Source organism: Cellulomonas dongxiuzhuiae (assembly GCF_018623035.1).
Lineage (GTDB): Bacteria > Actinomycetota > Actinomycetes > Actinomycetales > Cellulomonadaceae > Cellulomonas > Cellulomonas dongxiuzhuiae.
Genome location: NZ_CP076023.1, coordinates 3828769 through 3940021 on the forward strand (window position 1 = coordinate 3828769; position 111253 = coordinate 3940021).

Here is a 111253-nt window from a genome sequence, read left to right on the forward strand (position 1 = left end):
ACGCCGTCGGCGGTGACGACGTCCTCTGCCCGGACCCGGTCCGGTGCGGAGGTCGGGCGCACGCGGTGGGCACGCGCACCACCTGCACCCCGCGGGACCCGCGTCGAACCCTCAGGGGCGGCGCCCGCGTCGATGGCTCCAGCCGGTCGGGTGACGTCGCGCCCGCCGGCAGCGGCCGGGACAGGCGGCGTCGACCCGACGCCGTCGGCCACCGCCGCCGCGAGCCGTGCGCCGACCTCGCGCACGCACGCCCGCAGCTCCGGACCGCCCACGACCCGGAACGGCACGGGGACGGCGACCAGCTGCTGCGCGTACCAGGCGGGGTTGCTCGTCGTGGCGACCAGCCGGGTCGTCGTCGGGCCGACGGGCTCGACGCGCCCCAGTCCGGCGGGCAGCCGGCGCACGACGTCCGCGTGCTCGGCCTCGACCAGGACGTCGACGTCGTACTCCCACCCCTGCGCCAGGTGCTCCTCGAGCAGTGCGACGGGGTCGGCCTCCGGGGCCGGTGCGGCCGTCCCCGGCAGCGACTGCACCGTGAGCACCCGGTCGACCCGGTAGGTGCGCACGGCGTCGCCGTCGTGGCGCCGGCACACGAGGTACCAGCGCCCGTGCCGCACGACGACCGACCACGCGTCGACGTCGGCGTCCCACTCGCGCCCGGACTCCGAGCGGTACCGCACGCGCACGGGCCGGCGGTCCGCGCACGCCTGCACGAGCGCCGCGGTGACGGCGGGGTCGGGACGGGCGGCCGCACGGTCGGGTGCGGCCGCCGTGGACCGGCGCACCACGGCAGCCTGCGCGGCGACGGGCTGCGGGAGGGCGCGCAGCAGCTTGTCGAGAGCGGACGCCACGGGGTCGGTCCGGTCGCGCACGTCGTGGTGCCCGTCCAGCACCGCCATGACGAGGCCGAGCGCCTCGTCGGCGCCGAACACCAGCGGCGGCAGCCGCACGCCGCGCCCCACCCGGTACCCGCCGTAGGGGCCGCGCACCGACGTCACGGGGATCCCGGCCTCCCGCAGGAGCGCGACGTACCGGCGCGCCGCCCGCTCGGACACCCCCAGGTGGGCGGCCAGGTCCGCCGCGGTGAGGCCCGGCCGGGCGTGCAGCTCGGAGAGCGCCAGCAGGGCGCGGGACGTGGGGCTGGTGTCGCGGGTCGTCATGCCGCCCCCTGCGCGGTTGGCGGGACGCCGTCCGGAGAACCGGCAGCGGATCGTCCGGAACCCACCCTACGGTCGCTCGCATGACCGACACCACCCCCCAGGGGATCCCACAGCTGGACACGACCATCGACGAGCCCGGGCTCGACGCGGGCGAGGTCGAGCTCGCGCTCTTCATGCTCGAGCGCACGCGCGCCACCTTCGCCTGGAAGGTCGGCGGGCTCGACGCCGAGGCGCTGCACCGCGCCTTCCCGCCGTCGGAGATGACTCTCGCCGGCCTCGTCAAGCACATGACGTTCGTCGAGGACGACTTCGTCGCCCGCAGGCTGGGCGCCGGCGGCTACGGCAAGCCGTGGCACCACACGACCCCCGACGACTGGCCCGGCTACGACTGGCGATCGGCCGCCGACGACTCCCCCGCCGACCTGTACCGCTGGTGGCAGGAGGCGGTCGAGCGGGCGCGCACGGCGTGGACGCGCGTCACCGCCGACGGCGGCCTCGACGAGCCCGCGGACATCGAGTGGGACGAGGGCGGCCACCCCAACCGGCGCCGCATGCTGGTGGACCTCAACGCGGAGTACGCGCGCCACCTCGGGCACGCGGACCTGTTCCGCGAGGCGATCGACGGACTCGTCGGGGAGGACCCGCCGCAGGGTTGACCGACCACCGGGCGCCGGCCGCTACCGTGTGCCCGTGTCCACGTCCTCGGCCCTCGTCCTCGCCTGCGTCGGGAGCCTCGTGCTCGCCGTCGTCCTGGCCGTCCTGGGGTTCCGCGCCCTCGCCGCGGCGCGGGGCGTGCGCCGCGTGCAGGTGCCCGCGCGGCTGCTGTCGGAGTCGCCGAGCCCTGGCGGCGAGTTCGTCGACGTCGAGTACCCCGCGCCGGACGGCCGGACGCTGCGCGCCCGGATGCACGTCTTCCGCGTCCACGCGCCCGGGCAGCCGTACGTCTTCGACGGGACCGTGTGGGTCGACCCGGCGCGACCGACCGACGTCACGCCACGGCGGCAGGGGCGCACGGCGGGTGCGGTGACGACGCTCGTGCTCGCGGGCGTCGCGCTGGTCGCGGCCCTCGGCACCGGCATCGGTGCGGCGGTCGTGCGGTTCGCGGACTCGCTGCCGTCCTGACGTCCGGGCGTCCGGCTTCCGGGCGTCGGCGCAACGACCGGTCGTGACGTCAGGCCGGCGCGCCCGCCGTGGGCGGGAACTCAGGGGCGCGACCACCGAAGAAGCACTCGCACGGCCCCTCGAGGTGACGGAAGGGCGTGCCGGGACGGGCCGCGCAGGGGACCGGCGCGACGGGCGTGCGCTCCGCGCGCACGTCACGGGGGTCCGGCAGCAGGAGCGGCAGCAGCGCGGGCATCGTGTCCTCCGTCCCCCCGGTCGTGGTGGTGCCGACACCGTCGAGGAGTGCCGGGCGGGTGCGAACGTACACCGCTGCCGGCCCCTCGCTCCTGCATCGGCACGCACAGCATGCCGCCGGACACCTGCGCCCGGGTGGGACCTCGGGCCGCCGGATGTCGGACCCCGGCCCTAGCCTGGAAAGCGACAGATCGGACAGGCTGCCCGGCGGTGCCGGGGCGGCAGGAGCGGAGGCACGGACATGGCGCACGGCGACATCACGCACATCGACATCCCGGTCGGCGACGTCCAGGCGGCGTCGCAGTTCTACGGGACGCTGTTCGGCTGGCAGATCGCCGAGATCCCCGGTTTCGAGAGCTACCCGATGTGGTCGGCCCCGAACGGGATCAGCGGCGGCGGCCTGGCCCCGCGCAGCGAGGGGTTCACCGCACCGCGCAGCTACGTCGAGGTGGACTCGATCGACGCGGTGCTGGCGCGGGTCGCGGAGCTCGGCGGTGAGGTCCGGGCACCGAGGACGCCGATCGACGACACCAGCTGGTGGGCCTCGTTCGTCGACCCCGACGGCAACGAGATCGGGCTGGTCGAGGGGACGACCGGCGGCGGGGCGGCCTGAGCCGATCCGCCCCGCGTCAGGCGTCGACGCTCAGCGGCAGCACCAGCCGGGTGATGTTCAGGTCGGGGTCGCCGTCCGGCGCCGGGTCGGTGACGTACTCCTCCCAGAAGTCGCCGCGACCCTCGACGCCGAGCTCGGCGCGCTCCTTCTCGAGCCGCTCCCACGCGTCGGCCAGGGCGTCGTAGGGGCCGGTGTGGATGAGCACGAGCGCGGCGCCCCCGGGCATCTCGCTCACCTCGACGTCCTCCCACGTCCCCAGGGCCGCACCGTCGACGACGAAGCCGGCCGTGAGGTCGACCGAGTCGGTCGGCATCCGGTGGTACCAGCCGAAGGCCGGACCCGCGAGCGTCCACCCCTCGCGCCCGGCCGCCGCCGTGACCTGCGCGTAGGCGGTGTCGTAGAACTCGGTCAGCCGTGACATCGGCACCGTCGACCGCACGGCGGCGATCGTGACGGCGGGCAGGTCGGTCCGGGTGCACTCCATTGTCGTCCCCCTCGTGATCGGACGCGCGTCCGTGTCCATCCTCACTGACCGCGGCCGACAGGGGAACCCATCGGGGAGCATCCGGTGGCCTGTCCCGCGGACTGGAACCGTTCGGGCGCCCCGCCGGCCCCGACGCGGCCGTGCGGGGCGGGTCCGGTGCCGGGGCACCCCCGGGGACGACGTCCGGTCCGCCGGTACGTACCGTGGGGGCGTGACGCTCGTCGACCCCGTCCGACGCTGGCGCGCCCGCTCCGGCGAGGCGCTCTTCCTGCGTGTCGCCGGCCCTCACGGGCAGCGCAGCCGCGCGCGCATCCACGGCCGTCCCGGCGCCCGGTGGTTCGGCCCCGACGCCGCGGTACGGGTCGTCCACGGCGACGCGTCCATGTTCGTCGGCGGGCTGCGCTCGCTGCTCCTGCAGTCGCTGCACCCCGCCGCGATGGCGGGCGTCGCGAGCCACTCGGACTTCCGCGACGACCCGTGGGGCCGCCTCGCCGGCACGAGCACCTTCCTGGCCACCACCGTGTTCGGGACAGCCGACGACGCCCAGGCCGCGGTCGACGCGGTGCGCACGATCCACGCGCGCGTGCGCGGCGTGACGCCCGAGGGCATCGCGTACGCGGCCGACGACCCGGACCTGCTGCGCTGGGTCCACGTCGCGGAGATCGAGAGCTTCCTCGTCGCGCACACGCGGTACGGCGCCCACCCGCTGAGCCCCTCGCGGGCCGACGAGTACGTGGCGCAGACCGCACGCGTCGGGCGCGCGCTGGGCGCCGTGGACGTCCCGGAGACGGTCGCCGGGCTCCGGGACGCGATCGAGGGCTACCGGCCCGTGCTGCGCGCGACGCCCGCCGCGCTCGACGCGGCCGAGTTCCTGCTGCGCGAGCCGCCCGTGCCGTGGACGCTGCGGCCGGGGTACGCGGCGCTCGCCGCCGCCGCCGTGGAGTCCCTGCCGGGCTGGGCGGCCCGCGCGCTGGGGCTCCCTCGCCCGGGCCGGGTCCGGGTCGCGGCCGCGCGCGCCGCCGGGCACGGTGCGACGCGCACGGTGCGGTGGCTGCTCGCGGGTCAGCCCGAGGGCTGAGGCGCCGGGCCGGAGGCCCGCGGTCCCCGCGGAGGGCGACTGCGGACCGCTCGGAAGCGGCCCCCGGGGCTCCCGGATGGCAAACACCGTTGCCCCCGGGCCATAAGGGTTTAGGCCCGTTGACCCGACATGGAAAACGTTTGCAGAGTGTCGCTCGACCCTGGGAGCAGTGCCGCTCACCCGCCGTCGTCGACCCGAGCGCCCCCCTCCCGCCACCCCCACGGAGGGAGAGACCCGGTGAGAACCACGGGCCGCTCGAAGTCCCGCCCCGCACTGGTCGTCATGACGTCGTTGGCGCTCGCCGCCGCCGTCGTCGTGGCCGACGTGCCCCACGCCCCACCCGCGCAGGCGGCACCGTTCGTCGAGGCCGTCGAGAACGCCGGTGCCGACTGCACGTTCCCGTCCCTGCCTGCCACGGCGTCGAGCTCGCGGCTGCCCGACCCGTTCCGGCGGGCCGACGGCACGCGCATCACCACCAAGGCGGACTGGCGCTGCCAGCGTGAGCTGACCAGGCGCCTGATGGAGCGGTACGTCTACGGCGAGAAGCCGGGCAAGCCGGCGTCCGTGACCGGGAGCGTCACCAGCTCCCGGATCACGGTCAACGTCTCCCAGAACGGCCGCTCGACCAGCTTCTCGGCGAACGTGTCGCTGCCCAGCGGCAACGGGCCCCACCCGGCGGTCGTGGTCTACGGCGGGTTCGGCGGCGACACCGCCACGATCCGCAGCTCGGGTGCCGCGGTGATCAGCTTCGACCCCTACGTCGTGGGCAAGGAGGGCACCGGGCGGGCCAACAAGCAGGGCGCGTTCTACGACATCTACGGCTCGAACAGCCAGACCGGCCTGCTCATGGCCTGGGCGTGGGGCGTCAGCCGCATCATCGACGTCATCGAGGCCTCCGGCGGCTCGATCCTCAGGGCCGACGCCACCGGCGTGACCGGGTGCTCACGCTTCGGCAAGGGCGCCATCGTCGCCGGCGCGTTCGACCAGCGCATCGCCCTGACCATGCCCATCGAGTCCGGCACCGCGGGCGTGCCGATCTTCCGCGGCATCCCCGGCGAGGGCGCACAGTCCCTGAGCAGCGCCTACGGCGAGCAGCCCTGGTTCGGCGACGCGTTCGGGTCCTCCACCGGCAACCCGAACAACCTGCCCGTGGACACCCACCAACTCCTCGGGCTGGTCGCACCGCGCGGCCTGTTCATCATGGACAACCCGCACATCGCCAACCTCGGCCCGCGCTCGGCGAGCGTCGCCGCGCTCGGCGGCGCCGAGATCTACAAGGCCCTGGGCGCCGGCAGCAACATCACGTACTGGTCCGACGTCGCCGACGGCAGCCACTGCGCCAACCGCCCCGAGTGGCGCACCCCGCTGCAGCAGAACATCCAGACCTTCCTGCTCGGCACCGGCACCCCGAACGGCCAGATGCGCATCTCCAGCCGCGCCGCAGGCAACCTGTCGCAGTGGATCGACTGGACGACGCCGACGCTCACGGACGGCCCCCGGCCGACCCAGACGCCGACGCCGACCGTCACGCCCACGCCGACGGTCACGCCGACCCCGACGCCATCGGTCACGCCCACGCCGTCGGTCACGCCCACGCCGACGCCATCGGTCACGCCCACGCCATCGGTCACGCCCACGCCGACGACGGGCCCCACGACGGCACCCGGTGGCTGCTCCGCCGTCGTGTCGCTGAACCAGTGGAACGGCGGGTTCGTCGCGACCGTGAGGATCACCGCAGGCTCGTCGGCGCTCAACGGCTGGACGACCACGGTCGCGCTGCCCGCCGGCGCGGGCGTCAGCAACTCCTGGAGCTCGGTCGGCAGCGGGTCGAGCGGCACGGTCCGGTTCACCAACGCACCGTGGAACGGGTCGGTGGGAGCGGGCCAGTCCACCGAGTTCGGCTTCCAGGGCACGGGCAACGGCCAGGGCCTCACGGCCACCTGCGCGTGACCTGACGGGTCGACCTGACGGGTCGCACCCGCCCCGGCCGGCGTGACGCCGCACCGGGCCCCCCGGACCACCGGGGTGTGAAGCGTTGCTGCCGGACTCCGGCACCAACGCTTCACACCCCGTGTCACCCGCGCGCGGCCAGCCAGCCGGCCAGGCGGTCCGGGCGGTCGGTGATGATCTCGTCGACGCCCAGCTCGACGGCCGCGGACCAGTGCGCCACGTCGTTCAGGGTCCACACCGCCACCTGCAGCCCCGCGTCGTGCAGCCGCGCCACCAGCCCGGGATCCCGCAGGACCGCCCGGCCGTGGGGGTTGGCCATACGGACGTCGAGGGCGGCGCACACGTCGAGCACGTCGCCGCCCACGTCCTCCAGCAGCAGGCCGCGCCGCAGGCCCGGGTCCGCCTCGCGCAGCGCCGCGACCGTGCGCGGGGAGAAGCTCTGCACCACGACGCGCGACGCCAGGCCCGCGTCCCGCAGCGGGCGCGTGACGCGCGCTGCCTCCTCGGGCGTCCACTCGCCCTTGACCTCGCAGAGCAGGTCGACGGACGGGTGCCGCAGCAGCAGGTCGACGACCTCCTCGAGCACCGGTACACGCTGCCCGGCGTAGGCCGGCGAGAACCACGAGCCGGCGTCGAGCGCCCGCACCTCGGCGAGCGTCGTGCCGTCGAGCCGGCCGGACCCGGACGTCGTCGCGTCGAGCGTGTCGTCGTGGATCACCACGACGTGCCCGTCGGCGGTCAGCTGCACGTCGAGCTCGATCGCGTCGGCGCCCGCGCGGGCGGCGGACTCGAACGCCGCGAGGGTGTTCTGCGGCGCGACCCAGGAGCTCCCCCGGTGCGCGACGACCCTGGTCACGTGCGGCTCCACGTCCCCACGGTAGGCCGTCCTGGCCGCGCGGCGGTGGACCGCGACCGTGCGTCCGCGGTCACGCCCGCCCCGCCCCGCTCCTCGACGCGCGCGCCGCGGGCGGGTCACCTAGCGTGGCAGGACCTGGTTCTCCAGCCACAGGGAAGCGTGCGCCCATGATCGCTCCGCGCCATCGCGTCGTCATCGTCGGGGGCGGCAACGCCGGCATCTCGCTGGCGGCCAAGCTGCTGCGCAGCGGGTGCCCCGACGTCGCGCTCGTCGAACCCAACGAGGTGCACCACTACCGGCCGCTGCTGTCGTACGTCGCGGGAGGCGCCGCGACCCTCGACGACCTGCGCCGCCCGCAGGTCGACGTCGTACCGGCGGACGTGCACTGGTACGAGGACCGGGTGACGGCGGTCGATCCGCAGGCGTCGGTTATCCGCCTCGCCGGCGGCCGTTCGGTGGGCTACGGCGACCTCGTGCTGTGCCCCGGCTCGGAGGTCGACTGGGATGCCGTGCCGGGCCTGCGCGAGGCCGTCGCGACGCCGCACGCGTCGACCAGCTACCTCCCCGAGCACGCGCCCGAGACGTGGCAGATGCTGTCGACCCTCACGTCGGGGCGTGCGGTCTTCGTCATCTCCGACCGGCACGTTCCCTGCTCGCCCGTCGGGCTCAAGCCCCTGTTCCTCGCCGCGGGCCACTGGTGCGCGACCGGGGTGCTCGACACGATCACGATCGACCTGCTGGTCGAGGGTGCGCGCCTGGCCGGCACCGCCCGCGCCGACCGTGAGCTGCGCGCCGCGGCCGACGACTACGGCGTACGCGTCCGCACCGGCACGGCCGTGTCGCGCGTCGAGCCGGGGTCGCGGACGCTGCACCTGCGCACCGCCCACGGGACGGACACGCTGCCCTACGACGCCCTGTACGTCGCGCCGCCGCACCGCGCGCCCGCGTGGGTGGCCGCGAGCGGGCTCGCGTCGGCCGGGTCCGACGGCTTCGTCGACGTCGACCCGCAGACCCTGCAGCACCGCGCGCACCCCCGGGTGTGGGCGCTGGGCGACGTCGCCACGGTCGACACGTCACCGTCCGGCGGTGCGCTGCGCAAGCAGGTCCCGGTGGTCGCGCACAACATCCCCGCGGCGCTCGTCGGCGGCACGCTGCGTCACTACGACGGCTACACGGTCGCCCCGGTGACGACGTCACGGCACGAGCTGCTGCTGGCCGAGCACAACCGCGACGAGCACGAGGAGCCGACCGTCCCCTTCCCCGACCTGGTCCGGCCGCGGCGCTCGCTCTACCTGTTCGACCGGTACGTGGAGCCGCAGGTGTACTGGCACCGGCTGCTGCGCGGCAAGGTGTCCTGACCGGGGCCACGCGACCCCGTGACCTCGCGCCCGTGCGGTGGTAGGACGGACTCCTGACGTCGCACCACCAGGGGGCCGCCATGCGCACGTCCACGCTCGCCCGTCCGCTCGTCGTCGTCGCCGCGGCCCTCGCGCTCAGCGCCGGGGCGCTGCCGGGGAGCGCGGCGCCACCGGACACGGCGCCGGACGTCGGCGACGGTGCCGAGCTCGACGGACGCGGCGGGCCGGGTGGACCCGGCGGGCACCCCGGCCCCGGCGGGCCGCACCCCGGGCGCCCGCCCGCGAAGGTGCCGGTCGCGGTCGGGAGCGGAGGTGCCGTCTCGACCGTCGACCCGGACGCCACGCGCGTCGGCCTGGACGTGCTGCGCCGGGGCGGCAACGCGGTCGACGCGGCGGTGGCCGCGGCCGCGACGCTGGGGGTGACCGAGCCGTACTCGGCCGGCATCGGCGGCGGTGGCTTCCTCGTCGTGTACGACGCGGCGAGCGGGACCGTGCAGACGGTCGACGGCCGCGAGACCGCTCCGGCCGCGATGGGTGCCGACGCGTTCGTCGAGGACGGGGTTGCGATCCCGTTCGAGGAGGCGGTGACGTCGGGGCTGTCGGTCGGCGTGCCGGGGACGCCCGCGACGTGGCAGGCGGCCCTCGACGCGTGGGGGACGCTGAGCCTGCGGGACGCGTTGGCGGGGGCGACGCGCGTCGCCGAGCGCGGGTTCGTCGTCGACCGGACGTTCGCGGAGCAGACCGCGCAGAACGCCGACCGGTTCGCCGACTTCCCGTCGACGGCCGCGCTGTTCCTCCCCCGCGGCGCCGTGCCGCGCGTCGGGTCCGTGCTCCGCAACCCCGACCTGGCGCGCACCTACCGCCTGCTGGCCCGCGACGGGGTCGACGCCCTGTACACGGGGCGGCTGGCGCAGGAGATCGTCGACACCGCGCAGACGCCGCCGGTCGCGCCCGGCAGCGTGCGCGTGGTGCGCCCGGGGCTGCTCGAGACGGCCGACCTCGCCGCGTACGACGTCGTGCACCGCGAGCCCACGCACGTCGGTTACCGCGGGCTGGACGTGTACGGGATGGCGCCGCCGTCGTCCGGCGGGTCGACGGTCGGCGAGGCGCTGAACATCCTCGAGACCGTGGACCTGGGCGCGCTCGACGAGACGCAGTCGCTGCACCACTACATCGAGGCGGCGTCGCTCGCGTTCGCGGACCGCAACCGCTGGGTTGGGGACCCCGCGTTCGTCGACGTCCCGCTGGACGAGCTGCTGTCCGACGGCTTCGCCGCCGAGCGCGCGTGCCTGATCGACCCGGCGGCGGCGCTGCCCAAGCCGGTGGCACCCGGCTCCCCCGACGGGACGTACGGCGACTGCCCCCCGGGGGCCGACCCGGGCGACGGGTCACCCGAGGGCACGTCGACCACGCACCTGACCACGGCCGACCGCTGGGGCAACGTCGTGGCCTACACGCTGACCATCGAGTCGACGGGCGGCAGCGGGATCGTCGTCCCGGGCCGCGGGTTCCTGCTCAACAACGAGCTGACGGACTTCAACTTCACGGACACCCAGAACGGCGCCGACCCGAACCTGCCCGGTCCCGGCAAGCGTCCGCGCAGCTCGATGGCCCCGACGATCGTGCTGCAGGACGGACGGCCCCTGCTCGCGCTCGGGTCACCGGGCGGCTCGACGATCATCACGACGGTGCTGCAGACGCTGGTGAACCGGGTCGACCTCGGCATGCGCCTCGACGAGGCCGTCGCCGCGCCGCGTGCGACCCCCCGCAACGGGACGTCGATCCAGGCCGAGCCGGACTTCCCGCGCACGGGCCTCGAGGCGCTCGGGCACGTGTTCGCCGACAACCCGGAGATCGGGGCCGCCACCGCGATCGAGCTCCTCGACCGCGGGAAGCTGCTGTCGGTCGCCGAGCCGGAGCGCCGCGGCGGCGGCAGCGCGGGCGTGGTGCGGCCGGGTCGCTGACCGTCGAGCAGGCCCGCTGCGCGGCGCGCACGGGACGCTCGGGCGTCAGCCGAGCAGAGCCATCACACGTCGCCGGACGCCCACGAGATCACCTCGTGCGGCCTGAGCCTCGTAGACGACGTCCAGTACGGCACCCAGCCCGTCGCTCTCACGTGCGTACCGGACGGCCGACGCGGCGCGTGCGAGGGAGAAGGCGTCGAGGTAGGCCTGCTGCGGCACCTGCCCCGCCTCCACCTGGTCCAGGACGTCCCACGCGCGCGCGTCGAGCTCGTCGACAAGAGCCGTGAGCGCATCTCGTCGAGACGACGGCTCCGCCTGGCGCGCTCGCGCTGCCGCCAGTGCCGCGTCGACCCGGGGGTCGGCGAGCCCGACGTCCTCGACGATCCACTCGCTGATCCCCTGTGCGACCGCATGCAGCCGGGAAGGCGACGTCCCCCGCAGGATCTCCACGAGGTCCGGTGCCACCATGGACAGTCGAGCGCTCATGGCCGCCCCTCCAGAGCGTGCCGCCCGTGCTCCGCGAGCCGCTGCCGACCGACGCGCAGCGCCTCGTCGGCGAGCTCGGTCAGCCCTCCGGCCGGCCGTTCGATCCCCAGGGCGTCGACGAGGGGCTCGACCGCCAGCCGCAGCTCACCGCTGCTGGCGGCGACCTCGACCTCCCGCACGAGGTGGGCCAGCAGGTCGTCGGCACCACCCGCCCGGTACATCGCGGCCGCCACCGTCGCGGCCGTGAGGCGCACGTCCCGGAGGTCGTCCGGCCCCGCCAGGGCCGTCCGGACCCTGTCGGCGACCAGGTCGAACCGACGCCACTGAAGGCCCAGGGCGTGCAGCACCCAGGACGCGACGTCCGGGTGCTCGGGATGGTCGAGGAACCGCAGGAGCAGCTCCTCGGCGTGCGGCGAGCGCGCACGGGCGACGACACCGAGGAGCGAGAGCAGGTACGGCCCACGAGCCCCGGCGTCGATCTCGATCACCACGGAGGCCAGCTCGGACCGCGAGAGCGCGCGCTCCTCGGCGGCACGCTTCAGCCGGTCGACGTCCATCACCGGGCCACCGTAGGGCGCCGGGCAATTGCCGATGAGGGGGAGACCGGAGTCACGTGCCCGTGACGGTCTCGAGCGAGCCGCGCGCGGCTCACCCCGGGCGTCTGCGCGACTCCGCCCACTCGGCGTCGTTCCACAGCACGGGCGTGGCACCGACGTCCTGGAAGCCGATCTGCGGGTCGTCGCTCTGCACGAGACACATGAACCGCCCACCGACGAGGGCCGCCGCCCGGGACTGCCTCGCCATGATGTCCAGAACAGCCTGCGCGGAGCGCGGGCACGCGGCGGCGAACCTGTCGTACCCCGTGAACACCAGCACGAGGCCCGTCGCATCCGGGTCCCAGCCGTACTCGTGCGCGACGACGTCGCGCATGCAGTCGTCCAGCGCGTCCAGGTTGCGGCCGTAGTGATCGGGCAGGCCCAGCGCCGACGCGACCCCCTCGTGCAGGTCGCTCTCGCTCGACCACGTGGAGGCGTCCACGATGGTGACCTCGTAGCCGCGCTCCACCAGCCGCTCGAGCGTCTCGTCGAGGACCCGGCGTCGCCAGAACAGCGTCACCGACGTGTTCGTCAACAGCCGGAACGCGACGTCCTGACGGAGCTCGTCGCCCTGTTCGAAGGCGCTCACGGCCGAAGCATAGGAGTCGGCCACTCCCTCGGCCGGCCGCTGACGGGCGTGCTGCTGTGACCAGGTTGCGGCGACGAGTACATCCTGGGCACCGACGATCTCCTCGTGATCCGGAGCGCCCTGAACGAGGTGCTCCACGGCCCGGACGCCGTCGAGGACTGGGAGTTCCAGACATGCCCGGGGGTCGCGCGCGGAGGCTCTCCGGACGCTGCAGCGGCTCGGCGCTCGAGGAGTCGCCTAGCGTGCGGCCCGTAGGTCCTCAAGCCGGACGTGTGCTCGCCCGCCGGGCCGCTCACTCGTACCACCGCGCACCTCGCGTCACCTCGGCGACGAGCTGCCAGGGGTCCTGCGGCACAGGGCGTCTCGCGTACGCGTACGCGTTCTCGATCGACCCGAGGAGCGCCGCGAACGCCTCCAGGTACCGGTCCAGGTCCGGGTTCTCCCAGCCCTCGGCGGCGGGCAGCTCGCGCAGCAGCTCGTCGAGCGCGCTCAGGACGAGGTCACGGCCGGTCAGCGCACCATCAGGCATGTCGTGCCACCGCCGTATCCCCGCGGTGCGACGCCCGCACATGACGTCCGTCAGTCGATCGAGACACCGCTGATCCCCGTCCCGGGCCGCAGCATCCGCGACGCCTCGACCAGCTGGGCGGTGACCTCCCAGTACACCGACAGGTCCGTGACCTCGAGGTTCGTCGTGGCGAAGTCGCCGCCGAGGAACGAGGGCACGACGAACCCGACGCACTCGTCCGGGCCGGGCAGCGCACCTCCCCCGGCGACCCAGGCGTCGTAGACCTCCTGCTCCAGGTACAGGTCCGGCTCGTCGACGAGGCTTTCGTCGAGGAACGAGGTCAGCGAGTGGTCGACCTGGAAGCTGCGCGCCTGGTTGACCTCGAGGAGCGTGATCTGCGGATCGCCGTCGACCGTGCGCGACACGTCGATCGCGTAGATCCGCCCCATCCAGTCCCGACCGAACGGGATCGCGCGCCCGACGTCGCCCGGGAACGCCCGTACCAGCACACCGGTCGCCTCCGTCCACGTCCGCTCGCTCAGCAGCCGGAAGCGCCCACCGCCACGCGAGCCGGACCCGACGGTCTCGGCCGCCTCGGCGTACCCCCGCACGGCCACGAGCTCGGGTCGGCGCGACGCCGGCTCGGTCACCCCGGCGTCGTCGCGGGGGAAGGCAGCGAGGAAGCGGTCCAGCACGGCGGTGACCTCGATCATCCGGGGGGCACAGCATGTCGTGGACCGATCCTGCGCGTCGATACCCGCGCCCTCACCGTCCGGCGTCCTCCACCTCACGGGCACAACAGCTCCCCGGCCAGCGCTGCGGCTGCGGACTGGTCATCCACCGTCGACGCACACCGAGAGCGCCGCCGCCTGCAAAGCGTGTGGAGACCGAGCACGTCATCGCCGAACTTCGAGCCTGAACCACAGGTGGCCGGACCGGTCGTCCGTCATGAGATGGCGCTGAGCCCGCAGGGCCGCCTCCAGCGCGGCTTTGTCCTGCGGCGCGTACCCCCGGCTCTCGAGGTAGCTCTGCGACCGCCCCAGGTCGAGGGAAGGTCGTCCCGCCGCGTCCCAGTCGAAGTCGACCTCCCGCCCGTCGCGCATGGTCACGCGGCACCCGTAGCCGTGCAGACGGTAGAACCCCACGCTCGGCAGCACGCCCCCGCGCGGGAGCGTCGCCCGTTCGGCCGACTCCCCTCCCGGGCGCAGCTCATGCACCAGGTCGTCCATCGCGTCGGCGCACTGCCGCAGGTCGGCCACGAGCTCGTCGACGAGCCCGTCCCCCGCCTCGTCGGACGGGACGCGCGCCGGCGCCGGTGTCGGCTCGTCCCCGAGGAGCGGGAGGGCCAGCGCCGCCAGGCGTTCGCCATCGTGCTCGCACGTGTCCCGCAGCGTCGCCACCCCGTCGCCCGCACCCGTCTCGCACGCGGCCGCCGCCGCGAGGTACGTGTCGACGAGCTCGCAGATCAGGGCGAGCGCCGACGGGCCGTCGTCCTCGGCCAGGCCGTCGACGTGGTCCGCGACGTCCTGGAGCTGCCGTGCCGCGAAGACCGCGCGCTTCGGGTCGTCGGTGTCCGCGCCGTGCAGGGCGTTGAGGATCGCGATGCCCACCGACTGCAGGAAGGCCGACGACGCGGACCAGTCGTCGCTGTCGTCGCGCGGGGTCACCTCCTCGACCACCGGGTCCATGTCGACCAGCCCGTCGGGTCCCCGTTCTCCCGCGGCATACGCCCAGAGCTCGTCGAGGACGTGCTCGTGGACCAGCACCGACGCCTCCAGGCGTGCGGATGCGACCGCGTCGTAGGTCGACCACAGCGTCTGGCAGCACGCCGCAGACAGCACCGCGCGTCCCTGGCGTCCGAGCCGGAGCACGCCGACCGTCACCGCCCGCTCGTCGTACGAGCGCTCACCCGCCCGGGTCACGGTCGACCTCCCGCCCCCACGCATGGTCGTCGCGCATGGGCACGGCGAGGAGTCGAGCGAGCACGGCGGCGACCTCCGGGTCTCGGGGAGCGCACAGCATCCCGCACGTGTGCGCGCGCGTCACGCCCGACACGAACCGCTTCACCCGGTGCATCGCACGACGCGCACGGGTACGAAGGACGTGCCGTCGCCACCCGGCCTGCCGCCCCCGTCGAAGGAACACCGCGTGCGAGCCCTGCGTGCCACCGTCACCCTCACCGCGCTCGCGACGTGCGTCGCGCTGCTGCCCGCCGCCGGGGCGTCCGCGGCCGGGCTGGAGGACACCGTCCACACCGCCGGACGCGTGGCCGAGTCGGGCGGCACGTGGCAGCATGCCTGGCCCGGCGTGTACTTCGAGGGGCGCTTCCGCGGCACGGCCGTCGGGATCGTCCTGGACGACGCGACGGGCGACTACGACGTCGCGATCGACGGCCGCACGGTCGAGACCCTCGTGGCCCCCGGCCGCGTGACGCACGTCGTCGACGGGCTGAGCGCGGGCGAGCACACGGTGCGGGTCGTCAAGCGCTCCGAGGCGCCGTGGGCGGTCAGCACGTTCGGCGGGTTCGTGCCGGTCGACGGCAGCACGATCCTGGCCGCCCCGGGGCCCCGTGACCTGCAGCTCGAGCTCATCGGCGACTCCTACACGGTCGGGTACGGCAACACGTCGACCTCCCGCGAGTGCACGTCCACGCATCTGACCCGCACCACCAACACGGACCTGAGCTTCGGTGCGCTGACCGCCCGCGCCCTGGGCGCCGACTACCAGGTCAACGCGTTCTCCGGCCGCGGCATGGTGCGCAACTACGGCGGCGGCGACGCGGGCACGAACTTCCGGACGCACTACGACCGCAACCTGCCCATGGACCCGGCGACCGCCGGCGACCCTGCGCCCGGGTGGGACCCCGACGCCGTCGTCATCGGCCTGGGCATCAACGACTTCTCGACGGCCGTGGGCAGCGGTGAGCCGTGGACGACGGCGTCGCTGCGCGAGGCGTGGGTCGAGGCGTACCACGGGTTCCTCGACACGCTCCGCGAGCGCTACGGCGACGACGCCTACCTCGTCGTCACCGGCACGTACGTGCACACGGGCACCGACCTGCCGGACCTCGCGCAGCGCGTCGTCGACGAGCGCAACGCCGCCGGCGACGACCGCGTCCGCTACTGGTACTACGGCAACGAGGGCCTGGACTACGGCGGCTGCGACTGGCACCCGTCGGCCGCGGACCACCGCGTCATCGCCGCGCAGCTGACGGCCTACCTGGAGGACCTCGACCTGGGCGGCGACCCGGAGCCCACGCCGACGCCGACACCCACGCGGACGCCGACACCCACGCCCACGCCCACGCCCACGCCCACGCCCACGCCCACCGTGTCACCGACCCCGTCGGTCAGCCCGACGTCCACGTCGTCCCCCACACCGACGGTCAGCCCCACCCCCACGCTCCCGCCCGTAGCCGCGTGCCGCGCGACGCTCACCGTGGTCAGCTCGTGGCCGGGTGGCTACCAGGCGAACGTCGAGGTCACGGCGGGTTATTCGCCGATCTCCCGGTGGCGGACGTCGTTCACCCTCCCCGAGGGCGGGGCGCTGACGCAGTCGTGGTCGTCCGTCGCGACGACGTCGGGCTCGACCGTCACGGTGGGCGACGCGTCGTGGAACGGGTCCCTACCGGCCGGTGCCACGACCACCTACGGCTTCCTCGGGACCGGCACCCCGCCCTCCGCGAGCACCCCTGTCGCCTGCTCGGCCGGGTGACGGGTCGACGACGAGTGTGACGCGTCCCGCACCGCGGCTCACACGATCCGGCCCGGCGGCGGGACCTCGTGACCACTGACGAGGTCGTCGGACGGCCCAGGGTGGAGGGATGGCCCGTACGTCCCCCGCTCTACGACCCCGCACCGCCCGCCACGACGCCGCCTCCGGCATCCTGACGGTCCGTCTGACGTCCATCTCGGCAGGCACCTGGGCCGAGTACGAGTACCGCGACGTCCCCGTGAACGTCGCGCACCGCGTCACGAGCGCCGGCTCTCGGCTGCCGGCCGCGTTGCTCGAGCACGTCACGGAGCGCTACGCCGTCCGCCGCCGCGGCACCCCCCGCTGGATCGAGCCGACGACCACCGACCCCGCCTGACACCAGACAGAGCGTGAGGGGACGCCGTCGCAGGACGACGGCAACCCCTCACGCTCACGTCGTGGGACGCGTCAGGCGAACGCCTCCGGCAGCGCCGCGCGGACCTTGGCCGGGGTGTCCTCCCAGCCCTCCACCGCGACGCACGGGACGCCCGTCGAGATGACCGGGTAGTCGTTGCCGCCCTCGTCGAGGCGGTCGCCGAAGAACACGGCCTGCGTCGGCTTCAGACCCAGGCGTGCCAGCAGGCGGTTGACGCCGTACGCCTTGTCGATGCCCTTGCGCGTGATGTCGACGGACGTCGACCCGCCGGAGCGGACCTCGAGGTCCGGGAGCTGCTCGGCGACGGCCGCACGCAGCCGCTCCTTCTTGGCGCCGTCGGGGTCCCACGCCGCCTTGGCGTCGACCGGGGCCTCCTGGCCGAGCGCGGAGAACGTCACCTGGCTGCCGCGCAGCTCGATGCGGTCGCCCCAGGTGCTCTCCTCCCACAGCCCGAGCTCGCGCGCCGCCTTCTCGACGGCGGTGGCGGCGCGCGCCGACTCGTCGTCGGTCAGCGGCTCGCTGTAGACCTCGGACCAAGCGGCGCCGTCGTGCACCAGGTACCGGGTCCCGCACGTCGGCAGGACGTGCAGCCGGGACAGGGCCGCGGTGTCGTCGATCGACGAGAGGAGCTGGGCGTCGAACTGCTCGAACCGGCCGCCGGAGATGATGCCGACCTGCGCGACGCGCGTGAGCGCGACGATCATGTCGACGATCTCGGGGTGGACCTTGCTCTTCGACGGGGCGAGGGTGTCGTCCAGGTCGAACAGCGCGAGCTCGTACGTCATCGATCCTCCGAGGTGCGGGCGGCGCCCACCGGACGTGGACCCGCGCGGGGCTGCGGCCGCGGGATGACGCGCGGCTGAGCCGGTGGCCCCGCAGCCGGCCCACGGTACCCGGAAGGGCACCGTTCCCGGGGCGAAACGACGCGACGGACGCCGCCGCCTGCCCTACGGTCCGGAGACATGGGGACGCGCAGGGGGACGATCCTGACCATGGGGGGCGGCGGGTTCTCGATGCCCGAGGTCGCCGGCGCGGGCGCGCTCGACGAGCTCGTGCTGGGCCTGACCGGCGCGGACACCCCGCGCGTGTGCTTCGTGGGGACCGCCAGCGGTGACGCCGCGTCCTACGTCGAGCGGTTCCTCGACGCGTTCGAGGGCCGCGCGCGCACGTCGGTGCTCGCCCTGTTCGGCAACGGGCCCGAGGGTGCGATCCCGCTGGACGCGCTCGAGCGCGTGCTCGAGCAGGACGTCGTCTACGTCGGCGGCGGCTCGACCGCGAACCTGCTGGCGGTCTGGCGACTCCACGGCCTGCCGGAGCTGCTGGCGCAGGCCGCGCGCGGCGGCACGGTGCTCGCGGGCATCTCGGCAGGCATGAACTGCTGGTACGAGGCGTCGAGCACCGACTCGTTCGGCCCGTACGCGCCGCTGCGCGACGGGCTGGGTCTGCTGCCCGGCTCGGCGTGCCCGCACTACCGCTCGGAGCCGGGCCGGCGCGAGTCCTACCTGCGGTGGGTGGCCTCCGGCGAGCTGCCCGACGGCTACGCGGCCGACGACGGCGTCGCACTGCTGTGGCGCGACGGCGCCCTCGTCGAGGCCGTCACCGAGGCGCCGGGCGCGCAGGCGTTCCGCGTCCGGCGGGCGGGCGGCGACGTCGACGAGACCCCGGTGCCGACACGCGCGCTCGCGGCCTGACGCCCCACGCGCGCAGGGTGTGCAGCCCGGCCGGTGACCCGTCGCGATGGTCCGCGCTCCTGCGACCTCCGGTACGTTGACGCCCCTGTCCGCACGCGCTCCGGCGCACGACGAGGGGGAGGCGCGACGCCGCGTGCACCGCAACCACGTGTACGTGTTCGACGTCGCCGCAGCCCGCCCCGCGACCCTCGACGACGTCGACGTCGTCCGCACCGCGCTGCTCGACCTCGTCGCCGACGCGGGCCTCCACCCCGTGGGTTCCGAGGCCCTCCACCGCTTCACGCCGCAGGGCCTGAGCCTGGCGATCCTCCTCGCGGAGTCGCACGTCGCGGTCCACACGTGGCCCGAGCACGCGACCGCCTACGTGACGCTGACGACGTGCCGCCGCCCGCCGGCCGGGTTCGTCGAGCGCACGCGTGCCGCGCTCGCGGACGCGCTGGGCGGCGACGTCGTGGGCCGCACGATGGACGACGCATGACCCGCCCCCGGGCGCGGATGCGGCTCGGCAAGCACCTCGTCGGTCGGCCGCCGTGGCGTTCGCTGCCGCACGGCGTCGTCGTGTACGGCGAGTGGGACCCCGAGGACCGCACGACGTACTACTGGGAGGAGTGGGAGCTCCTCGGGTACGAGAACACGGACTTCTGGGTCGAGTACGACCACTACACCCACAAGGTGACCCTGTACCGCCCCGTGGAGGTCCACGAGGACCTGGACCCGCGCCACCTGCGCGAGGGCCAGCGGCTCGCCGTGACGTTCGGCGGGCAGGAGCACCGGCTCGTCGTCGGCGAGGTCGGCGCGGGGACGATCCGGCACCTCGCGGGCGGGTTCACCTACGACCTGCAGCTGGGCCAGGAGGTCGCGTACGCCGAGCTGCAGGGCGACGGCGTGGTCCTGTCGGTCGAGCGGTTCGACGACCGGGTGCTGGACGTCTACCAGGGCACGGTGCTGGACGCCGCCGGTCAGAAGGCGCACTTCGGCCGCCGGGTCGCACCCCGCCGCGGCGCGGGTGCGTGGGTGGCCGCCGTGGTCGTGGCGGCCGTCCTCGGGCTCGCGGGGGCGTGCGGCCCCACGACCGAGACCTGCACGCCGCGCACCGTGGTCGCCGCCGACGGCAGCACCACGACCGAGCAGGACTGCGTGCGGCGGTCCGTGTTCGGCAGCGGCGGCGTGGGCAAGTGAGCACGTCCGCACACCCCTGGCGCACCACGACGAAGGAGAACCACGCGTGATCACCGATCTGCTCTCGACCGTCCTCTACTCGGTCCTCGGCATCGTCCTGCTGCTCGTGACCATCGTGGTGGTGAACAAGGTCTTCCGGCTGAACCTGCACCGCGAGCTGGTCGAGGAGCACAACGTCGCGTTCGGCATCCTCATCGCCGGCGTCGCGGTGGCGATCGGCATCATCATCGCGGGCGTCATCGGCTCCTGACAGGACGCGCGTGGACCTCGAGGAGCAGGCACCGGTGACGGCTCCGCCGCCGGTGAGCGGGCGGACGATGGACCGGCCCACGGTCTTCGCCGCCGCGCTGCTCGTCGCGGTCGGCGGCATCGTCTACGAGCTCATCCTCGGCACGGCGGCGTCCTACCTCGTCGGCGACTCGGTCGTCGCGTTCTCGGTGGCCACCGGCGTGACGCTGTTCGGCATGGGGCTGGGCTCGCTCCTGGCGCCGCACCTGCCGGGGCCGTCGGGCATCGCGTTCGTCCGCAACGAGCTGGTGCTCGGCCTGGTCGGCGGGGCCTCGGTGCTCGTGCTCTTCTGGGCCTACGGGTCGACGTCGCTGTACTGGCCCGTGTTCGTGCTGCTCGCGCTGGCGATCGGCACCGGCATCGGCGTCGAGATCCCGCTGCTGGTGGCGCTGCTCAAGGAGCACGGCCGCGACGCGTCGGTCGGGCTGCTGTCGAAGGTGCTGGCGCTGGACTACCTCGGGGCGCTGCTGGCGTCCCTGCTGTTCCCGTTCGTGCTGCTGCCGACCCTCGGCCTGGTCCGCACGGCGCTCGCCGTCGCGATCCTCAACGTGAGCGTCGCGCTGTTCATGCTGGCCCGCATGGGCCACCACCCGCGGTGGACGTGGTCGACGTCGTCGGCGCTGGCCCTGCTGGTCGCGGTGTTCGCGGTGTCGTCGGGCGTCGAGGCGGTGCTCAGCACGCGGCTCTACGAGGACCCGGTGGTCGCGGCGACCACGTCCCGGTACCAGAAGCTCGTCGTGACCGACTACCAGGGCGACGTGCGGCTGTACCTGGACGACCAGCTGCAGTTCTCGTCGGCCGACGAGGCGCGGTACCACGAGACGCTCGCGCACGCGACGCTGACGTCGGTCGCGGCACCGGCGTCCGTGGCGATCCTCGGTGGGGGTGACGGGCTGCTCGCGCGCGAGGTGCTGCGCTACCCGTCGGTGCGGGAGGTTGTCGTGGTGGACCTCGACCCCGCGGTCACGGACCTCGCGCGCGACAACCGGCTGGTCCGCGACCTCAACGAGGGGTCGCTCGACGACCCGCGCGTCACGGTCGTCAACGCCGACGCGTTCGGCTGGATGCGCGGGACCGACGCGACCTTCGACGCCGTGCTCGTCGACCTGGTGGACCCGTCGAACGAGCGCGTGGCCAAGCTCTACTCGGTCGAGTTCTACGCCGCGGTCGCCGCGCACCTGCGGCCCGGGGGCGTGCTGGCGACCCAGGCGACGTCGACGTTCTTCACGCCGCACGCGTTCTGGCAGGTCGTCGCGACGCTCGAGGCGGGCGCGCCGGGGCGCACCGTCGTACCGCTGAGCGTCAACGTGCCGTCGTTCGGTGAGTGGGGCTTCGCGCTCAGCCTGCCGGGGGACGGGTCGGCGCTGCTCACGCGCACGCCCCTGCCCGACGGCCTGCGGTTCCACGACGCGACGTCGCTCGGCGCCACGACACGGCTGCCCGGCGACCTGCCGCCGGCCGACGCCGAGCCGTCGACCCTCCTGTCACCCCGGATCCACACGACCTACCAGGGCGACATGCGGCACTGGCGGTACTGACGCTTCGACGGTCCGCGACGGCCGCCGGTGCTGTGCACGCACCGGCGGCCGCTCGCGAACGCTGCCGCGGAGACGCCCCGGGGTCAGGCGCCCGCGCTGCAGAGCCGGCGCTCCTGCGTCACGTCGATGACGCCGCCCCAGGTCCGCACGCCGCTGACCGCACCGACCCACGGCGACGAGCCGTCCGACGTCCCTCCGACCCGGAACGCGCCCGTGCCGGCCGCGCCGCTCTCGAGGGACGCAGGCTCACCGGCCTCGGGACTGGGGCTGCCCGGCTCCTCGGCGGTGCCGAGGTGGCAGACGTCGAGACGCACGGTGCCGGACGCGGCATCGCGCACCCCGAAGAGCGCGACCCACGCCCCGGGGACGACGGGGACCACGGAGGTGGCCGTCGAGGTCTCCCCCGCGGACCCGGCCACCGTGAGGGACCAGCAGGACGCGACGTCGTCGGTGCAGCCCGTCGTGCCCACACCCAGCCGGAACACGCTGCCGCCGTCACCGTCCTGGCTGACGGCGGTGGCGTCCACGTCGCTCGCGTCGGCCCGGACGAAGGCGACGACCGACCAGCTCCCGGTCGTGTCCAGCACGGGGCCGGCGGTCGACGCCGCGTCGGTCGGCTCGTCCAGCAGCAGCGCGGAGTCGGCGCCACCCCAGAGCTCGGCCCGCAGACCGGCGGTCCACGTGGTCGACGGCGTCAGCGTCAGGGCGTTGCTGCCGTCGGTGGACAGGACGTCCGCCGACGTCGCCCCGGCTCCCTCGTCGAGCGTCCAGCGTGCGTTGCCGGACGGCGCGGCCGACGCCGACGCGACGATGAAGCGGTACGTCCGCTCGGGGCTCACGTTGCCCGCGGCGTCCACGGCCTGCACCGTCAGCACGTGCGTCCCCGCCGTGCTCGGCGTCCACCTGACCGTCGCGGCCGTGGTGCCCGGCGCGAGGTCCACGCGGGCCGGTCCCCCGTCGAAGGCGTACAGGAAGGCGACGACGTCCGTCGCGCCACGCGCCTCGAGCCGGAAGTCGCCCGCGAGGCCCACACCACCACCGGTGGTGTCCTCCGCGTAGACGGCACCTGCTCCTGGGACGGCCGTGACGTCGGGGGCCGCGGGGGCCGCGACGTCGACGACGACCCGGCAGTGCACGGCGGGTCCCTTCCGGTTCTTGGCGTCCCGGGCGTGCACCCGCCACTCGTACACCCCGCCGTCGCGGAGCAGGCCGGCGGGCACCTGCACGGCGTGGACGGCCCCCGAGGCCTGCGCGGCGGTGGGACCGGACGACCACAGGGGCCGGCCCGAACGTCCGTCGCGCACCTCGAAGACGCCCCGCACGCTGTCGCCGTCGGCGTCGGCGAGGGTCGCGCGCAGCGTGGGCGTGGTGGATCGCAGCGGTGACGCCGCCGTGGCCGAGCACGCCGAGTCCGGCGACGACGTGCCGACCCCGGTGGGGCGGTCGGGCGCGTGGTTCACGTGCCGCGGCGGGTGCGCTCCGGGGCCGCCGTGCGCCTGCGCGGCTCCCGGGAGGAGCGCCAGCGCGGCGGTGAGCGCGGTGACCGTCATCGCGCGGACGACCGCGGCCGGACGGAGGGACGAGAGACCGTGCACGGGTACCTCCTGGGTGGTGGGCGCCGCGTCGGCGCGGGTCGGCGGTACCGGGTGCGCCGCGACACCCACGGAACATAGCGGACCGGTCGGCCATCGCGGGGTGAGTCCGACAGAACCGACCGGTCCGACATCGCCGATCGTCCGCTGGCGCGACGCTGCCGCGGCCGACCCGCTGCGGCAGCGTCCGGGGACCTGCCTAGGCGTCCGTCACCTCACCGACCGCCAGCGGCCTGTCCAGCCCCACCACGCCCAGCTCGACGCGCGCGATCCCGTCGACCGGCAGCGCCGACGACGCCCCGAGCCCGGCCGCGGTCCGCTCCCCCGTGCTCGTCCACGTCGCCACCACCGTCCGCTGCCCGTCCGGGCCGACGAGCACCAGCTCGTACACGCCCTCGGGCAGCTCGGCCGCCTCGTACGCGCACGTCCAGTCGAGGCGCGTCCCCCACCGGGCGGGCGCGAGCGTGAGGTCGGCGCTGACACCTGACCCGCCGACCGGCGCGAGGGCGACCGTGCGCGCCCCGGCCGGGCCCGCCGCCGGGGCGGAGGCGACCGCCGTCGGGCGCGACGCGATGGTCGCCGTCACCGCCGCGCCCGTCGCCCCCGCGAGGACGACCAGCGCGGCCGCGGCGCCCGCGAGCGCGAGCCGGCCACGACTGCGCCGCTGCCGCGCCGCCTCGGCCACCCGTGCCAGCGGGACGACGTCGGCCAGGGGCGCGTCCGCCGCACCGGGCTCCGGGACCATGCTCAGCAGCGCGGGCATCCCGGCGAGCTCGCCGACCGCCGCCCGGCACGCGTCGCACCCGGCCAGGTGCTCCTCGAACTCCCGCCGCTCGGCCGGCGCGAGCGCGCCCAGCACGTACGCGGCGTCCCAGTCGCGGTACGGGTCGGTGCTCATGACGTCACTCCCCTCTCCTGCAGCGCCAGGCGCAGCGCGCGCAGCGCGTAGTGCAGCCGCGACTTCACGGTCCCGGGAGGGACGCCGTGCTCGGCGGCGAGCTCCGCGACCGAGCGTCCGCCGTAGTACGCGCCGACGACCACCGCGCGATGGTCGGGCGACAGGGCCTCCAGCGCGTCGGCGACCAGCCAGCGGTCGAGGACGGCCTGCGTCGCGTCGCCGGCGGCCGTCTCCGGCGGGACGTCGGACGGCGTCTCGTGGCGGCGGTGGGCGCTGCGCGCGTCGTCGACGACGAGGTGGCGCGCGACCGTGAACAGCCAGGCCCGCACCGACGGCTCGGGTCGCGTCAGCACCTCGGGGTGTCGCCACGCGCGCAGCAGGGTCTCCTGCACGACGTCGGGCGCGCGGGCGGGGTCGGTGAGGCGTGCGACGTAGCGGTGCAGCGCGGCGGCGTGCGCGGCGTGCGTGGCGTGCAGCAGCGCGTCGGCGCCGCCGTCGACCTCACCCGTCACGTCGCCACCTCCGTCGTCGGGCCGTGCCCGGACCTCACGCCCTCAGGACGCCGTCAGCCGCAGGTCGAACTCGACGGCCCCGGTGTCCTCGACGGTGACGAACCCGAGCGAGGGCGCCTCGATGCCGAAGTCCGCGAACGTGACCGGCACCGAGCCCACCACCTGCACGGTGTCACCCGAGGCCGCGACCTGCGCGTCGACGGTGACCTGCTGGGTCACGTCGCGGATCGTCAGGTCACCGGTCAGCTGCACTTCGCTCGCACCGTCGCCCAGGTCGGCGGGCTCGGTGAGCGTGAACGTCGCCGTCGGGTAGTTGCGCACCTGGACGGCCTGGTCACGGAAGTAGGTGTCGCGCGGCGGCTGGTCGGTCGCGATGCTCGCCATGTCGACCTCGATCTCGCCGGCCGTGAGGCTGCCGTCCTCGACGGTGACGGCGCCCGTCACCTGCTCGGTGCGTCCGGTGACCGTCACGTCCTGCCCGCGCAGGACCTCCTCGAGGCGGTAGCCCGCGAAGGACCCGTCGGTGACGGTCCACGTGCCGTCGGTCGCCTCCACCGGCTCGCCGGTGACGCTCGCCTCGAGCGTCGGTGCCGCGTCGGCCCGGCTGTTGCCCCAGTCGGCGTACAGGCCCGGTCCGACGACCACGGCCAGCACCCCGAGCACGACGACGACAGCGCCGACCCCTGCCCACACCTTCGCGTTCCGACTCATCGGTCCCACTCCTCCCACCCCCTGCGACGGCCCGTCGCGGACCCTTCACCGTCAAGACGAGAGGGACCACGGGATGGTTCACCGACCGACAAAGCTCGTGGGCGGGCTCCGGGACACCTGGCGTCCCCAGCGCCGCCCGCTACGGCTCCTGACCCACGGCGCGCTGCATCAGCACCACCTCGAAGCCCGGGCGGTCGGTCACGCCGACCGGCTCGAAGCCCCACGCCCGGTACACGTCGTCGAGGTGCGGGTTGGACGCGCGGTGGTCGAGCCGCAGCCACGTCACGCCCGCGGCGCGCGCCCGCTCCCCGGCCCACTCGACGAGCGCCCGCCCCAGCCCGGTGCCCGACGCCCGGCGGTCGACCATCAGCCCGTGCACGTACAGCGCGGGCGCGTCGTCGTCGCCCCAGTACTCGGGGTCGGTGCCGATGACGCGGACGCTGCCGAGCAGCCCCGCGTCGTCGCGGACCACCCACCACTGACCGTCGGCGACCTGCGCCCCGATGCGCTCGGCCGGCACGGACCCGACGGGCCACTGGTCGATGCCGCGCGCGGCCATCCACTCCTCGAGCGAGCGGCGCAGCGCGTGGATCGCGGGCGCGTCGGCGGCGGTGGCCTGCTGGGGTTCGACGTCCACGGCAACCGACGGTACCGCTGCCGGGGCCGGACGCGGTGCCGGTGGCGGTGCAGGCCTGCGCCGCCGTGCTCAGCTGATAGTGATGCACGTCACATCTGGACCGCGCCCGCGGCCCTACGTGCCGGTCCAGACTCCGGTGCAGACCACACGGGCCGTCGGCCCGTCCGACCCCACGGGAGCGCGGCCATGAACAGCATCGACGGTCAGAGCCTGCTCCTCGGGTTCGTCGCCAGCGCAGACCGGATGGACGAGTTCGCCGTCATGCGCGACGTGGCGGAGTTCGCCGCCGCGCGCGGGCTCGCGGAGGACCGGACCACCGAACGGGCACGCATCGCGGTCCTCGCGGGCCGCCCCGACCACGCCCTCGAGCTGCTCCCCGACGTCGACCGTGCGGTGGGCGACTCCGTCGAGCTCACATGGCGCGACGTCGTCGCGCTCGCTGCGTGGGCGGCCCAGGGGGACCTCGAGGCGCTCGGCGCCCTCCACCGCGTCGGGCAGGGCCTGCAGGGACCGCAGTCGGTGGCGCACGGCTACCTGCTGGCCCGCGCCGCGGAGCAGTGCGGCCAGCAGGAGCTGGCGGACAGCATCTGGCGCGCGCTGCTGGAGGTGGCCCCGGGCACGATGGTGCTGCGGCGGCGCGTGATGGTCGCCGACGTGCTCGGCCGCTCGACGAACGACGCGAAGGAGGCGACACGGCCGATCGGCCGGGCCGCCCGGCTGCTCACCGAGATGATCCCGCGTCCGGAGGACGGCACCGCACCCGCGCTGGACGTGGTCCGGCGCCTCGAGGAGCGCGGTGACCACGCCGGCGCCCGTCTGCTGCTCGAGGCGCTCGTGCAGATGCGACCCGTGGCCACCGGGGTGGTCGAGCTCCGTGACGAGCGCGCGACGCCTGCGTCGTGGTGGCGCGAGCGCGTCCCGGGTCTGGTGGCTGCGGTCGTCGCCGCGGCGGTCGCCGTCGCCGCGGGCCTGGGCGTCGCGCCCACGTGGGCACCGATCCTCGCCGTGGTGGTCGCAGCCGCGGTGTGGCGGTGGTGGCGACTGCCCGAGGGCACGGACCTGTCGGCCACGGACGCGGGCGTCCTGCGCCACATCCGCCGCTGGCTGCCCGACGTCCCCGACGAGCGGTCGGCGAAGAGCCGCAACGTGGGCGCGGCGCTGACGGGCGGCGTCATCGGGTTCGTCGTCGCGCTCACACTGGCCGGGATCGTCACCGAGGGCCTCATGGCGGACGCGTACGCCACGCAGTCCGCCCGTATCGACGCCGTCGTGTGGCCGCTGGTGCTGCTGCTGACGCTCGTGTGCGCCGCGGGCGGGCAGCGCCTGCTGCGGCCGGCGGTGCGCCGCGCCGCGCAGACATACGTCGACCAGCAGCGGGCGACGAGCGTCATGCAGTCCTGCACGTGCCTGCAGACGGTCGGCATGCGCAGCGTCGAGACGGAGACCTACCTCGAGAACCACCTGCAGGACGCGGACGCCGAGGTCGCCGCGCTCACACCCACCCTCACGGACGGCACCGCCTCGCTGCACCAGTGCCCGGTGTCGCGCACGCCGTGGCTGCTGGTGCGCGCCGCGGGGCGTGAGGCGCTGCTGCTCCGGGGCACCCTGCTGCGCACCAAGGCCGAGCCCACCCCGGAGGCGGCGGAGACCGGCGGCTACCTCTGACCGCAGGGGCACGGGCGCCGGCGCGAGACGGGCAGGTCACGCGACGGGCGCCTCCAGCACGTCACGCAGCCGCGCGAGGTCGGCACGCACCAGGGCCTCGTCGCGGGCGAGCTCCACGTCCGTCATGCCGGGTGCGCGGCGCAGCGTGAGGACGACGTCGCACGCGTCCGGGCCGTCGGCGACGACACGCATCGGCACGCGCACGACCAGCCCCGACGGCGTCACCACCTCGTGGTCCAGGACGCCGAGGTCGTTGCGCGGCGCGAACGTCACGCGCGCGCGGCCCTCCGGCGTCACGACGAACCACTGCCCGTCGGCCTCCTCGACCTGCGTCCCCAGGCCGGGCGCCCAGCGCGAAAGGTTGGCCGGGACGGACGCGAACGCGTAGACGTCCGCGGCGCGGCGCGCGATCCGCACGCCGAGGTGCAGGGTGTCGGTGGTCACCGGTCGATGCTCGCAGCGACCACCGACACCCGCCGTCAGGCCGCGTGCTCGGCGAGGAACCCGTCGACCGCCGCGTGGAAGGCGTCCGGCTGGTCGCGGCGCACGCAGTGCCCCGCCCCCGGGACCACCACCGTACGCACCAGCGGGTTGTCGAACCCGTCCGCCCGCGGCGCCATCGGCGCCTCCTCCGGCAGGACGAGCAGCGTCGGCACCTGCAGCGCGCCGAACGCCTCCTCCCACGCCGCGTCGCCCAGGAAGAGCCCGACCCGCAGGTACTCCTGGTCGACGTCCGCGCGGGTGGCGGCCCACGCGTCGATCTCGGTGTCGCTCCACGGCGTCTCGCGGCGCATGCGCGCGACCTCCGCGTCGCGGTCCTCGATGACGACGTGCGTCTGGCCGAGCATCATCGCCGAGAACTGCGGGTCCGGCGTGCGCACACCCGTCGGCTTCGCCGGGTCCTCGACGACCAGCGCGCGGACCTTCTCCGGGCGCGCCAGCGCCGCGCGCAGGCCGAGCAGACCACCGAGCGAGTGCCCCATGAGGAACACCGGCGCCGGCTGGGCGTCGAGCAGCGCGACGACGTCGGCGAGCATCACCTCGGGCGCCTGCGGCAGCTGCTCGGGGGTGAAGCGCGGCGACGAGCCGTGGCCCCGCAGGTCGGGCGCGACCACGTGGTACCGGTCCCCCCAGTGCGCGAGGAGGTCGGGCCACGTGGTCCCGGAGTCCGTCAGGCCGTGCACGAGCACGACCGTCGGCGCCCCGGGGTCACCCGAGCGGTGGACGGCGAGCGCGTCCGTCGGGGTCAGGGCCCCGGTCACGTCGGCGCTCATGCGCCGAGCTCCAGCCGGACCGTCGTGTACGAGCGTGCCGGCAGGTCGACCTCGAGGCCGAGCGCGTGCCGCCGGACGCCGTCGTGCGCGACGGGAGCGACCGCGTCCGGGCTCTCCGGGCTGTTGTGCGTCTGGATCGTCGGGGCCGTCAGCACGCGCGCCGAGAACCCGGTGACCTCGCGGCCCCGCAGGTCGAGCACGACCGACGTCGGGGCGTCGGCGTCGAGGTTCGACAGCGACACGAGCGCGGCGCCGTCCTTGCTCGACGCGGACATCGACAGCATCGGCACGGCCTTGCCCTCGACCTCACGCGTGGGGAGCTCGCCCTTGACGTGGACCGCGAGCGACGACGCGTCGTGGTGACCGGTGTTCATCTCGAACACGTGGTAGGTCGGCGTCAGGACGAGGGCGCCCGAGTCGGGATCCGTGAGGATCATCGCCTGCAGCACGTTGACGGTCTGCGCGATGTTCGCCATCGAGATGCGGTGCGCGTACCGGTGGAACGTGTCGAAGTGCGTGCTCGCGACGAGCGCGTCGCGCAGGGTGTTCTGCTGGTACAGGAAGCCGGGGTTGGTCCCCTCCTGCACGTCCCACCACGTGCCCCACTCGTCGACGACGAGGCCGATGCGGTGCTCGGGGTCGTAGGCGTCCATGACGTTGGAGTGCCCGCGGACGAGCTCCTCCATCTTGTGGGCGCGGCGCATGGTGACGTACCAGTCGTCGGTGTCGAACGCCGTCGCGTGCCCCTTGACGCTCCAGTCGCCGGACATCGTGTAGTAGTGCAGCGAGATGCCCTGGAAGAAGCCGCGCGGGTCGCACCCGCAGCCGAGCTTCTGCGAGACCTTCATGAGGGCCTCGGTCCACGCGTAGTCCTCCGCGTTGGCGCCGGCGGCGATCTTGTAGACGGTGTTGCCGCCGTGGTTGCGCACGTACGTCGCGTACTGGCGGGCCAGGTCGGCGTAGTGCTCCGCCGTCATGTTGCCGCCGCAGCCCCACGGCTCGTTGCCGATGCCGAAGAACGGGACCTTCCACGGCTCGTCGCGGCCGTTGGCGCGGCGCAGCGCGGCCATGGGCGAGTCGTCGGCGCGCGTGAGGTACTCGACCCACTCGCTCATCTCCCGGACCGTGCCCGACCCGACGTTGCCGTTGACGTACGGCTCGGCGCCGAGCATCTCGCACAGGTCCATGAACTCGTGCGTGCCGAACGAGTTGTCCTCGACGACGTCGCCCCAGTGGGAGTTGACCATGCGGGGGCGCTGGTCACGCGGCCCGATGCCGTCGCGCCAGTGGTAGTCGTCCGCGAAGCAGCCGCCGGGCCAGCGCAGGTTCGGGATCTTGAGCCCGCGCAGCGCCTCGACGACGTCGGTGCGGATGCCGCGGACGTTCGGGACGTCGGAGTCCTCGCCGACCCAGAAGCCACCGTAGATGCAGCGGCCCAGGTGCTCGGCGAAGTGGCCGTACACGTGGCGGCTGATCGTCGGCCCGGGCAGGTCGAGGTCGATGACGGCGGTCAGGGAAGACAAAGGGGGTCCCTTCGGTGATCGGTGCCGGGCGTCGACGCTGACGCTCCTGCAGGAGGACGCCGCGGTCACGAGGGGCCACACCCTCGTCGTCGAGGGCACGTTTTATCGTTACATGCGGCGCACCCTGACCTTCAGGCACGGATTCTCGAATGTCAAGCACGAACGCCGCGCCGTGGGGGGGTCGGCGTCCGTAGGGTATCGACATGCCCACACTCAAGGACGTCGCGAGAGCCTCGGGCGTCTCCGTCATGACGGTCTCGAACGTCGTGAACGGCCGACCGCGCGTCAGCGAGGCCACGCGCCGGCGCGTGCTCGAGGCGGTCGACGAGCTGGGCTACCAGGTCAACCTCACCGCGCGCAGCCTGCGGGCCGGCCGCAGCGGCACGATCGCGCTGTCCATCCCCCGCGTCGACCACCCCTACTTCGCCGAGCTCGCCGCCGCCGTCACCGACGCGCTGCTCCCCAGCGGGCAGCACCTCGTCGTCGAGCAGACCGGCGCGAGCCGCGAGGGTGAGCTGAGCGCGCTCTCGCAGGCGCGGCTGCAGATGTACGACGGCGTGCTGCTGTCCGTCGTCGGGCTCAGGGACTCCGAGGTCGCTCGGCTGCACAGCGACATGCCGCTGGTGCTGCTCGGTGAGAAGCCGATGCCGACCCAGCGCGACCACGTGATGCTCGGGAACTTCGAGGGCGCGCGGCTCGCGACGGCGTACCTCATCGAGCGGGACGCACGCCACGTGGCCATCGTCGGAGGCGTGGCCGACGACGCGCCCGCGGGCATGGAGGGCACGCGCACCGCCGGCTGGCGCGCCGCGCACGAGGAGGCGGGGCTCGTCCCCGACGAGCGCCTGATCCTGCCGCCCGACCACTTCGCCATGGCGGAGAGCCGCGCGACCATCGGTGCCGCGATCGACGCCGGCCTGGAGATCGACGGGGTCTTCGCGGTGACCGACCAGGTCGCGATCGGCGTCGTGGCGGGCCTGCACGACCGCGGTCTGCGCGTCCCGGACGACGTCCAGGTGGTCGGCTTCGACGACCTCGAGGTGAGCGAGCACCTGGTCCCGGGCCTGACCACCGTCGACCCGCGCGTGGACCTCGTCGTCGCCGAGGCGCTGCGGCTGCTCGAGCGCCGGATGTCCGGCGACGAGGGCGCGGCCGAGCACCTCGTCATGCCGGTGAGGCTCGTGGTCCGGGGGACGACGCGCTGACGCGTCGCGGCGTCGCGCCTCAGGCGCAGTAGTCGCAGTTGCCCGTGCCGGCCAGCGTCATGTGGCACGTCGGGCAGACGGGGGCGACGCGCTCGGGCTCGGCCGAGGACCGGCGCGGCTTGGCCGCGGGCGCGCGACGCTGGGGCGCGCGGGCCGCACGCGCGGGCGCCGCCACCGGGCCGCCGCCGGGCTGGGTCACCTCGAAGCCGCGCTTGCGCAGGATCGCTGCCGCGCTCGACAGGCTGCCGCTGAGGTCGTCGGGCGTCGCGATGCGTCCCGTCGCGAAGCGGTGGGCGACCCCGACGACGGCCGGAAGGTCGTAGTCCCGGCCCTCGTGCTGCACCGTCCACTCGTCCTGCGGCACGAACCCGTACACCGCGAGGAAGTCGTCACCGCCGCGACGGTCGTACTCCTCGATCGCCTGGAGGACGTGCTGACGCGCTACGGAGGAGAAGGTGGCCACGCTCACGAGCCTACGTCTCCTGCCACGCGCGCAGCGCCGCGCACCCTGCCACCGAGACGTGACAGCGGGCACGGTCCCGAGGGAGACCGTGCCCGCTGCCGGGGTGGAGCCTGCGCTCAGCCGATCACGAGGCCGAGCAGCTCACCGTCGGCCACGTCCAGTTGCCACCGTGCTGGACGGTGAACCCGAACGAGGCGGTCTGCCCGTTGGCCAGCGCACCGTTGCCGTTCGGGCGCATCGTCATGACGTTGGCCGAGGGCCACGTCGGCGACCCGCTCCAGGTCGCGATGATGCGCTGCGGGCTGCGGACCGTGACCGTCGAGGTCCAGCTGCTGATGTTGCCGTTGGCGCGGATCGTCACGACCCCGTTGAAGCGGTCGTTCCACTTCTCGCCCTCGGAGTACGTCGCCGTGCAGGTGCCACCGCCGGTGGGCGGGGGCGTCGTCGGGTTGGCCGTCGGCTGCGTGGTCGGCTGCGTGGTCGGCTGCGACGTGGGCTGGGTGCTCGTGCCGCCGGGGGTGGCGCGGACACCGCCCGCGTTCAGCGCGTTGAGCGTGCCGGTGTAGGCGGCCTTCTTGTTGCCCGAGCCGTCGAACAGCAGCGGGGTGTCCGAGGCACGCCAGGAGTCGGTGTCCTTGACGCCCCACACCGTGATGCCGGTGCAGCGGGCGACGGACAGGCACGCCTGGACGATGCCCTGGAACTGCTGGGACTGCGAGGAGCCGGAGCCCTGGATGTCGAGCTCGGTGATCTGCACGTCGACACCCAGCGCGGCGAAGTTGCCGAGCGTGGTGTGGTAGTTCGACGGGACGGGGTTGCCCGAGTTGAAGTGGGCCTGGAAGCCGACGCAGTCGATCGGGACGCCGCGGGCCTTGAAGTCCTTGACCATGTTGTAGACGCCCTGCGTCTTGGCGTGGGACCAGTTGTCGGTGTTGTAGTCGTTGTAGCAGAGCTTGGCACCGGGGTCGGCGGCGCGGGCGGCGCGGAACGCGGCCTCGATCCAGTCGTTGCCCGTGCGCTGCAGGTTGGAGTCGCGGCGGCCGCCGGAGTTCCCGTCGGCGTAGGCCTCGTTGACCACGTCCCAGCTGTGGATCTTGCCCTTGTAGTAGGTCGCCACCCTGGTCACGTGGTTGAGCATCGCGTTGCGCAGGTTGGCGCCGGACATGTTCTGCATCCAGCCGGGCTGCTGGGAGTGCCACGCGAGGGCGTGCCCGCGGACCTGCTTGCCGTTGGAACGTGCCCAGTTCACGATCTGGTCGCCGGCCGAGAAGTTGAACTGGTTCTGCGACGGCTCCGTCGCGTCCATCTTCATCTCGTTCTCGGCCGTGATCATGTTGAACTCACGGTTGACGATGGTCATCGTGCCGGAGTTGTTGAGGTAGTGGCCGGCCATCGCGGTACCGAAGTACCGGTTGGTCTCGGCGGCGGCGGCCTGCAGCGTGCTGCCGGCGGCCTGCGCGGGCACCGCGAGCGCGATGATCACCGCGGCCGCGGTGAGGCCACCTGCGGCGGCGAGACGCCCGCGGCGGTGCCTCTGGTGTGGGGTCGTCATCGATCCCTCTCCTCTTTGAGTGGACAGTCCGGCCATGAGCCGGGAACGCAACGTCCCCCCGGGGCATGTCGGGCGTCAAGGGGACAAAAGGGATCCTGATAGTTTCGAGCGTGCATCGTATCGATATGACACTCTCGCGGATGACACCCGCGCTGGTCCTGTCGGTGAATATGCCGATCTGGGTCGTGGAGGACCGTCCGGTCTGGCAATCGTTGGCGGCGCTCTGAGCGCAACTTTCGGCTGTCGAGCAACTGTGGGACGAGCGTCCGTATCCGCTCGCCGGCGATCTCGCGCAGGTCGTCGGAGCGACCCGACGCTCGGGGCGTCACCGCTCGAGCTGAGCTCGCGCCGTTCGCGCGACGATGCCGTCGTCGGCGCGGGACAACGACTCCAACGCGTGGCGCGCAGCAGGATCGCCTGGCCGATCTGAACACCGCCCGCGCGTCACGTTCCTCGCCCCTCCTCCTTCACGTCCGAGGCCGGCACGAGGGGTTCGAGCACGACGACGACCGTCTCGGTCCGTCGGTGCGCGGCGTGCGCGTCGAACGTCGGGTCGAAGCGCAGCCACGTCCGCCACAGCCGGTCGCGCTGGGCACCCGTTGCCGCGCGCGCCCGCACCGCCCGCGACCCGTCGGGCAGATCGACGGTCGTCTCGGGGTGCGCCTGCAGGTTGAGCCACCACGCCGGGTGCCCCTCGCCCCAGCCGTTCATGGCGACGGTGACGACGTCCGGCCCGTCGAGGGCGTAGGCGACGATCGCCCGATGCTGGTTCCCCGTGCGACGGCCCACGGTGTGCAGCACCATCGTGCCGAAGCGGTCCCCCCGCGGCGGCCAGAGCCCCAGCCGGCCACGTGACACCCGGTGGATCCCCCGGTGCACCACCCACGCGGTGCGGACGAACGAGCGCGGCGGCAGCCACGGCCGGCGGCTCTCAGGTCCTGCGGCGGTCCCGGTCTCGCCCATGCTCGCCCTCCGTCGCTACGCCACGCCCGGGCGGACGTGGAGGAACGGTACCGAAGGCGCGGACCGGACATCCATGCCCGCACGACCTGGCGGCGCCACTCGGCACCGCTGTTACTCGAGAAGACGATGCCGCAGGCCTCACGGCCAAGCGCCGATCGTGGAGCGCGCCGACTCCTCGACGTCGCGCCCGCCGGACATGGCGCCGAGAACGACCGCGAGCAGCTCTCCGGCCAGCTCGAAAGCCATTGGGGATGACTCGACCGGATCGAACGCCGCGCGGTCGAGAGTGAACCGACCAGCCGGCAGGCCTCCCTTGAGGACGCCGGCGACAGATGGACGCACAAACTCTTCCGGGAGACCCGGCACGAGCGGACTCCACAACGTGCTCGCACACGTGGGCGCCCCCGCAGGCTCCGTCCCCGACGTCCGCACCTCGATGACCAGGTCCTCTCCCTCGTGCGGCGTGAAGGCCCCTCCGACCAGGGCGCGTGGCATCAGCCCGCCCCCTCGCCGGAGGATCTCGACGACGCACCTTGCCGGTGCGTCCGACGTCGATGCCGCGTGACTGGAAGTCGTCTCACGCACGACGCCCTCGGTAGCGAACGCCGCCGTCGACTCGTCCCCGACGACGGCGGCACGTCTGGACCCGACGGAGATGATCACCCCACCTCCGGCGATTCTTCACCTCGGCCGCGATGCATCATCCTCGTTTCGCAGGGAGACGATTCCCTCACCGTGCTCTGCGACCAACTTCTCCCGCGCCTCGGCCGAGGACCGCGCCATGACGCTCACCCGGAGGCCGGGCCGATCCGCGATCCAGATGAATCCTCGATGCTCTCGAGCAACGCTGGTGTCTCTGTCCACGTCCCGTCCAGGTCTATTTGAAGGGTGCGAGGCATACGCCACTGTTGCAGATACCTCCGATGATCGTTCCTGGACCCTTGAGCAAGCATCCTGGCGGGGGGTCACGGACAGGTATCCATGCTGGAGCAGCCCTTCTCGTGCCCGTCACACGACGTCGACATCCCGGAGCCCGCGCCCGCCTCCGGGACCGCCGTCCGTTCAGCCGCCGAACGGCAGCACCGGTCGACCGGGCACCTCGACGCGCACGCGGAACAGCGCACCGGCCTCGGGCTCCGGGTCCTCCAGGTGCTCGCGGGACGTGGAGATGTACAGGTCCCGCAGGTCCGGGCCGCCCAGCGTGCACGCCGTCGTCAGGCGGACGGGCACCTCGACCTCCGCCAGCACGTCGCCCGTCGGCGACACGCAGCGGACGCGGCCGGCACCGTTGAGCGCGACCCACACGTTCCCTGCCGAGTCGACCGTCAGCCCGTCGGGGCTCTCGTCCGTGCCGGATACGAACGGCCGCTGGTTGGTCAGGCGCCGGTCGACGACGTCGAACACGTCCGTGCGGCCCGTCGCGGTGTCGTCGTAGTAGGCGCGCGTGCCGTCGGGCGAGAAGTCGAGGCCGTTGGAGATGGTGACGTCGTCGAGCACGACCTCCACGTCACCACCGGGCGTGATCCGGTACAGCCGCGCACCGCCGGGCCGGGCGTCGTACGCCATGGACCCCACGTACAGCGTCCCCCACGGGTCGCACCCGGCCTCGTTCATCCGCACGCCCGGGTCCGACCACAGCTCCGGCTGCGGCGTCGGCAGGCCGTCCGGCGACTCCGCGAGCCCGATGCCACGTTCGAGCCCCACGACGTAACCGCCCCGCGAGCGCGGCCGCACGAACGCCGCGACGTCCCCCACGTGCAGGCGCTGCACGCTCCCGTCGTCGCCCAGCGTCAGCAGGTCGCCCGCGAGCATGTCCACCCAGCGCAGACCACCCCACGTCGGTGACCAGCACGGACCCTCGCCGTGGTAGGCGACGGCGTCGGTGACCTGCTCGGCTCGCAGCACGGGTGCTCCCTCGGACGGTGACGTGGCTGGTGACGAGCCTCGCGCGGACCGGTGCACGTCGCACGTCGGCACGCGGGGCCGGGGCGCAGGGCGCGCGGGTCCGTGGGACCGTCGTCGGGCGCAGGCCCGGGGCCCGTACCATTCGGCCCCATGAGAGCAACGAGGCTCGTCCGGAACGGGGCCGTGCTGAGCGCCGCTGCCGCGCTCGCGCTCGTCGGCTGCACGTCAGCCGCCGACCCGTCCCCCACACCGACGCCCACGCCCGCCGCCGCCCCCGACGTCGCCCTGCGCGACCTGCCCCGCGAGGGTCTGGCGATCGGTGTCGCCGTCGCCGGTGGCGGGCACCACGCCGCGTCCGGCTACCCGGACCCGTTCGGCGAGGACGAGGCCTACCGCGACGTGATCGCCGAGCAGTTCTCGTCGGTGACCCACGAGAACCAGCTCAAGTGGGAGTTCCTGCGGCCCACCCGCGAGGAGTTCCGGTTCGAGGGCGCGGACGCCGTGATCGACTTCGCGGAGGCCAACGGCCAGCAGGTGCGCGGCCACACCCTGCTGTGGCACTCGCAGAACCCGCGCTGGCTCACGAGCGGCACGTTCACGGACGACGAGCTGCGCGCGCTCCTGCAGGAGCACATCGCCACCGTCGTCGGCCGGTACCAGGGCCGGATCGTGCACTGGGACGTCGCGAACGAGATCTTCGACGACAAGGGCGTGCTACGCACCGAGGAGAACCCGTTCCTCGCGCGCTTCGGCACCGCGATCGTCGCCGACGCGCTGCGCTGGGCGCACGAGGCCGACCCCGACGCGGTCCTGTACCTCAACGACTTCAACGTCGAGTCCATCGGGGCCAAGTCCGACGCGTACCTCGCGCTCGCGACCGAGCTGCTCGCGGTCGGTGCGCCGCTCCACGGGTTCGGCGTGCAGGGCCACCTGTCGACGCAGTACCCGTTCCCGTCCGACCTCGAGACCAACCTGCGGCGGTTCACCGACCTGGGCCTGGAGGTGGCGATCACCGAGCTCGACGTCCGCGTCCCCGTCGACGCCGCGGGCCGCGCCGAGCCCGACGACGTCGAGAAGCAGACCGACTACTACGGGCGCGCGGTCGCCGCCTGCGTCGCCGTCGAGCGCTGCACGTCCCTGACCCTGTGGGGCGTGACGGACCGCTACTCGTGGGTCCCGGGCTGGTCGCCCGGCGAGGGTGCGGCGACCGTCCTGGACGAGGACCTCGCGGTCAAGCCCGCGTTCACCGCGGTCGCGGACGCCCTGCGGTCCTGACGGGGCCCGGGTCGCGCCCGGCCGTGGCGTCAGTACGCTCGCCAGGACGGCAGCCGCGCCGGGCGCCGCGTGGAGGGGAGCCGCCATGACCGAGGAGCCGACGGGACCCACCCCCGTGGTCGAGCACGACGAGCCGAGGCGTCGCTACGTCCTGCGGATCGGCCCCGAAGAGGTCGGTGAGCTGGGGTACTCCGTCGCGGCGGACCGGGTCGTCCTCGAGCACACCCGCGTGGACGAGGGCCGGCAGGAGAAGGGCCTGGGCTCGCAGCTCGTGCGGTACGCGCTCGACGACGTGCGCGGCGCCGGGCGCCGCGTCGTCCCGCAGTGCCCGTTCGTCCGGGCGTACGTCGAGCGGAACCCGCAGTACGCCGACCTCGTCGACTGACCGGCGGACGCCGCGGGGCGCGCCGTCAGCGCCCCGCCACGTCACGCGCCGCCTGCTCGATGCGCGCGCGGTACGCCGCCCACTCGTCCGGGCTCCGGCTCGGCACGTTCGGGTCCCCCGCGACGAGCCCCGTGCTCCCGTCGAGCTGCTCGCGCAGGACGTCCGCGTGGCCGGCGTGGCGGGCGACCTCCGCGAGGACGTGGACCAGCACCTCGTGCAGCGTGACGCGCGGCTCGCTCCACCACGGGACCTCGCCGACGGCGTCGAGCGGCAGCGCCTCGAGCGTCCTGTCGGCGTGCTCCGACGACTCCTGCCACAGGTCGAGGACGGACGCGCGGCTCTCGTCCGCCGGGACCCCCATGTCCGCGTCCGGCTCGGCACCGTCGGCGTACCAGGGCAGGTCGCGCGGCGCGGGCCGCCCGAAGACCTCACCGAGGTAGCCGACCTGCACGCTCGCGACGTGCTTGACCAGGCCGAGCAGGTTGGTGCCGGTCCCGGTGAGCGGGCGGCGCGCGTCGTACTCGTCGAGCCCGTCGAGCTTGCCGACGAGGCCCTCGCGCTGGCGGCGCAGGTACCGGTGCAGCGTGGCCTTGGCGTCGGTGTCCATGGCGGCCACGATGCCACCGGGGACCGACACCGCACATGGGGATGGTGGGGCCGGCGAGCCCGGGCGGCGTCATGCCGGGGTTCGCCGGGGTCGGATCGACCCTGCCCAGCACGTCGGGATGGGCGCAACGGCGCCCGCTGATCTACGGTCAGGCGGGTGAGCACACCGTCGGCACCCTCGGGCAGCAGCCCGAGCACGGACGGCGGCCTGCCCACCTCGCGTCCCCCGGCACGGTTCACGCCGGTGCGCCGCTGGGTGCTCGACAGCCTGGCCGACCTCGGGGGCTTCCGGCAGCAGCTCCGCGGGGAGATCGACGCCCGGTCCGGGGAGCCCGCCGACGCGGTCCTCGGCGGCGTGGCGCACGACCTGGTGCTGGTCGCCTCCGAGCTCACGACCAACGGGATCCGGCACGGTCGGCCGCCCACCACCGTCGAGCTCCTGCAGGACGGCGACCACTTCCTGCTGACGGTGGCCGACCACGACCTGAGCGGCGTACCGCGCTTCGCGGGCGACCGCCCGCCCGGTGACGGCGGGTACGGCCTGCAGATCGCGCGGCGACTGGCGCGGGACGTCGGCTGGTACCGGACCGACACCGTCAAGGTGATCTGGGCCGAGCTCGGCGCCTGACCGCGAAACCCTTCAGCGCAGGGCGGCGGCGCCCGTGCCGTTGACACGCGCTCCGGCACCCCCGAAGCATGGTGAGGTGCGCACGCCGCACCGCGTGCCCGTCGACGTGCACGCGCGCTCGGGAGCTGGGGGGAGCTCATGTCCGTGCCCACGTCCGCCCGTCGCCTCGTCGCCGGGCTCTGCACCGGGGCCCTGCTGGTCCCGCTGGTCGTCATCGGCGGCCCGGCCGCGCAGGCGGCCGCACCGGTCACCGTCGCCCCGTCGAGCCCGCTCGTCACCGCGGCCGAGGGTGACGTCGCGACCGTCGCCCTGACCGCGACCACGGGCGACGGCGCCGCGCTCGCCGCGCCCGTGACGGTCTTCTGGTCCACCGGCACCGGCACCGCGTCCGGCGGCGCCGACTACACCGAGACCGGCGGGGTGGTCACGTTCCCGGCCGGTGCCACGTCCGGGTCCACGCAGGAGGTCGCCGTCGAGATCGCGGCCGACGACGCCGCGGAGACCACCGAGACCGTCCCGCTGACGTTCAGCACGACCACCGCGGACGCGACGGTCACCGGCGGTGCGACCGTCGCCGTCCTCGCGAACGGCTTCCCGTACCTCGACGCGACGCTGCCGGTCGACGAGCGCGTCGACGACCTGCTCGGGCGGATGACGCTCGCGGAGAAGGCCGGCCAGATGACGCAGGCCGAGCGCGCGAACGTCGCCGGCAGCCCGGGCCGGGTCGCGTCCCTGGGGCTGGGGTCGGTGCTGTCGGGCGGGGGCTCCACGCCGACCCCGAACACCCCCGCGGGCTGGGCGGACATGGTCGACGGGTTCCAGACGCAGTCGCTGTCGACACGCCTGTCCATCCCCCTGCTGTACGGCGTGGACGCCGTCCACGGGCACAACAACCTCGTCGGTGCGACCGTCTTCCCGCACAACATCGGCCTGGGCGCGATGCGCGACCCCGGCCTCGTCGAGCGGGCGGCCCACATCACGGCCGCCGAGACCCGCACGACCGGTCCGCAGTGGTCGTTCGCGCCGTGCATCTGCGTCGCGCGCGACCTGCGCTGGGGCCGCACCTACGAGAGCTTCGGGGAGGACCCGGCGCTCGTGGTGCTCAACGAGACCGCGATCGACGGCCTGCAGGGCCCGGCCCGCAGCGAGGTCGACCGGCCCGACCGCGTGCTCGCGTCGGTCAAGCACTTCGCCGGGGACGGCGACACCACCTTCGGCACCGGCAGCGGTGACTACACGATCGACCAGGGCGTCACGATCACCAGCCGCGAGGACTTCGAGCGCATCGACCTGGCGCCCTACGTCCCCGCGGTCCGTGACCACCGCGCCGGCACCGTCATGCCGTCGTTCTCCAGCGTCGACTGGACGGAGGACGGCACCGGCAACCCCGTGAAGATGCACGCGCAGACCGAGCTGGTCACGGGCTGGCTGAAGGGCGAGCAGGAGTTCGACGGGTTCGTCATCAGCGACTGGGAGGCGATCAAGCAGCTCCCCGGCGACTACGCCGCGCAGGTCCGGGCGAGCGTCAACGCGGGCGTCGACATGTTCATGGAGCCGAACAGCCCGGACCCGTTCGTTGCGACGCTCATGGGCGAGGTCCGCGCCGGGCGGGTCCCCGTGGCGCGCGTCGACGACGCGGTGCGCCGCATCCTGCGGCAGAAGGTCGAGCTGGGACTGTTCGAGCACCCGTACACCGACCGCGCCGGCCAGGGGTCGATCGGGTCGGCCGAGCACCGGGCCGTCGCGCGCGAGGCCGTCGTGAAGTCGCAGGTGCTGCTGCGCAACAGCGGCGGTGCGCTGCCGCTGGCGAAGGACGCGCGCATCTACCTCGCCGGGCGGGCCGCCGACAACATCGGCATCCAGGCGGGCGGCTGGACCGTCACGTGGCAGGGGCAGCCGGTGAAGGACCTGATCCCGGGCACGACGATCCGCGCCGGCATCGGCCAGGTGGCGCCCGACGCGCAGGTCACGTTCAGCGAGGACGCCTCCGCGCCGACCGACGGCAGCGACGTCGGTGTCGTCGTGGTGGGCGAGACCCCGTACGCCGAGGGCTTCGGCGACGTCGACGGGCCCGGCTGGCCGTGGGACCCGTCCGACGGCGGCGTCCCCCGCGAGCCGGGCAAGCAGCTCACCCTGACGCCCGCCGACCAGGCGGTGGTCGACACCGTCTGCGGCGCGATCGACACGTGCGTCGTCCTCGTCGTCGCGGGCCGCCCCAACGTCGTCGCCGACCCGGACGGGCAGGTCGACGCGCTCGTCGCGTCGTGGCTGCCCGGGAGCGAGGGCGCGGGCGTCGCGGACGTGCTGTTCGGCGACGCGCCGTTCACGGGCCGCCTCGGCATGACATGGCCCCGGACGCCCGAGCAGGAGCCGATCAACGTCGGCGACGCCGACTACGACCCCGAGCTGCCGTTCGGCTGGGGGCTGCGCACCGACTCCGCCCGCGAGCGGCTGACGGACCTGGCCCGCGAGCTCGCGTCGTCGCGCGACCGGGACGTGCGCCGCGCGCTCGCGGAGATCGCCACGGCCGTCCAGCAGGGCGGCTGGACGGGCTCCGGTGGGGCCGCCGACGAGCGGACGGTGCTGCGGGCCCTCGGCCGGGCCGTCGACCGGCTGGCGGGGGGCGACGGGCTGACGTGGCAGCAGATGGACACGCTGATCTCGGTGCTGCGGGACGCCGCGCAGCAGCGCGTGGTCGAGGCCGGCGACGACGCCCCGCCCGGCTGGGCCGCCGACCTGGCCGACGCCGAGCACGCGCTGCTCGTGGGCGAGTACGCCCGCGCGGCGCACCTGCTCCTCGGGGTGGCCGGGCACCGCTGAGGCCCGCAGCCCGGCCCAGGCCGTGACGCCTGTCGCCGGGCTCCGGCGAACCGGGACCTCGCGCCGCGGCTCTCCCTGTCCCCCGCGACCGTCGGGCCGGGACTACGCGTCCGCGCGACGCGACTACGCGCCACGGGTGATGCGCCACGCACCGCCGGCGGACGAGCCTGGACCTGCTGATCCGGCCGAGCGCGAGGAGCCCACCATGCCGTACGTCACCACCGATGACGGTGCCCAGATCTTCTACAAGGACTGGGGGTCCGACGGGAGCCCGGTGGTCCTCAGCCACGGGTGGCCGCTGAACGCCGACGCGTGGGACGCCGCGGCGCTGTTCCTCGCCGAGCACGGCCACCGCGCGGTCGCGCACGACCGGCGTGGTCACGGCCGGTCCACGCAGACCTGGCACGGCAACGAGATGGACACCTACGCCGACGACCTCGCCCGGCTGCTCGACACGCTCGACCTCACGGACGTCACCCTCGTCGGGCACTCGACCGGTGGTGGCGAGGTCGTCCGCTACGTCGGACGGCACGGGACCGCGCGCGTCGCCAGGATCGTGCTGGTCAGCGCCGTGCCGCCGCTCATGCTGCGGACCGACGACAACCCGGGCGGCCTGCCCCTCGAGGTCTTCGACGGCCTGCGTGCCGGTGAGCGCGCCGACCGCGCCCAGCTCTACCGCGACCTCGCCGACGGGCCGTTCTTCGGCCACAACCGCACCCACGACGTCGACCAGGGCTTCCGCGACGCCTTCTGGCTGCAGTCGATGGCGTGCGGCCACCGGGCGGCGTACGAGTGCATCGCGGCGTTCTCCGCCACCGACTTCCGCGCCGACCTCGCGGCCGTCGACGTCCCCACCCTCGTCATCCACGGGGACGACGACCAGATCGTGCCCTTCGCGGTCGGCGGTGAGCGCTCGGCCGCGCTCGTCGCGGGCGCCACCCTGAAGGTCTACGCGGGCAGGCCGCACGGCCTGCCCGACACCGACCGGGAACGGCTGCACCAGGACCTGCTCACCTTCATCGACGCCTGAGGAGACCGACATGACCGGCACCCGCCCCGACACGATCGTCCTGGTCCACGGCCTGTGGATGACGCCGCGCAGCTGGGAGGACTGGATCCACCACTACGAGGCGAAGGGCTTCCGCGTGCTCGCGCCCGCGTACCCCGGGTTCGAGGTCGAGGTGGAGGCCCTGCGCGCAGACCCCGACGTGATCGCGCGGCTGACCGTGCCCGCGACCGTCGACCACCTCGCCGCCGTCGTCGAGTCCGTCACGACACCGCCGATCATCGTCGGCCACTCGTTCGGCGGCACGCTGACCCAGCTCCTGCTGGCCCGCGGGCTCGGTGCCGTGGGTGTCGTCATCGACTCGGCACCCACCGAGGGCGTCCGGGTCACGCCCGTGTCCCAGGCGCGCTCCCTGTTCCCGGCCCTCAGGAACCCGGCCAACCGGCACCGCGCGGTCGCCTTCACGCCCGAGGAGTTCCACTACGCGTTCGCGAACACGCTGACCGCCGAGGAGTCCCGGCGCGTGTGGGAGCGGTACGCCATCCCGGCGCCGGGTCACTGGGTCTTCGAGTACGGCCTGATCGCCAACTTCAAGCCCGGGCACCAGGACACCTGGGTCGACTACGACGCGGACCGGGCGCCGCTGCTGTTCGTCGCGGGCGAGGAGGACCACATCATGCCGCCGTCCGTGAACCGCAAGAACGCCGAGCACTACCACCGGTCGCCGGCCGTCACGGAGTACCGCGAGCTCGCGGGACGCGACCACTGGACCTGCGGTGCGCCCGGCTGGGAGGAGGTCGCCGACCTCGCGCTGGGGTGGGCGCTCGACCACGCCCGGACGGACCGCCCCTGGGTGACCGCTCGGGCGACGCCGTGACGGTCCCGCGTCGCCGCCCGGTGCTCAGAGCCAGCGGCGCCGCTTGAAGACCCGGTAGAGGCCGAAGCCCATCACGACCATGGCGGCGACGGCCAGCGGGTAGCCCAGCCGCCAGTCGAGCTCGGGCATGTGCGTGAAGTTCATGCCGTAGATCGTGCCGACGAGCGTGGGGGCGAAGAGGATGGCCGCCCACGAGGAGATCTTCTTGACCTCCTCGTTCTGCGCCAGGCCCGTCTCGGAGAGCCGCCGGGTCTCCTCGTTCTGCACCAGGCTCGCCTCGGACAGCCGGCGCATCTCCTCGTTCTGCGCCTGGGTGACGAGGGTGGAGTGCACGGTGAGGGCGTTCTCCAGCAGCACCTGGAAGGAGTCGGCGCGGTCGCTGATGCGCAGCGCGTGGTCCAGGACGTCGCGCATGCGGCGCTGCAGCTCGACGTCGACCCGGTACTTGTCGGCGCCGCGCAGCAGGCCGTCGAGGATGTCGCGCAGCGGTCCGGTGGCGCGCTGGAACGCGATCACCTCGCGGAGCAGCTCGTAGATGCGCCGGGACACCGCGGGGTCGCCGCCGAAGAGCTGGTCCTGGATCTCGTCGATGTCGTTCTCGAGGCCGGCGACGACGGGCGCGTACCCGTCGACGACCTCGTCGCACACGGCGTACAGGACCGCCTCGGGTCCCAGCGCGAGGAGCTCGGGCGCGGCCTCGAGCCGGCGTCGCACGGCGCCGAGGTCGGGGTTCGTCGCGTGTCGGACCGTCACGACGAACTCCGGCCCGATGAACAGGTGGACCTCGCCGAACTCCACCTGCTCCTCGGCGTCGAGGTACCAGGCCGGCCGCAGGACGACGAACAGCGTCTCCCCGTAGCGCTCGATCTTGGCGCGCTGGTGCCCCTTGAGCGCGTCCTCGACCGCGAGCGGGTGCAGGTCGAACTCGGCGGCCAGCGCGTGGATCTCGTCCGCGTCGGGCCGGTAGAGCCCGATCCACGCCATCCCGCTGTGGTCCCGCAGCTGCTCGAACGTCTCCTCGAGCGTGACCGGGGTCAGCGTCCGTCGACCCTCGACGTAGATCCCGTTGTCGACGAGCGTCATGCCGTCCCCACCCTTCGCTGCCGTGCCCGGTGCAGCCGACGGGCTGCGCGGGCGAGCATACGGACGTAGAGCCTCTGGCCCAGCGGCACGAGTGGCCCGAGCAACCGCACGCCCGGCCACGCCGGGTGGCTATACGCCTCGACGTCGAGCCAGACGTCACCGTCGCACAGCACCACGCGGAACGCCTCCTCGCCGGCGAACGGGTGGCCGCGGAGCGTGCCGTACCCGAAGCCCTCGTCGTCCGCCCACACCACGCGGCAGGGGGCGCGCAGCGCGACCGGGCCCACCCCGAGGAGCGTCACGACCCGCCGGCCGGGTGCCGCGGCACCGTCGGCTCGCACCCGCACGCCCGCGGTGCGGTGCACCCGCCAGGCGCAGACGTCGTCCGCGAGTGCCGCGCGGGCCGCCTCGTCACCGCCGCGCACGACGCGGTGGCGCACGCGCAGCACGCGGTCGCCGGGCGGCACGCCCGCCCGGCTCCACGGCGCGCCGGCACGCTCCCGGGTCGCCCCGACGGGCGCGTACGTCAGGTCGTCGTCCACGCTCACCACTCTCCCGTCCCGGTCCGTCGTGCGGGCACCGGTGCGGCGACGCCGACGCGCGGGGCCGAACGCAGCCGCAGGGAGACGAGCGAGCCGAGGACGACGGCCAGGGCGTTGAGCGCGCCGTGCGTCGCGACCATCCACGACAGGTCCGGGTGCGGGACGTCGACGACCCCGCCGACCGCCCACCACAGCGCCAGCAGCATCGCGACCCCGCTGCCCGCCACGGCGGTCGCCGCCCACGCGCCGGCCGCACGGGAGCCGCCTCCCCGCCCGGCTGCGCGCGCCGCGCGCCACGCGGCCGTCGTGGCGCACCAGATGCCGCCCGTGAGCACGACGGTCCCGACCAGCTCCGCCTCCTGCGACACGAGATAGCCGACGAGCACCGCCGCCACGCCGAGCGTCACACCGGCGGCGCCGGCGCGGGCGAGCCGGCTGCCACCGCCGGCCTCGGCGCGCACGGCCAGGCCCGCGGCGAGGCACGCCCCGAAGCCGGCGAAGAGCATGTGCGGCACCGTGAGCAGCAGGATGTCCCCGTCGAAACCGAGCACCGACGCACCCGCGCGGTCGGCGACGAGCGCGAGGGCCCCGACGGTCGTGACGCCCAGCGCGACGGTGACGGCGACGTCGGACACACCCCGGCGGTGGGTCCGGGGTGCGGTCCACGCGCACCCGGCTGCGAGGAGCAGCACGACGGTGGCGACGGCGAACGGCACCGCCGCCCCCACCGCGGCGGGACCGCGCGGGAGCAGCAGCGCGAGCGCGGCGGCCGCACCGACGAGCGGCCAGCCCGGCGACCTCGGACGGGGCACCCGGACCGCGCCTGCGGCGTCGAGCAGGCGCAGGCCCAGCGGCAGCACGACGACGGCCCCGAGGGCGACCGCCGCCTGGACCCCCGCGAGCGCTGCGGGGGCGAGCTGGTGGTCGACCACGGGCGTCGATGTCATGGTGCCATTGAACACACTCAGTTGAACATGTTCAACTGAGTGTGTTCGCCCAGGGGCCTCGGAACGGCGCGCACCCGCGCCGCCCGCGCTCGCAGCCGACCGCGCTCGGTGCCGCGCTTCCCTCCGCGCCCGCACGGATGTCGGACCACGACGCGAAACTTGAACGTTTAGTTCGTTGACGGGCCCACCCGCGGGTCCAAGAGTGGGGCCTCCGCCGACCGGCTCGCTGACGACCCGGCACTCGGCTGAACAAGGAGGAACGATGACCCCCCCATCCACGCTCCGACGAGGACGCAGCAACGTCGCTCGCGGCGCTTCCGCCGTCGCGATCCTCGCCCTCGCGGTGACCGCCGCGGTGGCCATCCCCGCCCAGGCCGCCGGCTCCACGCTCCAGGACGCCGCGAAGGACCGCGGCCGGTACTTCGGCACCGCGATCGCCGCGAGCCGGCTCAGCGACTCCACGTACGCCACCATCGCGAACCGTGAGTTCAACATGATCACGGCCGAGAACGAGATGAAGATGGACGCGACGGAGCCGAACCAGAACCAGTTCAACTACAGCCAGGGCGACCGCATCCTGCAGTGGGCGCAGCAGAACGGCAAGCAGGTCCGCGGGCACGCGCTCGCGTGGTACTCGCAGCAGCCCGGCTGGATGCAGCGCATGGAGGGGTCGAGCCTGCGCAGCGCGATGCTCAACCACGTCACGCAGGTCGCGACGCACTACAAGGGCAAGATCTACGCCTGGGACGTCGTGAACGAGGCGTTCGCGGACGGCAGCTCCGGCGGCCGCCGCGACTCGAACCTCGAGCGCACCGGCAGCGACTGGATCGAGGCGGCCTTCCGCGCCGCGCGCGCCGCGGACCCTGCCGCCAAGCTCTGCTACAACGACTACAACACCGACGACTGGTCGCACGCCAAGACCCAGGGCGTCTACCGCATGGTCAGCGACTTCAAGTCCCGGGGCGTCCCGATCGACTGCGTCGGCCTGCAGTCGCACTTCAACCCGCAGAGCCCGGTGCCCGCCAACTACCAGACGACGATCGAGCGCTTCGCGGCCCTGGGGGTCGACGTGCAGATCACCGAGCTCGACATCGAGGGCTCCGGCTCGGCGCAGGCGGAGAACTACCGCAAGGTGACGCAGGCCTGCCTCAACGTCGCCCGCTGCACCGGCATCACGGTGTGGGGCGTGCGTGACACCGACTCGTGGCGCGCCTCGGGCACCCCGCTGCTGTTCGACGGCAACGGCAACAAGAAGGCCGCCTACACCGCGGTCCTCGACACCCTGAACAGCGGCACCGGGACGACCCCGCCGCCGGTCACGACCCCGCCGGTCACGACCCCCCCGGTGACGACCCCGCCCGTGACGACCCCGCCGGTCACCACACCGCCCGTCACCACCCCGCCCCCGGCCTCCGGCAGCTGCTCCGCGGCGCTCACCATCGCGAACAGCTGGCCCGGCGGCTACCAGGGCACCGTCACCGTGACGGCCGGCTCCTCGGGTCTCAACGGCTGGCGCGTCACCCTGCCGAGCGGCGTCTCGACGAACAACGTCTGGAACGGCAACGTCTCCGGCAGCGTCGTCTCCAACGCCCCGTACAACGGCTCCCTCGGGGCCGGGGCGTCGACCACCTTCGGGTTCATCGGTCAGGGCAACGCGCCCGGTGCCGCCACCCTGACCTGCAGCTGATCCGCTCCACCTGACCGGCTCCGCGCCGGGCACGACGGCGCCGCACCCTCCCCGGGGTGCGGCGCCGTCGTCGTCCCGTCCAGGCGGGCCTCGTACCATCGACGCGTGCCACCCGTCTCCCCGCTCCCGGCACGTCACGGCCTCGGCGCCGCCCACCTGTGCACCCCGTCCCGCACGCGGGGCGTCGCGGACGCGTGGCCGACGATGGGCGCGTGGCTGCGCCACCGGCTCCCCGAGCACGTCGACGTGGCAGGGATGCTCGCCGACGGCAGCTTCGTCGACGAGGACGGCCGCGCGCTGCGTGATGACGACCCGTACGTGCCGGCGCGGCACGTGTGGTTCCACCGGATCGTGCGCGACGAGCCCGTCGTGCCCGGCACGATCCACGTGGTGCACCGCGACGAGCGGCTCGTGGTCGTCGACAAGCCGCCGTTCCTGTCGACGATCCCGCGCGGGCGGCACATCGTGCAGAGCGTCGTGGTGCGGCTGCGCGACGAGCTCGACCTGCCGGAGCTCTCACCACTGCACCGCCTCGACCGCGGCACGTCCGGGATCCTCCTGCTCGCCACCGAACGCCGCTGGCGCGGCGCCTACCAGACGGCGTTCGAACGCCGGACGATGGACAAGACGTACCGCGCCCTCGCGCCGTTGCGCGCCGACCTGGAGCTCCCGACGGTCGTGCGCAACCACCTGCGCAAGGTGCGCGGGACCCTGCACGCCGAGGTCGTGCCCGACGCCCCGGTCAACGCCGAGACGCTCGTCGAGCTCGAGCGTGAGGTCGACGGCCTGGGCGTCTACCGGCTGACCCCGCGCACCGGGCGCACCCACCAGCTGCGTCTGCACCTGAGCGATCTGGGCATCCCCATCGTCGGCGACCCGCTGTACCCGGTGCTGCGCGACGTCGACCTCGACGACTTCCGGGAGCCGATGCAGCTCCTCGCCGCCGGGATCGCGTTCACCGACCCCGTCGACGGGCGGCGCCGCGAGTTCCGCAGCGTCCGGTCGCTGCCGCTGACCTCTGCGATGCCGCCGGCGGCGCGGGTCCCTGCGGCGGTCGGCGAGCGCTCCGCGGCGACGACGTAGTCGACCGTCCCGGGCCGCCCGCCGGGGCCCGGCTCCCGGAGCGCCCGAAGGGGCGGGGGACGGGACCTTGGCAGACGGCCCGACGATCGTCACAGTGGAGGCATGTCCACGTCCGGACCGCTGCCCGCCGCGTTCGAGGGGGACGTCCTGGTGCCGGGGTCGCCCGGGTACGACGCCGCGCGCACCGTCTGGAACGGGGCCGTCGACCGCCGCCCCGCGTACGTCGTGCGGTGCGCGGGCACCGATGACGTGCGCACCGCCGTCCGGGTCGCGCGCGAGCTCGACCTGCCGCTGGGCGTGCGCGGCGGGGGGCACAGCGCGGCCGGGTGGGCCGTGCCGGACGGCGGCCTCATGGTCGACCTGTCCCGCATGCGGGGCGTCGCCGTCGACCCGGTGTCCCGGACCGCGCGGGTCCAGGGCGGGGCGCTGCTCGGTGCGCTGGACGCCGCGGCGCAGGCGTACGGGCTCGCCACGACGGCGGGCATCGTCTCGCACACGGGCGTCGGTGGGCTCGCGCTCGGGGGCGGCGTCGGCTGGCTCGCGCGGATGTACGGCCTGACCTGCGACAACGTGCTCGGGTACGAGGTGGTGACCGCCGACGGCGACGTCGTCCAGGTGTCGGCCGACGAGCACCCCGACCTGTTCTGGGGACTGCGCGGCGGCGGTGGCAACTTCGGCGTCGTCACCCGCTTCGACCTCGCGCTGCACGACGTCGGCACGCAGGCCCTGACCGCCGAGGTCGACCTCGACCCGGCGGACGGGCTCGACGCGCTGCGGACGTGGCTGGCGATGATGCACCAGGTCCCCCGGCGGGCCACGCTCGTCGCGCAGGTCGCGGCCCACGGGCCGCTCACGCTCGGGTTCGTGTGGGTCGGGCCGCCCGACGGCGCGACGCCGCTGGTCGCGCAGCTCGACGCGCTCGGCACCCCGCTCGCGCGGCGGGTCGCGCCGCTGCGGTACCTGGACCTCCAGCGCCGGTTCGACGTCCACACGGCGTACGGCTTCCGGCGCTACGCGAAGAGCCACTACGTCCGCGAGCTGCCCGACGCGGGGCTCGAGGCGTTCCTCGCCCACACCGAGGCCGACGTGGGCGGCGCGAACCTCGTCGCCTACGGCGGCGCGGTGGCCGACGTCGACCCGGACGCGACGGCCTTCGCGCACCGCGACGCGTGGTTCGAGTACGACGCCGGCGCCTCGTGGCTGGACCCGGCCGACGACGAGCGCCGTGCGGCGACGTGCCGGCGGCTCGCCGCGACGATCGAGCCGTGGAGCGTCGGCGTGTACGTCAACGCGCTGGGCGTCGAGGGTGCGTCACGCGTCCGCCAGGCCTACGGCGACGCCACCTACGCGCGGCTGCGGCACGTGAAGTCGGCCTGGGACCCGCAGAACGTCTTCCGGCTGAACCAGAACATCCCGCCCGCGTGAGCCGAGGGACGAGCGGTCAGGCCGTCTGACGCCGCCGGCGCGCGATCAGCACGAGGCCGGTGCCGGCCAGGAGTGCGGACGCGGCCAGCGCGGCCAGCGGCCCCTCGGCGACGCCCGTGGCAGCGAGGACCACGGGACGCTGCGTGCCGCGCGCCACCGTCACCGCGGGAGCCGCGGGGGCGGGTGCCGCGGGGGCGGGTGCCGCGGGCGCAGGGGCCGCGGGCACGGCCGGGACGACGGGCGGCTGGGCCGCCTGCTCGTCGAGCTCGCGCGCCACGAACTGGCCGCTGACGATGAACTCGCGCAGCTCGGCGGGCGAGGCCTCCAGCGCCACCTGCGTCGCCTCCCACAGCGCGGGCGAGGACTCGGGGGTGATGGCGTCCAGGATCCTGGCGGCGGCGAGCTCGTCGTCGGCGTACTGGGCCCTGGGCAGGCCGTTCGTGAGGAACTCCGACCACACGGCCGGGTCGTCGCTGGCCACGGCGGCCTGCACGGCCCGGTCGACGTGCGGCTTCGTCGCCGTGTTGATCAGACGCGACAGGCGGAGGCGCTCGTCGATGTGGAACGCGGGCAGGTAGCCGCCGTCGACGAACGCCTTGAGCTCCTCATCGGTGCCCGCGAGCGCCGCGGTCGCCACCCGGCGCGTCACCGTCCCGTCGGGCGCGGTCGCCTGGACCTGCTCCGCCCAGGCGCGGTACTCCTCGTCGGTCGTGCCGTGGAACCCGGCCAGGACGAACGCCCGGTGGTCCGCCACCGCGTCGGCGGCGGCGGGCACGGCGCCCAGCCCCAGCCCCACCGCGACCAGCAGCACGGCGATCCCGAACGACCTCATCAGCTTCCGCACAGCACGCACGCCTCTCGTCATCCCCCTGCACCTGACGGTGCGGCACCCGCGCGGGACGAGCAGCCGCGGGGACTCTACCCGTTCCGCCCGGGTCGCGTCGGGGGTTTTCGACGTCTTTGTCACGGCCTCCTGGCCACCACGAACCACGGCGAATCGTTTTGCGCGATCCGCGCGGACCGCGCCGTCTGGGACCGTCGACCTCGTCCGTGGAACGTTCCCACGCAGTCGCCCGGGATCCGGGCGCGGCCCACGACGACCCGACGAGGAGTCCCGGTGACCACTCCCGCACGGCACGGACGCATCCGCAGGCTCTGGGCACCGGTCGTCGTCGCACTCGTCGCACTGGTCGGCGGGCTCCTACCGGCGGTGGGGGCGCAGGGCGCGGCCGGGTGCCGCGTCGAGTACACGGTGCCGTCGCAGTGGCCCGGTGGCTTCACGGCCGACGTGACGGTGACCAACCTGGGCGACGCCCTCGACGGCTGGCGGCTGGCGTGGACGTTCCCGTCGGGGCAGCGCGTCACGCAGTCCTGGAACGCCACGACCAGCACGTCCGGCGGGCAGGTGGTCGCGACGAACGCGGCGTACAACGCCCGCGTGGCGAGCGGCGGCTCGGTCTCGTTCGGCTTCCTCGGCTCCTGGACCGGCAGCAACGCGGCCCCGACGACGTTCACGCTCGACGGCGTGACGTGCACGGGGCAGGTCGGTGGCTCGCCGTCGGCGACCCCGTCCCCCACCGCGTCGCCGACGCCGGTCGTCACACCGTCGCCCACGCCCGACGTCACGACGTCGCCCGGGCCCACCCCGTCGACGTCACCGCGCCCGACCCCGTCCTCGGAGCCGGCCGACGCCATGGCGACCGTCGCCGCCATGCAGCCCGGCTGGAACCTCGGCAACACGCTCGACGCCATCCCGGACGAGACCGCCTGGGGCAACCCGCTGACCACCCGCGAGCTGCTGCACCACGTCCGCTCCGAGGGCTACAACAGCATCCGCATCCCCGTGACGTGGACGGACCACGTCGGCCCGGCCCCCGACCACACGATCGACCCGGTCTGGCTCGCGCGGGTCGAGCAGGTCGTCGACTGGTCCCTCGACGAGGGCTTCTACGTGATGCTCAACCTGCACCACGACTCCTGGCAGTGGGCCGACGACTACCCGACCGACCGCGAGGCGGTCCTCACCCGGTACCGCGCGCTGTGGGACCAGATCGCCGTCACGTTCCGCGACCGCTCCTCGCGGCTCGTCCTCGAGAGCCTGAACGAGCCGCAGTTCGCGGGCGCCACGGACGAGCAGGGCGACGTCCTCGTGCAGGAGCTCAACACCGACTTCGTCGAGCGCGTGCGCGCCACGGGCGGCGGCAACGCGACACGCCTGCTCATCCTGCCGACGCTGCACACCAGCAGCGAGCAGCCCCGCCTCGACGCGCTCGCCGAGACGATCGAGCAGCTCGACGACCCGAACCTCGCCGCCACCGTGCACTTCTACGGGTGGTGGCCGTTCAGCGTGAACATCGCCGGCGGCACCCGGTACAGCACCGAGGTCGAGCAGGACCTGATCGGCTCGTTCGACCGCGTGACGGACACGTTCGTCGAGCGCGGCGTGCCCGTCGTGATCGGCGAGTGGGCGCTGCTGGCCTGGGACCACACCCGGCCCGGGATCATCCAGCGCGGCGAGTTCCTCAAGTACCTCGAGGCCGTCGGGTACCACGCCCGCACCCGCGGACTGACGACGATGGTCTGGGACGCCGGGCAGTTCCTCGACCGCAACGCGCTGACCTGGCGCGACGAGGGCGTGCACGACATGATGCGCGCGAGCTGGACGGAGCGCTCCGGCACCGCGTCGTCGGACCGGGTGTACCTGCCGGGCAGCGGCTCGATCACCGCGAGGTCGCTCACCCTGAACCCCAACGGCACCACGTTCCGGGGGTTGTGGCACGACGGCACGGAGCTGGTGCGGGGCACGGACTACACCGTCGACGGCGACCGGCTGACCCTGACGGGGTCCGCGTTGACCCGGCTGGCGGGCGAGCGCGGGTACGGCGTCGCGACGACGGTCGAAGCGCGCTTCTCCCAGGGCGTGCCGTGGGCGATCGACGTCATCGCCGCGGACGTCCCGGTCCTCGGCGCCGCGACCGGCACCACCACGTCCTTCGCCATCCCCGCACAGCTCCGGGGCGACCAGCTGGCGACCATGGAGGCACGCTACGACGACGGCTCGAACGCGGGCCCGCCGTCGTGGACGTCGTACAAGGAGTTCTGGAGCAGCTTCCGGCCCGACCCCGCGACGGGGACGATCCTGCTCACGCCGGAGTTCTTCGCCGAGGTGGCCGACGGGCGCGTCACGCTCACCTTCCACTTCTGGAGCGGTGAGCAGGTCACCTACACGATCACCCGCACCGGCACGACGGTCGTCGGCGTCCCGGAGTGACGCGGTGCCGGACCAGACCGCTCACGGGACGGCGGTCGGTCCCGCGAGCGTCGGGCGGGCGACGTCGACGCACGACATCGCCACCGTGTCCCCGCCCGCGAGCGCCGTGACCCGAGCGGCCGCCTCCGAGAGCCGCTGCTCGGGGAGCCGCCCGCTCCGGACCGCCTCGACGAGCGCGTCACGCATCCGCACGGCCTGGCGCCCGTCCGTCGTCAGGACGGCGTCCGCGCCCGCCGCGACCGCCTCGACGGCGGCTGCCGGGAAGTCCCACCGCAGGTTCACCGCGCCCATCCCGACGGAGTCGGTGATCGCGACCCCCTCGAAGCCCATGTCACGCAGCAGCGCGTAGGCGCGCGGGCTCAGCGACGCGGGCCGGTCGGGGTCGAGGGCCGCGTACTGCAGGTGGTTGAGCATGATCACCGGCGCACCGGCGTCGATCGCGCGCTGGAAGGGCAGCAGGTCCGTCGCCATCAGCTCGTCGAGCCCGGCGGTCACGAGCGAGGACGTCGCGTGCGAGTCGACGGTCGAGCGCCCGTGCCCCGGGAAGTGCTTCATCGTGGGCCGGACGCCCGCGTCGGTGAGGCCCTGGGCGTACGCGAGCCCGTAGTCGGCGGCCGTGGCGGGGTCGGCGCTGAACGACCGGTCGCCGATGACTCCCCCGGCCGGGCCGTCGTCGAGGTCGAGGACGGGCGCGAGGTCGAGGTCGACGCCGACCGACGCGAGCGCCGCGCCCGTGGCGGCGGCACGCTGGCGCACCACCTCGGGGGTCTCACGCTCCGCCATCCGCCGCGGCGACGGCCCCGCGCCGACGACGCCGCGCATGAGCGCGACCCGGCCCGACTCCTCGTCGGTCGACACGAGCAGGGGCCGGCCCGCGGCGGCGCGCAGCCCTGCCGACAGCGTCGCCACCTGCTGCGCGGTCCCGACGTTCGACTCGGACAGGAACACGCCGCCGACGCCGAGCGCGACGACCTCTCGCGCGAGCGGCTCCGTGGCGGTGCGCACATCCGGCAGTCCGACGACGAGCGTCGCCGCGGCGCGCTGCTCCAGCGGCGCGGGGACGCACGTGGGCGAGGGCGTCGGGGTCGGCGTCGGGGTACGGGCTGCCGCCCGCATCGTCGGACGCGCGACGCCCTCGTCCTGCGTGTCGTCGAGAGCGACCGAGGTGAGGGCGCCCGCACCGAGGCAGACGACCGCGAGACCGGCGAGCGCCACGCCACGGGCGCGCGACGCGCGCGGTGAGCGGCGCGCGTGTCGCGGCGCGGCGTCGCCGGCACCCTCGGAGGGTGCGGCGGGCGGTGGGGGCGTCACCTCGGCAGGCTATGTCGGGCCGCGGGCGACGGCCTCCCGAGTCGTCGCTGGGGCGCCCGGACGTGAGCGGCGACACCCGAGGAGGTGACGTCGGTGAGCTCGCGCGGGCGTCAGCCCGCGGTGCCGCGGGTGCGGACCCGTCCCCGCGGGGGTCGCTCCGCGCGGGACGTCCGGCTCTCCGGGGGCGCCCGGTCCGCGGCGCGGTGCGGCAGCGCGGACGTCACCGCGCCACCCACCAGCAGGACGCCGGCGGCGATGCCGGTCGTGATGCGGCTCGCCTGGACGAGCGCCTGCTCGGCCTCGGTGTCGGCGTCGGCGCTCGCTGGGTCGGCCCCGAGCGCAGGGATCCCGGCACCGGCCGAGTCGTGGAGGCGAGGACCAGCGAGTAGATGGCGTTCACGCGGTGTCGGGAGAATCCAGCACACCGTCGGGAGTCGCGACCGCGGTCGCACGACGTCCCGCGCGCAGGCCGAACCCGGCGCAGATCCCGAGCACGCCTGCCGCAGCGGCGGGCCAGAAGACGTGCGGGAGCGACCCCGCGAGAGCGCCGCCGGCCGCCGCTCCCCCGGAGACGCCGAGCACCAGCGCCGTGGCCGGCAGCGCCATCGTCGACGCGACGAGCCCCGGCGGCGCCACCTGCTCGGCGCGCGCGTAGCCGCTGACGAGCAGCGTCCCGGCACCGACCCCGAGGACGACCGCCCACGCGGCCGCGCCCCAGGGGCCGGGCAGCGCGGCGAGCCCCAGCGCGCCGACGAGAACCGCCACACCGCCGGCGACCACGCGCGCGGCGATGCTCCCGCGACGGACCCGCCGGGACAGGGCGAGGCTCGCGATCCCGCTGCCGACCCCGGCGCAGGCGTACACCAGGCCGGTGAGCTCCTCGGTGCCGCGCGTGGCGTTCACGGCCGTGAGCCCGGTCTGCGTCGCGCCGAACGCGACGCCGACCGCGAGGCACGCGAGCATCGGCGCCAGGAGCGGGCGCAGGTCGAGCCGCGCGACGGCCTGCGCCGTCCCGACGGCCGTGCGGGTGCGCCGCGGCCAGGCGGCGCGGTCCGTCCACAGGTACGCGGCGAAGGCGCCCTGCCCCACGACGGCAAGGCCGACGAGGACCCACAGCGCCGGCACCGGGCCGAGCAGCGCCACCAGCAGCCCGGCGGCCACGGGCCCGACGACGAACCCGAGCTCGTCGGCGGCCACCTCGTAGCCCAGTGCGCGGCGGACCAGGTCCGGCCCACCGCTGCGCCGGGCCAGGTGCGACCAGCGGGAGCGGGCGATCGACCCGACCTGCGGGTTCGCCGCCCCGACGACCGCAGCGCACAGCAGCAGGAGCCACGGCGCGGCGTCCTGCGTGGTCGCCATGAGGACCGCCAGCAGGCCGGTGACCTGCACGGCGGTCGCCGCGGTGACGACGGGCAGCGGCCCCCAGCGGTCGACGCCGCGCCCCACGAGCGGGGCGCCGACGGCGGTGCCGATGCCGACGGCCGCCACCGTGGCGCCGCCGAGCGCGACGCCGAGGCCGGACGAGGCCACGAACATCAGCAGGCCCAGCTGGATCATCGAGGACGGGATGCGCCCGGCCAGGGCGGTGACGAGGAAGGGCAGGCCGCCGGCGGCAGGCAACGAGAGGCGGGCCGCGGGGGCGCCGCTGGGCGCGTGCGCGCGCGAGGGCGCGAACTGGTACGTCAAGGTGGGTGCTCCGGGGGTGCGTCGAGGACCCGTGCGCCCCACCCCACACACGGAAGACTGCCCCTGAGCTGATACCAGGGTACGACGGCTCCGGGACTGCGTCCCGGGGGCACGTCGTGAGCGGCCAGCCGGTGCACCGGCGGGAGGACCCCGCCGGTGCACCGCTCTGCCTCAGCCGCAGGAGGCGCCCGCGTGGCCGGCCTGGTAGCTCGTCAGCGCCGGCTGCCAGCTGACCACCGTCGCACCCGTGACCCGCAGGTTCCCCGCGGCCACGCTCGCACCCGGCGCGGTCCAGGTCCGCTCGAACGACGCCCCCGGCATGAGCAGGCGGCCCGAGACCGACCACCAGGGCGTCGCCGCGGCGACGAGCACCGGCACGCGCTCGTCGTTGCGGACGTGCACGGTGACGCGCGGGCGGCCGGCGACGCACTCGGCGGTGGCCGACACGGTCAGCGAGACCTCCCGCGGCGTGCCCGGCAGCACGCTCGGTGTGACCGGCACCGACACCGCGGACGGCTCGGAGTCGCCCGCCGCGTTCGTCGCGACCACCGTGAACGTGTACGCCCGGCCGTTCGTCAGGCCCGTGACCTGGCAGGACGCGCCGTCTGTCGTGCACGTCGCGCCGCCCGGTGCGGCGGTGACGGTCGACACCGTGACGGGGCTGCCGCCGTCGTCGGCCGGGGGCGTCCAGGACACCGTCGCGGAGCCGTGCCCGGCGACCGCGGAGACGGCCGTCGGCGCCGCGGGGGCGCTCGCCGGCGGGACGACCGCGGCCGGCCACGTCACCAGGACCTCGTCACCGGCGTCGGAGACCTTCTCGACCTTGATCGTGTTGACCGAGAACGCGTTGCCGCCCCCGCCCCCGCGGATGCCGATGTTGCCGATGAGGCCATCGGCGGGCTGGTCGCCGTCGAGCGTGATCTGCGTGACCAGGTCGTAGCTGCCCATGTTGACCATGCCGCTGTTGAAGTACGCGGGGATGTGCGTGGCGACCTCGCCGGCGGCGTACGGGTGGGCGTTGACCGCGGCCCCGTCGGCGCTGGTGTAGCCGCCGTTGGTGTTGTCCCTGACCCAGCGGACGCGGATCGCCGTCGTGCCCTTGGCGGTGTAGTTCACGGTCACGCGGTAGGTCGCGCCCGGCTCGGGGCGGAAGGCCACCTCGCCGTCGTCGGTCGTGGACCACGGCCACGCCTCGGCGTCGTCGCCCAGGACGATGTTGGCGCCGCTCCAGGAGTCGCCGGCCGACGTGTCGAACACGTGCACGCCGGGCACGGGCGGACGCTCCTCGCCGCCGGAGGTGTCGATGTACTCGTGCGTCGCGAGGAACTGCTCCGGGTACAGGATGCCGAGCAGCGCGAGCTTGGCGTGGCCGTCGTAGTCGTAGGGCATGGCGAACTCGCCGCCCTTCCAGCCGGTGGCGACGTCCCGCACGCCCGCGAGCTTCACGGCGGTGACGACGTGGGGGTTGCTCGTCGTGTTGGCGGGGCCTGCGGCGTAGTCGCGGTAGACCGAGAACAGCTCGGCGTACTTCATGCCCTGGTTGTTCTCGTTCTCGGGCGTCAGCTCGCCCGGCGGCAGGGCGATGTCCATCTCGGTCACGTTGACCTCGACGTTGCCGAGGGTCGCGAAGAGACGGATGTTCTCCTCGACGGCCGTCACGTCGGTGGCCAGGTTGTAGTGGCCCTGCATGCCGATGACCTCGATGAGCGGCTTGCCACCCGGGCGCAGGTCGGCGTGGCGCGCGTTGATGTCCTTGACCATCTCGTAGACGACGCGCGCCTTGGCCGGGGAGTCCAGGCCGAAGTCGTTGTACACGAGCTTGACGTCCCAGCCGTTGGCGTCGACGACCTCGGCCGCCTTGAGGAACGCGAGCTCGACCCAGTCGGCGCCCAGCGCCTGGTACCAGCCCTCGCCCTTGGCCAGCGAGCCGCGCCAGTCGGCCGGGTTCGCGGTGCCGACGGCCTCGTTCACGACGTCGATCGCGACCAGGCGCTCACCGAAGTGCCCGAGGACGGCCTCGATGTGGGTGTTGAGGTTCTCCAGGGCCACGGCGCTGTCGAACGTGCCGGGCTGGTCGAACCGGGCGGGGGGCGCGTCCCACATCCACGTCGGCGTCTGGGAGTGCCACGCCAGGGTGTGCCCGTACATGGCGAGGTCGGGGTTGCGGGTCGTGTACCGCGCGAACGCCGCCTCGGCCGGGTCGAAGGTGAAGACGCCCTTGTCCCGCTGCGTGCTCTCGGGCTTCATCTCGTTGCCCGGCGTGTAGGAGGCGTAGTTGTAGACCAGGCCGTCGACCTCGCCGGCACCGAAGATGCCGAACGAGAAGTGGTCCTCGTAGACGTCCTTCATCGCCGGGTAGTGCTCGAACGTCTGCCCGCTGGGCGGGAGCGCGGGCTCGGCGGCCGCGGCCGCCGGGTGGGCGGGTCCGAGCGCGGCGAGGCAGAGCAGTCCCGCGAGCGCCGTGGCGAGTGCGGGCCGCGTCACCCCCCTCGCCCTGCGGGCGCCGCGGAACGGGGCCACCCTTCCGTTCGCGCTGACGTCCGGTCGCGAAGCCGACATGGGGTCCCTCCAGGGGGCTCCCCCGGCGCGCCGTTGCGCCGGGGGGTCGAGTTTGGCAAACGTTCTCTGCGAGAACTTGCTCGAACCTAGCCGGGTGGAGGCCGGGTGTGTCAAGGCGCGTGGACGACGAGACGGGGGTTCCGCAGCGCGGGACGTGAGGGCGGACGCCCTGCGGACCCCGCGCCGGTCACCACCGCCGCGAGGTCCGCCCCGGCCTCAGGCGTGGGCGATCGCCTCGATCTCGACGCGCAGGTCCGGCCGGACGAGGCGCTGGATCACGAGCAGCGTGTTCGCGGGGTAGTCACCCTCCGGGTACAGCGTCGGGAACAGCGCCTCCCGGGCGGCGTAGAACCGGGGGATGTCGTCCGCGGAGACCAGGTAGGTCGTGAACTTCATGACGCTGCCCAGGCCCAGGCCCTCCGACTCCAGGGCGACCCGCAGGTTCTCGAACGTCAGACGCACCTGTTCGGCGAGGTCCTCGGGGACGTCGCCGTCCGCCGTCATCCCGACCTGGCCGGCGATCGTCACGACGTCCCCCGCGCGGGCCACGTGCGAGTAGGCACCGAGCGGTGCGGGGAGCGTCGTCGGGTTGGTGCGCGTCACGGTCGTGCTCATCGGGTTCCTCCAGTGGTGGTGCGGCAGGTGTTGACGAGGGTGCCGATCCCCTCGATCTCCAGCTCCATGACGTCACCGTCGGCCAGCCGCACGGGCGGCGTGCGGAAGGCGCCGACGCCGAGCGGCGTCCCCGTCGCGATGAGGTCACCGGGCTGGAGCGTGAAGCTGCGGGACAGCACCGAGATGATCTCCGCGACCGAGAAGATCATCTGCTTCGTGCTCGAGTCCTGCATCGCGACCCCGTTCACCCGCGCCCGGACGGCGAGGTCCTGCGGGTCGGGGACCGAGGCGGCCGGGACGACGACCGGCCCGACCGGGCAGAAGGTGTCGAGGCTCTTCGACCGGACCCACTGCTGCTCGACCTTCTGGATGTCGCGCGCCGTGACGTCATTGACGATCGTGTACCCGAAGACGTGGTCGAGCGCCGTCTCCGGCGACACGTCACGGGCCGCCGCGCCGATGACGACCCCGAGCTCGACCTCCCAGTCGACGGCGTCGGTGACGGTCGTGTCCCAGACGACGTCCGCACCGTGCCCGGCGAGGCTGGACGGGTGCTTGGCGAACACGACCGGTGCCGTCGGCGGCTCGACACCGAACTCGCGGCAGTGGTCGGCGTAGTTGAGGCCGATCGCCACGATCATGCCGGGCGCGGTGACCGCCGGTGCCAGGGGGGCGTCCGGGAAGCCGGGAGTCCCGCGGGTCGCCAGGGCGTGCTGGATGCGCGGGAGCCAGTCCGCGTCCGCGCGGACGAGCGCGTCCAGCGTCCGCGGGGCGCCCGGCAGGGCGTCGGGCACGTCGACCCAGCGGGAGGCGTCGGCGGCGAAGAGGGTCGGCCCCGCTGCGGTGGCGAGGTGTCCGAGCTGCATGGAGGTGCTCCTTGGTGTGTCGGTGGCGAAGTCGGTGTCGTGCCGGCGCCGAGCCGGCCTCAGCGTCTCGTCCAGGCCAGGGCGCGGCGTTCGGCCGTCCCCAGCAGCAGCGCGTCGACCACCCGCATGACGACGATGAACACGAGGGCGGTGGCGACCATGTCGTCGTAGCGCAGGAGCCGGAAGGCGGTGTAGATCTGCGACCCGATGCCGAGCGGCTGGCTCATGGCCTCGACGAGGACGACGATCTTCCAGCTGAAGGCGAACGACGTCCGCGCCGCGACGAGCAGCGCCGGTGCCACCTGCCGCACGAGGACCTGCGTGACGTACTGCAGCGGCGAGAACCGGTAGACGCGGGCCAGCTCGTCGAGCTGCACGTCGCGCGCCCGGACGCCGCTGTGCACGACGGTCACCGCGAACGGCACGACCGCGAGCGTCAGCGCGACGATCCCCGAGGACTCCTCGGTGCCCAGCACGAGGATCGCGAAGATGACGTAGACCGGGTCCGGGACGGCGAGCGCGATGACCACGATCGGCCGGAAGAACGCCTCGACGATGCGGTTGTAGCCCATCGCGATGCCGAGCACGGAGCCGATGACGGTCGCACCCACGAACGCGATCGCGATCCGGTAGAGCGTGATCCCGGCGTTGCTCAGCGTCGCGGGGTCGGTGACGACGCCGGGCAGCGAGCCGAGGATCGCCCCGATCGACGGCACCCAGCCACCCGACAGGAACGCCGTGAGCTCCCACGCCGCCGCGAGCAGGACGAGCGCGACGAGCGACGGCAGGCCCGTCGGGCCGCCGGCCCGGCGACCGCGCCGGGGTGGCGAGGCGATCCCGGTCACCGCCCCGGGTGGCGCCACGACCGTCATGCCGAGGCCTCGGCCGGGACGTCGGTCCACAGGTCGACGACGCGCGCGACGATCGCCGCCTCGATCGCGGCGAGGGTGGCGTCCTCGTACGCCCGGGGGCGCGGGACGTCCACGGTCACGGTCTCCAGGACCCGGGCGGGGCCGGGCGTGAGGATGAGGATCCGGTCCGCGAGGAAGACCGCCTCCCGGACCGAGTGCGTCACGAAGAGCACCGGGGTCGGGCGCAGCGCGAACAGGTCACCGAGCTGCTGACGCATCTGCCGGGCCGTGACCTCGTCGAGCGTGGAGAACGGCTCGTCCATGAGGACGACCGCGGGGTCGATGGCGAGGGCGCGCGCGATCGAGACGCGCTGGCGCTGGCCCCCGGAGAGGCGCAGCGGCCAGGCGTCGCGGTGCGCCTCGACCCGGAGCATGCGCAGGTACCGGTCGATCCGCTCGGGCCACTGGTCGCGCGGCACGCCCGCGGCCGAGAGCACGATCTCGAGGTTCTGCGCGACCGTGCGCCACGGCAGCAGGCGGTGGTCCTGGAACACGTAGCCGATCCGCGGCGCGGCACCTGCGGTGCTCGTCACGTCGCGCCCGGCGATCGTCGCGGTCCCGGCGGCCGGGGCCAGAAGGCCGCTCAGCACCTGCAGCAGCGTCGACTTGCCGCAGCCGCTGGGACCCAGGACGGCGACGAACTCGGAGGGCCCCACCTCCAGGTCCACGTCGCTGACGGCGAGCCGCTGCCCGTCGTAGCTCACGGCGAGGTCCTTGACCTCGATGTACGGGGATGTCGATGTCGTCATGAGCGGTCTCCACGCCAACGCAGGGCGAACTTCTCGAGAGGCCGGAGGACGAGGTACTCCGAGCCGAGCAGCAGGACGATGAACGTGATGAGCCACAGGACGAGCTCGTCGATGAGGAAGCGGTCGAAGGCCTGCGTGAACCGGTGCCCCACGCCGCTGTTGACCGCGAAGATCTCCGCGAGGACGACGACGCGCCAGGCGTGGGCGTACTCGTTGCGCACCGAGGACATCGCGTAGGGCACGAGGTGCGGGAGCAGCACGTGGCGGACCGAGCGCACCGTCCCGAACCGGTAGACCGACGCCATGTCGGCGAGCTGGTGGCCCATCGCGGCGAGGCCCTGACGCAGGCTGATCGCGACGAACGGGAAGCAGGCGACGGCGACGACGAGGAAGACCCCGGCCTCCGAGCGCTTGAACACCATGAGCGCGAGCAGCGCGACCAGCACGCTCGGCAGCCCGAGGGCCAGGTCGACGTAACGACTCACCACGCGCGCCCAGAACCCGCCGCGGACGATCACCCACGCCGCCACGGCCCCGAGGGCGACCGCGGTGGCCAGAGCCAGGACCACGCGGACGGCGCTCGCCCCGATGTCGCCCCAGATGCCGGACGCCAGGAAGGCGGGGTAGGCGGCGAGGGTCTCACCGATCGGCGGGATGAACCTCGTGCGCTCGCTCCCCCACCACCACAGCACCGCGAACGCGGCCAGCCCGAGTGCACCGGCCACCGCGGTGGTGGGGTGCCGGCCGGCACCCCACCACCGCGGCCGCGGCCCTGCCTCGAGGACCGCTGCCGGGGAGGTCACGGCAGGAGTTCCTCGAGGATGACGGCGATCGGCTGCTCGGCGACCTCCTCGATGAGGAGGTCGTTCTCCGCCATGAGCGCGAGCCAGTCGTCGAGCTGCTCGACGTCGTCCTGCGTGAAGTCGTCGAGGTAGCAGGGCAGGTCGGCGCAGTAGGTGATGAAGGCCTCGAGCTCCTCGTCGCTGCCTGCGGCGATCCACTCCTTGTACGGCTCCTGCGCGAAGAGCTCGTAGTCCGTCGCCTCGATCTCCGCGACGGCCTCCTTCCAGGCCGCGAGGACACCCTTGGCGGTCTCCGGGTTCTCCTCGAGCCACGCACGGCTCGCCGCGAGGTTCGTGAGGTACGGCGACCAGCCTTCGTTCACGTCGGCCCAGGCCTTCGCCGGCTCGAAGACGTAGCGGCCGGGTGCGTCGAGGACCGCACGGAGCGCGAGCGGCTCGTAGTCGACGATCGCCTCGACCTCGCCGCTCGCCAGCAGCTCGGGCAGGGCAGCCGGACCTGCCTCGCGCAGGTCGTAGTCGGTGAAGAAGTCGATGCCGTAGAGCTCCTTGAGCATGAGCGCGATGACGGTGGTGGTGCCGCTGTCGACACCGAAGTGCCCGACCTTCAGCCCGACGAGGTCCTCGGGCGTCTGGTAGGGCGAGTCCTCCCGCACGACCATGCTCATCATCGTGTTGAGCGACGGGTAGAAGACGACGGTGTCGTAGCCCTGAGCCTGGGCGAGGGTCATCGTCACGCCGTCCTGCTCGACGGCCACGTCGGCACCCCCGATGAGCAGGTTCGTCGCTGCGGCGTCGGGGTCGACCTCGACCACCTCGGCGCGGAAGCCGTGCTTCTCGTCGAGGCCCATCTCCTGGATGACGACGACGGGCACGCCGGCCGGGTCGGCCGGGAACGCCTGGAACCGGACGACGGGGAGGTCGTCCTCCTCGCTCGTGCCCGGCCCCGCGGCCGCCCCCTCCGGCGAGCCGCCGGAGCAGGCCGCCAGGGCGGCGGCGACCAGGAACAGGCCGGCGGTCCCGAGTGCGCCCGGGCGGGTCAGTCTGCTGCTCATCGTGTCCTCTTTCGTCGCGGGGGAAGGACTACTGACGGCCGGGCGCCCTGCTCGGTCCACGAGCGTGCGGTCAGGGCGTACCGGGGTGGACGGACACCCTCAGGGGGGTCGGGTTGAAGCCCGTGCAGGGGTTGTTCTCCTGGGGGCAGTTGGAGATGGCGACGAGGAGGTCGCGCTCGGCCCGCAGGGTCATGTGGTCGCCCGGCCCCGACGGCGGCTCGTGGTCGATCGAGACGGTGCCGTCGGGCTCGACGAGGTAGCGCAGGAAGATGTTGAAGCACATCGGGATGTCGGACCGGGCGAGACCCCACGGGCGGACCGCGTCCTCGAAGTTCTCCATGCAGCCGCGCGCGGCCTGGCTCTCCCCGTAGCGGACGACGTCGAGCGCGTAGGAGCAGGAGCCGCAGATCACGTCGTTCACACCGACGGTGTCCTCGACGATCGTCATCATCGGCCGGGCCTTGTCGGAGTACAGGACGTGGCCGGTGCTCACGTAGATCGTGCCGTTGAGCTTGGCGGTGTGGGCCGCCCAGAACTTCTCGCGGAGGTCCGTGAGGTCGTAGCAGACGAGGTCGACCGCCTGGGAGCCCTCGAGGTCCTCGATGCGCAGCAGCTCACCGGCGCGCAGCTCGGCCGCCCAGTGGCCGCGCGCGGGGATCACGTCCTCGCGGGACGGCTTGGTATATTGCATACCGTGGATCGTAGTTCGCTCATGTTTCGCAGAGCAACAGTTCCTTGTAACGATCGGTTGAACGGCGGACCGGGCGCCGGGCGGCCGTCAGTCGGTCGACTCGTAGGCCTCGACCGCGCGGAGGGTGGAGCGCAGGTGCTCCGTCTGGCGCTCGACTGCGGCCTCGGGGTCACGGTCCCGGAACGCCTGCAGCAGCGCCCGGTGCTCCTCGTTCGCCTCGCGCATCCCGAGACCGCCGGCGCGCAGGGCCAGGGCGACCTGGACCGCGGACGCGTCCCGCAGGCCGCCGATCATCGAACGCAGGAGCCGCGACTCGACCGTCGTCATGAGCACGGCGTGGAACTGGCGGTTGAGCTCCGTCCACTCGCCGACGTCGGTGGTGGCGTCCATCGCGTCGCACAGCGCCTCGGCACGTTCGAGGTCGGCAGCCGTGCAGCTCCCGACCGCCGACCGGGTCGCCATCTCCTCGAGCACGATGCGGATCTCGTACGTCTCGCGCGCCCCGGCGAGCGTGGGGGTGTGGACCACGGCGGTCCGGTAGGCGTCGAAGTCCACGAGTCCCTCGCCGACCAGGTCACGGATCGCCTCGCGCACCGGCGTCCGGCTGGTCCCCAGCTGTTCGGCGATGTCCGTCAGCACCAGCGGGGTGCCGGGCGCGAGCTCGCCGCTGAGGATCGCGTGGCGGAGCTCCTCACGGACCGCCTCATGGGCCGTACGACGCGTCAACCCCGACAGGCGCCCGCGCTGGGTACTCGAGCCCGTTGTCCGTGAAGAGACCATGGAACAACGATATTCCGTATACCGGGCCCCGCGCCCCGCGCCCGTCGTGAGGGTGATCACCGTCAGGGCCACGGCGCGGCGTCCGCGTGGGCGAGGACCGGGACCACACATGGTTGATGGCACAACTGAGAACTCGCGCCCCCTTGCGCATCGGCCGCGACGGGCCCTGGTCACGCGCGGGCATCTGGGCTTCACTCCTGACATGTCCCGTTTCGCGATGAGGGCGACGGCGTCGCTGCTGCTGCTCGCGTCCGCCGTGATGTTCGTGGCCGCCGCGGTGCAACGGTGGTGGCCCGCGTGCCGGCGGGGGGCCTTCGAGACGGACGCGTGCCTCCGGCTGCAGGACCACGCGTTCGACCACCTGCTCGTCGCCGACCCGTGGACGCCCGCCGGGCACGCGGCCCAGTACGCCGGCGTGGCGATGATCGTGCTCGCGGGTGCCGCCGTCGTGCTCCCGTTCCTCCTGGTCCGACGGCCGCTCTGGTTCGCGGTCACGGTGGCGATCTCGACCGCGGGAGCCCTCACTCTCCTCGGTGCCCACGCCTGGACGTCGGGAGTGGGCGGACAGGTCCAGCCCACGCCGGGGCTCACGGCCGCGGTGCTCGTCCTGACCTTCGTCGTCCCCGTCGCCGCCGGCATCTGGGCGACACGTGAGCGCGGGGCCGGGCCCGACCCGGCCCGCGACCCGTGGACGCTCGCGCTCGCGGCCGCGCTCATCGTGTCCAGCCCGCTGCCGACCATGCTCCTCGGCCCCGTGGTGGTGCTGTACTCCTCGCACGACACGAGCCCGTGGTCGGACGCGGTGGTGAGCCTTCCGCTGGTGGCAGCGGCGACACTCGTCTGGAAGGTCACCCCGCGCGGCACGCCGCGTGCACCGGCACCTCCGCGGCGGGCCGGCACGCTCGCGGACGTGCCGGGGTGAAGAGGTACGTCCTGCTCGACCACGACGGCGTCCTCGTCGACACCGAGCACTGGTACTACGAGGCCGGGGCACACGCGCTGGCCGAGGCGGGCGTGACCCTGGACAAGGCGCGGTACCTCGGCGACATGACCCAGGGGCTCGGCACGTGGGACCAGGCCCGGGCGGCAGGCGTCGACGAGCAGACGATCGACCGGCTCCGCGCGGTGCGCGACGCCCGCTACCAGGAGCACCTGCGGACGCAGCCGATCGAGATCGACGGTGTCGTCGAGGCGCTCGCCGAGCTGTCCCAGCACGCCCGCCTGGCCGTCGTGACGAGCTCCAAGCGCGCGGACTTCGACCTCATCCACGCCGAGCGCCGGATCCGCGGGTTCCTGGACTTCGTCCTGGTGCGGGAGGACTACGGACGCGCCAAGCCGCACCCCGAGCCGTACCTCATGGGCCTGCAGCGTTTCGGTGCCGCCAGGGCCGACACGCTCGTCGTCGAGGACTCGGAGCGCGGGCTCCGGTCGGCGGTGGCGGCCGGGATCGACTGCGCGGTCGTGGACAACGACTTCACCCGCAGCGGTGACTTCTCGGGGGCGCGGTACCGGATCGGGACGCTGAGCGAGGTCCTCGACATCGTCCGGGGAGCAGGTTGACGACACCGGTCCCGGTTCTGACGCGTCTCCTAATCGATTCCGGCGGCGCACCACCATCGGACCGGCCGGCTCCCCGACCTACCGTGACGAGAGCGCTCCGGCGACGGCCGGCCCAGGGTCGGGCCGCGGCAGCCGTGGGCGCCGTCCGCCACGTCGTCTCCCACCTGAGGACCGCCATGTCACCGATCACCCGACGACGCGCGCGGCGCCGCGGCTGGTCCGCCGCCCTCGCCGTCGCCACCGCCCTGACCGTCGCGGGCGTCACCGCGCCGACCGCCCTCGCGGCCCCCGACCCCGGCACGCCGGTCAAGGTCAACCAGGTCGCCTACGTGCCCGGCGTCGCCAAGGTCGCGACGCTCGTCAGCACGTCGACCACCCCGGTCGCGTGGACCCTGCACGACGCGGGGGGCCGCACCGTCGCCGAGGGCACGTCGACGGTCAAGGGCGCCGACACGCTGTCCGGCGACCGCACGCACCTCATCGACTTCTCGTCCTACGACACCCCCGGCACCGGGTACGTGCTGTCCGCCGGCGGGTCCAGCAGCCTGCCGTTCGACATCTCCGCCGACCCGCTGAAGAAGCTCCGCTACGACGCGCTCGCGTTCTTCTACCACCAGCGCTCGGGCATCGCGATCGAGGCCCAGTACGTCGGCAGCACCTACGCGCGCGCCGCCGGGCACCTGGGCGTCGCGCCCAACCAGGGCGACACGAACGTGCCGTGCCGGCAGTCCTGCGGCTACAGCCTGGACGTGCGCGGCGGCTGGTACGACGCGGGCGACCAGGGCAAGTACGTCGTCAACGGTGGCATCGCGACGTGGCAGCTGCAGAACGCGTACGAGCGGACGCTGCACGTCGACGGCGCGGACCGCGCGGCGCTCGGCGACGGCAGGGCCGCCATCCCGGAGCGTGCCAACGGCGTGCCGGACGTGCTCGACGAGGCCAGGTGGGAGCTCGAGTTCCTGCTGCGCATGCAGGTGCCCGCCGGCCGCACCGACGCCGGCATGGTGCACCACAAGATGCACGACGAGAACTGGACGGGCATCCCGACGATCCCCTCGCAGGACGCCCAGCGCCGGATCCTCGCGCCCGTGAGCACGGCCGCGACCCTCAACATGGCGGCCGTCGCCGCGCAGGCGTCGCGCCTGTGGGAGTCGTACGACCCGACGTTCTCCGCCAGGGCCCTGGCGGCCGCGCGGACCGCGTACGCGGCGGCCAAGGCGAACCCCAACCGCATCGCGTCGAGCACCGACGGCACGGGCGGCGGCGCCTACAGCGACGCGTCGGTCACCGACGAGTTCTACTGGGCCGCGGCCGAGCTCTTCGCCACGACGGGTGAGTCGTCCTACCGCGCCGACGTCACCGGCTCGTCGTTCTACCAGGGCGTGAGCTTCGCGCAGCGCGGCTACGACTGGGGCTGGACCGGCGGCATGGGCGACACGACGCTCGCGCTCGTCCCGACGGACCTGCCCGCGGCCGACGTCGCCGCGACGCGCTCCGCGATCGTGTCGTTCGCCGACGCCGCCCTGACGCGCCTCGCGAACCAGGCGTACCCGGCGCCCAACAACGCCGGCAGCGTCTACTACTGGGGCTCGAACGGCCAGGTCGCGAACAACGCCAACGCGCTCGCCCTCGCCTACGACTTCACCGGCCAGGCCAGGTACCGGACGGCCGTGTACGGCGCGCTCGACTACTTCCTGGGCCGCAACCCGCTCAACCAGTCGTACGTGGCGGGCTACGGAGAGAAGGCCGTGCGCAACGTGCACCACCGCTTCTGGGCGAACCAGAACGACTCGTCGCTGCCGATCGCGCCGCCCGGGTCGTTCTCCGGCGGTCCCAACAGCGAGCTGCAGGACCCGGTGGCGGCCGCCGAGCTCGCCGGCTGCGCGGCCCAGAAGTGCTTCGTCGACGACATCGAGGCGTACTCCGTCAACGAGGTCGCGATCAACTGGAACTCCGCGCTGGTCTGGCTCACCGCGTGGGCGGCCGAGCAGGCGGGCGGGACGACGCCGACTCCGACGCCGACCCCCACGCCGACGCCGACGGTCACTCCGACACCCACGCCGAGCGTCACCCCCACGCCCACCCCGTCGCCGACGGCCACCCCGTCGCCCACGCCCACCCCGACGACGTCGGCGGCCTGCCGGGTGACGTACTCGGCGAACTCGTGGGGTTCGGGCTTCACCGCCTCGATCACGGTGACCAACACCGGCTCGGCCGCGTGGTCGTCGTGGCAGCTCGGCTTCACGTTCCCCGGTGACCAGAAGGTCACGCAGGGCTGGAGCGCGACCTACAACCAGACGGGCGCCGCGGTCACCGTGACCAACGCCGCCTGGAACGGCTCGCTGGCCGCAGGCGGGTCGACGAGCATCGGCTTCAACGGCTCGTACAGCGGCACCAACGCCGCACCCACCGGGTTCACGGTCAACGGGGCCCCCTGCTCCTGACCCGGACGGCCCGGGGCGTCCCCCGGAGTCGACGGCGGCCGCCGGTCCTCACGACCGGCGGCCGTCCGTCACGCCTGGGGCCCGTCGTCGGGCGCTGCGGGCACCGTCAGCGTCATCACGCAGTTGCCCTTGCCCTTCGGGCGCTGGTAGGTGAAGCCGAGCTGCTCGTACATCGTCCGGGTCGCGTTGTAGAGGAACGACGACGAGGTCTTCTTGCCGGGCGGCAGGTCGTGCGGGTAGGACTCGACGAGGCCGCCGCCGGCGGCGGCGATGAGCGCCAGGGCGCCGCGCACCGCGACCGACGCCATGCCCGAGCGGCGGTGGTCGCGGTCGACGAACAGGCAGGTGATCCGGTAGTCCGGGCGCTGCTCGAGGCCCCGCTCCCACTCCTTGCGGTGCTGGATGTTGGGCAGCTCGTCGACGGTCCCGTACTGGGCCCACGCCAGGGCGGTGTCAGCGTCCATGACGAGCGCCGCGTGCGATCGTCCGGCCGTGACGAGCCGGCGCTTGAACTCGCGGTGGCCCAGCGCCCGGCGCTCGTCCACCGGGTCGGGGTAGAGGTGGAAGTACGTGCACCAGCAGCCGCCCCACACGCCGTTGTGCCGCTCCGCCAGGCCTGCGAAAGCGTCCCAGGTCTGCGCGTCGAGCGGTGCGATCCGGTAGCCGTCGACGGCCACGTGGCCCATCTCGCGAACGTACGCGCGGCCCCACGCCGCGACAACCCCCACGGGTGCTATGCGAGGTGGGACCGCGCGAGGACCTCCGCGTAGGGTGCCCCGATGACCCCCGAACGTCGGACCACCCGCCTCGTGATGCGCCAGTGGACGGACGCCGACCTCGAGCCGTTCGCCGCGCTGAACGCGGACCCCGAGGTCATGGAGCACTTCCCCGCACCGCTGACGCGCGAGGCCAGCGACGCCCTCGCCGCGCGGGCGCGGGCCGGTCTGGAGGCCAACGGGTGGGGCCTGTGGGCGGTCGAGGTCGACGGCCGCTTCGCCGGGTTCACGGGCCTGGCGCGCCCGACGTGGGACCCGTCGCTCGTCGAGGTCGGGTGGCGCCTCGCCCGCTGGGCGTGGGGTCACGGCTACGCGACCGAGGCCGCGCGCGCGGCGCTGGCCGTGGGCTTCGAGGAGGCCGGGCTGACGGAGATCGTGTCGTTCACCGCGGTGGGCAACGAGCGGTCGCGCGCCGTCATGCGGCGGATCGGCATGACGCGGGACCCCGCCGACGACTTCGACTACCCGACCATCCCGGAGGGTCACCCCCTGCGGCGCAGCGTGCTCTACCGCATCCGGTCGTCCTCCTGGACCCGGTCGGGCTCCGGGTCGACCGCGAGCGGGACCGCCGAGACCTGAGCACTCCTCAGGTGCCGGTCGTAGAACCGGCACGAGTCCTCGAGCTCGAAGCGCGGCGTGGCCAGGTGCCCTCCCCTGTTCGCGTGCAGCGTCTTCTCGGTGCTGCCGAAGGTGTCGAACAGGTCGAGGGCGCGCTGCCTGGGGTTCCCCTCGTCGTCCCACTGCAGCAGGAGCAGCAGCGGGGTCGTCACCTGCCGCGCCTCCTCGCGCTGGGCGTGCGGCACGTAACCGCCGGCGTACAGACAGGCAGCCGCGATCCGCGGCTCGACGGCGGCCAGCCGGATGCCGAGGGCCGCCCACCCGGAGTACCCCACCGGGCCGGCGATCCCGGGCAGCTCGAGGAGTGCGTCCAGTGCGGTGCGCCAGTCGGGGACGGCGCCGACGACGAGCGGGCCGACGACGGACTCGAGGAGCTCGTCGGCCGGTTCGCCGGCCCGCACCGCGCGGCGCAGCTCGGCGCGAACCCGCTCGTCGGCCGCGGACCGGGGCCGGTCACCGCACCCGGCCGCGTCGATGGTGGCCACGGCGTAGCCGTGCTCCGCAGCCGTGTACCGCGCCCGGGCCACCAGACGGGAGTCCGACCGGGGCAGGCCGTTGTTGTGGGCCATCAGGATCAGCGGAGCGGTGGACCGGGGCGTCCACAGCGTCCCGGGGATCTCGCCGAGGAGGAAGTCGCGCTCCAGGACGCCGTCGTCGAGAGCCTGCTCGGAGGTGAGTCGCATGGTCGTACCCTTCGGGAGCCTGCGTGGGCGGGGCTCCCGGACGACCTACCGTCCGACCGTGACGTCGGAGGGGAGCACCCCTGTCGATCCTGCGTCCACGGGTACCACCCCCTTCGTCGTCTGCACGGCCCGTCCACGGTAGCGCCGGCCGGCGACCGTCAGGAAGGGTTCTCGTGGCGGGGTGGGACATCCGGGGAGGATGTCCGCCGCCCGCGAGCGCGGTCAGTCGCGCGGCAGGAAGCCCAGCAGCCCCGCGGTGAGCGCGGCCTGCAGCCCTTCGCGCAGGTCGAGGTGGAAGATGGCGAGCTCAGGCTCCTCCTCGAAGGCCGCCAGCAGGCTGGGGGGCGGCGGGACGTATGACGAGACCGCGCCCGCCGTGACGAGCGTGAGCAGGCCGAACCGGACCGCGTCGTCGCCGAGCTCGGGGACGACGCGCCGCAGGAGCCCGGCCATCGTCCCCAGGTGCGCGAGGGAGGCGCGCTTGTGCCGCTTGACCACCTCGACGGAGACGTTGTGCTCGAGGACGCCGCCCTGGGCGCCGAAGAGGTCGCACAGCACGGGACGGGCGGCGAGCGAGCGGCTGAGCACGTCGGCGAGCAGGGTCGCGCGCGCCTCGGGCGGCGCGTCGACCTCGACGCCCTCCGCCAGCTCCCCCTCCAGGTCGGCGAGCCAGACCCCCAGCCTGTCGTCGAGCAGCTCGAGCAGGACGGCCTCGCGGGACTCGAAGTAGCGCAGCACGTTGGACTTGGCCAGGCCGACGCGGCGGCTGAGCTCGTTCAGGCTGACGTCGGCCACGGGCATCTCATCGAGCATGGCCGCGGCGGTGTCGAGGATCGCGCAGCGCCGGATCTGCCGCTGCTCCTCGCTTCGCGCACGCTGGAACGTCACGGCACGAGCCTAACTTGCGGACCGCCGGTCTCTTGACTAGCAGACCGGCGGTCGCTTACGTTCGTCGTAAGAGACCGGTGGTACATTGAGGAGCCTCCCATGAACGAGCGCTGGACCCACGAGCACGTCCCCGACCAGAGCGGCCGCGTGGCCGTCGTCACCGGCGCCACCTCCGGCCTGGGCTACGAGACGGCCCGCGTGCTCGCCCAGCGCGGCGCGACGGTGGTCCTGGCCGTCCGCGACGTGGAGAAGGGCAAGCAGGCGGCCGCCCGCATGACGGGCGACGTCAGCGTCCAGGCCCTCGACCTGACGTCGCTCGCGTCGGTCCGGTCGGCCGCGGCCGACCTGCGCGCCGCGCACCCGCGCCTCGACCTGCTGATCAACAACGCGGGCGTCATGTACACCCCGCGGCAGACCACCGCCGACGGCTTCGAGCTGCAGCTGGGCACCAACCACCTCGGCCACTTCGCGCTCACCGGCCTGCTGCTCGACCGCCTGCTGCCCACCCCCGGCTCACGCGTGGTGACGGTCGCCAGCACCGCCCACCGCCTGCGCGCCGCCATCCACTTCGACGACCTGCAGTGGGAGCGGTCGTACAGCCGCGTCGGCGCCTACGGGCAGTCGAAGCTCGCGAACCTCATGTTCACGTACGCCCTGCAGCGCCGGCTCGCACCGCTCGGCACCACCGTGGCGGTCGCGGCCCACCCCGGGGTGTCCCGGACGGAGCTGCTGCGCAGCGCGCCCGTGGCGATGCGGCTGCTCGTCGACCGCATCGCGGCGCCCTTCCTCCAGGACGCCGCGATGGGCGCCCTGCCCACCCTGCGCGCCGCCACGGACCCGCACGTCGAGGGGGGCCAGTACTACGGCCCGGACGGGCGGCGGCAGATCAGCGGCCACCCGACGCTCGTCGCCTCCAGCCTGGAGTCCCACGACGAGGCAGTCCAGGAGCGACTGTGGACGGTGTCCGAGGAGCTCACGGGGGTGACGTTCCCCCTGGTGTGAGGCCGCGGGCCACCGCGGGCACGCCCGCACCCTGCCGACCGGTGCGGGAAGACCGAGAAGTCGACGACGCCCAGGGTCCGGTCGTCCGGCGCGGGCGGCCACTCGACGAACCACTCCCCGATCCGCAGTGTCATCACCATGCTGCCGGCGCTCACGCCGACCCAGACGGTGCCGGGCAGGGACGGCAGCAGGTCCGCGAGCCCGGACTCCCGCGGCGACGTCGACAAGGAGCGGTACTCGACGTTCGGGTTCACCACCGAGGCGGACCTCGACGACGACGCCGGTGCCTGGCCGACGTCGTTCGCGGTGAGCAGGCTCACGCCCGAGGCCGAGGCCACGCTCACGGCGCTGGTGACGCGGTCGCCGTCTGACCGGGCGGGCTGCGCACCCTCGCCGCGTCATTGACCGGCGACACCCCGTGCTGCACAGTGAATCGGGTGAAACGGGCGCTCGCCGTGCTCACCGTGGTCGCCTACCTGACGCTGCCGCTCGGGTCCGCGAGCTCCGCGGAGCTCCTGCCGACGCTGCTGGTGGGTCTCGCGTACTGTGCGCTCGCCATCGTCGGGTTCCGCTTCGTCGAGGGGCGTCCCGCCTGGTGGGGGGCCGGGTACGCCGCCGTGCAGCTGGCGCTCGGCTTCGCGGTCTTCTCCCTGTCCGGTGCCGCGGTGGGCGCCGTCCTGCTCCTGGTCGTCCTGGTCGCGCAGGCGGTCCTGCTGCTGCCGCTGCCGGCCGCGGTCGCCGTGGCCGCCGTCGTCCCGCTCGTCCACCTCGGCATGCAGTGGCCGCGCGTGCTCGGGGAGGCTCTGAGCACCCTGGCGGTCAGCACGTTCACGGTGATCGTGACCGAGCTGCTGGTGCGGGAGCAGAGGGCCAGGGCCGAGCTCGCGGCCGCGCACGAGCGCTTGCGGGGGTACGCCGCGCAGGCCGAGCAGCTCGCCACGACCCAGGAACGCAACCGCCTGGCGCGCGACATCCACGACGGTGTCGGCCACCACCTGACGGTCGTGCGCATGCTGCTCGAAGCGGCCCGCGCCGTCATCCCCACGGCAGACCCCGATCGCCTCGACGCCATGCTGGCCAAGGCGCAGGACCAGTCGGAGCAGGCCCTCGCCGAGGTCAGGCGGTCGGTGGCCGCGCTGCGCGAGCACCGTCCCGTCCTCGCGGACGCGTTGCGCACGCTCGCCGCCGAGGCGACGGAGGCCGGCGTCCCGACCGAGGTGGACGTCCGGGGCAGGGCCCGTCCGCTGCGCGCCGACGTGGACGAGTCCCTCTTCCGTGCGGCCCAGGAGGGCCTGACGAACGTCAGGAAGCACGCGGCCGCCACACGTACCGCGGTCGTGCTCGACTTCCGCGACGACGACCACGTCCGGCTCGAGGTGCGCGACGACGGTCGCGGCCTCGCGCAGGAGCCGGCGGACGGTTTCGGGCTCGCCGGGCTCCGCGAGCGCATGGCCGGCGTCGGAGGTCGCCTGTCCCTGGGCTCGACCCCGACCGACGGCGTCACCGCCCTCGTCGTCGAGGTGCCCGGGTGACGGTCCGTGTGCTGCTCGCCGACGACCAGGCCCTCTTCCGCGAGGCGCTCACGACCCTGCTCGAGGTGCAGCCGGGGATCGAGGTCGTCGGTGAGGCGGCGAACGGGGAGGAGGCGGTCCGCGCGAGCGCCGCGGCGCGACCCGACGTGGTCCTCATGGACCTGCGGATGCCGGTGCTCGACGGCATCGCCGCCACGGCCCGGCTCCGTGCCACGCAGCCCGACGTCCGGGTGATCGCGCTGACGACGTTCGACGACGACGAAGACGTCCTCGCCGCGCTGCGGGCCGGTGCGGTCGGCTACCTCCTCAAGGACGTGAGCTCGGCGCGGCTGGTCGAGGCACTCGTCGCCGCCGCTCGCGGGGAGACCGTGCTCCAGCCGTCGGTGGTGGCCAAGGTCGTCGCGCGGGTGGTGCGGATCCCGGCGGACACGGCGCCGTCGACGCACCCGCTCTCCGAGCGGGAGGTCGCGCTGGTGCGGCTGCTGGCCGACGGGCGCAGCAACCGCGAGATCGCCGGCGCCCTGTACCTCGCCGAGGGGACCGTGAAGAACCTCGTCAGCAGCGTGCTGTCGAAGCTCGAGGTGCGCGACCGCACGCAGGCGGCCCTGCGGGCACGGGACCTCGGCATCCTCTGACCTCGGGGTCGTCAGGGTCACTCCCGGAGGGTGACCCGCGGCGTGACGATCGGCACCTGACGCGGCCGTGCGGTCGGCCGACGCTGTCGTGTGTCCGCACGTCGGATCCACGAGGAGTCGAGATGAACCACGAAGAGCACGGCATCGCCCGCCACCCGGCGCGGCGGTTCACGCGGCACGCGGTGGAGATGGTGGCCGCGATGGTGGCGGGCATGGTCCTGCTGGAGCCCGTCTGGTCGTTCGCCTGGCCAGGCCTGCGCGAGAGCACCACCGCGCAGGTGCTGGTGATGGCGACGAACATGTCGATCGGCATGGCGGTGTGGATGCGGGTCAGGGGGCACGGGGTGGCGTCCATCGCCGAGATGGCCGCCGCGATGTACCTGCCCTTCCTGGTGCTGCTGCCGTTCAGCCGGGCCGGGGCTGTGACCGCCATGCAGCTGATGACGGCCGGGCACGTGCTGATGCTGGCAGCGATGGTCGCCGTGATGCTGCGGCGTCGCCACGAGTACGGGTGGTGAGCCCGGTGCGCGTGTTCCTCAAGGTCGTCCTGCTCGTGCTCGCCGCGCTGGCGCTCCCCGCCGCGCTCGGCGGCCCGACGGCCGTCGGCGCCGTCACCGGCCTCAACGCCCCGCGGACCGACGACGTGTCCCCCACCCCGGCGCCGGCAGCGTACGACCCGTCACGACCGACCGTGGCCGTGGTGGTGGGGGACGAGGGTGCGGTCGCGTCCGACGCCCTGGCCCCGTACGAGATCCTCGCCGGCACGGGTGCGTTCAACGTCTACACCGTCGCGCCCGGGAGCCACCCGGTGCCGCTCACCGGTGGGCTCGATCTCGTCCCGGACCTCACGTTCGGCGGGCTCGAGGACCTGCTGGGTGGGCCGGCGGACCTCGTGGTCGTGCCCGCGATGCCCGACGTCGGCCGGCCCACGACCAAGCCCGTCACCGCGTGGCTCACCACCCAGGCGAACGGTGGCGCCGTCATCCTCAGCGTCTGCAACGGGGGCGCCGTGGTCGCCTCGGCGGGGCTGCTCGACGGCCACCGCGCCACCGCCCACTGGCTGCGCCTCGACGGGTGGGCCGGCACCTACCCCGCCGTCGACTGGGTCGCCGGGACCCGGTACGTGGACGACGGGGCCGTCATCAGCACGGCCGGCGTCCTGTCGGGGATCGACGGCACCCTGCACGCCGTGCAGCGGCGGGTCGGAGAGGACGCCGCGGTGCAGGCCGCACGGGCGATCGGCTGGTCGTACGACGCGTCGAGCGGCCCGCCGCGGATGGCGCGGACGCGGCTCGCACCGTCCGACGCGGTCGTCGCCCTCCACAGCGCCTTCGGCTGGGACCGGCCGCGCATCGGCGTCCAGCTCACGGACGGGGTGGGCGAGCTCGAGCTCGCCTCGGTGTTCGACACGTACGCGCAGTCGCTGGCCGTGGACACGGTCGCCGTGGGCGACCGGCCGGTGAGGTCGCGTCACGGGCTGACGTTCGTGCCGCGCACCGCGTCGGTGGCCGGGCTCGACCGGCTCGTCGTCCCGGGTACGACCGGGCACCGCACCGTCCCCGGCATCGACGCCGTGCACCCCCACGAGCGACCCGGCTTCGCGTACGCCGCCGTGCTCCAGGACCTGGCACGGACGACCGACGTGGCCACCGCGCGGTGGACGGCGAAGGTCCTCGAGTACCCCGTCGACGGCCTGCCGCTCGACGGTCCGTCCTGGCCGTGGGCGCTGACCCTCCGGCCCCTCGCGCTGGGCGTGCTGGGCGTGCTGGTCGCGCTCGGTGTGCTCGGCCTGATGCGTCGCAGGGCGGGTGCCCGGGCAGGGCTCACCCGGCGAACCACCTGACGCTCACCTCGTGCAGCCGCTGCTGCACCGCCGGGTCGTGGGAGACGGCGGGCGTCGTCGCCACCACCTCCCGGCGGTAGTAGCGCCCGGTGACCCCGGCCAGCGCGGGGTCCGTGGCCAGGCGCAACGCGGCGGAGGCGCCGTCACGGGGCGTCCGCATGCCGCTGCGGATGAGCCAGCCGAGCGGACGCAGGGCCGCCGGGACGAGGTCGTCGACGATGCCGGTGGCCACGATGCCCGGGTGCACCGAGTTCACGGTGACCCCGTGCGGCCGCAGGAGGCGTGCGAGGTGGTAGCCGCTCGTGACGGTGAGCAGCTTGGCGCGCGCGTACGCCTCGAAGGCGACGAAGCCGTCGGCGGGGTTGACGCGGGTGAGGTCGTCGAGCTGCGCGGGGTCGAGGTCGGCCGGGCGGGCGCGTCCGAGGAGCTTGACCTGCCGGGTGTCGTTGAGGCTGTCGGACGCGACGTGGACGACCCGCCCGCGCGCGGCGACGAGGTTCTCGCGCAGCAGGTGGGTGAGCCCGAAGGCGGCCAGGTAGTCCACGGCGACGTGCCTCTCGACGCCGTCGGGAGTCAGGCCGCGGTCGGGGAAGTGCGCACCGGCGTTGTTGACGAGCACGTGCACGTGCGGGTGGCGGCGGCCGATCGCCGTGGCGGCGTCGACCACACCGTGGCGCAGGGACAGGTCGGCCTCGACGACCTCGAACCGGCCGTGGTCGCCGACGGTCTCGCGCAGCAGGCGCTCGGTGCGCGGCGCGTCCCGGGCCACGGCCACCACGTGCGCGCCGGCGCGCGTCAGGTCCTCGACCAGGACCCGTCCCATCCCCCCGCCGGCCCCGGTGACGACGGCCACCCGCCCGGCGAGGTCGACGACCGGGCGGGCGACGTGGGAGCGGCGGGCGTTCACCGGGCGATCCGGGGATACGCGTGCACGTGACGCGGGTCCTCGACCTCACGGACGAGGAAGTCGGCGAGGTCCGCGCGTCCGACGGACGTCCACAGGTGCACCGGCAGGTCGGCCCCGACCCGGTACGTCCCTGTCGCGGGTGCGTCCGTGAGTCGCGGCGGACGCGCGACGGTCCAGCGCAGCCGCGAGGAGGTGACGACGGGCTCCATCCGCTCCTTGTCACGCATCCTGTCCCCCACCCCTGCCCACACCGCGAGCGCGTACGGCGACCGGTCGCGGCTCTCGGCGACGCCGTGGGCGCTGACCACGACGAGTCGCGCGACGCCCGCGCGCTGCATCACGGGGACGGTGACCGACATGGCGTCGGTGCAGACGGACGTCGGTCCCCTCGCGGCTCCGCCCAGGGCGCTGACCACGGCGTCGACGCCGGTCAGGGCCGCCGACAGGGTCGCGACGTCGCGCACGTCGTGCCACTGCACCTCGCGCAGCCTGCGCGCCGGGGCGAAGGACCCCGGACGTCGCACGAGGGCGGTGACGTGGTGGCCGCGCCGCAGGGCCGTCGACACCACCAGACGTCCCGTGGCCCCGGTCGCTCCCAGGACGAGAACCCGCTGCTGTGTGACAGGTTGTCTCATAGGAGGAAGGTGGCACCCGGGGCGCTCTGAGTCAAGATGTCTCATAGACTCCGGGAATGGCCCCCCGCGACGACGACCCCCGGTTCCTGCGCAGCCGCGAGGCGATCGTCACCGCCGCCCGCGAGGTGCTGCTCACCCACGGACCCGGCGCCGTCACCCACGCACGGGTCGCCGAGCAGGCGGGCATCGCGCGCGCCACCGTCTACCGCCACTGGCCACGCACCGACCAGCTCCTGGCCGCGGCGATGGCCACCGTGCCGATGCCGTTCTTCGACGCACCCGCCACCCCCACGCGCGACTGGCTGGTCCGTGAGCTGACGACGCTCGCCCGCGAGCTCGACCACCACGACGTCCGCGTGGTCGCGACCACCCTGGCGGGCACCGCCCTGTGGGAGGACGACGTGGACGCCCGTCGGGCCCGCTTGGCCGCCCTGCTCGCCGGCCGGCTGGCCGACGCCCTCGAGGCCGCCCGGGCGCGTGGCGAGGTCGACCTGCACGCCGCTCCCCGCGACGCCGCCGCCCTGGCGATCGGACCCCTCTACTACCGGGCCACCATCGAGCGCGGCACCACCGACGAGGACGTCATCGCGGCCGTCGTCGACGGCCTCGGCCGATGGCGGTGACCCGCGACCGCCCGGCGGTCACCCGTCGCGCCCGGCTCCTGCGGTGGCAGTCTCAGCCCTGCGGCGGGGTCGGGGCGCCGTACGACGGGCCGGTCCACGGCCGTTGGTGCTGCCCTGCCACGGCGTAGGGACCCTGCGGCTGGGCCGGCGCCGTGCGACGTCGGCGCACCTGGCTCAGGACGAAGACGTTGACGAGGTGGAAGATGCCGAGCAGCAGCGCCACCGCGCCGAGCTTGGAGGCCAGCGCCTCGATCGCCTGCTGGGTCGACAGGACGGGCTCGCTCACCTGGAGGTTGAGGGCGACGAAGCCGAGGTTCACGAGGTAGAACCCCACGACCAGGAGGCGGTTGGTCGCCGCGGCGATCTTCTCGTCGCCGTGGAAGACGTCGACGAGGAAGACGTCCCCGTTGCGCGTGAGGGTCCTGGCGACCCAGATGGTCAGCGCGACGCTGGCCGCGATGTAGACGAGGTAGGTCAGGACGGTCGGGTTCATCGGATCGCTCCTCGGGCCGGACGTCAGCCGAGGGTTCCCGGCCAGTTGAACGTGTTCAACAAGAAGGACGCTAGTGGCCCTGTTGAACATGTTCAAGTGATGCTCCTCACTGGCTGATACCGGGTGGTCGTGATGGGACCCAAGGAGGTCCTCGGGGAGCTCGTCGACGGCGCACCGGCGACCGACCCTGTGCCGCAGGGCCAGGACGCGCTCGAGCCGGCGTCGTACGACGGCCGGGTGCCGCCCGGACCCGGCGTGGACGCGCACCACGACGTGACGGAGTACGTCTTCGACGAGCCGGGCACGCACGCCGTGCAGTGGGCGCCCGGTGGGCGGCGGTCCAACGAGCTCACCGTCGAGGTCGGCTGACCTCGCCGCCACCCAGCTCCTGGGCACGATCTCCCACCACACATTCTGGCCGAGCCTCCTCGTGCCGGGCTGGGAGGTGAGCGCCGCACGCACCGCCCGGTGGTCGACGAGGCCGTGCGCACCTTCGCCGCCCGGTTCGCCGCGAGCGCACGGCGGCGGTCGACGGGTGACTGAGTCCGGGCCTGATTCTCAGAGGACCTTGAATCTCGACGAGCACAGTAGGTAGTGCAAAGTTCCACTATCTCCACAGATCGACGTCACCGCCGACGTCGTCAGGCGTCGGCGCGACCGCCCGATCTCAGCCTCGCGAGAAGGAGCCCGACGATGGTGCGAAAGATCATCTCGACCCTGGCGGCATCCGCCCTGCTGGCCCTGAGCCTGTTCGGCGCGGCGCAACCGGCACAGGCCGCCGCCCCCGGCGGCGAGCTGCGCAACAAGGACACCGGGCTGTGCGTCGACCGCCGGGAGCACCCCGAGCGGCCCGTGGCTGCGTTCACCACGAAGTGCAACGGCTCTGCCACGCAGCGCTGGGTCTACTCAGCCGCCGACCAGACCATCCGCACCCCGGACGGCCGGTGCCTGGCCACCGGAAGCTCCTCGGGGATCTTCGTCACGGCCTGCGACAGCGGCCTGCTGGTGCGCTGGGGACAGACCAGCGACGGCCGCATCCACCAGCTCGACTGGGGCATCGGCTGCATCGAGGACTTCCGCACGGCGACGCTCACCTGGGGCGCCTGCACCAACAGCCCCAACGAGGTCTGGTCGTCGCTGGTGACCGCCTGACCCCCTCGAGGTGGGAGCGCGCGGCACCGTGGCGGATCGCCACGGTGCCGCGCCGGCCCGACCCGCTGCTACGGCGCGCGGACCTCCAGGCCGTCGCCGAAGCCCGCGAAGTCTGCGACGTTCCTCGTGACCAGCACGGCGCCGTGTGCGTGGGCGGTCGCGGCGATCAGCAGGTCGAACGCTCGGGCACGCGGCTGGCGCCCGGCCGCGACGGTCTTCGTCGCCAGCAGGGCGTAGGACGACGCGACCGCGTCATCGATCGGCAGGGCCGCCAGCGCGCTCTCCGCACTCGACAGCACCCGCATCCGGGCCGCCCTGCTCTCCGGCGTGCGCGCGAACAGGACGCCGAAGCGCAGCTCGGCCAGCGTCGCCATGCTGATCGCGGCTTCATCGCCGCTGCCGGTCGGCACCAGCCCGTCGACCAGGACGTTCGTGTCGAGGATCAGCCTCACCGGTGGGTGCCGCGCTCGAACGGATTGGTCGGGACGCCGTCGACCAGGGCCATGTCCTCGTCCCAGTCGGGGTCGTCCGCCCCGGGGAACATCATCGCGGGAGGACCCGACGACGCGCTGCTGGCGGGCCGTCCGGCCCGGTGCGATGCTCGGGTGACGGCGTGCACTCCCCCGTCCGGGGCGTGACGTCACCGCCCCGGGGGAGGCGCGTATGGCGCAGCGTCCGGGCGAGACCGTGCCCCTGTCCGGGGCCACCGGGGCGGCGCCGGAGGTCGTCCCGACGGGCGACCGGCACCGGGCCGGCCCGGACCCGCGGCGGCGACGACGACATCCCCGGCCGCCGCACCCGGCAGGGCTCGCGATGGGGACGCTGTTCGCGGTGGTCGCGATGACGCCGTCCCTGCTGCCGCGCGACTGGCTCTACCAGGGGCTCGTGTCAGGGATCTCCGGGGCGCTGGGGTACGGGGTCGGCGTCGTGCTCGCTCGGGTCCTGCGGTTCGTGCCCGCGTGGCGGCGGCTCGTCTCCGCGGCACGCGGGCGGGTGCCGCCGAGGCTCGCGCCCCACCTGCTGACGGCCCTCGGCCTCGTCGCGGCCGTGGCCGTGGTCGTCATGCTCGTGGTGGGCGCCCGGTGGCAGAGGGCGATGACGGCGGCCGTCGGGATGCCACCGCCCTCGACCCTCGACTGGCTGCGGGCCGGGCCGCTGCTCGTGCTCATCGCGGCCGCGTTCGTCCTGGCGGCACGCGGGGTGTGGTGGGCGAGCCGCCGTATCGACGCGCTCCTGGAGCGGCGGCTGCGGTGGCCGCACGCGGTGGCGTCCGTGGTCGCGACGGTGCTCGTGCTCGGCGGGGTCGTGATCGTCAACGACGTCCTGCTGCAACGCGCGCTCGGTGCGGCGGACGTCGCGTTCGCCGCACGCAACGACCGTGACCACCCGGGGGTCACGCGCCCGTCGGCGGCCGAGCGCTCCGGTGCGCCGGGGTCGCTCGTGGACTGGGGGTCGCTCGGTCGCGAGGGTCGCCGCTTCGTCGCCGAGGGTCCGGGCACCGACGAGCTGCGGACGGCCGCGCCGGACGCCGCACCGATGACGCCCGTCCGCGTGTACGTCGGCATCGAGAACGCCGACACGGCCCGCGAGCGCGCGGACCTGGCGGTCCGGGAGCTCGACCGCACCGGCGCTTTCGAGCGGCAGGTGCTGCTGCTCGTGACCACGACGGGCAGCGGGTGGGCCAACAACTCCGCGGTCGAGTCCCTCGAGCTGATGTACGCCGGGGACACCGCGGCGGTCGCCACCCAGTACTCGTACCTGCCGAGCTGGCTGTCCTTCCTCTTCGACCGCGCCCGGGTCAGCGAGGAGTCGCAGGCCCTGGCCACGGCCGTCGAGGCGCACCTCGCCCGGCTGCCCGCGGACGAGCGCCCACAGCTGCTCGCCTACGGTGAGAGCCTCGGCTCGTACGGCAGCGAGACGGCGTTCCCCTCCCTGGCGGACATCCGCGCCCGCACCGACGGGGTGCTGTGGGTCGGGCCGCCGGACGCGAACCCCGTCTGGCACGCCCTGGTCGAGCGACGGGACCCCGGGACACCTGCCGTGGCGCCCGTCTACGCGAGCGGCCTGTTCGTTCGCTTCGCCGGCGACGCCGCGCAGATCACCACGCCGACGACGCCGTGGGAGCCGCCGCGGGCCCTGTACCTGCAGCAAGCCGACGACCCGGTCGTGTGGTGGAGCCCCGACGTGCTGCTGTCCGCGCCCGACCGGCTGCGCGAGCAGCCCGTCGGCACCGACCGCCCGACGATGCGCTGGTTCCCCGTGGTGACGTTCTGGCAGCTGACGTTCGACCTGCTCAACGCGAAGTCGGTGCCCGACGGGCACGGGCACAACTACGACGGGCTGGTCCTCGACGGGTGGGCGGGCGTCGTGCCGCCCGACGGGTGGACGACCGCCGACACGGAGCGGGTGCGCGCGGTGCTCGCGGAGTGAGCCTGTCGCCTACTCCGCGCCTGGTAGCTGTTGCCAGCCGTCCGGCAGGGGAACCGCCCCCCATCGCGCGTCGGGCAGCCACGCGTCCCAGTCGGCGCCGAACGGCCAGCCCGCGTCCCGCGCGTGCTGCAGCAACCGGGCGCCGACCACACGGACGTGCCGGGCGCGCTCGTCGGTGACGTAGCCCTGGTCGACCATCCACGCGAGCTCGTCCTCGTCCTTGAGACCCACCGTCCACGGGCCGCCGCGGGGGTTGCCGGCAGCGACCACGTCGAGAGCCCAGTCCTGCGTGTCGAAGCCGAGGGTGGACCGGCGCCACGGCGACTCGAGGTTGCCGTACCAGCGGTCCGTCCAGCGCTCGCCGTCGTGCCACCGCCACACGGACCACCGGTCACCGCGCCGGTGCACGCGCACCACCGTGTCCCCCTGCCAGGCACGCTCGGCGTACGTGCCGTCCCACGCCGCCGGCAGGACGGTCCGGCTGTTCGGCCCCGCACCGACGCCCGCGCGCATGCGCACCCCCGAGCCGGGCCAGGTCGACACGACCATGACGTCGTCGTCGTCGCGCACGACCGTGCCGGCGACGGCGTAGCCGACGGCGACCCCGTGCGGACGGCCGTGGTCCCGCACGCTGCGCAGCACGACGGGTGCGCCGCGCTCGAACGGCGGCGGCTCGGGCACGGGCGGGAGCGGGACCTCGTCGTGGACCATCGGCTCACGGTACCGACGGGCGGGAAGCCCGCCCGCCCCGAGCACGCCACGGGCGCTGCCCCGCGCGTCGCTCCGATCAGCGCGTCGCGCCTGCTCCACCCACGTCCCGGTCAGGGCGGCCATCCGGTGCGCGACTGCGTGCGCTCCCCCCTCGAGGAGCTGGTACACCGACACGTGCGACGCGGACTCGGCGGTGAAGGCGGCGCCCCCGTCGTCAGAGCCGGCCCTCGCGTCGAGCCTGGGGCACGATCGCCACCCTGGGCCGGAAGCCGAGGCTGCGCGCCAGCGACAGGTCCACCTGCCCCTGCCACGGGTTGTCCAGCGGCTCCGGCGAGGGCGGGTAGGTGGCGCCGCCGATCGCCGCCATCTCGTGCACGGGGAGCGGTGCCTCGTCCGAGATGTCGACCACGCGCCCGTCCATCGCGCCCCCCGATGCCGAAGGGCATCGGTCTCGGCGCCGCAGCGATGAGCGGAAGCGTCTTCGCCCTCGTCCCGTGGGCCGGGCGCCGCACCCGGTTCGTCGTGGGCGGCGTGGTTGCCCTGGCCTGGATCGCCTACACGACGTGGATGAAACTCGCGCTCACCTGACGGTCCGCACCTCGCGGTCGGTGGGTCTGCCTGCGAGGCACCCCGGTACGCCGCTCGTCGGTGTCGACGAGCGCGCGCTCCGCAAGATCGGACGACGTCGCGACACATACCCGGAGACGACGAGGAGGCCACAGATGAGTCGATCGCTTCACGTCCGCCCGTACCGGGACAGCGGCTGCCCGCGATGCCACTGAGCGGGACATGACGGTTCATCTGCGAGGCCATGGGGAGACTTCTGGCATGGGTCATACGGTCGTCGCATGATCAAGGTCGTGCTGTTCGACCTGGACGGTGTCGTCCGGCACTTCGACGAGCGTGCCGTCGGCAAGATCGAGGCCTCCCACTGCCTCGCGGCGGGATCCATCGCGGCGTTCGCGTTCTCGGAACCTCACCTCACGGAGGTCACCACCGGCCGCATCACCCGAGCGGAGTGGGTGAGGCGCATCGGCGAGCACGTCCAGAACCACGTCGCCGCTCGCGCGTGGGGCACCACTCCGTCGCACATCGACGACGAGGTGGTGCCGCTGGCGACCGAGATCCGTGCGCTCGGCCTGACGACGGCGGTTCTGACCAACGGCACCGACACCGTCCGAGCCGAGCTGCGTGCGCTCGACTTCCCGCCGGGCTTCGGCACGGTCTTCAACTCCGCCGAGATCGGCTACGCCAAACCGGACCACGCCGCCTTCCACCACGTGCTCGGGGCCCTGGGGCTCCGTGCCCACGAGGTGTTCTTCATCGACGACACGCCCAGGAACCTCACGGCAGCGGCCGACCTCGGGATCGTCACTCACCGCTTCACGGACGTCCCTCGACTTCGAGCGGCGCTCGTGGAGGCCGGCATCGTGACGAGCCGGCCCGCAGTCGAGGGTTCACGGTGAGCGACCCCGTCGAGGGTGTGGCAGCCGACGGCACCATCCGGACGGGCGCGCGCCGCGACCGCGTGCCGCCCGACTTCGAGGACGTCCTGAGGGATGCCGTCGCGTCCGTCGGCGGGTCCGGCGCGTCCCTGTACCTCTACGGCTCCGTCGCCACCGGCACCGCGCGTCCCGGGTCGTCGGACATGGACCTGCTGTCGATCGACCTCGCCGACGCGGGGACCGTCGCGCAGCGTCTCTCGACCCGCTACGCCGACAGGTGCCGAGGTGTGGAGGTCGCTGCCGCCGCGAGCGGCGAGCTCGCGGGCGACACCGACGCGGCCTACGGCCTGCAGGTCTTCCTCCGCCACTACTGCGTCCACCTCGCCGGCCCCGACCCCGCCGCCGCCCTTCCGAGGTATCCCGCTGACGCTCGCGCTGCTCGCGGGCTCAACGGCGACCTCAGTCACCACCTCCGGCGGTGGCGGCAGAGCGTGAGCTCCGGGACGGAGCACGCGGACCGGCTCGGCGTCCGGGTGGGCCGCAAGACGCTGCTGGCCGTCGCCGGTCTGGTGAGCGTCCACGACCGCACCTGGACGACGGACCGTTCACTCGCCGTCCGACGGTGGAGCGAGATCGAGCCCGAGCTCTCCGGCCGCCTCGGCTCGCTGCACCGGTGGGCCCTCGAAGGGCAGGCTCCTTCACGTCAGGAGGTCGAGCACGCGCTCGACTCCGACGGGATCGTGGCGGCCGTCGTGGAACGCTTCAGCAGTCTGATCGGGCTGTGGCCGGATGGCGATGCCGGCACGTAGTACGCCCTCGTGCTCCCGGAGCGCGCGGAGCCGACGGCGGCGCGGGCTCATCTAGGCTCCAGACGTGCTCATCTGGATCAACGGTGCATTCGGCGCAGGGAAGACCCAGACCGCGTTCGAGCTCCGGCGTCGGCTGGTCGACGCGCACGTCGCCGACCCCGAGCTCCTCGGCTTCGCCCTTCAGCGGACGCTCCCGCCCGCAGCGCGCCACGACTTCCAGGACCTCACCCCGTGGCGTTCGGCCGTCGTCGACATCCTCCAGCAGGCCGAGGCCGCCCACGCCGGCCCGGTGCTCGTGCCGATGACGATCGTGCGTGACGACTACTTCGACGAGATCGTCGGGGGGGCTGATCTCCCGCGGGGTGGACGTCCGCCACTACGCCCTCATCGCGAGCCCGGAGATGCTGCTCAAGCGACTGAGCACCCGCATCGCGTTCGTGCGCTCCGGCCTGCGCCGCGAGACGTGGGCGGTGCAGCAGATCCCGCGCTGCGTCGCCGCACTCGCCCAGGAGCGCTACGCCACGCACGTCCACACCGACCACCGGACGACCGACGAGGTCGTCGAGTGGATCGCCACCGACGCCGGCCTCACGCTGGACGCGTCGCGGCTGGCACCGTGGAGGTACCAGCTGCGGCGCGCCAAGGTCGGCATCGGCCACATCCGGTAGGCGCGGCGACGTGCACGTGCGTCCGCGATTCCTCTCGACGTGATCAGACGCGTCTGCTGACGACGTAGGCGCGGCGAACAGCCTGGGCCGTGCGCTGTTCTCGCCGGTGTACGCCACACCCCGCCCGGCCGGAGGCCGTGCGAACCACGCACGGTTCACGTTCCTCGACGACCGCGCGCGACTTCTGGATCGACTGGGAACGCGCCGCCGACGACCCCGTCTCCGAGCTGCGCACCGAGGCCGGCCGTGACCCCTACGACGGGGCCCTGACCGACCTGGTCGGCGAGCTCAGCACGCAGAGCCCACCGTTCCGTACCCGTTGGGCCGCGCACGACGTCCGCCTGCACCGCACCGGGCGCAAGCACGTCCGCCACCCCGTCGTCGGCGAGCTCCACCTCGACTTCGAGGTCCTGGACCTGCCCGCCGACCCCGGCCTCAACCTCGTCACCTTCACCTGCCCCGCGGGCTCTCCCGACCAGGACGCCCTCCGGATGCTGGCCGGCTGGGCAGCGACCACGAGCGAGATCGCGCCCGGCACAGGCCCTGGGTAGCCCGCTGTGACATGGCTGGCTCCTGACCAGGGGCCTACCCGTCCACCACGTACCGCACGGTCCCTAGGTCGGTGGCACGCCGAGGCCGGCGCGGACCGCGAAGACGACCAGCTGCGAGCGGTCCCGCGCGCCGAGCTTCACGAGCGCCCGGCCGACGTGCGTGCGGACCGTCGCGGGGCTGAGGAACAGCTCCTGCGCGATCTCGTCGTTCGAGCGTCCCGTCGCCACCCAGCTGACGATCTCCCGCTCGCGGTCGGTGAGCGTCGCGACGGCGACCGGGTGGCTCGCCGGTGCGACGTGCCGCCCGAAGATCTCGACGACGCGACGGGTCACGGACGGCGACAGCAGCGCGTGGCCGGCGTGCACCGCTCGGATGGCGTCGACGAGCTCCGCGGGAACCTGCTCCTTGACGAGGAACCCGCCGGCGCCGGCCTGCAGCGCCTCCACGATGTACTCGTCGAGCTCGAACGTCGTGATGACGACGACCTCCGTCGCGTCGAGAGCCGTGTCGGACCGGACCGCCCGCAGCACGTCCAGACCGGACAGCCCGGGCATCCGGACGTCGAGCAGGAGGACGTCGAGACGGCCCGCGCGCGCCAGCTCGAGGGCGGTGCTGCCGTTCGCGGCCTCCCCGACGCAGCAGAGGTCCGGCTCCCGCTCGACCAGGACCCGCATGGCCATCCTCGCCAGGGCCTCGTCGTCCGCGATGCCGACCCGGATCACGGCCGGCCCACGGGAGCGCTGCGCCGCCCGGACTCCCGAGGCACGCGTGCCGTCACGGCAAACCCACCGTCCACGGTGGGCCCTGCGTGCAGCTCACCCCCGAGCTCCTCCACCCGATGCCGCATCCCGTGGATGCCGGTGCCGCCCGCGCCCGTACCCGCGCCCGTGCCCGTGCCCGTGCCCGTGCGGCCACCGTCCCTCGGCCGCCCGGACGGCCGGTGCCCGCCCGGGGCGGGGTTGGCGACCTCGATGACCGTGTCCCGGGCCTCGACCGTGACGCTGACGGTCGCCGGTACCGGCCCGGCGTGCCGCAGCACGTTGGTGAGCGCCTCCTGCACGACCCTGTGGACGACGGCCGCGACCGCGCCGGCCCCGCCGGGGGTCCCCACGTCCAGGTCCACACGGGGGTCGACGTGCAGGACGACGACGGCACCCTCCGTGCGCATGACGTCGACGAGGTCACGAAGCCTCACGCTGAGCGGCCTGATGTCGTCGGCCGGCGGGTGCCGCACGATCGCGCCGTCCGCGCCGGCGCGCTGCGGCGGCCCGGGCTCCCCGGCCCGGTGGAACGTGCCCAGGGTCGCGCGGAGCTCGGCCAGGCCTGACGTGCTGGCCGTCCGGATGGCCTCGAGCGACAGGCGCGCCTGGCCGGGGTCGTCCTCCAGGCAGACCAGGGCAACCCCTGCCTGCATCGCGACGACCGCGAAGCCGTGCCCCGCGACGTCGTGCACGTCCCGGGCGAGGCGCATCCGCTCCTCGTCGACAGCGGCCGTGATCTGCCGCTCGCGCTCGAGGTCGGCCGCCCGGGAACGCGCCCGACCCAGCGCACCGAGCGCCCACGGCACGACGACCCACGTCCCGGTCCACGCCGCCACGGCGAGCACGGCGAGCACCACGGCGTCGTCGGCCGCGAGGCGCGGGAGGACGGCGGCGGCGATCACGGCGCCGGAGGCCGCGCACGCGGCGGACGACCCTGCCAGCGGCACCCGGCGACCCACGCCGTACATCGCCAGCACCACGCCGGCCTGAGCCGGTCCGTAGGGGTACCCGAGCCACAGGTACGCGGCGAGCGCCGAGGTCGACGTGGCCAGGACAGCCACGGGATACCGGGTCCACCACGCCAGGCACGCCGTCGACGCGAGAGCGAGCAGCCACCCCAGCGGGTCCATCTCCCGCACGCCGTCCTGGACCGCCGCCACGTGCGGCGTGACGACGACGACCGCTGCGACCACGACGGCCGCGAGCACCCCCGCGCGCACGGCCCCGCCGGGAGGCGGCCGCCGGCGGTCCCACACCTTCGCGAGGCTGATGGCTCTCACGTTTCGAGCGTACGAGCGGGCCGCCGCCGTGTCGTCATCGTCTGGACGTACGAGGCACTACGTGGACAGACCGACGACGCGACCACCGAGCGGGCGTCACAGTCGCACCGTGGATGACATCGTCGTGGAAGCGACCGGGCTGACGAAGCGATACGGCTCCCGGACCGCTGTCGACCGTCTCGACCTGCGGGTGCGACGCGGAGAGGTCTACGGGTTCCTCGGGCCCAACGGTGCCGGGAAGACCACCGCACTGCGGGCCGTTCTCGGCCTGGTCCGGCCCAGCGCGGGCCGGGTCCGGACGCTCGGGGCGGTGCCCGGCTCGCCCGCGGCCCTGCGCAGGATCGGCATGCTCGTCGAGGCGCCCGCGTTCTACCCCTACCTCTCGGCACGCGGCAACCTCCGGGCGCTCGGCCGGCTCGCCGGGACCGGGACGTCCCGCATCGACCAGGTGCTCGAGACGGTGGACCTGGCGACGCGCGCCGACGAGCCCGTCCACCGCTACTCGCTCGGGATGACGCAGCGCCTCGGCGTTGCCGCGGCCCTGCTGAAGGCGCCCGAGCTCGTCATCCTCGACGAGCCCACCAACGGGCTCGACCCCGCGGGTATGGCGGACATGCGGCTGCTCATCCGCCGGTTGAGGGACGACGGCATCACGGTGATGCTGTCCAGCCACCTCATGGGCGAGGTCCAGCACGTCTGCGACCGCCTGGGAGTCGTCCACCACGGCCGGCTGCTCCGTGAAGGCACCGTGGACGAGCTCCGGGGCGCCGTCGCCCTGCGCGTCGGCACCGATCGCCCGGCGGCCGCCCGGGAGGTCCTCTCCTCCCTGGTCGGGGTCGGCCGGGTCGCGCCCCGCAACGGCGCACTGGAGGTCGCGTGCCGACGCGACTCCGCCCGCGTGCTGGCGTCGCGGATCGCCGAGGCGATGGTCCGGGCGGGGCTGCCGCTGCACGAGCTGGCCCTCGCTGACCGCACGCTCGAGGACGTCTTCCTCGAGCTCACCGGCGACCGTGCCGCCGCCCGCACCTCACCCGGCAACCGTCGAGACGGATCGGAACCGTGATGGACGTCGTCCTGTGGATCATCGCCGGCGTGCTCGCGGCGGTGTTCGTCGCCTCCGGGCTCCTGAAGCTCGCCCTGCCCAGAGCCAGGCTCACGGCCTCGGGCATGGCGTGGGCGGAGGACCTGGACGATGGGCAGGTGAAGGCGATCGGCGCCGCCGAGGTGCTCGGCGGCCTCGGCCTCGTCCTCCCGGCCGCCACCGGGATCGTCCCGGTCCTGACCCCGATCGCCGCTGCGGGCCTCGCCGTCGTGATGGTGGGCGCCACCCTCACCCACGTGCGCCGTCGGGAGGGCAGGGCCGTGCCGGTCACGCTCGTCCTGCTGGGCCTGACCGTCTTCCTCGCCGTCATGCGCTTCGGCCCGAGCGCCTCATGACCGGGGCGGACGTGCGTGCGGCGGCCGTCGGAGCCATCACCCGGGGTACCGGGCCCGTGCCCGTGGAGCTCGACAAGCTGGTGCGGCGGCCGGCGACCTGGGTGCTCGCGACCGTGTGGATCGTGCTCGGGCTGGTGTTCGGGTACCTCCTGCCCTATCTCAGCTTCCGCGGCGGCACCTTCGGGCCGGCGACCGGCGGGCCGTCGGCGGAGGCCGTGCTGGCCGAGGCGCTGCCGGCGAGCCTGAGCACCACCGCCGTCCAGGGGTACCCGGTGTTCGCCGGTGCGTTGGCCCTGGTCCTGGGCGCGCTGTGCACCGGCAGCGAGTACGGGTGGGACACGATGAAGGTCCTGCTGACCGCTGGACCGTCCCGGAACGCCGTCGTCGTGGGCAAGCTCGTCGCTCTGTGCGCGGTGCTGGGTGCGCTGGTCGTCGCCTCCTACGCGTTCGACGCAGCAGGCGCGCTGACCGTCGCGCTGGTCGAGAGCCGCGCTGCCGGGTGGCCGAGCGCTCAGGACCTGCTCGTGTCCGCCGCTGCGGGCTGGCTCGTGGTGACGATGTGGGCGCTGGCGGGCGCGTTGCTCGGAGCGCTCACCCGGGGCACCGCCGTCGCCATCGGCCTCGGCCTCGTCTGGTCACTGGCCGTCGAGAACCTGGTCCGCGGCTTCGCGGGCGTCCTGCCGGCGGCGGACGCCCTGCAGAGGTTCCTCCCTGGGACGAACGCCGGGTCGCTCATCGCCGCCCTGCCCACCGCCGGGCCGGGACCGGTGGACTCCCCCGGGGTCGTGCCCGTGGTGTCCGGGACGCACGCGCTGATCGTGCTGCTCGCCTACGTCGCCGGCTTCGCCGCCCTCACCCTCACCCTCGTGCGCACCAGGGACGTCGCATGACCGTCCCGCCACCACTCCCAGGGAGATGCAGATGACCCCGTCGGCAGAGCACCACCCGCCCCGGCAGCGCACGGGCAGCCGGGCACGCGCCGTCACCGTGGGCGCGCTCGCAGTCGGAGCTGCGGGCATCGCGGTCCTGTGGGCCGCCGGCGTCGAGTTCCCCGTCGCCGTGCCGCCCGGCATCGTGATCCTGCTGCTCGGCGCGGTGTTCGTCGCCCTCGCGCGCGCGCCGTGGGCACCCGCGGTCGGATCGGCTCTCGGCCTCTTCGTCACCGTCGGCTTCCTCGTCAGCCCCACGGGGCTCGACAACCTCACCGGTGGCCACGGGGCCACGATCGCCGCCGGCCAGGCCGTGCAGCTGGTCGGGGTCGTCACGGCGACCATCGCGGGCGTCATCGGGACCAGGATGGAACGGGCACGCCACCGGGCCGGGGCCGGCCCGGACCCGCGCGGTCAGCCGTCGAGGCGGTAGCGGACCGGGCGGCGACGCAGGGCCGTGCGGCGCGAAGGTGCAGGTACGTATCCCCCGAGATGCGCGACCCCGCGTCCGGGCGTCCACCGCTCCGGCCTGGGCTGACCCGATGCCCGAGCAACCAGGACGACGTCCGCGCGTGGAGGAGCTCGCCTGGGAGCCGGGACGCCACCAGCACCGTCTACCTCGCGCGCGCCGGGCTGGTCCCGCCGGCTCCCGTTCGATGCCGTCCGCGAGAGGTGCACCGGAAAAAGCCTGCCCGAGAGCTGCGTCCCGCCTAGCGTACGAAACATGTCCTGCCGACTGACGGCCCTCGCTGTCGACGCGTACGACCCCGCGCGGCTGGCTCGCTTCTGGGCCGGTGTCCTCGGGCGGGAGGCCCTCGAGGACGAGCAGGGTGGCGCGCTGCTGCCCGGCTCCGACACCCAGCTCGGCCTACGGTTCGTGCCGAACCCCGCCGAGAAGGTCGGCCGCAACAGGATGCACCTCCACCTCACCAGCGCGAGTCCGGCTGACCAGCGGCGGACGGTCGACAGAGCGCTCCGGCTCGGCGCCCACCACCTCGACGTCGGACAGCTTCCGGACGAACGGCACGTGGTGCTGGCAGATCCCGAGGGCAACGAGTACTGCGTGATCGAACCGGGGAACGCCTACCTCGCCGGCTGCGGCCTCCTCGGTGAGCTCACGTGCGACGGCACGCGGGACGTCGGCTTCTTCTGGGCCGAAGCGCTGGGTTGGCCACTGGTGTGGGACCAGGACCGGCAGACCGCGATCCAGTCCCCGCGGGGCGGCACCAAGATCTCCTGGGACGCGTGGGACGGCCCCGCCGTGGCGCAGGAGACCAGGAGGAACCGCCTCCGGTTCGAGGTCGTCCTGGCCGCCGGCGACCTGCCTGCGGAGATCGAACGGCTGGCCTCGCTGGGCGCCACACGCCTTACCACCGCAAGCGACACCGTGGTGACGCTCGCCGACCCCGACGGCAACGAGTTCCACCTCCGTGCTGATGCACTCAGGCGCGTGGAGTCACCACCCGCCGGCCCAGCGTGAACGACGGCCGGTCATCCGCGGGGCCCATACCCGTGCCCGACGACCATGGTGAGCGTGGCCACCCGACGACCTGGAGACCACCTGTGACGACTGCCCGTGCCGTCGTCGTCGCCGTGACGGTCGCCGGCTCGGTGGCCGCCACGGTCGCGTTCGAGCGGTGGGTGTTCCGCCGCGGTGAGGCGCGTGCCGCCGCGGGGGTGCGGTTGGCGCACACCCGCACGGGTCTCGTGCTCGGGGCGCTGACCGCGGCGGGCGGCCTGATCCCGGAGCCGTCCGAGGGCCGCTGACGTCTCACATGTGCCTCGCTCAAGATCCCGGTCCGGCGGCCGCTCCGCCCGCGCCGGAGAGTGCAGCCCGATCCTTCCGCACACCCGGGCCAGAGGTGTCGCGTGCGCTGTGAGACGTCCGACGAGATCGATGTTCACCTGGGTCTGGAACTGTTCGACGCGATCGTGCGACCGTCCGCGTGCCGGGATGAGAGACGACCGGCACCGCACCCTCCGCGGGCCCCGCCGGCCGCCGACGCGCGGCTGGCGCCTCAGACGCTCACCGGGACCAGCGGCTCCCGCACCCGCTCCAGCCCCATGCTCGTCACCAGCTCCTGTGAGCGCACCGCGATGTTCGACAGCAGACCCGCTCCGAGCCCGTGGTGGGAATCGGTCGCACCGACGACGAACACCGGCAGCGTGACCCCGCCGCGCACCACGCGGTAGTCCCGGGCGAGCTTTGCCGAACCGGGCGGAAACCCCTCGCCGAACATCTCGACGGGCAGGACCGAGCGGAAGCCGGTCGCGCACACGACCGCGTCGAAGTCCTCCGAGCGCCTCGTCCCGGCGAGCCGGTCCTCGACGGTCAGCGTGACCGAGCCCTCGTGCTCGGTGGCGCCGTGCACCGCGGACGCACGGTGCATGTGCAGCCGCTGCTCGCCCGTGACACGCCCGCCGTACTCGGCCGCGTACAGCCACTGCAGCAGGTCGGGGTCGACGCACCCGTAGTTCGTGGTGCGGTGCCGCCGCAGCAGGTCCTCGCGGACCTCGGCGGGCGCGAAGTAGAAGTCGTCGACCGCCGCGGGGTCGAACACGCGGTTCGCGAAGGGACTGTCGTCCGCGGGGACCATGCCGTAGCCGGAGATGAAGCAGTGCACCTGCGACCCGGGCACACCGTCGTAGGCGTGCCGGACGACCTCCGCCGCGCTCTGCCCCTGCCCGACCACCGCGATCCGCGGCGCCCGTCCCAGGTCGAGCCCCTCGAGACCCGAGCGCAGCGAGGTGTTGTGCAGGATCCGCCCGCCGGTCGTCTCGGCCCACGACGGCAGCACGGGTCGCGAGCCGACGCCGATGACGACGTGCCGGCTCCACAGCTCGAAGGGCAGGCCGTCGCGCGTCCCGCGCACGCGGCACAGGTCCCCCACGAGGTCGACGGCCTCGACGTGCGCACCCCAGCGGATGTCGACCGTCAGCCGCTCGACCACCCAACGCAGGTAGTCGGTGAACTCCAGGCGCGACGGGAAGAACGTCTGCATGTTGATGAAGTCGTTCAGCCGGCCACGGTGGTGCAGGTAGCTGGTGAACGTGAAGGGGCTGCGAGGGTCGCGCTGGGTCGCCAGGTCCTTGAGGAAGGAGATCTGCATGACCGACGACGACAGCAGCATGTCGGGGTGCCAGTCGAACCCGGGCCGACGGTCGAGGAACGCCGCCCGCACGGGCACGCCCGTGGCCGTCAGCTCGTCGACGGCGGCCGCCAGACCGAGGTTGGCGGGCCCCAGACCCACGGCCACGACATCCAGCACGTCATCCATCACTGCCCCCTGGTGCTCTCGTGTAGGTGAGGAACTCGCCGTCCTGCCCGGCGTCGGCGGCGAGGCCGAAGCCCAACCGCTCGTACAGCGCACGGGCGCGAGTGTTGGTGCGTTGCGTCTCGAGCCTGACCTCGTGCGCGCCGGCGTCGGCGGCCTCCGCGAGGACGTGACGGACGAGAGCGACGCCCGCACCGCCGCCCCGGACGTCCGGGGCGACGAACAGGTCGTTGAGCTGCCACGTGGTGTGCAGCCGCAGGGACGAGTGGCCCGGGTACACCTGCGTGAACGCGACCGCGCGACCGTCCTCGAGCACGGCCCGCACCAGGGAGTCGCCCCGCTCGACGCGGGCCGTCAGGAACGCGCGCGCGGCGTCCTCGTCGCCCTCGCGTCCGTAGAAGCTGCGGTAGGCGACGAACAGCTCGGCCACCTGCGCCACCGTCTCGGTGTCCGTCTGCGCGGTCACCCGGACCACCCTCATGACGTCTCCTCCTTCATGACCGCGGCCGCCAAGCGGCGCGCGATCGCCGGTGCCTGCTTGAACCCGCCGCCGTCGAGGCCGTGGACGGCGAGCACGTTCCCGTCCGCCGCGGCGTGCCACGGTGTGCTCGAGGCGTGACCGTCGCTCTGCACGTCGAACGACGTCACGCCGCCCAGGTACGTGCCCCGCCCCGCGTCGGGCAGCAGAGCCGCGAACCCGGCGCGGACGTACTCGTCCTGCTGCACGGACCGGCCGACGCTCGTCACCCCGTCGGAGGGTGCGTCGACCGCCCGGCCGACGAGGTAGCGCGCGGGGTGCGTCCGGGTCGGAGCCGGACGCCACCACAAGCCGCGTGCCTCGTCGTTCACGGCCGGCAGCCCCGGGGGCAGCAGGCCGTCGTAGTACGCGTACCCGATGCGACGCAACCGCGACGTCCCGGGGACGGACGGCACGAGCCGGTGCGTCGACCGTCCCGCGGCGACGACGACACACCGGGCGCGAACCGTCTCGGCACCCGTCCGGACGCGCACCGGCCCCGGTGCGTCGTGCTCGACCGCGTCGACGGGGCGGACGTCACGCAGGGCGACCCCGGCGCGGCACGCCGCCCGCACCAACCGCGAGCGCACCGCGTGCGGCGGCGCCCATCCCCCGCCGGGCTCGAGCAGCGCCACGTCACCGTCGTCCCATGCGAACGGGATCGCCTTGCGGAGCCGGTCGGTCGTCACCAGATCACCGGCGACGCCCGCGGCCGCCAGCTCCTCGACGCGCGGCAGCAGCAGCGCGGACCGGTCACGCCCGACGACCTCGACGGCCCCCGACACGACCCGGTCGGGGTGCTGGCGCCATGTCTGCGTGAACGACTCGACGGCGAGCCGCGCGGCGGGGCCCTCGGCCACGCCGCAGCGCAGCAGACCCCCGGAGCGGCGGGTGGCCGAGCGGCGCTCGTAGCCCCCGCGGTCGCCGAACCAGGCGAGTCGCACGGCAGGGACACCCGCGTCCAGCAGCGCCGCGACGACGAAGGCACCCACGACACCGTCGCCGACGACGGCGACGTCGACCGGCTCAGCCACAGGCACCTGCCGCGTCGGTGACGACCCAGCGGGCGGGCGGCAGCGACCACGAGTCCGCGAAGCCGGACGCGCCACGCCCCGCACGCAGGCTCGCGCGGGCGTGCTCGCACGCGGCGCGCACGATCGCGCCCGGGTCGGGCTGCGTCGTCACGACGTCGACGCCGACGCCCCCGGCGTCGTGGGCCAGCTCGGCCGCCCCGACCCAGGCGTCGTCGCTCAGCACCACGCGGCGCCCCGCTCGCACGAGCGCGGAGAGCGTCGGCCACGCGGCACGCGTGGCGTCGAGCTCGCCGAGGACCACCACGTGCTCCTCGGACCCGGCCGCCGCCTCGGCGGGCGTGACGACGCGCCCACCGGCCTCCGTCCACAGCCGCGGCAGCGCGCCGTGCTCCGAGAGCACCACGGCGACCGCGTCGCCCCCTTGCTCGGCGACGTGCCGGCGCACGGCCGCCACCTGCTCGCGGTCCGACGGCATGGGCGCCACGACACCGACCCGACGGTCCTGGTGGTGGACCGTCACGTCGGGTGCGGACGCCAGCGGCAGGCTGACCCGCACCGCGCCCGACCGGCCGTACGACTCCAGGGCGCGCCGCGCCCCCAGGCTGCTGAAGTGGCCGACGACGGCGTGCACGTGCGTGTCCCGCGCGAGCTCGGCGGCCAGGTCCGCGGACCGGGCGGGATCGGCACGGTCGTCGAGGAGCCGGACGCCGTCGTCGCCCGCGACCTCCGGGGGGACGAGCGCTCCCCAGGCGGCGCGGGGCCCGGTGACGGGCACGACAACGGCGACGACGTCCCGCACCGGGGTCACGCCCCGAGACCGAACAGCTTGGTCCGCGGGACCTCACCGGACCGCAGCGCGGCCAGCAGACGTGCGGCGCCGTCGGGTACGACGGGTGCCGCGACGTCGGCGAACTGCTCGGCTGTCTCGCGCAGGACGGCGACGGCCGCAGCGCGTGCGGACGTGCCCGGGGCCGTGGCGGCCACCTCGTCGGCGAGCCGCGCGACACGCTCGCCCAGCTCGACCAGACCGGCGGCGGCCGCTGCCGGGTCGAACCCGTCGAGCGTGAGCCCCGCCCGGATGTCGTCGACGGCCCGTGCCGCGTGCCGCGCGTGCCGCCGGACGTCCGCCGGGGCCGGGTCCGCGGCGGCCGGCTCCGACGTCGCACCGACGAGCCGCACGGTCTGCGCGAACGTGCGCTGCCAGGAGTCCATGACGGCCTCGGTACGCGCGAGGTCCTGCAGCGTGAAGTCCGTCTGGCGCGTCGCGGGGCGCCGCAGCATGCAGTGCAGGCGCAGCAGGTCGCGGCCCGCCACCGGCAGGAACTCCTCGGCCCACACCGCGTGCTGCCGGCTGGTCGAGAACTTCTGCCCGTTGAGCAGGAAGAACTCGTTGACCACGAAGCGCTCGGCGAGGAGCTCGTGCCTCCCGAGAGCCAGGTTCACGGCCGGGAACAGCACGGCGTGGAAGTAACCGTTGTCGATACCGAAGAACTGCACCGGACGCCCGACCACGTCACCGTCGGGGGCGGTGGGCCGCTCCACCGCGTAGCCCTCGGCCATCTCGAGCCACACGTAGATCCGGTGGTCCTCGTAGCCCTCGACCGGGACGCTCACGCCCCAGTCGCTGGGGTGCGCCACGAGGATCTCGGGGAGGCCGTCGGCCGCCATCGCGTCGCACACGGCCCGCAGGCGCGGCGGCATGTCGACCGAGTCCCAGTACTTCGTGAGGTCGTCGCGCATCGGCTCGAGCGGCAGCACCAGGAGCGTCACGGGCCGGATCGTGGCGGGCGACCCGCAGCGGATGCAGGACGGGTCGACCACGTCGTGGCACGCGTTGGGGCGGCAGCACTGCTCGCACGCGTTGCCGTTGGTGCCCGACCCGCAGTGCGGGCACGCGCCGTTGAGGTAGGCCTCGTACAGCCACCGCGAGCAGTCCTCGCAGTAGGGCAGCTGCATCGCGCGGGGGACGACCGCACCGACGTCGACCAGCGCGCGGAACATCGCCCGCACACGCGCGTCGTAGTCCTCGCCGCGGGGCAGCACGACGGTGTCGAAGTCGACGCCGGCGTCACGCCACGTCGTCGTGATGGACCGCGTATACCGGTCGGTGACCTCCACGGGGTCGCTGCCGTCGGCCCACGCTCGGCGCGGGACGTAGCTCTGGTTGTCATCCATCCCCGTGGTCAGGCGCACGTCCTCGCCCTGTGCCGCGAGCGCACGGCGCAGGACGTCGGCGGCGATGTACGGCCCCGACATGTGACCCACGTGCAGGGGTCCGTTCGGGGTCGGCGGCGTGCACGTCAGCCACGTGGTCACGCCGGGACCTCCACGCGCGGCCAGTACACGGACAGCCACGTCAGACCGGTCGCGGACGCTTCGAGGACGTGCGGGTGGCCACGCTCGATGAGCAGGACGTCACCAGCGGCCAGGGGCTCGACGACGCCGTCGGACTCGATGGTGCCCGCGCCGTCCTGCACGATCACGAGCTCACGCTGGTTGTGCTCGTCGGGCGCGGTGCGCGTGCCCGGGTCCAGCCAGCACGCCATGGCGCCGAAGGTGTCGTCGACCACCTCACCGGGGAAGACGCGTTGGCACGTCGTCCCGTACTCGTTCGGGGCGGTCGTCCGGTCGACCCGGGTGATCCGGGTGAAGGGTGCGGGCATGGCGGTACCTCTCTGCGATGACGGCGATGACGGTGACGATGGCGAGGACGAGTCCGACGGGTCGCTCCAGGAGGAGCATCACGGCAGCCAGGAGCAGGACCGTCGCGGCGGCGAGGGTCAGTCGCCGCCGCACGCGCGTGAAGGCGTACGCGGCCAGTCCGTACACGGTGAGGAACAGGCAGGAGGTCCAGCCGAGCAGGTGGTCCATCGAGAACGCCCCCGCCCCGGCGCCCGCGAGCACCACGAGGTAGCCGACGGTGAGGACGCCGCGTGGCACGAGCCCACGCGGGTCGCGCGTCGACCACCCGGGCGACAGGCGCGTGGCGGCGTGCTGGAAGAGGCTCGCGCCACCGAGCACCCACGCGTTCGTCGCCGCGACGATGGCCACGAGCGAGACCGCGACGAGGGGGACGCGGACCGCGTCGGGCAGTGCGGCGGTGAGCGCGGGCACGAGCAGCGCCGGCCCGCCCGGCGGGAGCGCGGCGAACGTGATGGCGGCGACGAAGTAGACGACGACGACGACCGGTACGGCCCGGCGGATCGCGTACCGGAAGGCGCGCTGCGGGTCGTCGACGCGCCCGGCCAGGAGCGACACGTTCTCCCAGCCGAGGTACGCGTAGAACGCGATGCCCGCCGCGGTCACGAGCCCGGCGGTCCCGGGGAAGTCCCTCGCCGTGACGTTCTCCCACTCCAGGCGCGGCAGGGCCAGTGCGCTCGCCAGCAGGATCACCACGACGGCCACACGCATCGACCACGCCTGGACGGCTCCGATGACCCGCGTCGGCAGCATGCTCGCGAGCACCGACACGACCATGAACCCGGCCGCGACGGCCGCCTGGACGGGTGCCGTGGTCAGGGCAGCGGCACCCGTGATCATGGCCAGGTAGCTGGCCGACGCCAGACCCATCGCGGGGTTGCCGACGAGGTAGACGACGAGCAGGACGACGTCGGAGTAGATGGCCAGCGGGCGGCCGGTCCCGGCCTCGACGACCTCCTGGATGCCCGAGGCTCGGGGGAAGTGGGTCGAGACGTCCGCGAAGAGCGCGGCGATGGCGATGCACGCGATACCCAGGACGACCCACAGGGCGACGGCTGCGCTGCCCGCGTGCTGCACCGTGAGGCCGGGCACCACGAGGATGCCGGCGCCGAGCACCGACGAGACGTACAGGAAGACGAGCCGACGCGCGGTCAGACCGGTGTCCTTCATGCCACCCCCCCCCGGGCAGAGAAACCAGGTCTGTCCCGGTTTGCGACGCGGCGAACGTAGGGCCGGCGGGTCACGTGCCGACATGACTGTCCGTCATGCGAGACCGGCGTTCGGATGATGGGCTCAGGCGGCCGGGTGGCCCTCACCTGCGTCGCCACGAATCGAGGGGCCTGTCTGGCACCAACTTGCGCGCAGGTGCGGAGGCGGCGGCGGGGGCGGCTGATCGAGTCCACCCGGCTCCTCGACCTCGTCGAGGCGAACGTCGGGGACGCTCTGACCCCACAGACGCTGATGTTTGCCGGTCTGTTCCTCCTCGCGCTGCACCTGGGAGGGGTCGGCGGCGCGCCGCCGGTGAACGGTGGCTGGCGGGGCCGTGGGGGGAGTTACCGCCGGCGGCAGGGGCTCGTACCACCCGCTCCCGTCATCACGCCGGAATGCACGGGAGAAGCCGCACGGGCAGGCGGTGTCGAGATGCGAGGCAGGTTGATGGCCGTTGAGCGGGCTACTTTGACCGGATGGCGGTAAATCCGACCGGCGGTCAGATCAAGGGGTCCGCGCGAGGCCCGACTGCCGTGCTGATCATCAGGCCACTGGCGGAAGCCTCCACGGTGAACGCCCTGAGGTCAGGTATGACCGCGTCTGCAGCGCAGAGGTCCTGAGACGAATGGGATGTCACCACCGCGAGCACATGGGCCCCTGCGGCGCGACCGGCCTCCAGGCCGGCTGGCGCATCTTCGACGACGAGGCACCGGCGAATGTCGAATCCGAGCGCCCGGGCCGCCTGAAGGTACCCCTGCGGGTCGGGCTTGCCGAGCCGCACATCTTCGGCCGCTACCAACACGTCAGGAACCGGAAGCCCCGCAGCCGCCAGTCGCGCACGCATGAGCGCCCGTGACCCGGAAGTCACCGCGGCCCACCGGCCCTCTGGAAGGGCCGACAACAGGTCACGCGTGGCAGGGAGTGCGGTCACATCACCGAGGTCGGCCAGCTCCAAGCGCTCAAGCTCGGCAACCGCCGCGGCGCGTTGGTCGCTCGGAAGAAACTCAGCCACCGTGTCCTCCGAGCGGCGCCCGTGACAGACCCGGAGAACCTCCGCAGGGTCGATCCCCCGCGCCGCCGACCACGCCTCCCAGGCCCGCACGACCGCCCCGGTCGAGTCCACCAACGTCCCGTCGATGTCGAACAGGATCGCGTCGACCTCAAAGCGCATGGGCAACAACCTAAACGCGCCGGAGCCTGACCCCGGGCGAGGTCACGGTGTCCTCCCGTGCCAGCCGGCTCGGCGATGGTCGCGCGGGTGTGCGAGCCCATGCGATGGACTCCGGTGATCTGGTCTGTCGCGACCCGCCGTTCTCGCTGCGCCCTGTCCGGATCGAGGCCCGGTGGCGCTCCGGCATGCGCCCGGAGACCCGTGGCCACGTGGCCGCCCTCGTGGGACTGGCGCGGCGGAACACGCTCCGGGCAGCTGCCGTCGAGCGACCCACCTGAGTCCCTCGCGCCCTCGGTGCTCTTCTCCGACTCGCGGGCGTCGTGACCGTAGGCCATGATCCGGGTGCTTCCGAATCACCGGGAGCATTCGGACACTCCGGCAGGCTCGCCGGACCCTTCCCTTGGAGTGCTCATGCTTGCGCTCGTCGCTGCCGTGATCTTCGCCCTCGCCCTGCTCCTCGACCTCGTCGAGGCGAACGTCGGGGACGCTCTGACCCCACAGACGCTGATGTTTGCCGGTCTGTTCTGCCTCGCGCTGCACCTGGGAGGGGTCGGCGGCGCGTCGCCGGTGAACGGCGGCTGGCGGGGGCGTGGGGGGAGCTCCCGCCGGCGGTAGGGGCTCGTACCACCCGCTCCGGTCATCACGCCGGAATGCACCAAGAGGTCACGACGCGCCCCGCGCGTTCGTGGCCTCTTGGTGCCCCCGTGAGGAGCCGCACGGGCCGCTCATTCCTGCCTCAGTCACACAATCGTGCATCTCGACAAGCGGCTGTCGAGATGTGCCAGACCCTGGCCGCCGCCAAGCGGCGTACTTTGACCGACGCCACGTCGCGCCGAGGTCTCGGTCAAAGTACGGAACACGAGACGTGCGGCCTCTGGACGCCCGATCGGGTTGAGCGCCGGATATGCGTAGGCTCAGCCCATGCCCTGATTCCGTCGTGTCGCGGCCTGGGCTCTCGTGCACGTCAGCTGCTCGCTACGGGCACAACTACGACGGGCTGGTCCTCGACGGATGGGCGGGCGTGGCGCACCCGAGGGTGGACGGCCGCGGACACGCAGCGGGTGCGCGCGGTGCGCGCGCAGTGAAAGGGGTGCCGACACATCACAACGGGGTGTTCTGCGCGGTGGAGCAGGCCGAGCGTGACCACCACCGCTTCGTCGTCGGTCAGCCCTCCAGGTGCGCGGCGCCCCGATCTCAGTCGGAGCGAGTGCCGCGTCGGCTCGTGCGCAGAAGGGCGGCTCCGAGGGCGACGGTGAGGAGCGCGACGAGCAGCACATCCATCGACGGGCCCGTGGCTGCGAGCGAGTGTGCGTGGTCGTCGCTGGCCGCCGCGGTCTGGCCGGTGGCACCCGGCGCTGCCTGAATCGGCGGTGCGGGTGACGCTGGGTCGGCGGGCGCCACCGCAGACGTGGAGGGGGACGGGGCCGGTGACGGCTGGGCGGTGGTCGCGGACGGCTCCGGGACGGGGACGACGACAGCCGCGTCGGTCGTGGCCGAGGTCTGCGCAGCCAGCGCGGCATCCCCGCCGGTGATCGCGACCTCGACCCGATAGGTGGTCGAGGGAGCCAGGCCGGTGACGGACAGTGAGGTGCCGGTCGTCGCGACGCTGTCCGCCCAGGTGACACCGCCGTCCCCGGACCAGCGCACCGTGTAGCCGGTGGTGGCCGCGTCGTTCGCGGTCCACGTGACCGTGAGGGTGCTCTGGCTGGTCGCGGTCGCGGAGAGCCCTGTGATCGGCTCGGCCACGACCGTCGTCACCAGCTCGAGCGTGGACTCCTTCTGGATGTTGTAGTCCGCGAGGGTCCGACCGTCGTGCAGCTCCTTGCCGGCGTAGAACAGCCGCTGCTGGTCGGGCGGGATCCCTTCCTTGTCCTGGATCTTCTGCTTCACGGCCTCGATGGAGTCCGAGCTCTCGACGTCGAGAGTGACCTTCCTGCTGGCGGCGGGCAGACGCACGAAGATCTCCATGGACATCCGTCCAGCGTACGGACGGCGTCAACACCGAGGCCGTCCCATCGAAGACCGCGCGAGGTGGGCGGGGCGGGCCTGGACGCGACCTCGAGATGTCGACGACCTACCCGGACCGGCATCTCGACGGTCACCGTGCCCTCAGTCGGACCGCGGTGTCGACTCATGTCCAACGCGACGACGGACCTGGTCCAAGGGATCTCGCGTCGAGATGCGGCGCAGATTGACCGACCCCGTGCAGGCTACTTTGACCGACAGGGAACTCGGCGCCGCCATCGGTCAAAGCACGGAGGACCCGCCACGCTGTCACAGGGACCAGGCGCGGTAGCTGAGCCCGTGACAACTGGTCTGCGGACCGCGACTCAGCCCTCGCCGGGACCCTCCGCCTCGGGCATCTCGACGCCCTCGGGCCCTTACCTCAGCCGGGTCAGGTGCCGCGGGCGGGCGGCGGCTCGAACACGACGCGATCTCGGTCGGGGTCGTAGCGCGGCGCGAGCACGCCCGCCTCGTCGGACAAGGGCTCCGCACCCACCACGCTCAGACGGGTTCCGCGTACCAGGACCGCCTCGAGCGCCTCGACGTCGACGGGGGTCGCGCCCTCCAGGGTGATGTCGGTGTGCAGGCGGTGGATGGCGCCGGTGTCCCGGTCCACCAGCGCCCGTTCGAGCACCTGTGCGGCGCGTGTGCTGGAGACCGAGTCGCGGCGATCGTGCACGATCCCCGTGGCGGCGGTCGCTGCCCGCGACACCCGGATGTTGAACGTCAGCTCGCTGATGCCGTCCGCCCAGCGGGAGTTCGAGGACCCGTACCGGTGAGAGCCCCACTGGTCGGCGGGGATCTCCTCGGTGATCCAGGCGTCCACCTCGGGCCGGATGAGGTTGTCCCGGGCGGGAAGCTCGGCCCGGAACGCGGACACCGCGATGGTCGCGACCACGTCGGTGGGCAGGAAGCGCACCGTCGTCGACTTGTAGTAGTTGTCGGAGTCGGTGACCCCGGCGAGCCAGACGGTCCACAGCACACGTGACATCGGTGCCTCCTGCGGCCGCTCTGGCGTGCCTCCCACGCGGAGGTCGACCGTCACCCAGGTCTAGCAGAGCGCAACGTCGGCCGCACCCGGATATGGCCGGGCCCGGAGACCGAGCGCGGAGCCGGCCTCGCGCACGACGTGGACAGCGCACCAGGGGACGCCTGTTACTTCAGGCGCTGCACTTAATAGAGAGGTCGCGGATTTTCAAAGCAGGAGGGATCTCGTGTCGAGATGCAGCACAGACGGATCGTTGGGATGCGACGCACTTTGAACACTGAGGTGTCGTGCACCGCGATCGGTCAAAGTACGGCGTGGTTGACGAGCGCCGACATGGCGACGCATGGCCCGCGCCTGATGCTGCGTGATCTCGTCTCGGGCGAGTGATGCCACCGTGCGGCGTAGAAGCCGCCTGTCAGCGTGGTGCTCTGTCCGTCAGCGTTCCTCCGCGAAGTCGTGCGCCTGCGCCTGGGCGAGGGTGCGCTCACGGCCCGGCACGCCACGCCCGCCGACCAGCTCGACGAGCACCCCCCACCCGTCCGGGGCGTAGAAGCTCTCGTCGTGGAGGCGGATACCGAGCGAGTCCACGACCCGCAGGAGCGACGCCCGGGAGAACTTGTCCTGCGTGCGTCGGGCCTCGCGGTCCAGGGGGTCGGGAAGCGGCCACTCCTCGTCCGGCTCGGTGAGCTCCCAGCGGCGACCCGTGTCCGACACCTGCACCTTCACGATCGAGCCGCGCACGCCCCACTTCGCACTCGGATCCGGGTCGAACACCGCGACCCCGCGTGCCCCCCACCACCCTGTCCGGGTCCGGCGGTCGAACGTCTGCGGGGAGTCCACGACGCCAACCCCGCGCACGCCGCCCGGCTGCGCGGCCATCCCTGCCGCGTCGCTGATCGCCTCGCTCCCGCGCCAGGAGTTGTCCAGCATGGCCGTCCAGCGCGCGCCGGCAGTCGGCAGCATCAGGTAGCGCGTCACGTACGCCGTCCTCAGCGGCAGCAAGGTGCCCAGCAACTCCGGGAGCGTGCCCTCGACACGCCGCGTGCGCAAGACGCCGCCGGTGAGCTCTGTCGTGGCACGGCCGCGCCAGGACACCAGCACGTCCGCGCACGTCGCGGCATCCGCCGCGAGGAACGTGATGCCATGCGTCACCGGGAACCACGCACCGTCGAGCAGGTACCGCTCGTCCGTTGGATCGACCATGCCGGATGGTCTCACTCGCACGCGCCGGCGATGAGCAGCAGCAGTGTCGCGCCGATCTTCGCCGACGTGTCGTTGGCGCGGATCCGCGCGGCGTGCTGGTCGCCGCGCTTCGTCATGCCCGGCGTGCTGCACAGCGGCTTGTCCCACTCGACGTAGTAGCGCTTGCCGTCCAGCGTGTACTGCAGGTCCGCGACATCCGGCCACCGGCCGGGCGGTGCCGGCGCCCTCGTGAGCGCAGCGAGTGCGGGACCGCGTGAGACGGCCGTGCCCGGTGACGGGCGACGTCCTACCGTGACGACGCATGAGCGCCCCGGCAGGATCGACCATGACCGGCGGGCCCGCGGCGGACGGCGGCACTCGCTCGCTCCGGCGCGCGCTGCCGCGCATCACACTCATCACCGTGGTCGCCGCAGGTCTCGTCCTGTGGCTGGGCGTCGCGACGTCGGTGCTCGGCTCGCTCGCCGCGGAGGTCTTCGAAAGCTCGGTGCCGTCCCTCGGGGAGGGCCCGTCGCTACCCGACGACGTGACCGTCGTGTCCACCGAGGAGGTGTGCGCCTCGGGCGGTTGCTGGGTCGAGCAGGCGCTGCGCGGAGCCGCCGGGGAGTCACCCACCGAGCTCGCCTCGCGCCTGGACCTCACCGAGCGCGAGGCGTGCCACCGGTCGCCGCGGGTGTGGCTGTGGGACGTGTGCACCTCCGCCGTCCCGCGGTCCGGCACGCTCCTCGTCGTCCTGCAGTACGACCCCTCGGACTGACGGCCCCGGGCGCGGTGCGGATCATTAGCGGCATGGCGCCCTAGACCCGCGTGCTCGTGACCGACGACCTCGACGGCAGCTGCTGAGGCTTGAAACCCATTCGTCGCCATGCCTCGCGGATCGGTTCCAGATTGTCAGCGAAGGCTCCGGGTACTCGAGAAGTACCGCGTCCGGCACCGGGCCCAACAGCTCGGCACCGCTCAGGCGGTCAGCGATGCCCGCATCCGCAAGATGCTCAGTCCGTAGCCGGCCCTACTGAGCGTCCTGTGCCTCGATCAGGTCGAGGTCGCGGACGCAGAAGCGGTGGTGCTCGAAGGTCTCGTTGAGCACCGTGCCGAGGCACTGCCGCACCGAGCGGCCCCGGGCATACGGCGGCCAGGCATCGTCGTCGGGCACCGGCGCTCGCGATGCGAGCTGCACAGCGGTGACCTCGTCGAGCCAGGCCTCGAGCTCGGCTGCCTGTGCGTCACGCACGCTCACGATCTCGTCGAGGGTCGGATCGAGCGAGAGGTCAAGCCCGTGCGCTCCACGGTAGGGCTCGACTGTCGTCCCGATGCCCATCGGCGTGAACAGCTCCGTCGAGCCCAGGCAGCAGCGGCGGAACCACGAGTCGTGGACGAAGACCAGGTGGCGCATCGTCTCCACCGCCGACCACTCGTCGTTCACGCTGCGGCGCTCGATGCCGGGCGTACGGCGGATTCGCTCGATCGTGGCGGCCCAGCCGGCATGGAGCTGACGCGATGCCTCGCGCAGATCCGCTGGGTACTCGGAGCGGATCAGCACCCGCACCGGATGACGCCGGTCGAGCTCTGCCTCGACGTACTCGGTGACCTCGACACCGTTCACCACGAGGTTGGTGATGAGCCCGTCGATCACGGCATCCTGCATGACGACGCCGATCAGGCGTGCCCCGGTCAGATCGCACTCGCGGAACTCCGCACCGTGCAGATCCTCGTCGATATACCGCGTCATGCTCCGCACACTAGGTCCGAGCACCGACAAGCCAGCCACGACAGGAGCCGTGGGAGGACGAGCAACACGAGGACGACGGCGACGACGTCGGGATGTGGGTGGTTAATGGTCCCGGGCACGGGCCACGACTGCCCCTCGGCACGATCATGGCGCGGATGACCGGCGAGCCGCAGCTGTCGGACTGGCCGTACTTAAAGTATCCCGGCCGTGTTTTCAAACTATCTTGCATCTCGACAACGTCGACATGTCGCCTTGTGACAGGCAGCCGGGCGTGACAGAAGCCAAACCCGTCGGACATCCCACCAGGGGACGCCTGTTACTTCACGCGCTTGTCGAGATGCACGTCAGATTGACCGACCCTGAGCGTTGTACTTTGACCGACGAGGGCCCGGCCCGGGGCGCCGGTCAAAGTAGGCGGGACTACTGACGTCCCGTCGCTGGCTGGTACCCACCGTCCAGCCCGCGGGCACGGCTCCAGCGCCTGGTCCGCGATGGAAGCACCGCCAGCCGCTTGCACCGGATCAGCCCCACATGACCGACATGGTCCACAGAGAGCCGACGCGAGACGAGAAGCCCCCCCGGCGAGGCCCCGTGCGCCCGTACCGTCCGCTCTGCGGGTGGTGCGGGTACGACCCTCGTTCAGGAGCGGCAGCGGGAGAGGGCACCGACCTCGGGACGGATCGGAGCCAGGTCTTGAAATCGTCCACAGGTGGACCGGACCAGAACGTGCCGGGTGACCGTGCGCGGCGCGGGGGGGCGTTGGTCGCGTGGCGCACCGCGCTCGTCGCGGTGCTGAGCGCCGCGTGCTGGTTCGCGTGGTTCGCGTAGACACCACGTACCAAGTCGACCCGGTGACTGGCGTCGCGAGCGGCCCCTACGAGGCGTGGCAGGCGCTGGGCTGCGTGCTCAGCCTCGCGGCGGTCGTCGTGCTCGGGTCCCTGGTGCTCGGGCCGTGGTGGACGGCGCTCACCGTGACCGTGGCGTTCACGGTCGCGTTCTCGGTCACGGCGAGCAGCGACGAGACGGGGCTGTGGGGCGTCAGGGCGCTGCTCGTCGCGTTCGGGGTGGCCGCGGGATCGACCGTCCTCGCGATGGTCATGATGGTGGTTGCCAGCCGCCGTCGCCGGGCCGCGTAGCCGAGTGCTCGCGCCCGTCGCGAGGAGCGGCACTGGAGGGTGCCCTCACGCGGATAAGGCCGGGAGTGGCGTCGCGTTCCGCGTGTAGCGTCACGCCATGGCCGAGCCTCCCCTGCTGCTCCGATCCGATCCGGACCCGAGCTGGCTCCCGGCCGGAAGCCGCGCCGACGTGATGCTCGGTGAACCGCCTGCCGACGAGCCGACAGGTCTGGTTCGCCTCATGGTCCTTCGCGGTAACGAGTTCTTCTGCATGATGCGGGAACCTGACGGGCGGCTCGATATCCCCACGCGCCACGTCGCCGAAGGCGAAGATCCTCACGACACAGCCCACGCGCTCGCCTCAGTCGTGCTCGGCCCAGATGCCGAAGTTCGCCCGTGGGGCTATGTCCGCAACTTCGTCCCCACCCCATCAAACGACTATCCCTGGCCATCGCCGGTGGCATGCTTCACCGTCTGGCGTCCGATGTCGGGCGCGCCCGTCGTGCCGGGGCTGTGGTGCGCGCGGATCGAGCTCGGCACGCGGCACTGGTGGCCGCTGGCGGAGCAGGCGGCCCGCGGACCACACCCGGACAAGTCGGGTAGTCAGAGCTGCACTAATAAAGTGGTCGCGGATTTTCAAAGCAGGAGGGATCTCGACAACAGCGGCATCGGGAACTACATCTGCATATCCACGAACCGCGAGTAGTGCCCCTGGAACGCGACGGTGATCGTGTCCGTCGGACCGTTACGGTGCTTCGCCACGATCAAGTCCGCCTCGCCCGCCCGAGGAGATTCCTTTTCGTAAGCATCCTCGCGGTGCAAGAGGATCACCATGTCAGCATCCTGTTCGATGCTGCCACTTTCACGAAGGTCGCTCATCTGCGGCTTCTTGTCCGTGCGCTGCTCGGGACCACGGTTCAGCTGGGAGATCGCGATCACGGGGACCTCGATCTCCTTGGCGAGCAGCTTGAGGGCACGGGAGAACTCGGAGACCTCCTGCTGGCGGGACTCGACGCGCTTGCCGGACGTCATGAGCTGCAGGTAGTCGATGACGACCAGCTTGAGGTCGTGGCGCTGCTTGAGGCGCCGGCACTTGGCGCGGATCTCCATGAGCGAC

Annotated in this window: 119 protein-coding genes and 1 pseudogene (2 of these 120 running past the window's edge); 55 read left to right on the forward strand and 65 right to left on the reverse strand. The window is 73.6% G+C overall.

Going from position 1 to position 111253, the window contains the following annotated elements:
• Positions 1-1160: the 5' portion of a helix-turn-helix transcriptional regulator gene (locus tag KKR89_RS17325; RefSeq protein ID WP_243882964.1), read on the reverse strand. Its footprint begins 37 nt before the window's first position; 1160 of the gene's 1197 nt are visible here — the first part of the coding sequence; the start codon lies at positions 1158-1160; its stop codon lies off the left edge, out of view.
• A gap of 80 nt (positions 1161-1240) precedes the next feature.
• On the opposite strand from KKR89_RS17325, the gene KKR89_RS17330 reads away from it, so the two are divergent.
• Both KKR89_RS17330 and KKR89_RS17335 read left to right on the forward strand, forming a co-directional pair.
• Positions 1241-1816 (forward strand): mycothiol transferase, encoded by a 576-nt coding sequence (locus KKR89_RS17330; RefSeq protein WP_208196553.1) that lies wholly within the window; start codon positions 1241-1243, stop codon positions 1814-1816.
• A 34-nt stretch (positions 1817-1850) separates the two neighbouring features.
• On the forward strand, positions 1851-2282 hold the full coding sequence (locus KKR89_RS17335) for a DUF3592 domain-containing protein (protein WP_208196554.1): 432 nt from the start codon (positions 1851-1853) through the stop codon (positions 2280-2282).
• Between the two features lie 49 nt (positions 2283-2331).
• Here KKR89_RS17335 and KKR89_RS17340 read toward each other — a convergent pair whose 3' ends face one another.
• Positions 2332-2517, reverse strand: a complete 186-nt coding sequence (locus tag KKR89_RS17340; RefSeq protein ID WP_208196555.1) for a hypothetical protein — start codon at positions 2515-2517, stop codon at positions 2332-2334.
• Between the two features lie 240 nt (positions 2518-2757).
• Between KKR89_RS17340 and KKR89_RS17345 the strand changes: the two genes are divergently transcribed.
• A complete protein-coding gene (locus tag KKR89_RS17345) occupies positions 2758-3129 on the forward strand; it encodes a VOC family protein (RefSeq protein WP_208196556.1) in 372 nt (123 codons plus the stop codon).
• Positions 3130-3145: 16 nt separating this feature from the next.
• On the opposite strand, the gene KKR89_RS17350 is transcribed toward KKR89_RS17345, so the two are convergent.
• Positions 3146-3613 carry a GyrI-like domain-containing protein gene (locus tag KKR89_RS17350; RefSeq protein ID WP_208196557.1) on the reverse strand — a complete coding sequence of 156 codons (468 nt, stop codon included), beginning with the start codon at positions 3611-3613 and terminating at the stop codon, positions 3146-3148.
• Between the two features lie 211 nt (positions 3614-3824).
• On the opposite strand from KKR89_RS17350, the gene KKR89_RS17355 reads away from it, so the two are divergent.
• Positions 3825-4691, forward strand: coding sequence for an oxygenase MpaB family protein (locus KKR89_RS17355; protein ID WP_208196558.1), 867 nt, complete (start codon positions 3825-3827; stop codon positions 4689-4691).
• Positions 4692-4928: 237 nt separating this feature from the next.
• Positions 4929-6641, forward strand: a complete 1713-nt coding sequence (locus KKR89_RS18440; RefSeq protein WP_251140941.1) for a glucuronyl esterase domain-containing protein — start codon at positions 4929-4931, stop codon at positions 6639-6641.
• 124 nt (positions 6642-6765) lie between these two features.
• Here the strand turns inward: KKR89_RS18440 and KKR89_RS17365 are convergent, their stop codons facing one another.
• On the reverse strand, positions 6766-7509 hold the full coding sequence (locus tag KKR89_RS17365; RefSeq protein WP_251140942.1) for a glycerophosphodiester phosphodiesterase: 744 nt from the start codon (positions 7507-7509) through the stop codon (positions 6766-6768).
• Between the two features lie 155 nt (positions 7510-7664).
• On the opposite strand from KKR89_RS17365, the gene KKR89_RS17370 reads away from it, so the two are divergent.
• On the forward strand, positions 7665-8855 hold the full coding sequence (locus KKR89_RS17370) for an NAD(P)/FAD-dependent oxidoreductase (protein WP_208196559.1): 1191 nt from the start codon (positions 7665-7667) through the stop codon (positions 8853-8855).
• Positions 8856-8935: 80 nt separating this feature from the next.
• Complete coding sequence (gene ggt / locus KKR89_RS17375; protein ID WP_208196560.1) at positions 8936-10819, forward strand: gamma-glutamyltransferase; 1884 nt, start codon at positions 8936-8938, stop codon at positions 10817-10819.
• Between the two features lie 45 nt (positions 10820-10864).
• Here ggt and KKR89_RS17380 read toward each other — a convergent pair whose 3' ends face one another.
• From KKR89_RS17380 to KKR89_RS17405, 6 genes are all read right to left on the reverse strand, one after another.
• Positions 10865-11305, reverse strand: a complete 441-nt coding sequence (locus tag KKR89_RS17380; protein WP_208196561.1) for a hypothetical protein — start codon at positions 11303-11305, stop codon at positions 10865-10867.
• Entirely contained in the window at positions 11302-11865 is a 564-nt protein-coding gene (locus tag KKR89_RS17385) for a hypothetical protein (RefSeq protein ID WP_208196562.1), read from the reverse strand. Before KKR89_RS17385 ends, KKR89_RS17380 begins: the two co-directional genes overlap by 4 nt.
• Positions 11866-11953: 88 nt before the next feature.
• Complete coding sequence (locus tag KKR89_RS17390) at positions 11954-12490, reverse strand: barstar family protein (protein WP_208196563.1); 537 nt, start codon at positions 12488-12490, stop codon at positions 11954-11956.
• Between the two features lie 292 nt (positions 12491-12782).
• Complete coding sequence (locus tag KKR89_RS17395; RefSeq protein ID WP_208196564.1) at positions 12783-13019, reverse strand: DUF7660 family protein; 237 nt, start codon at positions 13017-13019, stop codon at positions 12783-12785.
• A 50-nt stretch (positions 13020-13069) separates the two neighbouring features.
• Positions 13070-13711 (reverse strand): T6SS immunity protein Tdi1 domain-containing protein, encoded by a 642-nt coding sequence (locus KKR89_RS17400; protein WP_208196565.1) that lies wholly within the window; start codon positions 13709-13711, stop codon positions 13070-13072.
• 183 nt (positions 13712-13894) lie between these two features.
• Positions 13895-14920, reverse strand: a complete 1026-nt coding sequence (locus KKR89_RS17405) for a DUF6896 domain-containing protein (protein ID WP_208196566.1) — start codon at positions 14918-14920, stop codon at positions 13895-13897.
• 226 nt (positions 14921-15146) lie between these two features.
• On the opposite strand from KKR89_RS17405, the gene KKR89_RS17410 reads away from it, so the two are divergent.
• Together KKR89_RS17410 and KKR89_RS17415 are read left to right on the forward strand one after the other, a co-directional pair.
• Positions 15147-16712: a cellulose binding domain-containing protein gene (locus KKR89_RS17410; RefSeq protein WP_251140943.1), complete on the forward strand. Its 1566-nt coding sequence runs from the start codon at positions 15147-15149 to the stop codon at positions 16710-16712.
• A gap of 109 nt (positions 16713-16821) precedes the next feature.
• On the forward strand, positions 16822-17088 hold the full coding sequence (locus KKR89_RS17415; RefSeq protein ID WP_208196568.1) for a hypothetical protein: 267 nt from the start codon (positions 16822-16824) through the stop codon (positions 17086-17088).
• Positions 17089-17159: 71 nt separating this feature from the next.
• Here the strand turns inward: KKR89_RS17415 and KKR89_RS17420 are convergent, their stop codons facing one another.
• Positions 17160-17912 (reverse strand): HAD-IIB family hydrolase, encoded by a 753-nt coding sequence (locus tag KKR89_RS17420; protein ID WP_208196569.1) that lies wholly within the window; start codon positions 17910-17912, stop codon positions 17160-17162.
• A 177-nt stretch (positions 17913-18089) separates the two neighbouring features.
• On the opposite strand from KKR89_RS17420, the gene KKR89_RS17425 reads away from it, so the two are divergent.
• The 5 genes from KKR89_RS17425 (at position 18090) to KKR89_RS17445 (ending at position 21823) form a co-directional block, all read left to right on the forward strand.
• Positions 18090-18818 (forward strand): Type 1 glutamine amidotransferase-like domain-containing protein, encoded by a 729-nt coding sequence (locus tag KKR89_RS17425; RefSeq protein ID WP_208196570.1) that lies wholly within the window; start codon positions 18090-18092, stop codon positions 18816-18818.
• Between the two features lie 133 nt (positions 18819-18951).
• Entirely contained in the window at positions 18952-19296 is a 345-nt protein-coding gene (locus KKR89_RS17430; protein ID WP_208196571.1) for an S-adenosylmethionine decarboxylase family protein, read from the forward strand.
• On the forward strand, positions 19293-19997 hold the full coding sequence (locus tag KKR89_RS17435) for a hypothetical protein (protein ID WP_208196572.1): 705 nt from the start codon (positions 19293-19295) through the stop codon (positions 19995-19997). Before KKR89_RS17430 ends, KKR89_RS17435 begins: the two co-directional genes overlap by 4 nt.
• Before the next feature lie 46 nt (positions 19998-20043).
• Positions 20044-20247, forward strand: a complete 204-nt coding sequence (locus tag KKR89_RS17440; RefSeq protein WP_191781382.1) for a DUF350 domain-containing protein — start codon at positions 20044-20046, stop codon at positions 20245-20247.
• 10 nt (positions 20248-20257) lie between these two features.
• Positions 20258-21823 (forward strand): polyamine aminopropyltransferase, encoded by a 1566-nt coding sequence (locus KKR89_RS17445; protein ID WP_251140944.1) that lies wholly within the window; start codon positions 20258-20260, stop codon positions 21821-21823.
• Positions 21824-21906: 83 nt separating this feature from the next.
• Here the strand turns inward: KKR89_RS17445 and KKR89_RS17450 are convergent, their stop codons facing one another.
• The 5 genes from KKR89_RS17450 to KKR89_RS17470 form a co-directional block, all read right to left on the reverse strand.
• Positions 21907-23418, reverse strand: a complete 1512-nt coding sequence (locus KKR89_RS17450; RefSeq protein WP_208196573.1) for a LamG-like jellyroll fold domain-containing protein — start codon at positions 23416-23418, stop codon at positions 21907-21909.
• Between the two features lie 196 nt (positions 23419-23614).
• On the reverse strand, positions 23615-24313 hold the full coding sequence (locus KKR89_RS17455; RefSeq protein WP_208196574.1) for an anti-sigma factor family protein: 699 nt from the start codon (positions 24311-24313) through the stop codon (positions 23615-23617).
• Positions 24310-24825 (reverse strand): sigma-70 family RNA polymerase sigma factor, encoded by a 516-nt coding sequence (locus KKR89_RS17460; RefSeq protein WP_208196575.1) that lies wholly within the window; start codon positions 24823-24825, stop codon positions 24310-24312. The genes KKR89_RS17455 and KKR89_RS17460 overlap by 4 nt, the downstream gene beginning before the upstream one ends.
• 42 nt (positions 24826-24867) lie before the next feature.
• Positions 24868-25536, reverse strand: coding sequence for a YceI family protein (locus tag KKR89_RS17465; protein ID WP_208196576.1), 669 nt, complete (start codon positions 25534-25536; stop codon positions 24868-24870).
• Between the two features lie 139 nt (positions 25537-25675).
• Entirely contained in the window at positions 25676-26173 is a 498-nt protein-coding gene (locus KKR89_RS17470) for a GNAT family N-acetyltransferase (RefSeq protein ID WP_208196577.1), read from the reverse strand.
• A gap of 186 nt (positions 26174-26359) precedes the next feature.
• Between KKR89_RS17470 and KKR89_RS17475 the strand changes: the two genes are divergently transcribed.
• Positions 26360-27838 carry a hypothetical protein gene (locus KKR89_RS17475; protein ID WP_208196578.1) on the forward strand — a complete coding sequence of 493 codons (1479 nt, stop codon included), beginning with the start codon at positions 26360-26362 and terminating at the stop codon, positions 27836-27838.
• Between the two features lie 36 nt (positions 27839-27874).
• Here KKR89_RS17475 and KKR89_RS17480 read toward each other — a convergent pair whose 3' ends face one another.
• From KKR89_RS17480 to KKR89_RS17490, 3 genes are read right to left on the reverse strand one after another with little or no spacing between them, the layout of a single operon-like run.
• Positions 27875-28282 carry an SRPBCC family protein gene (locus KKR89_RS17480; RefSeq protein WP_208196579.1) on the reverse strand — a complete coding sequence of 136 codons (408 nt, stop codon included), beginning with the start codon at positions 28280-28282 and terminating at the stop codon, positions 27875-27877.
• A 35-nt stretch (positions 28283-28317) separates the two neighbouring features.
• Positions 28318-29112 carry an alpha/beta fold hydrolase gene (locus KKR89_RS17485; RefSeq protein WP_208196580.1) on the reverse strand — a complete coding sequence of 265 codons (795 nt, stop codon included), beginning with the start codon at positions 29110-29112 and terminating at the stop codon, positions 28318-28320.
• Complete coding sequence (locus tag KKR89_RS17490; protein ID WP_208196581.1) at positions 29109-30635, reverse strand: alpha-N-arabinofuranosidase; 1527 nt, start codon at positions 30633-30635, stop codon at positions 29109-29111. Before KKR89_RS17490 ends, KKR89_RS17485 begins: the two co-directional genes overlap by 4 nt.
• Positions 30636-30838: 203 nt before the next feature.
• Here KKR89_RS17490 and KKR89_RS17495 point away from each other — a divergent pair, with 203 nt between their 5' ends.
• A complete protein-coding gene (locus tag KKR89_RS17495; protein WP_208196582.1) occupies positions 30839-31840 on the forward strand; it encodes a LacI family DNA-binding transcriptional regulator in 1002 nt (333 codons plus the stop codon).
• Between the two features lie 19 nt (positions 31841-31859).
• Here the strand turns inward: KKR89_RS17495 and KKR89_RS17500 are convergent, their stop codons facing one another.
• The 5 genes from KKR89_RS17500 to KKR89_RS17520 all read right to left on the reverse strand — a co-directional run bounded on the left by KKR89_RS17500 (position 31860) and on the right by KKR89_RS17520 (position 36723).
• Positions 31860-32303 carry a hypothetical protein gene (locus tag KKR89_RS17500; protein WP_208196583.1) on the reverse strand — a complete coding sequence of 148 codons (444 nt, stop codon included), beginning with the start codon at positions 32301-32303 and terminating at the stop codon, positions 31860-31862.
• A gap of 124 nt (positions 32304-32427) precedes the next feature.
• Complete coding sequence (locus tag KKR89_RS17505) at positions 32428-33855, reverse strand: endo-1,4-beta-xylanase (RefSeq protein WP_208196584.1); 1428 nt, start codon at positions 33853-33855, stop codon at positions 32428-32430.
• A gap of 444 nt (positions 33856-34299) precedes the next feature.
• A complete protein-coding gene (locus tag KKR89_RS17510; RefSeq protein WP_208196585.1) occupies positions 34300-34818 on the reverse strand; it encodes a nitroreductase/quinone reductase family protein in 519 nt (172 codons plus the stop codon).
• Between the two features lie 138 nt (positions 34819-34956).
• The gene (locus KKR89_RS17515) at positions 34957-35481 is read right to left on the reverse strand and encodes a hypothetical protein (protein ID WP_208196586.1); all 525 of its coding nucleotides are present in this window, start codon (positions 35479-35481) and stop codon (positions 34957-34959) included.
• Between the two features lie 399 nt (positions 35482-35880).
• A complete protein-coding gene (locus KKR89_RS17520; protein ID WP_251140945.1) occupies positions 35881-36723 on the reverse strand; it encodes an SMP-30/gluconolactonase/LRE family protein in 843 nt (280 codons plus the stop codon).
• 150 nt (positions 36724-36873) lie between these two features.
• Here KKR89_RS17520 and KKR89_RS17525 point away from each other — a divergent pair, with 150 nt between their 5' ends.
• Both KKR89_RS17525 and KKR89_RS17530 read left to right on the forward strand, forming a co-directional pair.
• Entirely contained in the window at positions 36874-37998 is a 1125-nt protein-coding gene (locus KKR89_RS17525; RefSeq protein WP_208196587.1) for an endo-1,4-beta-xylanase, read from the forward strand.
• Between the two features lie 85 nt (positions 37999-38083).
• A complete protein-coding gene (locus tag KKR89_RS17530) occupies positions 38084-38383 on the forward strand; it encodes a GNAT family N-acetyltransferase (protein ID WP_208196588.1) in 300 nt (99 codons plus the stop codon).
• A 25-nt stretch (positions 38384-38408) separates the two neighbouring features.
• Here KKR89_RS17530 and KKR89_RS17535 read toward each other — a convergent pair whose 3' ends face one another.
• Positions 38409-38990, reverse strand: a complete 582-nt coding sequence (locus tag KKR89_RS17535) for a DinB family protein (protein WP_208196589.1) — start codon at positions 38988-38990, stop codon at positions 38409-38411.
• Positions 38991-39146: 156 nt separating this feature from the next.
• On the opposite strand from KKR89_RS17535, the gene KKR89_RS17540 reads away from it, so the two are divergent.
• The 4 genes from KKR89_RS17540 (at position 39147) to KKR89_RS17555 (ending at position 44320) form a co-directional block, all read left to right on the forward strand.
• On the forward strand, positions 39147-39617 hold the full coding sequence (locus KKR89_RS17540; protein WP_208196590.1) for an ATP-binding protein: 471 nt from the start codon (positions 39147-39149) through the stop codon (positions 39615-39617).
• A 138-nt stretch (positions 39618-39755) separates the two neighbouring features.
• Positions 39756-42437 (forward strand): glycoside hydrolase family 3 N-terminal domain-containing protein, encoded by a 2682-nt coding sequence (locus KKR89_RS17545; RefSeq protein ID WP_208196591.1) that lies wholly within the window; start codon positions 39756-39758, stop codon positions 42435-42437.
• A 205-nt stretch (positions 42438-42642) separates the two neighbouring features.
• On the forward strand, positions 42643-43467 hold the full coding sequence (locus KKR89_RS17550; RefSeq protein ID WP_208196592.1) for an alpha/beta fold hydrolase: 825 nt from the start codon (positions 42643-42645) through the stop codon (positions 43465-43467).
• A gap of 10 nt (positions 43468-43477) precedes the next feature.
• Complete coding sequence (locus KKR89_RS17555; protein WP_208196593.1) at positions 43478-44320, forward strand: alpha/beta hydrolase; 843 nt, start codon at positions 43478-43480, stop codon at positions 44318-44320.
• Positions 44321-44344: 24 nt separating this feature from the next.
• Here KKR89_RS17555 and KKR89_RS17560 read toward each other — a convergent pair whose 3' ends face one another.
• The 3 genes from KKR89_RS17560 to KKR89_RS17570 are packed head-to-tail and all read right to left on the reverse strand — an operon-like array spanning position 44345 to position 46892.
• Positions 44345-45403: a magnesium and cobalt transport protein CorA gene (locus KKR89_RS17560; protein ID WP_208196594.1), complete on the reverse strand. Its 1059-nt coding sequence runs from the start codon at positions 45401-45403 to the stop codon at positions 44345-44347.
• On the reverse strand, positions 45400-45945 hold the full coding sequence (locus KKR89_RS17565) for a DUF1990 family protein (protein WP_208196595.1): 546 nt from the start codon (positions 45943-45945) through the stop codon (positions 45400-45402). Before KKR89_RS17565 ends, KKR89_RS17560 begins: the two co-directional genes overlap by 4 nt.
• 2 nt (positions 45946-45947) lie before the next feature.
• Complete coding sequence (locus KKR89_RS17570; protein WP_208196596.1) at positions 45948-46892, reverse strand: YndJ family protein; 945 nt, start codon at positions 46890-46892, stop codon at positions 45948-45950.
• A 262-nt stretch (positions 46893-47154) separates the two neighbouring features.
• Here KKR89_RS17570 and KKR89_RS17575 point away from each other — a divergent pair, with 262 nt between their 5' ends.
• From KKR89_RS17575 to KKR89_RS17585, 3 genes are all read left to right on the forward strand, one after another.
• Positions 47155-48579, forward strand: a complete 1425-nt coding sequence (locus KKR89_RS17575) for an endo-1,4-beta-xylanase (RefSeq protein WP_208196597.1) — start codon at positions 47155-47157, stop codon at positions 48577-48579.
• 105 nt (positions 48580-48684) lie between these two features.
• Positions 48685-49662: a pseudouridine synthase gene (locus KKR89_RS17580; protein WP_208196598.1), complete on the forward strand. Its 978-nt coding sequence runs from the start codon at positions 48685-48687 to the stop codon at positions 49660-49662.
• Between the two features lie 102 nt (positions 49663-49764).
• Positions 49765-51087, forward strand: coding sequence for an FAD-binding oxidoreductase (locus KKR89_RS17585; RefSeq protein ID WP_208196599.1), 1323 nt, complete (start codon positions 49765-49767; stop codon positions 51085-51087).
• A gap of 16 nt (positions 51088-51103) precedes the next feature.
• Here KKR89_RS17585 and KKR89_RS17590 read toward each other — a convergent pair whose 3' ends face one another.
• A complete protein-coding gene (locus KKR89_RS17590; protein ID WP_208196600.1) occupies positions 51104-51919 on the reverse strand; it encodes an LPXTG cell wall anchor domain-containing protein in 816 nt (271 codons plus the stop codon).
• A 285-nt stretch (positions 51920-52204) separates the two neighbouring features.
• Between KKR89_RS17590 and KKR89_RS17595 the strand changes: the two genes are divergently transcribed.
• Positions 52205-54358 carry a cellulase family glycosylhydrolase gene (locus tag KKR89_RS17595; protein WP_208196601.1) on the forward strand — a complete coding sequence of 718 codons (2154 nt, stop codon included), beginning with the start codon at positions 52205-52207 and terminating at the stop codon, positions 54356-54358.
• 21 nt (positions 54359-54379) lie between these two features.
• Here the strand turns inward: KKR89_RS17595 and KKR89_RS17600 are convergent, their stop codons facing one another.
• From KKR89_RS17600 to KKR89_RS17650, 11 genes are all read right to left on the reverse strand, one after another.
• On the reverse strand, positions 54380-55669 hold the full coding sequence (locus KKR89_RS17600; RefSeq protein WP_208196602.1) for a glycoside hydrolase family 3 N-terminal domain-containing protein: 1290 nt from the start codon (positions 55667-55669) through the stop codon (positions 54380-54382).
• A 396-nt stretch (positions 55670-56065) separates the two neighbouring features.
• Positions 56066-57355, reverse strand: coding sequence for an MFS transporter (locus tag KKR89_RS17605; RefSeq protein WP_208196603.1), 1290 nt, complete (start codon positions 57353-57355; stop codon positions 56066-56068).
• A 171-nt stretch (positions 57356-57526) separates the two neighbouring features.
• On the reverse strand, positions 57527-59839 hold the full coding sequence (locus tag KKR89_RS17610) for an endo-1,4-beta-xylanase (protein WP_208196604.1): 2313 nt from the start codon (positions 59837-59839) through the stop codon (positions 57527-57529).
• A 291-nt stretch (positions 59840-60130) separates the two neighbouring features.
• Positions 60131-60529, reverse strand: coding sequence for a RidA family protein (locus KKR89_RS17615; RefSeq protein ID WP_208196605.1), 399 nt, complete (start codon positions 60527-60529; stop codon positions 60131-60133).
• Positions 60526-61395: a fumarylacetoacetate hydrolase family protein gene (locus KKR89_RS17620; protein ID WP_208196606.1), complete on the reverse strand. Its 870-nt coding sequence runs from the start codon at positions 61393-61395 to the stop codon at positions 60526-60528. Before KKR89_RS17620 ends, KKR89_RS17615 begins: the two co-directional genes overlap by 4 nt.
• A 59-nt stretch (positions 61396-61454) precedes the next feature.
• Positions 61455-62267 carry an ABC transporter permease gene (locus KKR89_RS17625; protein WP_208196607.1) on the reverse strand — a complete coding sequence of 271 codons (813 nt, stop codon included), beginning with the start codon at positions 62265-62267 and terminating at the stop codon, positions 61455-61457.
• Positions 62264-63055, reverse strand: coding sequence for an ABC transporter ATP-binding protein (locus tag KKR89_RS17630; protein ID WP_208196608.1), 792 nt, complete (start codon positions 63053-63055; stop codon positions 62264-62266). Before KKR89_RS17630 ends, KKR89_RS17625 begins: the two co-directional genes overlap by 4 nt.
• Positions 63052-63858: an ABC transporter permease gene (locus KKR89_RS17635; RefSeq protein ID WP_214765636.1), complete on the reverse strand. Its 807-nt coding sequence runs from the start codon at positions 63856-63858 to the stop codon at positions 63052-63054. The genes KKR89_RS17630 and KKR89_RS17635 overlap by 4 nt, the downstream gene beginning before the upstream one ends.
• Positions 63855-64910: an ABC transporter substrate-binding protein gene (locus tag KKR89_RS17640; protein WP_208196610.1), complete on the reverse strand. Its 1056-nt coding sequence runs from the start codon at positions 64908-64910 to the stop codon at positions 63855-63857. Before KKR89_RS17640 ends, KKR89_RS17635 begins: the two co-directional genes overlap by 4 nt.
• Positions 64911-64980: 70 nt before the next feature.
• A complete protein-coding gene (locus KKR89_RS17645; RefSeq protein WP_208196611.1) occupies positions 64981-65601 on the reverse strand; it encodes a DUF1989 domain-containing protein in 621 nt (206 codons plus the stop codon).
• 87 nt (positions 65602-65688) lie between these two features.
• Complete coding sequence (locus KKR89_RS17650; RefSeq protein ID WP_243882966.1) at positions 65689-66327, reverse strand: GntR family transcriptional regulator; 639 nt, start codon at positions 66325-66327, stop codon at positions 65689-65691.
• 271 nt (positions 66328-66598) lie between these two features.
• On the opposite strand from KKR89_RS17650, the gene KKR89_RS17655 reads away from it, so the two are divergent.
• From KKR89_RS17655 to KKR89_RS17665, 3 genes are all read left to right on the forward strand, one after another.
• On the forward strand, positions 66599-67303 hold the full coding sequence (locus tag KKR89_RS17655) for a hypothetical protein (protein ID WP_208196613.1): 705 nt from the start codon (positions 66599-66601) through the stop codon (positions 67301-67303).
• Positions 67300-67941 carry an HAD family hydrolase gene (locus KKR89_RS17660; RefSeq protein WP_208196614.1) on the forward strand — a complete coding sequence of 214 codons (642 nt, stop codon included), beginning with the start codon at positions 67300-67302 and terminating at the stop codon, positions 67939-67941. Before KKR89_RS17655 ends, KKR89_RS17660 begins: the two co-directional genes overlap by 4 nt.
• A 176-nt stretch (positions 67942-68117) precedes the next feature.
• A complete protein-coding gene (locus KKR89_RS17665; RefSeq protein WP_208196615.1) occupies positions 68118-70385 on the forward strand; it encodes a glycoside hydrolase family 9 protein in 2268 nt (755 codons plus the stop codon).
• 68 nt (positions 70386-70453) lie between these two features.
• Here the strand turns inward: KKR89_RS17665 and KKR89_RS17670 are convergent, their stop codons facing one another.
• Positions 70454-71071 (reverse strand): GNAT family N-acetyltransferase, encoded by a 618-nt coding sequence (locus KKR89_RS17670; RefSeq protein ID WP_208196616.1) that lies wholly within the window; start codon positions 71069-71071, stop codon positions 70454-70456.
• A gap of 93 nt (positions 71072-71164) precedes the next feature.
• Here KKR89_RS17670 and KKR89_RS17675 point away from each other — a divergent pair, with 93 nt between their 5' ends.
• Positions 71165-71740, forward strand: a complete 576-nt coding sequence (locus KKR89_RS17675) for a GNAT family N-acetyltransferase (RefSeq protein WP_208196617.1) — start codon at positions 71165-71167, stop codon at positions 71738-71740.
• Here the strand turns inward: KKR89_RS17675 and KKR89_RS17680 are convergent.
• Together KKR89_RS17680 and KKR89_RS17685 are read right to left on the reverse strand one after the other, a co-directional pair.
• Positions 71668-72462 carry a dienelactone hydrolase family protein gene (locus KKR89_RS17680; protein ID WP_243882967.1) on the reverse strand — a complete coding sequence of 265 codons (795 nt, stop codon included), beginning with the start codon at positions 72460-72462 and terminating at the stop codon, positions 71668-71670. The genes KKR89_RS17675 and KKR89_RS17680 overlap by 73 nt on opposite strands.
• Positions 72463-72684: 222 nt before the next feature.
• The gene (locus KKR89_RS17685) at positions 72685-73350 is read right to left on the reverse strand and encodes a TetR/AcrR family transcriptional regulator (RefSeq protein WP_208196618.1); all 666 of its coding nucleotides are present in this window, start codon (positions 73348-73350) and stop codon (positions 72685-72687) included.
• Positions 73351-73449: 99 nt separating this feature from the next.
• Here KKR89_RS17685 and KKR89_RS17690 point away from each other — a divergent pair, with 99 nt between their 5' ends.
• Positions 73450-74352 carry an SDR family NAD(P)-dependent oxidoreductase gene (locus KKR89_RS17690; RefSeq protein ID WP_208196619.1) on the forward strand — a complete coding sequence of 301 codons (903 nt, stop codon included), beginning with the start codon at positions 73450-73452 and terminating at the stop codon, positions 74350-74352.
• A 41-nt stretch (positions 74353-74393) separates the two neighbouring features.
• On the opposite strand, the pseudogene KKR89_RS18445 reads toward KKR89_RS17690, so the two are convergent.
• Positions 74394-74564, reverse strand: a pseudogene (locus tag KKR89_RS18445) (peptidase E); the annotation flags it as partial.
• On the opposite strand from KKR89_RS18445, the gene KKR89_RS17695 reads away from it, so the two are divergent.
• The 5 genes from KKR89_RS17695 to KKR89_RS17715 all read left to right on the forward strand — a co-directional run bounded on the left by KKR89_RS17695 (position 74491) and on the right by KKR89_RS17715 (position 78362).
• Positions 74491-74757: a hypothetical protein gene (locus KKR89_RS17695; RefSeq protein ID WP_208196620.1), complete on the forward strand. Its 267-nt coding sequence runs from the start codon at positions 74491-74493 to the stop codon at positions 74755-74757. The pseudogene KKR89_RS18445 and the gene KKR89_RS17695 sit on opposite strands and share 74 nt — an antisense overlap.
• Before the next feature lie 32 nt (positions 74758-74789).
• On the forward strand, positions 74790-75884 hold the full coding sequence (locus KKR89_RS17700; RefSeq protein WP_251140946.1) for a sensor histidine kinase: 1095 nt from the start codon (positions 74790-74792) through the stop codon (positions 75882-75884).
• The gene (locus KKR89_RS17705; protein ID WP_208196621.1) at positions 75881-76519 is read left to right on the forward strand and encodes a response regulator; all 639 of its coding nucleotides are present in this window, start codon (positions 75881-75883) and stop codon (positions 76517-76519) included. The genes KKR89_RS17700 and KKR89_RS17705 overlap by 4 nt, the downstream gene beginning before the upstream one ends.
• A gap of 122 nt (positions 76520-76641) precedes the next feature.
• Positions 76642-77037: a hypothetical protein gene (locus tag KKR89_RS17710; protein ID WP_208196622.1), complete on the forward strand. Its 396-nt coding sequence runs from the start codon at positions 76642-76644 to the stop codon at positions 77035-77037.
• A complete protein-coding gene (locus tag KKR89_RS17715; protein ID WP_214765639.1) occupies positions 77031-78362 on the forward strand; it encodes a DJ-1/PfpI family protein in 1332 nt (443 codons plus the stop codon). The genes KKR89_RS17710 and KKR89_RS17715 overlap by 7 nt, the downstream gene beginning before the upstream one ends.
• On the opposite strand, the gene KKR89_RS17720 is transcribed toward KKR89_RS17715, so the two are convergent.
• Both KKR89_RS17720 and KKR89_RS17725 read right to left on the reverse strand, forming a co-directional pair.
• A complete protein-coding gene (locus KKR89_RS17720) occupies positions 78343-79269 on the reverse strand; it encodes an SDR family NAD(P)-dependent oxidoreductase (RefSeq protein WP_208196624.1) in 927 nt (308 codons plus the stop codon). The genes KKR89_RS17715 and KKR89_RS17720 overlap by 20 nt on opposite strands.
• Positions 79266-79904: an NAD(P)-dependent oxidoreductase gene (locus KKR89_RS17725; protein WP_208196625.1), complete on the reverse strand. Its 639-nt coding sequence runs from the start codon at positions 79902-79904 to the stop codon at positions 79266-79268. Before KKR89_RS17725 ends, KKR89_RS17720 begins: the two co-directional genes overlap by 4 nt.
• A gap of 56 nt (positions 79905-79960) precedes the next feature.
• On the opposite strand from KKR89_RS17725, the gene KKR89_RS17730 reads away from it, so the two are divergent.
• Positions 79961-80527, forward strand: a complete 567-nt coding sequence (locus KKR89_RS17730) for a helix-turn-helix domain-containing protein (protein WP_208196626.1) — start codon at positions 79961-79963, stop codon at positions 80525-80527.
• A gap of 52 nt (positions 80528-80579) precedes the next feature.
• On the opposite strand, the gene KKR89_RS17735 is transcribed toward KKR89_RS17730, so the two are convergent.
• A complete protein-coding gene (locus KKR89_RS17735; protein ID WP_208196627.1) occupies positions 80580-81020 on the reverse strand; it encodes a hypothetical protein in 441 nt (146 codons plus the stop codon).
• 132 nt (positions 81021-81152) lie between these two features.
• Here KKR89_RS17735 and KKR89_RS17740 point away from each other — a divergent pair, with 132 nt between their 5' ends.
• On the forward strand, positions 81153-81389 hold the full coding sequence (locus KKR89_RS17740; RefSeq protein WP_208196628.1) for a hypothetical protein: 237 nt from the start codon (positions 81153-81155) through the stop codon (positions 81387-81389).
• Positions 81390-81713: 324 nt separating this feature from the next.
• Positions 81714-82172, forward strand: coding sequence for a ricin-type beta-trefoil lectin domain protein (locus KKR89_RS17745; RefSeq protein ID WP_208196629.1), 459 nt, complete (start codon positions 81714-81716; stop codon positions 82170-82172).
• Positions 82173-82240: 68 nt separating this feature from the next.
• Here the strand turns inward: KKR89_RS17745 and KKR89_RS17750 are convergent, their stop codons facing one another.
• Complete coding sequence (locus KKR89_RS17750; protein WP_251140947.1) at positions 82241-82624, reverse strand: PIN domain-containing protein; 384 nt, start codon at positions 82622-82624, stop codon at positions 82241-82243.
• A 211-nt stretch (positions 82625-82835) separates the two neighbouring features.
• On the opposite strand from KKR89_RS17750, the gene KKR89_RS17755 reads away from it, so the two are divergent.
• Positions 82836-84602 carry an alpha/beta hydrolase gene (locus tag KKR89_RS17755; protein ID WP_208196630.1) on the forward strand — a complete coding sequence of 589 codons (1767 nt, stop codon included), beginning with the start codon at positions 82836-82838 and terminating at the stop codon, positions 84600-84602.
• Positions 84603-84611: 9 nt separating this feature from the next.
• Here the strand turns inward: KKR89_RS17755 and KKR89_RS17760 are convergent, their stop codons facing one another.
• Together KKR89_RS17760 and KKR89_RS17765 are read right to left on the reverse strand one after the other, a co-directional pair.
• A complete protein-coding gene (locus tag KKR89_RS17760; RefSeq protein ID WP_208196631.1) occupies positions 84612-85313 on the reverse strand; it encodes a DUF402 domain-containing protein in 702 nt (233 codons plus the stop codon).
• 214 nt (positions 85314-85527) lie between these two features.
• Positions 85528-85722 (reverse strand): hypothetical protein, encoded by a 195-nt coding sequence (locus tag KKR89_RS17765; protein WP_208196632.1) that lies wholly within the window; start codon positions 85720-85722, stop codon positions 85528-85530.
• 56 nt (positions 85723-85778) lie between these two features.
• Here KKR89_RS17765 and KKR89_RS18495 point away from each other — a divergent pair, with 56 nt between their 5' ends.
• The 5 genes from KKR89_RS18495 (at position 85779) to KKR89_RS17785 (ending at position 88786) form a co-directional block, all read left to right on the forward strand.
• Positions 85779-85901 (forward strand): hypothetical protein, encoded by a 123-nt coding sequence (locus KKR89_RS18495; protein ID WP_256443226.1) that lies wholly within the window; start codon positions 85779-85781, stop codon positions 85899-85901.
• A gap of 260 nt (positions 85902-86161) precedes the next feature.
• Entirely contained in the window at positions 86162-86779 is a 618-nt protein-coding gene (locus tag KKR89_RS17770; protein WP_208196633.1) for an HAD-IA family hydrolase, read from the forward strand.
• A complete protein-coding gene (locus KKR89_RS17775; RefSeq protein WP_208196634.1) occupies positions 86776-87567 on the forward strand; it encodes a nucleotidyltransferase domain-containing protein in 792 nt (263 codons plus the stop codon). The genes KKR89_RS17770 and KKR89_RS17775 overlap by 4 nt, the downstream gene beginning before the upstream one ends.
• Positions 87568-87929: 362 nt before the next feature.
• Positions 87930-88235, forward strand: a complete 306-nt coding sequence (locus tag KKR89_RS18450) for a hypothetical protein (RefSeq protein ID WP_243882968.1) — start codon at positions 87930-87932, stop codon at positions 88233-88235.
• A 137-nt stretch (positions 88236-88372) separates the two neighbouring features.
• On the forward strand, positions 88373-88786 hold the full coding sequence (locus tag KKR89_RS17785; RefSeq protein WP_307802220.1) for an MmyB family transcriptional regulator: 414 nt from the start codon (positions 88373-88375) through the stop codon (positions 88784-88786).
• A gap of 63 nt (positions 88787-88849) precedes the next feature.
• Here the strand turns inward: KKR89_RS17785 and KKR89_RS17790 are convergent, their stop codons facing one another.
• Both KKR89_RS17790 and KKR89_RS17795 read right to left on the reverse strand, forming a co-directional pair.
• On the reverse strand, positions 88850-89509 hold the full coding sequence (locus KKR89_RS17790; protein WP_208196635.1) for a response regulator: 660 nt from the start codon (positions 89507-89509) through the stop codon (positions 88850-88852).
• Positions 89506-90828 carry a sensor histidine kinase gene (locus tag KKR89_RS17795; protein ID WP_208196636.1) on the reverse strand — a complete coding sequence of 441 codons (1323 nt, stop codon included), beginning with the start codon at positions 90826-90828 and terminating at the stop codon, positions 89506-89508. The genes KKR89_RS17790 and KKR89_RS17795 overlap by 4 nt, the downstream gene beginning before the upstream one ends.
• 109 nt (positions 90829-90937) lie before the next feature.
• Here KKR89_RS17795 and KKR89_RS17800 point away from each other — a divergent pair, with 109 nt between their 5' ends.
• The 6 genes from KKR89_RS17800 (at position 90938) to KKR89_RS17825 (ending at position 94961) form a co-directional block, all read left to right on the forward strand.
• Positions 90938-91891 carry an ABC transporter ATP-binding protein gene (locus KKR89_RS17800; RefSeq protein WP_251140948.1) on the forward strand — a complete coding sequence of 318 codons (954 nt, stop codon included), beginning with the start codon at positions 90938-90940 and terminating at the stop codon, positions 91889-91891.
• Positions 91891-92265 (forward strand): DoxX family protein, encoded by a 375-nt coding sequence (locus KKR89_RS17805; RefSeq protein ID WP_208197256.1) that lies wholly within the window; start codon positions 91891-91893, stop codon positions 92263-92265. The genes KKR89_RS17800 and KKR89_RS17805 overlap by 1 nt, the downstream gene beginning before the upstream one ends.
• Positions 92262-93155: an ABC transporter permease subunit gene (locus tag KKR89_RS17810; protein WP_208196638.1), complete on the forward strand. Its 894-nt coding sequence runs from the start codon at positions 92262-92264 to the stop codon at positions 93153-93155. The genes KKR89_RS17805 and KKR89_RS17810 overlap by 4 nt, the downstream gene beginning before the upstream one ends.
• Positions 93156-93186: 31 nt before the next feature.
• Positions 93187-93627: a hypothetical protein gene (locus KKR89_RS17815; protein ID WP_208196639.1), complete on the forward strand. Its 441-nt coding sequence runs from the start codon at positions 93187-93189 to the stop codon at positions 93625-93627.
• Between the two features lie 291 nt (positions 93628-93918).
• On the forward strand, positions 93919-94674 hold the full coding sequence (locus KKR89_RS17820; protein WP_208196640.1) for a VOC family protein: 756 nt from the start codon (positions 93919-93921) through the stop codon (positions 94672-94674).
• An 83-nt stretch (positions 94675-94757) separates the two neighbouring features.
• Entirely contained in the window at positions 94758-94961 is a 204-nt protein-coding gene (locus KKR89_RS17825; protein ID WP_208196641.1) for a hypothetical protein, read from the forward strand.
• A 251-nt stretch (positions 94962-95212) separates the two neighbouring features.
• Here the strand turns inward: KKR89_RS17825 and KKR89_RS17830 are convergent, their stop codons facing one another.
• The 8 genes from KKR89_RS17830 to KKR89_RS17865 form a co-directional block, all read right to left on the reverse strand.
• Positions 95213-96472, reverse strand: coding sequence for a lysine N(6)-hydroxylase/L-ornithine N(5)-oxygenase family protein (locus tag KKR89_RS17830; RefSeq protein ID WP_208196642.1), 1260 nt, complete (start codon positions 96470-96472; stop codon positions 95213-95215).
• Entirely contained in the window at positions 96465-96935 is a 471-nt protein-coding gene (locus KKR89_RS17835) for a GNAT family N-acetyltransferase (RefSeq protein WP_251140949.1), read from the reverse strand. Before KKR89_RS17835 ends, KKR89_RS17830 begins: the two co-directional genes overlap by 8 nt.
• Positions 96936-96946: 11 nt before the next feature.
• Complete coding sequence (locus KKR89_RS17840; RefSeq protein ID WP_208196644.1) at positions 96947-98020, reverse strand: NAD(P)/FAD-dependent oxidoreductase; 1074 nt, start codon at positions 98018-98020, stop codon at positions 96947-96949.
• A complete protein-coding gene (locus KKR89_RS17845) occupies positions 98013-98828 on the reverse strand; it encodes a type 1 periplasmic-binding domain-containing protein (RefSeq protein ID WP_208196645.1) in 816 nt (271 codons plus the stop codon). Before KKR89_RS17845 ends, KKR89_RS17840 begins: the two co-directional genes overlap by 8 nt.
• Positions 98825-100336 carry a class I tRNA ligase family protein gene (locus KKR89_RS17850; RefSeq protein WP_208196646.1) on the reverse strand — a complete coding sequence of 504 codons (1512 nt, stop codon included), beginning with the start codon at positions 100334-100336 and terminating at the stop codon, positions 98825-98827. The genes KKR89_RS17845 and KKR89_RS17850 overlap by 4 nt, the downstream gene beginning before the upstream one ends.
• Complete coding sequence (locus KKR89_RS17855; protein WP_214765642.1) at positions 100333-100566, reverse strand: cupin domain-containing protein; 234 nt, start codon at positions 100564-100566, stop codon at positions 100333-100335. Before KKR89_RS17855 ends, KKR89_RS17850 begins: the two co-directional genes overlap by 4 nt.
• A gap of 25 nt (positions 100567-100591) precedes the next feature.
• Positions 100592-101890 (reverse strand): APC family permease, encoded by a 1299-nt coding sequence (locus KKR89_RS17860; RefSeq protein ID WP_208196648.1) that lies wholly within the window; start codon positions 101888-101890, stop codon positions 100592-100594.
• A 538-nt stretch (positions 101891-102428) separates the two neighbouring features.
• On the reverse strand, positions 102429-103100 hold the full coding sequence (locus tag KKR89_RS17865; protein WP_208196649.1) for an HAD-IA family hydrolase: 672 nt from the start codon (positions 103098-103100) through the stop codon (positions 102429-102431).
• 411 nt (positions 103101-103511) lie between these two features.
• On the opposite strand from KKR89_RS17865, the gene KKR89_RS17870 reads away from it, so the two are divergent.
• Positions 103512-103715: a hypothetical protein gene (locus tag KKR89_RS17870; RefSeq protein WP_208196650.1), complete on the forward strand. Its 204-nt coding sequence runs from the start codon at positions 103512-103514 to the stop codon at positions 103713-103715.
• A gap of 579 nt (positions 103716-104294) precedes the next feature.
• Here KKR89_RS17870 and KKR89_RS17875 read toward each other — a convergent pair.
• From KKR89_RS17875 to KKR89_RS17885, 3 genes are all read right to left on the reverse strand, one after another.
• On the reverse strand, positions 104295-105074 hold the full coding sequence (locus KKR89_RS17875) for a ubiquitin-like protein (RefSeq protein WP_208196651.1): 780 nt from the start codon (positions 105072-105074) through the stop codon (positions 104295-104297).
• 421 nt (positions 105075-105495) lie between these two features.
• Positions 105496-106095, reverse strand: a complete 600-nt coding sequence (locus KKR89_RS17880; protein ID WP_208196652.1) for a hypothetical protein — start codon at positions 106093-106095, stop codon at positions 105496-105498.
• Between the two features lie 432 nt (positions 106096-106527).
• Positions 106528-107295: a hypothetical protein gene (locus KKR89_RS17885; protein WP_208196653.1), complete on the reverse strand. Its 768-nt coding sequence runs from the start codon at positions 107293-107295 to the stop codon at positions 106528-106530.
• A 301-nt stretch (positions 107296-107596) separates the two neighbouring features.
• Between KKR89_RS17885 and KKR89_RS17890 the strand changes: the two genes are divergently transcribed.
• Complete coding sequence (locus tag KKR89_RS17890; protein WP_208196654.1) at positions 107597-108049, forward strand: hypothetical protein; 453 nt, start codon at positions 107597-107599, stop codon at positions 108047-108049.
• 252 nt (positions 108050-108301) lie between these two features.
• On the opposite strand, the gene KKR89_RS17895 is transcribed toward KKR89_RS17890, so the two are convergent.
• Complete coding sequence (locus KKR89_RS17895) at positions 108302-109021, reverse strand: DinB family protein (RefSeq protein WP_208196655.1); 720 nt, start codon at positions 109019-109021, stop codon at positions 108302-108304.
• Between the two features lie 851 nt (positions 109022-109872).
• On the opposite strand from KKR89_RS17895, the gene KKR89_RS17900 reads away from it, so the two are divergent.
• Complete coding sequence (locus KKR89_RS17900; RefSeq protein ID WP_208196656.1) at positions 109873-110157, forward strand: hypothetical protein; 285 nt, start codon at positions 109873-109875, stop codon at positions 110155-110157.
• 97 nt (positions 110158-110254) lie between these two features.
• Entirely contained in the window at positions 110255-110842 is a 588-nt protein-coding gene (locus KKR89_RS17905) for an NUDIX hydrolase (RefSeq protein WP_208196657.1), read from the forward strand.
• Here KKR89_RS17905 and dnaB read toward each other — a convergent pair.
• A protein-coding gene (dnaB, locus tag KKR89_RS17910; RefSeq protein WP_208196658.1) for a replicative DNA helicase crosses the window boundary here: on the reverse strand, positions 110812-111253 show its 3' portion. Its footprint extends 938 nt past the window's final position; 442 of the gene's 1380 nt are visible here — the last part of the coding sequence; its start codon lies beyond the right edge, outside the window; its stop codon occupies positions 110812-110814. The two genes, KKR89_RS17905 and dnaB, sit on opposite strands and share 31 nt — an antisense overlap.

Excerpts from the sequence above, each read along its gene's own strand:
- KKR89_RS17330 (WP_208196553.1), top strand. The coding sequence starts at position 1,241 with ATGACCGACACCACCCCCCAGGGGATCCCACAGCTGGACACGACCATC.
- KKR89_RS17340 (WP_208196555.1), bottom strand. The coding sequence starts at position 2,517 with ATGCCCGCGCTGCTGCCGCTCCTGCTGCCGGACCCCCGTGACGTGCGC.
- KKR89_RS17345 (WP_208196556.1), top strand. The coding sequence starts at position 2,758 with ATGGCGCACGGCGACATCACGCACATCGACATCCCGGTCGGCGACGTC.
- KKR89_RS17350 (WP_208196557.1), bottom strand. The coding sequence starts at position 3,613 with ATGGAGTGCACCCGGACCGACCTGCCCGCCGTCACGATCGCCGCCGTG.
- KKR89_RS17370 (WP_208196559.1), top strand. The coding sequence starts at position 7,665 with ATGATCGCTCCGCGCCATCGCGTCGTCATCGTCGGGGGCGGCAACGCC.
- ggt (WP_208196560.1), top strand. The coding sequence starts at position 8,936 with ATGCGCACGTCCACGCTCGCCCGTCCGCTCGTCGTCGTCGCCGCGGCC.
- KKR89_RS17380 (WP_208196561.1), bottom strand. The coding sequence starts at position 11,305 with ATGAGCGCTCGACTGTCCATGGTGGCACCGGACCTCGTGGAGATCCTG.
- KKR89_RS17395 (WP_208196564.1), bottom strand. The coding sequence starts at position 13,019 with ATGCCTGATGGTGCGCTGACCGGCCGTGACCTCGTCCTGAGCGCGCTC.
- KKR89_RS17400 (WP_208196565.1), bottom strand. The coding sequence starts at position 13,711 with ATGATCGAGGTCACCGCCGTGCTGGACCGCTTCCTCGCTGCCTTCCCC.
- KKR89_RS17415 (WP_208196568.1), top strand. The coding sequence starts at position 16,822 with ATGGCCCGTACGTCCCCCGCTCTACGACCCCGCACCGCCCGCCACGAC.
- KKR89_RS17420 (WP_208196569.1), bottom strand. The coding sequence starts at position 17,912 with ATGACGTACGAGCTCGCGCTGTTCGACCTGGACGACACCCTCGCCCCG.
- KKR89_RS17425 (WP_208196570.1), top strand. The coding sequence starts at position 18,090 with ATGGGGACGCGCAGGGGGACGATCCTGACCATGGGGGGCGGCGGGTTC.
- KKR89_RS17435 (WP_208196572.1), top strand. The coding sequence starts at position 19,293 with ATGACCCGCCCCCGGGCGCGGATGCGGCTCGGCAAGCACCTCGTCGGT.
- KKR89_RS17455 (WP_208196574.1), bottom strand. The coding sequence starts at position 24,313 with ATGAGCACCGACCCGTACCGCGACTGGGACGCCGCGTACGTGCTGGGC.
- KKR89_RS17465 (WP_208196576.1), bottom strand. The coding sequence starts at position 25,536 with ATGAGTCGGAACGCGAAGGTGTGGGCAGGGGTCGGCGCTGTCGTCGTC.
- KKR89_RS17475 (WP_208196578.1), top strand. The coding sequence starts at position 26,360 with ATGAACAGCATCGACGGTCAGAGCCTGCTCCTCGGGTTCGTCGCCAGC.
- KKR89_RS17485 (WP_208196580.1), bottom strand. The coding sequence starts at position 29,112 with ATGAGCGCCGACGTGACCGGGGCCCTGACCCCGACGGACGCGCTCGCC.
- KKR89_RS17495 (WP_208196582.1), top strand. The coding sequence starts at position 30,839 with ATGCCCACACTCAAGGACGTCGCGAGAGCCTCGGGCGTCTCCGTCATG.
- KKR89_RS17505 (WP_208196584.1), bottom strand. The coding sequence starts at position 33,855 with ATGACGACCCCACACCAGAGGCACCGCCGCGGGCGTCTCGCCGCCGCA.
- KKR89_RS17510 (WP_208196585.1), bottom strand. The coding sequence starts at position 34,818 with ATGGGCGAGACCGGGACCGCCGCAGGACCTGAGAGCCGCCGGCCGTGG.
- KKR89_RS17525 (WP_208196587.1), top strand. The coding sequence starts at position 36,874 with ATGAGAGCAACGAGGCTCGTCCGGAACGGGGCCGTGCTGAGCGCCGCT.
- KKR89_RS17530 (WP_208196588.1), top strand. The coding sequence starts at position 38,084 with ATGACCGAGGAGCCGACGGGACCCACCCCCGTGGTCGAGCACGACGAG.
- KKR89_RS17535 (WP_208196589.1), bottom strand. The coding sequence starts at position 38,990 with ATGGACACCGACGCCAAGGCCACGCTGCACCGGTACCTGCGCCGCCAG.
- KKR89_RS17545 (WP_208196591.1), top strand. The coding sequence starts at position 39,756 with ATGTCCGTGCCCACGTCCGCCCGTCGCCTCGTCGCCGGGCTCTGCACC.
- KKR89_RS17550 (WP_208196592.1), top strand. The coding sequence starts at position 42,643 with ATGCCGTACGTCACCACCGATGACGGTGCCCAGATCTTCTACAAGGAC.
- KKR89_RS17555 (WP_208196593.1), top strand. The coding sequence starts at position 43,478 with ATGACCGGCACCCGCCCCGACACGATCGTCCTGGTCCACGGCCTGTGG.
- KKR89_RS17560 (WP_208196594.1), bottom strand. The coding sequence starts at position 45,403 with ATGACGCTCGTCGACAACGGGATCTACGTCGAGGGTCGACGGACGCTG.
- KKR89_RS17570 (WP_208196596.1), bottom strand. The coding sequence starts at position 46,892 with ATGACATCGACGCCCGTGGTCGACCACCAGCTCGCCCCCGCAGCGCTC.
- KKR89_RS17575 (WP_208196597.1), top strand. The coding sequence starts at position 47,155 with ATGACCCCCCCATCCACGCTCCGACGAGGACGCAGCAACGTCGCTCGC.
- KKR89_RS17585 (WP_208196599.1), top strand. The coding sequence starts at position 49,765 with ATGTCCACGTCCGGACCGCTGCCCGCCGCGTTCGAGGGGGACGTCCTG.
- KKR89_RS17590 (WP_208196600.1), bottom strand. The coding sequence starts at position 51,919 with ATGAGGTCGTTCGGGATCGCCGTGCTGCTGGTCGCGGTGGGGCTGGGG.
- KKR89_RS17615 (WP_208196605.1), bottom strand. The coding sequence starts at position 60,529 with ATGAGCACGACCGTGACGCGCACCAACCCGACGACGCTCCCCGCACCG.
- KKR89_RS17620 (WP_208196606.1), bottom strand. The coding sequence starts at position 61,395 with ATGCAGCTCGGACACCTCGCCACCGCAGCGGGGCCGACCCTCTTCGCC.
- KKR89_RS17625 (WP_208196607.1), bottom strand. The coding sequence starts at position 62,267 with ATGACGGTCGTGGCGCCACCCGGGGCGGTGACCGGGATCGCCTCGCCA.
- KKR89_RS17630 (WP_208196608.1), bottom strand. The coding sequence starts at position 63,055 with ATGACGACATCGACATCCCCGTACATCGAGGTCAAGGACCTCGCCGTG.
- KKR89_RS17640 (WP_208196610.1), bottom strand. The coding sequence starts at position 64,910 with ATGAGCAGCAGACTGACCCGCCCGGGCGCACTCGGGACCGCCGGCCTG.
- KKR89_RS17645 (WP_208196611.1), bottom strand. The coding sequence starts at position 65,601 with ATGCAATATACCAAGCCGTCCCGCGAGGACGTGATCCCCGCGCGCGGC.
- KKR89_RS17655 (WP_208196613.1), top strand. The coding sequence starts at position 66,599 with ATGAGGGCGACGGCGTCGCTGCTGCTGCTCGCGTCCGCCGTGATGTTC.
- KKR89_RS17665 (WP_208196615.1), top strand. The coding sequence starts at position 68,118 with ATGTCACCGATCACCCGACGACGCGCGCGGCGCCGCGGCTGGTCCGCC.
- KKR89_RS17670 (WP_208196616.1), bottom strand. The coding sequence starts at position 71,071 with ATGGGCCACGTGGCCGTCGACGGCTACCGGATCGCACCGCTCGACGCG.
- KKR89_RS17675 (WP_208196617.1), top strand. The coding sequence starts at position 71,165 with ATGACCCCCGAACGTCGGACCACCCGCCTCGTGATGCGCCAGTGGACG.
- KKR89_RS17680 (WP_243882967.1), bottom strand. The coding sequence starts at position 72,462 with ATGCGACTCACCTCCGAGCAGGCTCTCGACGACGGCGTCCTGGAGCGC.
- KKR89_RS17690 (WP_208196619.1), top strand. The coding sequence starts at position 73,450 with ATGAACGAGCGCTGGACCCACGAGCACGTCCCCGACCAGAGCGGCCGC.
- KKR89_RS17695 (WP_208196620.1), top strand. The coding sequence starts at position 74,491 with ATGCTGCCGGCGCTCACGCCGACCCAGACGGTGCCGGGCAGGGACGGC.
- KKR89_RS17710 (WP_208196622.1), top strand. The coding sequence starts at position 76,642 with ATGAACCACGAAGAGCACGGCATCGCCCGCCACCCGGCGCGGCGGTTC.
- KKR89_RS17725 (WP_208196625.1), bottom strand. The coding sequence starts at position 79,904 with ATGAGACAACCTGTCACACAGCAGCGGGTTCTCGTCCTGGGAGCGACC.
- KKR89_RS17730 (WP_208196626.1), top strand. The coding sequence starts at position 79,961 with ATGGCCCCCCGCGACGACGACCCCCGGTTCCTGCGCAGCCGCGAGGCG.
- KKR89_RS17735 (WP_208196627.1), bottom strand. The coding sequence starts at position 81,020 with ATGAACCCGACCGTCCTGACCTACCTCGTCTACATCGCGGCCAGCGTC.
- KKR89_RS17740 (WP_208196628.1), top strand. The coding sequence starts at position 81,153 with ATGGGACCCAAGGAGGTCCTCGGGGAGCTCGTCGACGGCGCACCGGCG.
- KKR89_RS17745 (WP_208196629.1), top strand. The coding sequence starts at position 81,714 with ATGGTGCGAAAGATCATCTCGACCCTGGCGGCATCCGCCCTGCTGGCC.
- KKR89_RS17755 (WP_208196630.1), top strand. The coding sequence starts at position 82,836 with ATGGCGCAGCGTCCGGGCGAGACCGTGCCCCTGTCCGGGGCCACCGGG.
- KKR89_RS17760 (WP_208196631.1), bottom strand. The coding sequence starts at position 85,313 with ATGGTCCACGACGAGGTCCCGCTCCCGCCCGTGCCCGAGCCGCCGCCG.
- KKR89_RS18495 (WP_256443226.1), top strand. The coding sequence starts at position 85,779 with ATGAGCGGAAGCGTCTTCGCCCTCGTCCCGTGGGCCGGGCGCCGCACC.
- KKR89_RS17770 (WP_208196633.1), top strand. The coding sequence starts at position 86,162 with ATGATCAAGGTCGTGCTGTTCGACCTGGACGGTGTCGTCCGGCACTTC.
- KKR89_RS17805 (WP_208197256.1), top strand. The coding sequence starts at position 91,891 with ATGGACGTCGTCCTGTGGATCATCGCCGGCGTGCTCGCGGCGGTGTTC.
- KKR89_RS17810 (WP_208196638.1), top strand. The coding sequence starts at position 92,262 with ATGACCGGGGCGGACGTGCGTGCGGCGGCCGTCGGAGCCATCACCCGG.
- KKR89_RS17815 (WP_208196639.1), top strand. The coding sequence starts at position 93,187 with ATGACCCCGTCGGCAGAGCACCACCCGCCCCGGCAGCGCACGGGCAGC.
- KKR89_RS17820 (WP_208196640.1), top strand. The coding sequence starts at position 93,919 with ATGTCCTGCCGACTGACGGCCCTCGCTGTCGACGCGTACGACCCCGCG.
- KKR89_RS17830 (WP_208196642.1), bottom strand. The coding sequence starts at position 96,472 with ATGGATGACGTGCTGGATGTCGTGGCCGTGGGTCTGGGGCCCGCCAAC.
- KKR89_RS17855 (WP_214765642.1), bottom strand. The coding sequence starts at position 100,566 with ATGGCGTGCTGGCTGGACCCGGGCACGCGCACCGCGCCCGACGAGCAC.
- KKR89_RS17860 (WP_208196648.1), bottom strand. The coding sequence starts at position 101,890 with ATGAAGGACACCGGTCTGACCGCGCGTCGGCTCGTCTTCCTGTACGTC.
- KKR89_RS17865 (WP_208196649.1), bottom strand. The coding sequence starts at position 103,100 with ATGCGCTTTGAGGTCGACGCGATCCTGTTCGACATCGACGGGACGTTG.
- KKR89_RS17870 (WP_208196650.1), top strand. The coding sequence starts at position 103,512 with ATGCTTGCGCTCGTCGCTGCCGTGATCTTCGCCCTCGCCCTGCTCCTC.
- KKR89_RS17875 (WP_208196651.1), bottom strand. The coding sequence starts at position 105,074 with ATGTCCATGGAGATCTTCGTGCGTCTGCCCGCCGCCAGCAGGAAGGTC.
- KKR89_RS17880 (WP_208196652.1), bottom strand. The coding sequence starts at position 106,095 with ATGTCACGTGTGCTGTGGACCGTCTGGCTCGCCGGGGTCACCGACTCC.
- KKR89_RS17885 (WP_208196653.1), bottom strand. The coding sequence starts at position 107,295 with ATGGTCGATCCAACGGACGAGCGGTACCTGCTCGACGGTGCGTGGTTC.
- KKR89_RS17890 (WP_208196654.1), top strand. The coding sequence starts at position 107,597 with ATGAGCGCCCCGGCAGGATCGACCATGACCGGCGGGCCCGCGGCGGAC.
- KKR89_RS17895 (WP_208196655.1), bottom strand. The coding sequence starts at position 109,021 with ATGACGCGGTATATCGACGAGGATCTGCACGGTGCGGAGTTCCGCGAG.
- KKR89_RS17905 (WP_208196657.1), top strand. The coding sequence starts at position 110,255 with ATGGCCGAGCCTCCCCTGCTGCTCCGATCCGATCCGGACCCGAGCTGG.